This is a genomic window from Enterobacter sp. KB-221C9, from assembly GCF_041320715.1.
Taxonomy (GTDB): Bacteria; Pseudomonadota; Gammaproteobacteria; order Enterobacterales; family Enterobacteriaceae; genus Enterobacter; species Enterobacter asburiae_D.
Window position 1 is genome coordinate 230687 of the sequence record NZ_JBGIWG010000003.1, and the last position, 114612, is coordinate 345298.

Annotated in this window: 111 protein-coding genes, 7 tRNA genes and 1 pseudogene (2 of these 119 only partly in view); 36 read left to right on the forward strand and 83 right to left on the reverse strand. The window is 57.1% G+C overall.

Annotation, left to right across the window (positions count from 1 at the left end; all coding sequences use genetic code 11):
- Positions 1–290, reverse strand: partial view of a hypothetical protein gene (locus AB8846_RS05185; RefSeq protein WP_235836566.1) — the 5' portion only. The gene continues 235 nt to the left of window position 1, outside the view; the window shows 290 of its 525 coding nt (coding positions 1–290); its start codon is at positions 288–290; its stop codon lies off the left edge, out of view.
- A gap of 259 nt (positions 291–549) precedes the next feature.
- Positions 550–1005 (reverse strand): hypothetical protein, encoded by a 456-nt coding sequence (locus tag AB8846_RS05190; RefSeq protein WP_370732221.1) that lies wholly within the window; start codon positions 1003–1005, stop codon positions 550–552.
- A 645-nt stretch (positions 1006–1650) separates the two neighbouring features.
- On the opposite strand from AB8846_RS05190, the gene cspA reads away from it, so the two are divergent.
- Entirely contained in the window at positions 1651–1863 is a 213-nt protein-coding gene (gene cspA, locus AB8846_RS05195; RefSeq protein ID WP_022647355.1) for an RNA chaperone/antiterminator CspA, read from the forward strand.
- A 308-nt stretch (positions 1864–2171) separates the two neighbouring features.
- Here the strand turns inward: cspA and AB8846_RS05200 are convergent, their stop codons facing one another.
- From AB8846_RS05200 to AB8846_RS05220, 5 genes are all read right to left on the reverse strand, one after another.
- Entirely contained in the window at positions 2172–2762 is a 591-nt protein-coding gene (locus AB8846_RS05200) for a hypothetical protein (RefSeq protein ID WP_370732222.1), read from the reverse strand.
- Positions 2763–2873: 111 nt separating this feature from the next.
- The gene (locus AB8846_RS05205; RefSeq protein WP_370732223.1) at positions 2874–3284 is read right to left on the reverse strand and encodes an Imm63 family immunity protein; all 411 of its coding nucleotides are present in this window, start codon (positions 3282–3284) and stop codon (positions 2874–2876) included.
- A gap of 215 nt (positions 3285–3499) precedes the next feature.
- Complete coding sequence (locus tag AB8846_RS05210) at positions 3500–3934, reverse strand: hypothetical protein (protein WP_032641840.1); 435 nt, start codon at positions 3932–3934, stop codon at positions 3500–3502.
- Positions 3931–4287, reverse strand: a complete 357-nt coding sequence (locus tag AB8846_RS05215) for a tlde1 domain-containing protein (RefSeq protein WP_248237513.1) — start codon at positions 4285–4287, stop codon at positions 3931–3933. The genes AB8846_RS05210 and AB8846_RS05215 overlap by 4 nt, the downstream gene beginning before the upstream one ends.
- A 10-nt stretch (positions 4288–4297) precedes the next feature.
- Positions 4298–4789: an Hcp family type VI secretion system effector gene (locus AB8846_RS05220; protein WP_370732224.1), complete on the reverse strand. Its 492-nt coding sequence runs from the start codon at positions 4787–4789 to the stop codon at positions 4298–4300.
- A gap of 592 nt (positions 4790–5381) precedes the next feature.
- Between AB8846_RS05220 and AB8846_RS05225 the strand changes: the two genes are divergently transcribed.
- On the forward strand, positions 5382–6416 hold the full coding sequence (locus AB8846_RS05225) for a CHAT domain-containing protein (RefSeq protein WP_370732225.1): 1035 nt from the start codon (positions 5382–5384) through the stop codon (positions 6414–6416).
- 193 nt (positions 6417–6609) lie between these two features.
- On the opposite strand, the pseudogene AB8846_RS05230 reads toward AB8846_RS05225, so the two are convergent.
- Positions 6610–7064 (reverse strand): annotated as a pseudogene (locus AB8846_RS05230) (hypothetical protein).
- 232 nt (positions 7065–7296) lie between these two features.
- Entirely contained in the window at positions 7297–8178 is an 882-nt protein-coding gene (locus AB8846_RS05235) for a LysR family transcriptional regulator (protein WP_370732226.1), read from the reverse strand.
- Between the two features lie 105 nt (positions 8179–8283).
- Here AB8846_RS05235 and budA point away from each other — a divergent pair, with 105 nt between their 5' ends.
- The 4 genes from budA to AB8846_RS05255 all read left to right on the forward strand — a co-directional run bounded on the left by budA (position 8284) and on the right by AB8846_RS05255 (position 12152).
- A complete protein-coding gene (gene budA / locus AB8846_RS05240; protein ID WP_370732227.1) occupies positions 8284–9063 on the forward strand; it encodes an acetolactate decarboxylase in 780 nt (259 codons plus the stop codon).
- The gene (gene alsS, locus AB8846_RS05245; protein ID WP_370732228.1) at positions 9035–10756 is read left to right on the forward strand and encodes an acetolactate synthase AlsS; all 1722 of its coding nucleotides are present in this window, start codon (positions 9035–9037) and stop codon (positions 10754–10756) included. Before budA ends, alsS begins: the two co-directional genes overlap by 29 nt.
- Before the next feature lie 20 nt (positions 10757–10776).
- Positions 10777–11547, forward strand: a complete 771-nt coding sequence (locus tag AB8846_RS05250; RefSeq protein WP_370732229.1) for a (S)-acetoin forming diacetyl reductase — start codon at positions 10777–10779, stop codon at positions 11545–11547.
- 131 nt (positions 11548–11678) lie between these two features.
- Positions 11679–12152, forward strand: a complete 474-nt coding sequence (locus tag AB8846_RS05255) for a cold-shock protein (protein WP_063145236.1) — start codon at positions 11679–11681, stop codon at positions 12150–12152.
- A gap of 69 nt (positions 12153–12221) precedes the next feature.
- On the opposite strand, the gene AB8846_RS05260 is transcribed toward AB8846_RS05255, so the two are convergent.
- The 5 genes from AB8846_RS05260 to AB8846_RS05280 form a co-directional block, all read right to left on the reverse strand.
- Positions 12222–12926, reverse strand: coding sequence for an ABC transporter ATP-binding protein (locus AB8846_RS05260; protein ID WP_370732230.1), 705 nt, complete (start codon positions 12924–12926; stop codon positions 12222–12224).
- Positions 12913–13749 (reverse strand): ABC transporter ATP-binding protein, encoded by an 837-nt coding sequence (locus tag AB8846_RS05265; RefSeq protein WP_370732231.1) that lies wholly within the window; start codon positions 13747–13749, stop codon positions 12913–12915. Before AB8846_RS05265 ends, AB8846_RS05260 begins: the two co-directional genes overlap by 14 nt.
- Positions 13742–14575: an ABC transporter permease gene (locus AB8846_RS05270; protein ID WP_370732232.1), complete on the reverse strand. Its 834-nt coding sequence runs from the start codon at positions 14573–14575 to the stop codon at positions 13742–13744. The genes AB8846_RS05265 and AB8846_RS05270 overlap by 8 nt, the downstream gene beginning before the upstream one ends.
- Positions 14575–15588: an ABC transporter permease gene (locus AB8846_RS05275; RefSeq protein ID WP_370732233.1), complete on the reverse strand. Its 1014-nt coding sequence runs from the start codon at positions 15586–15588 to the stop codon at positions 14575–14577. Before AB8846_RS05275 ends, AB8846_RS05270 begins: the two co-directional genes overlap by 1 nt.
- 98 nt (positions 15589–15686) lie before the next feature.
- Entirely contained in the window at positions 15687–17255 is a 1569-nt protein-coding gene (locus tag AB8846_RS05280) for an ABC transporter substrate-binding protein (RefSeq protein WP_370732234.1), read from the reverse strand.
- A 201-nt stretch (positions 17256–17456) separates the two neighbouring features.
- Between AB8846_RS05280 and AB8846_RS05285 the strand changes: the two genes are divergently transcribed.
- The gene (locus AB8846_RS05285) at positions 17457–18155 is read left to right on the forward strand and encodes a GNAT family N-acetyltransferase (RefSeq protein ID WP_370732235.1); all 699 of its coding nucleotides are present in this window, start codon (positions 17457–17459) and stop codon (positions 18153–18155) included.
- A gap of 34 nt (positions 18156–18189) precedes the next feature.
- Here AB8846_RS05285 and AB8846_RS05290 read toward each other — a convergent pair whose 3' ends face one another.
- The 8 genes from AB8846_RS05290 to betI form a co-directional block, all read right to left on the reverse strand.
- Positions 18190–19884 carry a thiamine pyrophosphate-binding protein gene (locus AB8846_RS05290; protein WP_370732236.1) on the reverse strand — a complete coding sequence of 565 codons (1695 nt, stop codon included), beginning with the start codon at positions 19882–19884 and terminating at the stop codon, positions 18190–18192.
- 33 nt (positions 19885–19917) lie between these two features.
- Positions 19918–20658, reverse strand: coding sequence for an SDR family oxidoreductase (locus tag AB8846_RS05295; protein ID WP_063145243.1), 741 nt, complete (start codon positions 20656–20658; stop codon positions 19918–19920).
- 275 nt (positions 20659–20933) lie between these two features.
- Positions 20934–21581, reverse strand: coding sequence for an anti-sigma factor domain-containing protein (locus tag AB8846_RS05300; protein WP_370732305.1), 648 nt, complete (start codon positions 21579–21581; stop codon positions 20934–20936).
- A complete protein-coding gene (locus tag AB8846_RS05305) occupies positions 21578–22132 on the reverse strand; it encodes an RNA polymerase sigma factor (protein WP_063145245.1) in 555 nt (184 codons plus the stop codon). Before AB8846_RS05305 ends, AB8846_RS05300 begins: the two co-directional genes overlap by 4 nt.
- A gap of 43 nt (positions 22133–22175) precedes the next feature.
- Positions 22176–22739 (reverse strand): fasciclin domain-containing protein, encoded by a 564-nt coding sequence (locus tag AB8846_RS05310; RefSeq protein ID WP_063145246.1) that lies wholly within the window; start codon positions 22737–22739, stop codon positions 22176–22178.
- Between the two features lie 534 nt (positions 22740–23273).
- On the reverse strand, positions 23274–24938 hold the full coding sequence (gene betA, locus AB8846_RS05315; protein WP_370732237.1) for a choline dehydrogenase: 1665 nt from the start codon (positions 24936–24938) through the stop codon (positions 23274–23276).
- A gap of 13 nt (positions 24939–24951) precedes the next feature.
- A complete protein-coding gene (gene betB, locus AB8846_RS05320) occupies positions 24952–26424 on the reverse strand; it encodes a betaine-aldehyde dehydrogenase (RefSeq protein WP_370732238.1) in 1473 nt (490 codons plus the stop codon).
- Between the two features lie 13 nt (positions 26425–26437).
- Positions 26438–27025: a transcriptional regulator BetI gene (gene betI / locus AB8846_RS05325; protein ID WP_331414146.1), complete on the reverse strand. Its 588-nt coding sequence runs from the start codon at positions 27023–27025 to the stop codon at positions 26438–26440.
- Positions 27026–27153: 128 nt separating this feature from the next.
- On the opposite strand from betI, the gene betT reads away from it, so the two are divergent.
- Entirely contained in the window at positions 27154–29187 is a 2034-nt protein-coding gene (gene betT / locus AB8846_RS05330) for a choline BCCT transporter BetT (protein ID WP_370732239.1), read from the forward strand.
- 114 nt (positions 29188–29301) lie between these two features.
- On the opposite strand, the gene entD is transcribed toward betT, so the two are convergent.
- Together entD and AB8846_RS05340 are read right to left on the reverse strand one after the other, a co-directional pair.
- Positions 29302–29949 carry an enterobactin synthase subunit EntD gene (entD, locus tag AB8846_RS05335; RefSeq protein WP_370732240.1) on the reverse strand — a complete coding sequence of 216 codons (648 nt, stop codon included), beginning with the start codon at positions 29947–29949 and terminating at the stop codon, positions 29302–29304.
- 195 nt (positions 29950–30144) lie between these two features.
- Positions 30145–32394 carry a TonB-dependent siderophore receptor gene (locus AB8846_RS05340; protein WP_063145252.1) on the reverse strand — a complete coding sequence of 750 codons (2250 nt, stop codon included), beginning with the start codon at positions 32392–32394 and terminating at the stop codon, positions 30145–30147.
- Between the two features lie 146 nt (positions 32395–32540).
- Here AB8846_RS05340 and fes point away from each other — a divergent pair, with 146 nt between their 5' ends.
- The 3 genes from fes to entF are packed head-to-tail and all read left to right on the forward strand — an operon-like array spanning position 32541 to position 37814.
- Positions 32541–33737 carry an enterochelin esterase gene (gene fes / locus AB8846_RS05345; RefSeq protein ID WP_370732241.1) on the forward strand — a complete coding sequence of 399 codons (1197 nt, stop codon included), beginning with the start codon at positions 32541–32543 and terminating at the stop codon, positions 33735–33737.
- Positions 33738–33747: 10 nt separating this feature from the next.
- Positions 33748–33960 (forward strand): MbtH family protein, encoded by a 213-nt coding sequence (locus AB8846_RS05350; RefSeq protein WP_370732242.1) that lies wholly within the window; start codon positions 33748–33750, stop codon positions 33958–33960.
- Complete coding sequence (gene entF / locus AB8846_RS05355; protein ID WP_370732243.1) at positions 33957–37814, forward strand: enterobactin non-ribosomal peptide synthetase EntF; 3858 nt, start codon at positions 33957–33959, stop codon at positions 37812–37814. Before AB8846_RS05350 ends, entF begins: the two co-directional genes overlap by 4 nt.
- A 108-nt stretch (positions 37815–37922) precedes the next feature.
- On the opposite strand, the gene fepC is transcribed toward entF, so the two are convergent.
- Genes fepC through fepD form a run of 3 tightly spaced genes read right to left on the reverse strand, consistent with a single transcriptional unit; the run spans position 37923 to position 40713 of the window.
- Positions 37923–38723 (reverse strand): iron-enterobactin ABC transporter ATP-binding protein, encoded by an 801-nt coding sequence (gene fepC, locus AB8846_RS05360; RefSeq protein ID WP_370732244.1) that lies wholly within the window; start codon positions 38721–38723, stop codon positions 37923–37925.
- Positions 38720–39709 (reverse strand): iron-enterobactin ABC transporter permease, encoded by a 990-nt coding sequence (gene fepG / locus AB8846_RS05365; protein ID WP_370732306.1) that lies wholly within the window; start codon positions 39707–39709, stop codon positions 38720–38722. The genes fepC and fepG overlap by 4 nt, the downstream gene beginning before the upstream one ends.
- A complete protein-coding gene (gene fepD, locus AB8846_RS05370) occupies positions 39709–40713 on the reverse strand; it encodes a Fe(3+)-siderophore ABC transporter permease (RefSeq protein ID WP_370732245.1) in 1005 nt (334 codons plus the stop codon). The genes fepG and fepD overlap by 1 nt, the downstream gene beginning before the upstream one ends.
- Positions 40714–40821: 108 nt before the next feature.
- Between fepD and entS the strand changes: the two genes are divergently transcribed.
- The gene (gene entS, locus AB8846_RS05375) at positions 40822–42060 is read left to right on the forward strand and encodes an enterobactin transporter EntS (RefSeq protein ID WP_370732246.1); all 1239 of its coding nucleotides are present in this window, start codon (positions 40822–40824) and stop codon (positions 42058–42060) included.
- Between the two features lie 77 nt (positions 42061–42137).
- Here the strand turns inward: entS and fepB are convergent, their stop codons facing one another.
- On the reverse strand, positions 42138–43097 hold the full coding sequence (fepB, locus tag AB8846_RS05380) for a Fe2+-enterobactin ABC transporter substrate-binding protein (RefSeq protein ID WP_370732247.1): 960 nt from the start codon (positions 43095–43097) through the stop codon (positions 42138–42140).
- Between the two features lie 188 nt (positions 43098–43285).
- On the opposite strand from fepB, the gene entC reads away from it, so the two are divergent.
- From entC to entH, 5 genes are read left to right on the forward strand one after another with little or no spacing between them, the layout of a single operon-like run.
- Complete coding sequence (gene entC / locus AB8846_RS05385; protein WP_370732248.1) at positions 43286–44461, forward strand: isochorismate synthase EntC; 1176 nt, start codon at positions 43286–43288, stop codon at positions 44459–44461.
- 9 nt (positions 44462–44470) lie between these two features.
- Positions 44471–46081 carry a (2,3-dihydroxybenzoyl)adenylate synthase EntE gene (gene entE, locus AB8846_RS05390; protein WP_370732249.1) on the forward strand — a complete coding sequence of 537 codons (1611 nt, stop codon included), beginning with the start codon at positions 44471–44473 and terminating at the stop codon, positions 46079–46081.
- A gap of 10 nt (positions 46082–46091) precedes the next feature.
- A complete protein-coding gene (locus AB8846_RS05395) occupies positions 46092–46946 on the forward strand; it encodes an isochorismatase family protein (protein ID WP_370732250.1) in 855 nt (284 codons plus the stop codon).
- Entirely contained in the window at positions 46946–47701 is a 756-nt protein-coding gene (entA, locus tag AB8846_RS05400) for a 2,3-dihydro-2,3-dihydroxybenzoate dehydrogenase EntA (RefSeq protein ID WP_370732251.1), read from the forward strand. The genes AB8846_RS05395 and entA overlap by 1 nt, the downstream gene beginning before the upstream one ends.
- A gap of 1 nt (position 47702) precedes the next feature.
- Entirely contained in the window at positions 47703–48116 is a 414-nt protein-coding gene (gene entH / locus AB8846_RS05405; protein WP_063143215.1) for a proofreading thioesterase EntH, read from the forward strand.
- An 89-nt stretch (positions 48117–48205) separates the two neighbouring features.
- Here entH and AB8846_RS05410 read toward each other — a convergent pair whose 3' ends face one another.
- Genes AB8846_RS05410 through AB8846_RS05420 form a run of 3 tightly spaced genes read right to left on the reverse strand, consistent with a single transcriptional unit; the run spans position 48206 to position 50488 of the window.
- Entirely contained in the window at positions 48206–49318 is a 1113-nt protein-coding gene (locus tag AB8846_RS05410) for a M20 family metallopeptidase (protein ID WP_063143214.1), read from the reverse strand.
- 13 nt (positions 49319–49331) lie between these two features.
- Positions 49332–49796 (reverse strand): YjiG family protein, encoded by a 465-nt coding sequence (locus tag AB8846_RS05415; RefSeq protein ID WP_010428441.1) that lies wholly within the window; start codon positions 49794–49796, stop codon positions 49332–49334.
- The gene (locus AB8846_RS05420; protein WP_063143213.1) at positions 49793–50488 is read right to left on the reverse strand and encodes a nucleoside recognition domain-containing protein; all 696 of its coding nucleotides are present in this window, start codon (positions 50486–50488) and stop codon (positions 49793–49795) included. The genes AB8846_RS05415 and AB8846_RS05420 overlap by 4 nt, the downstream gene beginning before the upstream one ends.
- Before the next feature lie 268 nt (positions 50489–50756).
- On the opposite strand from AB8846_RS05420, the gene cstA reads away from it, so the two are divergent.
- Positions 50757–52862, forward strand: coding sequence for a pyruvate/proton symporter CstA (cstA, locus tag AB8846_RS05425; protein ID WP_032649600.1), 2106 nt, complete (start codon positions 50757–50759; stop codon positions 52860–52862).
- Between the two features lie 59 nt (positions 52863–52921).
- Positions 52922–53119, forward strand: coding sequence for a YbdD/YjiX family protein (locus tag AB8846_RS05430; protein ID WP_006809671.1), 198 nt, complete (start codon positions 52922–52924; stop codon positions 53117–53119).
- On the opposite strand, the gene AB8846_RS05435 is transcribed toward AB8846_RS05430, so the two are convergent.
- The 4 genes from AB8846_RS05435 to AB8846_RS05450 all read right to left on the reverse strand — a co-directional run bounded on the left by AB8846_RS05435 (position 53116) and on the right by AB8846_RS05450 (position 55870).
- Positions 53116–53520, reverse strand: coding sequence for a helix-turn-helix domain-containing protein (locus AB8846_RS05435; protein WP_032661025.1), 405 nt, complete (start codon positions 53518–53520; stop codon positions 53116–53118). The genes AB8846_RS05430 and AB8846_RS05435 overlap by 4 nt on opposite strands.
- Positions 53501–53797 carry a type II toxin-antitoxin system RelE/ParE family toxin gene (locus AB8846_RS05440; RefSeq protein WP_023303272.1) on the reverse strand — a complete coding sequence of 99 codons (297 nt, stop codon included), beginning with the start codon at positions 53795–53797 and terminating at the stop codon, positions 53501–53503. Before AB8846_RS05440 ends, AB8846_RS05435 begins: the two co-directional genes overlap by 20 nt.
- Positions 53798–53980: 183 nt before the next feature.
- Positions 53981–54724: an SDR family NAD(P)-dependent oxidoreductase gene (locus AB8846_RS05445; protein ID WP_259386652.1), complete on the reverse strand. Its 744-nt coding sequence runs from the start codon at positions 54722–54724 to the stop codon at positions 53981–53983.
- A 57-nt stretch (positions 54725–54781) separates the two neighbouring features.
- On the reverse strand, positions 54782–55870 hold the full coding sequence (locus AB8846_RS05450; RefSeq protein WP_370732252.1) for an oxidoreductase: 1089 nt from the start codon (positions 55868–55870) through the stop codon (positions 54782–54784).
- A 160-nt stretch (positions 55871–56030) separates the two neighbouring features.
- Between AB8846_RS05450 and AB8846_RS05455 the strand changes: the two genes are divergently transcribed.
- The 4 genes from AB8846_RS05455 (at position 56031) to AB8846_RS05470 (ending at position 60955) form a co-directional block, all read left to right on the forward strand.
- Positions 56031–57533, forward strand: a complete 1503-nt coding sequence (locus AB8846_RS05455) for a sugar ABC transporter ATP-binding protein (RefSeq protein WP_370732253.1) — start codon at positions 56031–56033, stop codon at positions 57531–57533.
- A complete protein-coding gene (locus tag AB8846_RS05460; RefSeq protein ID WP_063143207.1) occupies positions 57530–58525 on the forward strand; it encodes an ABC transporter permease in 996 nt (331 codons plus the stop codon). Before AB8846_RS05455 ends, AB8846_RS05460 begins: the two co-directional genes overlap by 4 nt.
- 30 nt (positions 58526–58555) lie before the next feature.
- The gene (locus AB8846_RS05465; RefSeq protein WP_331413044.1) at positions 58556–59620 is read left to right on the forward strand and encodes a sugar ABC transporter substrate-binding protein; all 1065 of its coding nucleotides are present in this window, start codon (positions 58556–58558) and stop codon (positions 59618–59620) included.
- A 93-nt stretch (positions 59621–59713) separates the two neighbouring features.
- Positions 59714–60955 (forward strand): LVIVD repeat-containing protein, encoded by a 1242-nt coding sequence (locus AB8846_RS05470; protein ID WP_370732254.1) that lies wholly within the window; start codon positions 59714–59716, stop codon positions 60953–60955.
- Between the two features lie 90 nt (positions 60956–61045).
- On the opposite strand, the gene mtnK is transcribed toward AB8846_RS05470, so the two are convergent.
- Entirely contained in the window at positions 61046–62245 is a 1200-nt protein-coding gene (gene mtnK, locus AB8846_RS05475) for an S-methyl-5-thioribose kinase (protein WP_370732255.1), read from the reverse strand.
- Between the two features lie 104 nt (positions 62246–62349).
- Between mtnK and mtnA the strand changes: the two genes are divergently transcribed.
- Positions 62350–63366, forward strand: coding sequence for an S-methyl-5-thioribose-1-phosphate isomerase (mtnA, locus tag AB8846_RS05480; RefSeq protein WP_370732256.1), 1017 nt, complete (start codon positions 62350–62352; stop codon positions 63364–63366).
- A 42-nt stretch (positions 63367–63408) separates the two neighbouring features.
- Entirely contained in the window at positions 63409–63879 is a 471-nt protein-coding gene (locus AB8846_RS05485) for an SRPBCC family protein (RefSeq protein ID WP_370732257.1), read from the forward strand.
- Positions 63880–63932: 53 nt separating this feature from the next.
- On the opposite strand, the gene AB8846_RS05490 is transcribed toward AB8846_RS05485, so the two are convergent.
- The 3 genes from AB8846_RS05490 to AB8846_RS05500 are packed head-to-tail and all read right to left on the reverse strand — an operon-like array spanning position 63933 to position 65772.
- A complete protein-coding gene (locus AB8846_RS05490) occupies positions 63933–64475 on the reverse strand; it encodes an acireductone dioxygenase (RefSeq protein ID WP_015571163.1) in 543 nt (180 codons plus the stop codon).
- Positions 64472–65161 carry an acireductone synthase gene (mtnC, locus tag AB8846_RS05495; protein WP_063143202.1) on the reverse strand — a complete coding sequence of 230 codons (690 nt, stop codon included), beginning with the start codon at positions 65159–65161 and terminating at the stop codon, positions 64472–64474. Before mtnC ends, AB8846_RS05490 begins: the two co-directional genes overlap by 4 nt.
- Positions 65158–65772: a methylthioribulose 1-phosphate dehydratase gene (locus AB8846_RS05500; RefSeq protein ID WP_331413037.1), complete on the reverse strand. Its 615-nt coding sequence runs from the start codon at positions 65770–65772 to the stop codon at positions 65158–65160. The genes mtnC and AB8846_RS05500 overlap by 4 nt, the downstream gene beginning before the upstream one ends.
- Positions 65773–65894: 122 nt before the next feature.
- On the opposite strand from AB8846_RS05500, the gene AB8846_RS05505 reads away from it, so the two are divergent.
- On the forward strand, positions 65895–67055 hold the full coding sequence (locus tag AB8846_RS05505; protein ID WP_370732258.1) for a pyridoxal phosphate-dependent aminotransferase: 1161 nt from the start codon (positions 65895–65897) through the stop codon (positions 67053–67055).
- Here AB8846_RS05505 and AB8846_RS05510 read toward each other — a convergent pair whose 3' ends face one another.
- From AB8846_RS05510 to AB8846_RS05520, 3 genes are all read right to left on the reverse strand, one after another.
- Complete coding sequence (locus AB8846_RS05510) at positions 67056–67682, reverse strand: IbrB-like domain-containing protein (protein ID WP_370732259.1); 627 nt, start codon at positions 67680–67682, stop codon at positions 67056–67058.
- Positions 67667–68890 (reverse strand): phosphoadenosine phosphosulfate reductase, encoded by a 1224-nt coding sequence (locus AB8846_RS05515; RefSeq protein WP_370732260.1) that lies wholly within the window; start codon positions 68888–68890, stop codon positions 67667–67669. Before AB8846_RS05515 ends, AB8846_RS05510 begins: the two co-directional genes overlap by 16 nt.
- 173 nt (positions 68891–69063) lie before the next feature.
- Positions 69064–69963, reverse strand: coding sequence for a LysR family transcriptional regulator (locus tag AB8846_RS05520; RefSeq protein ID WP_331413034.1), 900 nt, complete (start codon positions 69961–69963; stop codon positions 69064–69066).
- 622 nt (positions 69964–70585) lie between these two features.
- On the opposite strand from AB8846_RS05520, the gene ahpC reads away from it, so the two are divergent.
- A complete protein-coding gene (gene ahpC, locus AB8846_RS05525; protein WP_370732261.1) occupies positions 70586–71149 on the forward strand; it encodes an alkyl hydroperoxide reductase subunit C in 564 nt (187 codons plus the stop codon).
- A 188-nt stretch (positions 71150–71337) separates the two neighbouring features.
- Positions 71338–72903, forward strand: coding sequence for an alkyl hydroperoxide reductase subunit F (gene ahpF / locus AB8846_RS05530; RefSeq protein ID WP_058841803.1), 1566 nt, complete (start codon positions 71338–71340; stop codon positions 72901–72903).
- Between the two features lie 60 nt (positions 72904–72963).
- Here ahpF and uspG read toward each other — a convergent pair whose 3' ends face one another.
- Positions 72964–73392 carry a universal stress protein UspG gene (gene uspG / locus AB8846_RS05535; protein WP_023310731.1) on the reverse strand — a complete coding sequence of 143 codons (429 nt, stop codon included), beginning with the start codon at positions 73390–73392 and terminating at the stop codon, positions 72964–72966.
- A 180-nt stretch (positions 73393–73572) separates the two neighbouring features.
- On the opposite strand from uspG, the gene AB8846_RS05540 reads away from it, so the two are divergent.
- Positions 73573–74811: a zinc-dependent alcohol dehydrogenase gene (locus tag AB8846_RS05540; protein WP_331413029.1), complete on the forward strand. Its 1239-nt coding sequence runs from the start codon at positions 73573–73575 to the stop codon at positions 74809–74811.
- A gap of 10 nt (positions 74812–74821) precedes the next feature.
- Here the strand turns inward: AB8846_RS05540 and yldA are convergent, their stop codons facing one another.
- Positions 74822–74911 (reverse strand): small membrane protein YldA, encoded by a 90-nt coding sequence (gene yldA, locus AB8846_RS05545; protein WP_321220993.1) that lies wholly within the window; start codon positions 74909–74911, stop codon positions 74822–74824.
- A gap of 140 nt (positions 74912–75051) precedes the next feature.
- On the reverse strand, positions 75052–75462 hold the full coding sequence (gene rnk, locus AB8846_RS05550; protein ID WP_063143194.1) for a nucleoside diphosphate kinase regulator: 411 nt from the start codon (positions 75460–75462) through the stop codon (positions 75052–75054).
- A 244-nt stretch (positions 75463–75706) separates the two neighbouring features.
- Between rnk and AB8846_RS05555 the strand changes: the two genes are divergently transcribed.
- On the forward strand, positions 75707–76324 hold the full coding sequence (locus AB8846_RS05555; RefSeq protein ID WP_331413027.1) for a flavin reductase family protein: 618 nt from the start codon (positions 75707–75709) through the stop codon (positions 76322–76324).
- On the opposite strand, the gene rna is transcribed toward AB8846_RS05555, so the two are convergent.
- Both rna and dcuC read right to left on the reverse strand, forming a co-directional pair.
- Entirely contained in the window at positions 76318–77091 is a 774-nt protein-coding gene (gene rna / locus AB8846_RS05560; RefSeq protein WP_370732307.1) for a ribonuclease I, read from the reverse strand. The genes AB8846_RS05555 and rna overlap by 7 nt on opposite strands.
- A 130-nt stretch (positions 77092–77221) precedes the next feature.
- Complete coding sequence (gene dcuC, locus AB8846_RS05565) at positions 77222–78589, reverse strand: anaerobic C4-dicarboxylate transporter DcuC (RefSeq protein ID WP_202774025.1); 1368 nt, start codon at positions 78587–78589, stop codon at positions 77222–77224.
- Positions 78590–78984: 395 nt separating this feature from the next.
- Here dcuC and pagP point away from each other — a divergent pair, with 395 nt between their 5' ends.
- Together pagP and cspE are read left to right on the forward strand one after the other, a co-directional pair.
- A complete protein-coding gene (gene pagP, locus AB8846_RS05570; protein WP_370732263.1) occupies positions 78985–79602 on the forward strand; it encodes a lipid IV(A) palmitoyltransferase PagP in 618 nt (205 codons plus the stop codon).
- A gap of 190 nt (positions 79603–79792) precedes the next feature.
- Positions 79793–80002 carry a transcription antiterminator/RNA stability regulator CspE gene (cspE, locus tag AB8846_RS05575; RefSeq protein WP_002439184.1) on the forward strand — a complete coding sequence of 70 codons (210 nt, stop codon included), beginning with the start codon at positions 79793–79795 and terminating at the stop codon, positions 80000–80002.
- Positions 80003–80221: 219 nt separating this feature from the next.
- On the opposite strand, the gene crcB is transcribed toward cspE, so the two are convergent.
- Complete coding sequence (gene crcB, locus AB8846_RS05580) at positions 80222–80605, reverse strand: fluoride efflux transporter CrcB (RefSeq protein WP_008501029.1); 384 nt, start codon at positions 80603–80605, stop codon at positions 80222–80224.
- Between the two features lie 67 nt (positions 80606–80672).
- On the opposite strand from crcB, the gene AB8846_RS05585 reads away from it, so the two are divergent.
- Both AB8846_RS05585 and tatE read left to right on the forward strand, forming a co-directional pair.
- Positions 80673–81461: a deaminated glutathione amidase gene (locus tag AB8846_RS05585; protein ID WP_370732264.1), complete on the forward strand. Its 789-nt coding sequence runs from the start codon at positions 80673–80675 to the stop codon at positions 81459–81461.
- Between the two features lie 125 nt (positions 81462–81586).
- Positions 81587–81790, forward strand: coding sequence for a twin-arginine translocase subunit TatE (gene tatE, locus AB8846_RS05590; protein WP_023310742.1), 204 nt, complete (start codon positions 81587–81589; stop codon positions 81788–81790).
- A gap of 81 nt (positions 81791–81871) precedes the next feature.
- On the opposite strand, the gene lipA is transcribed toward tatE, so the two are convergent.
- From lipA to leuS, 14 genes are all read right to left on the reverse strand, one after another.
- Positions 81872–82837, reverse strand: a complete 966-nt coding sequence (gene lipA / locus AB8846_RS05595) for a lipoyl synthase (protein WP_331413018.1) — start codon at positions 82835–82837, stop codon at positions 81872–81874.
- A 207-nt stretch (positions 82838–83044) separates the two neighbouring features.
- Complete coding sequence (locus AB8846_RS05600) at positions 83045–83998, reverse strand: YbeF family transcriptional regulator (RefSeq protein ID WP_370732265.1); 954 nt, start codon at positions 83996–83998, stop codon at positions 83045–83047.
- A gap of 291 nt (positions 83999–84289) precedes the next feature.
- Positions 84290–84931, reverse strand: a complete 642-nt coding sequence (lipB, locus tag AB8846_RS05605; RefSeq protein ID WP_370732266.1) for a lipoyl(octanoyl) transferase LipB — start codon at positions 84929–84931, stop codon at positions 84290–84292.
- 94 nt (positions 84932–85025) lie between these two features.
- Positions 85026–85289, reverse strand: a complete 264-nt coding sequence (gene ybeD, locus AB8846_RS05610) for a DUF493 family protein YbeD (RefSeq protein ID WP_006177135.1) — start codon at positions 85287–85289, stop codon at positions 85026–85028.
- 106 nt (positions 85290–85395) lie between these two features.
- Positions 85396–86607: a D-alanyl-D-alanine carboxypeptidase DacA gene (dacA, locus tag AB8846_RS05615; protein WP_014069323.1), complete on the reverse strand. Its 1212-nt coding sequence runs from the start codon at positions 86605–86607 to the stop codon at positions 85396–85398.
- 139 nt (positions 86608–86746) lie between these two features.
- Positions 86747–87859, reverse strand: a complete 1113-nt coding sequence (gene rlpA / locus AB8846_RS05620) for an endolytic peptidoglycan transglycosylase RlpA (RefSeq protein ID WP_370732267.1) — start codon at positions 87857–87859, stop codon at positions 86747–86749.
- 16 nt (positions 87860–87875) lie between these two features.
- On the reverse strand, positions 87876–88988 hold the full coding sequence (mrdB, locus tag AB8846_RS05625) for a peptidoglycan glycosyltransferase MrdB (RefSeq protein ID WP_023310746.1): 1113 nt from the start codon (positions 88986–88988) through the stop codon (positions 87876–87878).
- Positions 88989–88990: 2 nt separating this feature from the next.
- A complete protein-coding gene (gene mrdA, locus AB8846_RS05630) occupies positions 88991–90892 on the reverse strand; it encodes a peptidoglycan DD-transpeptidase MrdA (protein WP_063143184.1) in 1902 nt (633 codons plus the stop codon).
- A gap of 28 nt (positions 90893–90920) precedes the next feature.
- Positions 90921–91388: a 23S rRNA (pseudouridine(1915)-N(3))-methyltransferase RlmH gene (gene rlmH / locus AB8846_RS05635; protein ID WP_003858701.1), complete on the reverse strand. Its 468-nt coding sequence runs from the start codon at positions 91386–91388 to the stop codon at positions 90921–90923.
- A 3-nt stretch (positions 91389–91391) separates the two neighbouring features.
- Positions 91392–91709 carry a ribosome silencing factor gene (gene rsfS / locus AB8846_RS05640; RefSeq protein WP_023334893.1) on the reverse strand — a complete coding sequence of 106 codons (318 nt, stop codon included), beginning with the start codon at positions 91707–91709 and terminating at the stop codon, positions 91392–91394.
- 269 nt (positions 91710–91978) lie between these two features.
- Complete coding sequence (gene nadD, locus AB8846_RS05645) at positions 91979–92644, reverse strand: nicotinate-nucleotide adenylyltransferase (RefSeq protein WP_063143183.1); 666 nt, start codon at positions 92642–92644, stop codon at positions 91979–91981.
- The gene (gene holA / locus AB8846_RS05650; RefSeq protein WP_370732308.1) at positions 92637–93668 is read right to left on the reverse strand and encodes a DNA polymerase III subunit delta; all 1032 of its coding nucleotides are present in this window, start codon (positions 93666–93668) and stop codon (positions 92637–92639) included. The genes nadD and holA overlap by 8 nt, the downstream gene beginning before the upstream one ends.
- A complete protein-coding gene (gene lptE / locus AB8846_RS05655) occupies positions 93668–94237 on the reverse strand; it encodes an LPS assembly lipoprotein LptE (RefSeq protein ID WP_370732268.1) in 570 nt (189 codons plus the stop codon). The genes holA and lptE overlap by 1 nt, the downstream gene beginning before the upstream one ends.
- A 14-nt stretch (positions 94238–94251) precedes the next feature.
- Complete coding sequence (gene leuS, locus AB8846_RS05660) at positions 94252–96834, reverse strand: leucine--tRNA ligase (RefSeq protein ID WP_370732269.1); 2583 nt, start codon at positions 96832–96834, stop codon at positions 94252–94254.
- Positions 96835–97048: 214 nt separating this feature from the next.
- Between leuS and AB8846_RS05665 the strand changes: the two genes are divergently transcribed.
- On the forward strand, positions 97049–97531 hold the full coding sequence (locus tag AB8846_RS05665) for a zinc ribbon-containing protein (protein WP_029740138.1): 483 nt from the start codon (positions 97049–97051) through the stop codon (positions 97529–97531).
- 79 nt (positions 97532–97610) lie between these two features.
- Here AB8846_RS05665 and rihA read toward each other — a convergent pair whose 3' ends face one another.
- The 10 genes from rihA to miaB form a co-directional block, all read right to left on the reverse strand.
- Positions 97611–98552, reverse strand: coding sequence for a pyrimidine-specific ribonucleoside hydrolase RihA (gene rihA / locus AB8846_RS05670; protein WP_370732270.1), 942 nt, complete (start codon positions 98550–98552; stop codon positions 97611–97613).
- 120 nt (positions 98553–98672) lie between these two features.
- On the reverse strand, positions 98673–99398 hold the full coding sequence (locus AB8846_RS05675; protein ID WP_010428605.1) for an amino acid ABC transporter ATP-binding protein: 726 nt from the start codon (positions 99396–99398) through the stop codon (positions 98673–98675).
- The gene (gltK, locus tag AB8846_RS05680; protein ID WP_023334900.1) at positions 99398–100072 is read right to left on the reverse strand and encodes a glutamate/aspartate ABC transporter permease GltK; all 675 of its coding nucleotides are present in this window, start codon (positions 100070–100072) and stop codon (positions 99398–99400) included. Before gltK ends, AB8846_RS05675 begins: the two co-directional genes overlap by 1 nt.
- Positions 100072–100812 carry an amino acid ABC transporter permease gene (locus AB8846_RS05685; RefSeq protein ID WP_023310756.1) on the reverse strand — a complete coding sequence of 247 codons (741 nt, stop codon included), beginning with the start codon at positions 100810–100812 and terminating at the stop codon, positions 100072–100074. Before AB8846_RS05685 ends, gltK begins: the two co-directional genes overlap by 1 nt.
- Before the next feature lie 155 nt (positions 100813–100967).
- Positions 100968–101873: an amino acid ABC transporter substrate-binding protein gene (locus AB8846_RS05690; RefSeq protein ID WP_063143178.1), complete on the reverse strand. Its 906-nt coding sequence runs from the start codon at positions 101871–101873 to the stop codon at positions 100968–100970.
- Positions 101874–102273: 400 nt separating this feature from the next.
- Complete coding sequence (gene lnt, locus AB8846_RS05695; protein ID WP_370732271.1) at positions 102274–103812, reverse strand: apolipoprotein N-acyltransferase; 1539 nt, start codon at positions 103810–103812, stop codon at positions 102274–102276.
- A gap of 5 nt (positions 103813–103817) precedes the next feature.
- A complete protein-coding gene (gene corC / locus AB8846_RS05700; protein WP_021242574.1) occupies positions 103818–104696 on the reverse strand; it encodes a CNNM family magnesium/cobalt transport protein CorC in 879 nt (292 codons plus the stop codon).
- 89 nt (positions 104697–104785) lie between these two features.
- Positions 104786–105253 carry an rRNA maturation RNase YbeY gene (gene ybeY / locus AB8846_RS05705; RefSeq protein ID WP_370732272.1) on the reverse strand — a complete coding sequence of 156 codons (468 nt, stop codon included), beginning with the start codon at positions 105251–105253 and terminating at the stop codon, positions 104786–104788.
- Positions 105250–106296: a PhoH family protein gene (locus tag AB8846_RS05710; RefSeq protein ID WP_029740142.1), complete on the reverse strand. Its 1047-nt coding sequence runs from the start codon at positions 106294–106296 to the stop codon at positions 105250–105252. Before AB8846_RS05710 ends, ybeY begins: the two co-directional genes overlap by 4 nt.
- Before the next feature lie 163 nt (positions 106297–106459).
- On the reverse strand, positions 106460–107884 hold the full coding sequence (miaB, locus tag AB8846_RS05715; RefSeq protein ID WP_148242850.1) for a tRNA (N6-isopentenyl adenosine(37)-C2)-methylthiotransferase MiaB: 1425 nt from the start codon (positions 107882–107884) through the stop codon (positions 106460–106462).
- A gap of 135 nt (positions 107885–108019) precedes the next feature.
- On the opposite strand from miaB, the gene ubiF reads away from it, so the two are divergent.
- Positions 108020–109195, forward strand: coding sequence for a 3-demethoxyubiquinol 3-hydroxylase (gene ubiF, locus AB8846_RS05720; RefSeq protein WP_370732273.1), 1176 nt, complete (start codon positions 108020–108022; stop codon positions 109193–109195).
- Positions 109196–109305: 110 nt separating this feature from the next.
- On the opposite strand, the gene AB8846_RS05725 is transcribed toward ubiF, so the two are convergent.
- The 11 genes from AB8846_RS05725 to nagA form a co-directional block, all read right to left on the reverse strand.
- Positions 109306–109380, reverse strand: a tRNA-Gln gene (locus AB8846_RS05725).
- Between the two features lie 36 nt (positions 109381–109416).
- Positions 109417–109491 (reverse strand) — tRNA-Gln (locus tag AB8846_RS05730).
- Positions 109492–109535: 44 nt separating this feature from the next.
- Positions 109536–109612, reverse strand: a tRNA-Met gene (locus tag AB8846_RS05735).
- 18 nt (positions 109613–109630) lie between these two features.
- Positions 109631–109705: transfer RNA gene (locus AB8846_RS05740), tRNA-Gln, on the reverse strand.
- A 32-nt stretch (positions 109706–109737) separates the two neighbouring features.
- Positions 109738–109812: transfer RNA gene (locus AB8846_RS05745), tRNA-Gln, on the reverse strand.
- Positions 109813–109835: 23 nt separating this feature from the next.
- A tRNA-Leu gene (locus tag AB8846_RS05750) sits at positions 109836–109920 on the reverse strand.
- Between the two features lie 8 nt (positions 109921–109928).
- Positions 109929–110005, reverse strand: a tRNA-Met gene (locus AB8846_RS05755).
- A gap of 226 nt (positions 110006–110231) precedes the next feature.
- Positions 110232–111896 carry an asparagine synthase B gene (gene asnB, locus AB8846_RS05760; RefSeq protein WP_014069343.1) on the reverse strand — a complete coding sequence of 555 codons (1665 nt, stop codon included), beginning with the start codon at positions 111894–111896 and terminating at the stop codon, positions 110232–110234.
- Between the two features lie 249 nt (positions 111897–112145).
- On the reverse strand, positions 112146–112898 hold the full coding sequence (gene nagD / locus AB8846_RS05765; RefSeq protein ID WP_063143173.1) for a ribonucleotide monophosphatase NagD: 753 nt from the start codon (positions 112896–112898) through the stop codon (positions 112146–112148).
- 46 nt (positions 112899–112944) lie between these two features.
- Positions 112945–114165 carry an N-acetylglucosamine repressor gene (locus AB8846_RS05770; protein ID WP_063143172.1) on the reverse strand — a complete coding sequence of 407 codons (1221 nt, stop codon included), beginning with the start codon at positions 114163–114165 and terminating at the stop codon, positions 112945–112947.
- An 8-nt stretch (positions 114166–114173) separates the two neighbouring features.
- Positions 114174–114612: the 3' end of an N-acetylglucosamine-6-phosphate deacetylase gene (gene nagA / locus AB8846_RS05775; RefSeq protein WP_370732274.1), read on the reverse strand. Its footprint extends 710 nt past the window's final position; 439 of the gene's 1149 nt are visible here — the last part of the coding sequence; the start codon falls outside the window, past its right edge; its stop codon occupies positions 114174–114176.

The window sequence follows — 114612 nt, forward strand, 5'->3', positions numbered from 1 at the left end:
TTTAAAAAGTCAGTGTACATGGTTATCCAACTTTCGAGACTGTCCTTGGTGACATATCCGAAGTGACTCGACATATCCCCACCGTTGTATATAGCCATTACTGCGTATTTACCTTTATCGTCAAGGCGAAGAATTCCATCAAAACCATCTTTGTACTGCGGTTCATTGACCAGCATCACTTCAACACCGGTTTTGTACTGTGTCCAGGTATAATAGAAAGCTGGTTTTCCAGGCGTTGAACACCCTGCCGTAAGTAACAAAAATATAAGCCCTAGAATTCTAATCATCATTATTCCCTATTTAATAAAAACTATGTCTTTATCACAGTCAATAAAAAAACATACTTAACTTCAGTACATAAACATCCCTGTTATATCGGCAAAAAAAAGACTTTCATGAGCGGTTATTTGAGCTACATATGACGCCTCACCAGATTGTGGTTCAATCAGTAGAGAACCGACCGTTTCACGCTCTTAGCAGACATTCAACGTTAGCGTAAGGCCGAAATCCTGCTTCTACCAAGCAGGATTCCGGCTCCCATCACCCGCCTCAGTGCGCCGTGATATACGGCTCCTTCACAAACTCCGCCAGCAGCCAGACCATATCATGCAGCAGCCCGGTGAGTTCTTTCACCACGCTTGCAGGCAATGTCCCGCCCATCACCGCTAGCGTTAACGCCATGGCATAGTCCACCTGCAGCGTCGTATCCTGCCAGCAGTCCGGCACGCAGGAGGTAATCTTTTCCCCCGCAACCAACTGTTCAACCAGATACGGCGGAAGCTCCGAGTCACAGCACTCGCGCAGTCGTTTCAGCGCAGCCAGCAATCGCTTACAGAGCGTGGCAAACGTCACTGCGTCGTCAGTTTCCACCAGCACGCTCACATAAGCGGTGCAGGCATCGGCCAGTTCGAAGAGATCCGCAGAATCGGGAAGTTGCAGGTGAAGAAGGTGATGAACAGCACTTTCCTCAGAGAGCGAGTAAGAAAATTTAGGGGTAGTAGCCATTTAGCATCCTCTTTGTCCGAAAAATGTCATGTAATGCTAACGGGTTCCTACGCCCGGTTACGGACGTGCCGCAACGCAGGCACTTTACGACCGCGAAGAAGGGATGAAAAGGGAGTCCCCTGATTTACACAAGGTTGCTTGCAGGTTTGCGAGGCGGCTTCCAGAAGGGCATTGCCGGGTGGCGGCTACGCCTTACCCGGCCTACAAAACAGCCAACCAACCTACCCGCGACACGAATCGTAGGCCCGTGCAAGCGCAGCGCCGCCGGGCACAGTTTGCACCATGGTTACTCCTTCATGCAGACCTTTTCATTTTGAGCAACCCTTCTACTCACGTCTGCGTCGCCAGGGACGATGTCCCTCCCGCCGAACCGATGTCTGGCACCGCGAGCAGCCATCCGGGCGTTTAAATGGTTAAAATAAATAATAATAATCATTGCGCAATAAATTTCGCTGTGTCTTAATAGCGTCATCGGTTTGAAATACAGACCTTATGAAAGCAGTTTTAGTAAAGCAGTCCTCAGTTCAGGTGTTATCCTTAGATACTCCTTCTTCGTGAGCCTCCTCCTAAGTGCCAAATAAGTAACTCTCGAAATACAGGCCATCATCGCCACGCTTATGTGGCTCATAAATTAAGGATTTATCTATGTCTAATAAAATGACTGGTTTAGTAAAATGGTTCAACGCAGATAAAGGTTTTGGCTTTATCACTCCTGACGACGGCAGCAAAGATGTATTCGTACACTTCTCTGCTATTCAGAGCGACAACTTCAAAACGCTTGATGAAGGTCAGAAAGTTTCCTTTACCATTGAGAATGGCGCAAAAGGTCCTGCAGCTGGAAATGTTTCTCCACTGTAAGCCGCGCTAAATATCAGTGTGGCGTACGATAGCGATGAAGACAATAGTCCGAGCAGTTAAGCTATACTGATAAAAAATTAACCCGCACCTGTGCGGGTTTTTTATTTTTAAAGGGTAATGGCACCTGAGTTTTATAAAGCAGCTTGCCCATATTCCCTTCAAATTCAGCCTCAAATCCGCTTCACCGTTCGCGAGCGTTCAAAACGCCATCAGCAGCATTTACAGCAAATGCGCCGAGTATGAGCAAAAATGCAATAACTCGTGTAGTCATCATAACCCCCAGTGTTCAGGCAGTTCGCAGGAATCCCTCACTTCTGATTTTCAACATTCGACCTGACAGCCTCCAGCGTCCTTTTACGGATCCAGCCGCTCCCTGCCCGTATTGCCAGCCAGTAGGCCGCCATTTTGAGTTGAGTACGTTTGTCCGGACAGTAGACGAAGGTCTCAGTACAGAGTTCATGTTGACCTGGCGCCAGTTCCGCTACCTGGTAGCGCAGCAACAGTTTTGCGCTGTCCGGCGCGGCGGGTGCCTGAAAAGCAATCGCATCGGGCGCATTTTCCAGACCAAAATCTATCCGCCAGAATTGCCCTCTTAAGCCATAGCAGAGTTCGGATGCTGAGCTGTTCAACAGCGTAAAACTGTGCAGCCCAAAGTTGCCCGTCGAGTTAGCCTGCTGATTGTACAGAAATTTCTGCGGTAATTGCCGCAATGACATCAGCCGCCGAATGACGGGGTCTTGCTGGACGTCAAAGTTGGCAATCAACGGCAGAATATTTTCAGGGTTGGAGGTGTAAATGACCGCTCGATGTTTCTCATGGAACTGAAACTGGGGGAGAAAAGCAGGAACATCCCGCCAGAGAGCAAGCGCTTTGCGGGTAACGAATCCGGGGTTAAGCATCTCTCGTCCTAGTCATCCCTTACGTCCAGCCAGAATAACAGATGGTATGTCGCAGGCAATTACCAGGAAAAGATAGGGGAAGAGGGCAGTAAATGTAACGGGTCGGTTGGGTTAACGACGTTCGCTTCTTTGCGAATGGAGAAGCTCAGTGATTTCTTTACGCTTTCTTGTTGCCCATTCAGGCTTGATAGAGAGCATTAAACTATATTGCCTTCTGAAATAAACCTCTCTGAATTCTTGTTCAGATGAATGGTTTGCTGCATAAGTTGAGGCCAGCCCCGCTACGGCACTCTCCGCAAACCAATAAAGAATTTCATCGTCACTGAGCGTTACTTTTCGCTGTATCTCAAGGCCTCTTTCACTGACGATAAAATGATATTCTTTCCCATGAATTTCAAGATAGGGCGTTGCAACCCCATCAGGTTGGTCAGGGATAAAGAAGTAATGATTTGGCCTTGTTCCTCCGCCTAATTGCTCACCTATTTTTAGAAGCTCATTTCGTAGTTCTTCAATCGTTTTCATAAGCATCTCTTTGTTCTTAATGTAAACGACTCATTATCGCGGATTGGATGGGATATCCGCAACGGCGTGATCCTGTGTTACAGCACTGCGCAAGATATTGCGGTGCCCATCAGTGACGTGGTGGTACCGCCACGGGCTGTGAGGAGCGTGGGGGGGAGTTGAGTTATAGTCTGGAGCGAAGGAAAGACCCGGCCGTTGTGCGCCGGGTAACTCTCTTACTGAGTCTGACGGGCTTTCTCTGCTTTCAACTCTTCCATGGTTGCCTCCAGAATCCAGAGGCACTGAGCACCCTCAAACGTTTCCAGCAGCGCCTGGCGGGTGCGCTGATAGAACGCGTCGATTTCTGCGGGGGATTTCTCTAAAGGCGGCGTACAGACAATATCGCTGCCTACCATGTGCGGCCATTTTCCGGCGTCAATGGAGCGGAGCGCTTTCAGCGTGGCGTTGGTGTTTGTTGTAAGGGCTGCGGCCAGGGCATCCTCCAGTTGCTGCGCCTGCTTGACGTCAGCCGTGGCGGCCAGCGCTGGGGTTTGCTCAATCCAGTGCGCATCACCTGAGGCGATTCCCCTTACTGCTGAAGACCAGTCAGTAACGTCAGCTAATGCCGGGGCTGTAAGAGCGCATAGCAGCAGTACGATCGGGTATTTCATCGCACTACCTCAAGCACGCCGCCGTCGCGAAGAATCTTACGCCTCGTTGACGGTGAGAGAATGATGCACCCCTCGGATGCAAACCCCGCGGGACCATACTTGTGGTCACCATGAATGCGGAATTCTGAGCGACCAAAACTTTCTCCCGAGGTTTGCTCAAGAATGATGGTTATCGGTCCTTTAGAATTCGAATGACCCGCGATTTTATACGTCCCGCGAGGCAGTGGTCCCAGTCCTTTCACATGCTGACGGTCCGGGTTATTTTTATTCGTAAGAGCACCGGAATATCCGGTCTCAATTAATTTGCCGTCTTTATACATCTTGCCGGTAGACTGCTCATACTTCCATCCCATAACATTCTCCTTATGCCGTCTTGCGGTCGTTCCAGCTATCTGAATGTATGATGTTACCGTCGACATAGCGCCAGGTAATTTTTTCATACAGCAGCTCTACCAGCTCAAGATGGTTATGCTTCTCGTAGTCAGGATCTTTGACGTCAAGCATCATTGGACAGACGCTGACGATCGTTACTCCCTCCATAAGGGTGGAAAAATATTCCACTTCCTTACCGGCATCGTTGATACGGTAAAACTTTACCTCTGCGGATTTTAGCTTCTGACCCGTGCTGACAGCCTTGTACAAATAGGGGCTGGAGGCGTCGATCTCTTTATCGAAAGAATAGGGGGAATGGAGGCGAAGACTGGTCGCCTTGCCGTTATGTTTGTCCGTGGGCTGCATTATGCCGTGGTTCAGTGCAATTATCTCGATACTTCCATCACGACCATGTATATCGACAGAACCTTTGATGTCGGCACCACCGTCGTCTTTGAGCCATAAATAAGCGGGAATAGCCATTTGTTTAAAACTCCATTTAAGGAAAAACTGAAAAAGGCTTTTGCTTTAGTTGGTTACGTAACCAGGGTAACGCTAGTGCTTACAAAATGGTCCGTCAATTTTATATGGTATGGATATAAAACGATCTGAGGTTTCGTTGATGCAAATTAAGAAAAGGTGGGGTCTTACGGTTTGTAACTGGATAAAGTGCTAGTATTTAAAATGGTAGTTTAACTTAAAGTTTGATTAAGTAAATATTGGTTGAAAAATTAATAAATGGTTGAATTATTATTGGGTTTGCATAGGGTTGACGATTTATGTGTTCATTGAAAATGCTCCTAATAGCACGTCAATAATTTTACTTGGCAACGGTGTGCATAATAGGTAGGAATTGTGAATCCTGTCACATTTTGTGTGCAAGAGCTTATAGGCTTCATTCCCCTTAACAAGAATTTTACCTGGTCTGATATCTTTAGCAGACTTTATCAACGACATTCCCGGTCCGCTCTGTACCAGAAGTGGACAATGTTATATTCTCTTCTTCTTGTATTCAAATAATTGATAGGTAAAATCTGGATTATGGAAGTAGTCACTTCAAAAATGAGGTAATGATATGGCGATGATTGATTCACATAGAAGAAATGTTGAACGTAAAAGATATGAAATCGCGCGATTGATTGATCAAAAGGCTAAAGAATATGCAAAAATAACGAGCTTAAATAATAAAGTTCAGTCGGCGACAAAGCGAATGAACTCATCTAAGTCATTAGCAACGATTAGCAGTAGACAAAAGGAAATATACAAATACCAAGCAGAGATATCTAAAGTTGAAAAGAAAATATCAGAACTCGAAACCAAAATATCAAGAAAAAACAAAGAGTTGCAACCTGTGCAAAGAAAAATAGATAATGTGGAAGTTAACGAATACAAAAAACGCCAAAAACAGCAAGATAAATTCCAGCGCGAACAAACTAGTGCATTCAGTACTGTAAATAAAATATTGTCGGAACACTCTAATATGATAAAGAATTTAAGTGAATTACCTAAAGAAATTACAGTGTTGTTTCTTGCTTCAAATCCACAAGATCAAGGGCAGTTAAGGTTAGATGAAGAAGTTCGTTCTATAAAAGAAATGATTACTAAATCGCGTCACCGTGATGCAGTAAAATTGGAATCATGTTGGGCTATTAGACCTGGTGACATTCTACAGTATATGAATGAATATATGCCAACAATTGTACATTTTAGCGGTCACGGGAGTTCCAATGATGAATTAGTCCTTATGGATAACAACTTCAATACTAAATTAGTGTCGATGGAGTCTATCGTTCAGGCAATGAGTGTCGCAAATGACAACTTAAGACTAGTGTTTTTCAATACATGTCACTCCAGAAATCAAGCTAATAAAGTAGTTGAACACATTGAATGTGCCATCGGAATGAGCGACTCAATTACAGATGATGCTGCGAGAACTTTTTCTGCGCAATTTTACTCATCTTTAACTTTTGGCCTTTCTGTTGAAAAGTCGTTTAATCAAGCGAAAGCAGCTTTAATGCTAGAGAGTATTCCAGAACAGAACACACCAACGCTTTTTATGAAATCTGGTTGTGATGCAGCCAATACATACATTATTGCACAGTCAGATTAATCAATGTCTCTAATAAATACCTAATTGTTCACTATGTATCATTTATCGGTGTGTTGAACAAATTTTATTTTAATAGGAAAATGGTAATGTCCGCTCTTCGTTCTTAACTGACATTCAACAAACAACGTTGTATTTTGCGTAAGGCCGAAATCCCGTTTCTTACCCAGCAGAATTTCGGCCTCCCATCCCCGCCTCAATGCGCCGTTATATACGGCTCCTTCACAAACTCCGCCAACAGCCAGACCATATCATGCAATAGCCCGGTGAGTTCTTTCGCCACGCTCGCAGGCAGTGTCCCGCCCATGACCGCCGCGTGAGGGCCAGCGCATAATCAACCTGCAACGCCGTTTCCTGCCAGCAGTCTGGCACGCAGGAAACGATCTTCTCCCCCGCGATGAGTCGTTCAACCAGATGCGGGGGAAGTTCCGTATCGCAACATTCACGCAGGCGTTTAAGCAGCGCCAGCAAGCGATCGCAAAGTAAGGAAAACGTCATGGAATCGTCAGTTTCAACCAGCACGCTCACACAGGCGGCGCAGGTGTCAGCCAGTTCGAAGAGATCTGCGGAATCGCAAAGTTGAAGATTGATGAAGTGGTGAACAGCGCTTTCTTCAGAAAGCGCATAAGAAAAGTTAGGTGTAGTAGCCATTTAGCATCCTCGTTGTGCAAAAAAGTGTCATGTTATGCTAACGGGTTCCTACGCCCGGTTACGGATGTGCCGCAACGCAGGCACTTTACGACCGCGAAGAAGGGATGAAAAGGGATGCCCATGAATTACATAAGGTTGCTTGCAGGTTTGCGAGGCGGCTTCCAGAAGGGCATTACCGGGTGGCGGCTGCGCCTTACCCGGCCTACAAAAAACCAAAACCCCTATACTGCCGTCATCCCTCGCTCATCATCGTCAAAAACCGCTTTACCGTCCGCGAGCGTTCAAAGCGCCGCCAGCACAGCGCGATATCGGTATAAAGCTCCGGTGAGCTCAGCGCGTGATAGGTCACGTTCGGCGGTGAAATAGCCGCCATCGACTTCGGCACCAGCGCGAAGCCGCCGCCCGCGGAAACCATGCTCAGGGAGGAGGAAAGCTGCGACGACTGCAGCGCGTGCTGCACGTCAATCCCGGCCCGCTCGCAGCAGCCGTGAACCCGTTCGTACAGCCCCGGCGCGACCTCCTGCGGGAACAGCACCACCGGCGTATCCCGAAGCTGCTCTAGCGCCAGCGAATCGCACGCCGCCAGCGGATGGTCGCGATGCAGCGCCACCACCATCGGCTCCCGGTCGAGGATTGTTAACTCGAATGCCTTGCTGCTCTCGCACGGCAGGCGCACGAAGGCGATATCCAGTTCACCTTCGGCCAGCATCGTCGTCAGCGACGACATATTGGCTTCCACCTGGTGAACCTGCACCGCCATGTTCTGCACCTGAAACTGGCGAATCAGCGCGAAAATTTTGGGATGAAAAGCGTCGGAGCTGGTGATGCCAATCGACAGGTTGCCGTTCAGCCCGCGCGCGATGCCGCGGGCCTTTTCCAGCGCGGCATCGCTCAGCGCCAGGATCTTGCAGGCGTCCTCGTAGAAGGCTTCTCCCGCCTCGGTCAGCTCCACGCCCCGCGTCAGGCGTCTGAACAGCGGCGTGCCCACTTCCTCTTCGAGCCGTTTGATCTGCTGACTCAGAGGAGGCTGTGAAATACCCAGCGCTTCGGCCGCCCTGGTGAAGTGTCGCTCGCGTGCAACCGCGACAAAATACCGCAGATAACGAAGTTCCATATCTAAAACGTCTCAAACCAGCATGGTTTCTATATTGGAACTCTCTGCTGAATCGGGTCAACATTTATTTAACCTTTCTAAATAAAGTTGAAGAGGACCAGCGTGATGATGCATTCATCTGCCTGCGACTGTGAGGCCAGCCTGTGCGAGACCCTGCGGGGGTTCTCCGCCCGGCATCCTGACAGCGTGATCTATCAGACATCGCTAATGAGCGCCCTGCTAAGCGGCGTGTACGAGGGGGAGACCACCATCGCCGATCTGCTGGCACACGGTGATTTTGGTTTGGGCACCTTCAACGAGCTGGACGGTGAAATGATTGCCTTCAGCAGCCAGGTGTACCAGCTGCGCGCCGACGGCAGCGCCCGGGCCGCGAAGCCGGAGCAGAAAACGCCGTTCGCGGTAATGACCTGGTTCCAGCCGCAGTACCGTATCACCTTCAATGCGCCGGTCAGCCGTCAGCAGATCCACGACGCGATCGACCAGCAGATCCCCTCCGACAACCTGTTCTGCGCGCTGCGCATTGACGGCAACTTCCGCCACGCCCACACCCGCACCGTACCGCGCCAGAAGCCGCCGTACCGCGCGATGACCGACGTGCTGGACGACCAGCCGGTGTTCCGCTTTAACCAGCGCGAAGGGGTGCTGGTGGGGTTCCGCACCCCGCAGCACATGCAGGGCATCAACGTGGCGGGCTATCACGAGCATTTCATCACCGACGACCGTCAGGGCGGGGGCCATCTGCTCGACTACCAGCTGGAGAGCGGCGTGCTCACCTTCGGTGAAATTCACAAGCTGATGATTGACCTGCCCGCCGACAGCGCGTTCTTACAGGCCAACCTTCACCCCAGCAATCTTGATGCAGCGATCCGTTCCGTCGAAAACTAACAGGAGAACTACCGTGAACAGTGAGAAACAGTCACGTCAGTGGGCGCACGGCGCCGATATGGTTGTCGGCCAGCTGGAAGCGCAGGGCGTGAAGCAGGTGTTCGGGATCCCGGGTGCGAAAATCGACAAGGTCTTTGACTCCCTGCTGGACTCTTCCATTGAGATCGTTCCGGTACGCCACGAGGCCAACGCGGCGTTTATGGCGGCGGCGGTAGGGCGGTTGACCGGCAAGGCCGGGGTGGCGCTGGTCACCTCCGGGCCGGGCTGTTCCAACCTGATCACCGGCATTGCCACCGCCAACAGCGAAGGCGACCCGGTGGTCGCGCTGGGCGGGGCGGTGAAGCGGGCGGATAAAGCCAAGCTGGTGCACCAGAGCATGGACACCGTTGCCATGTTCAGCCCTGTCACCAAATACGCCGTGGAGGTCAATTCACCGGACGCGATTGCCGAGGTGGTATCGAACGCGTTTCGCGCCGCCGAGCACGGCAGGCCGGGGGGCGCGTTCGTCAGCCTGCCGCAGGATATTGTCGACCAGCCCGCGACGGGGGCGATTTTACCCGCCAGCGGCCCGGCGCTGATGGGCCCGGCACCGGAGTCGGCGATTAACGACGTGGCGAAGCTTATCGAAAACGCCAAAAACCCGGTCATCTTACTCGGCCTGATGGCCAGCCAGCCCGCGAACAGCGCCGCGCTGCGCAAGCTGCTGGAGAAAAGCCGTATTCCGGTGACCAGCACCTATCAGGCCGCCGGGGCGGTAAACCAGGAGCACTTCACCCGCTTCGCCGGACGCGTCGGCCTGTTCAATAACCAGGCGGGCGACCGGCTGTTGCATCTGGCGGATCTGATCATCTGCATCGGCTACAGCCCGGTGGAGTACGAGCCGTCCATGTGGAACAGCGGCGACGCGACGCTGGTGCACATTGACGTGCTGCCTGCCTATGAAGAGCGTAACTACGTGCCGGATCTGGAGCTGGTGGGGGATATCGCCGAAACGCTGAACCTGCTTGCTAACCGCATTGACCATAAGCTCGAGCTGAGCCAGCGGGCGTCAGAGATTCTGGTCGATCGCCAGCACCAGCGGGATCTGCTCGATCGCCGCGGCGCCTCGCTCAACCAGTTTGCCCTGCACCCGCTGCGCATCGTGCGCGCCATGCAGGACATCGTGAACAGCGACGTGACGCTCACCGTGGATATGGGCAGCTTCCACATCTGGATCGCCCGCTACCTCTACAGCTTCCGGGCGCGTCAGGTAATGATCTCCAACGGTCAGCAGACCATGGGCGTTGCGCTGCCGTGGGCGATTGGCGCGTGGCTGGTGAACCCGGGCCGCAAGGTGGTGTCGGTCTCCGGTGACGGCGGCTTCCTGCAGTCGAGCATGGAGCTGGAAACCGCGGTGCGCCTCAACGCCAACGTGCTTCACATCATCTGGGTGGATAACGGCTACAACATGGTGGCGATTCAGGAAGAGAAAAAATACCAGCGGCTTTCCGGCGTCGAGTTCGGCCCGGTCGATTTCAAAGCGTATGCCGACGCCTTCGGTGCGAAAGGCTTTGCCGTGGAGAGCGCCGAGGCGCTGGAACCCACGCTGCGTGCGGCGATGGATGTGGATGGCCCTGCCGTCGTGGCCATTCCCGTCGACTACAGCGATAACCCGCTGCTGATGGGCCAGCTCCATCTCAGCCAGATTTTGTGAATCAACATAAGGACAGAGAAATGCAAAAAGTTGCTCTCGTAACAGGCTCAGGCCAGGGGATTGGTAAAGCGATCGCGCTTCGCCTGGTGAAAGACGGCTTTGCCGTCGCCATCGCCGACTATAACGATGAGACGGCAAGAGCCGTCGCCGATGAAATCATCCGTAACGGCGGGAACGCCGTCGCCGTGAAGGTCGATGTCTCTGACCGCGAGCAGGTATTTGCGGCGGTGGAGAAAGCGCGCACCGCGCTGGGCGGTTTCAACGTCATCGTTAACAACGCCGGGATTGCGCCGTCTACGCCTATCGAATCCATCACGCCGGACATTGTCGACAAGGTCTACAACATCAACGTGAAAGGGGTGATCTGGGGGATCCAGGCCGCGATTGACGCCTTCCGCAAAGAGGGGCACGGCGGCAAGATCATCAACGCCTGCTCCCAGGCGGGCCACACCGGCAACCCTGAGCTGGCGGTCTACAGCTCCAGTAAATTCGCGGTGCGCGGCTTAACCCAGACCGCGGCACGGGATCTCGCGCCGCTGGGGATCACCGTTAACGCCTACTGCCCGGGCATCGTCAAAACGCCGATGTGGGCGGAAATCGACCGTCAGGTCTCCGAGGCGGCGGGCAAACCGCTCGGCTACGGGACTGAAACCTTTGCCAAACGCATTACGCTTGGCCGCCTGTCCGAGCCGGAAGATGTGGCCGCCTGCGTCTCATACCTTGCAGGGCCGGATTCCGACTACATGACCGGCCAGTCGCTCTTAATTGATGGTGGGATGGTGTTTAATTAAATTCTAATAAGCTCTGACATGAGTTTTCCCCTGCACTCGTGCAGGGGCTTTTTTTTGTCTCCTCCGTCATTGTGCATTACACTGCGCGCTGCAAAACTTTAGTCATTACGATCTGACAGGCGGTAACAGCGATGAACGGTACAATCACAACGTGGTTTAAAGATAAAGGCTTCGGATTTATCAAAGATGAAAACGGCGACAACCGCTATTTTCATGTGATTAAGGTCGCGAATCCCGATCTGATTAAGAAAGATGCCGCGGTGACCTTTGAGCCAACCACCAACAACAAAGGCCTTTCCGCCTATGCGGTGAAGGTGATACCGGAAAGCAAACATCTCTTTATTGCGGGCGAGCGCGTGAAGCTCTCCTCCATCAAATCCTTCGTGGTGTTTAACGAAGAAGAACCGGTTGATACCAAAATCGACAAAGAGAACGCGGTGCTGTCGGTGGGGCTGCTGATGAACAGCATCAAGCCGAAATCCGAGAAAAAGCCGGGCGAAATGCGCACGGTGAAGAAGCTGGCGATCACCACCTTCCAGAATACGACGCTGATCTTCACCGAAGATGAGATCGATATTGATGCCACGGTGAAGCTTCTGAAGTGATTTTTTGCCGGGTGGCGGCTACGCCTTACCCGGCCTACAAAACCCGTGCGGCGCTCGCCGCCACGCGGTTTACCCCATCCTGTGCTCACCCCGCAACATCGCCTCACGGTCAAACACCCGCTGGATCTCTCCGTGCGCCATAAATGCCGCCCGGTCGGACATATGCGCAATCACGTCCGCATCGTGGCTCACCAGCAGGTAGGTCATGCCGTGCTCGGCTTTCAGGCGGTTGAGCAGGTTCAGGATCTCCGCCTGCACGGACATATCCAGCGCCGAGGTCGGCTCGTCCAGCAGCAGAAGCTGCGGGCGCAGCAGCAGCGCGCGGGCAATCGCCACGCGCTGGCGCTGGCCGCCGGAAAGCTGATGCGGATAACGCCTGCCCGCGTCGGCGGAAAGCCCCACCTGCTGCAGCGCATCCGCCACCTTTTCGGCAATCTGCGTTTCGCCGTGGATGTTTAACGGCTCCGACAGGGTGCGCGCAACGGTGTGGTTCGGGTGCAGCGACGCCCACGGATCCTGAAACACCATCTGCACGTTGCGGCGAAGCTCGCCTTCAAAACGCCGTCCTGGCCGTAACGCTTCTCCCAGGATCGAAATACTGCCGTTCCACTCGCGCTGCAGCCCCGCCAGCACGCGCAGAATAGTCGATTTTCCGCAGCCGGATTCGCCGATCAGGCTGAAGGTTTCACCTTTCTCGATGGCAAAGCTGGCGGCGGACACCGCCGTTTTCTCTCCGAAGCTCACCTGGAGATCCTTTACTTCAACGAGCGTCATGATCGGTCTCCTTCCACCGCTGCGAACGGTCCAGCGTCGGCAGCATCTGGCCGAAGGTGTTGGCGTTTGGACAGCAGGTCCACAGGGTGCGCGTATACGGGTGCGTCGCCTGCGGCAGCCGGTTCGCCGCCATCTCATCGACCTTCTCGCCCTGATACATCACCAGCACGCGGTCGCAGTGTTCCGCCACCAGCGGCAGATCGTGGCTGATTAACAGCATCGCCATCTGGCGTTCTTCGCTCTGCTGCACCAACAGCTCGAGGATCTGGTTGCGCAGGCGGGCGTCCAGCGCGGAGGTGGGTTCGTCGGCAATCAGCACCTGCGGGTTGTTGATGAGCGCAATCGCAATCATCACCCGCTGGCCCATGCCCCCGGAGAGCTCGCCTGGATAACGCTGGAGGACATGTTCGTTAAGTCCGACGGCGCGGATGATGTCGTGAATGCGCGCCCGGCGCTCGGCGCGGGGCAGGCGCTGATGCAGGGTCAGCGCCTCATCAAGCTGGGCGGCGACGTTTTTCGCCGGATTCAGCGCGTAGCGCGGATCCTGCAGGACCATCGCAATCCCGTTGCCGCGCAGCGCCTGCCAGCGGCGGGTGCTCAGGGTCAGCAGGTCGTTGCCGAGCACGTTAAGCCGGTTCGCACTCACGATGCCGGGCTTACGCACCAGCCCCATCAGGGCGCGGGCGGACATCGACTTGCCCGAGCCAGATTCCCCCACCAGTGCCAGCCGCTCGTTGCCCAGCGTGAAGCTCAGGCTGTTGACCACGCGCGCGGCGGGGTAGTCGATATTCAGCGCATCGACGATGACGCGTTGTTCAGTCATGCTGTGGCTCCAGTACGTCGCGCAGGCCATCGCCCAGCAGGTTAAAGGCCAGGCTGGCAAACAGAATCGCGCCGCCCGGAATGGCGGCAATCCACCACTGGTCGAAAATGACCTGCATGCCGTCGGCGATCATCGCGCCCCATTCGGCCATTGGAGGGCGTGCGCCAAGGCCGAGGAAGCCCAGCCCGGCGGCGGCCAGAATAATGCCCGCCAGATCCAGCGCCAGCCGCACAATCGCGGACGGCAGGCACAGGGGCAGAATATGGCCGACCAGCAGGCGCAGCCCGCGAATGCCCATCATTTCGGCGGCGGCGAGATAGTCGCTGTGGCGCAGACGCTGAATTTCACTCCGCGCCTGACGCGCGTAGGCGGGCCAGGTAGTTAGGGCCAGCGCCAGCGCGCCGTTGACCAGCCCCGGGCCGAGCATCGCCACGAAGGCGAAGGCGAGGATCAGGCGCGGCATCGACATCACCACGTCGGTAAAGCGCATCAGGATGCGCTCCATCCAGCCGCCGTAGTAGCCGGACAAAATCCCCACCAGCAGCCCGGCGGGCAGGGTGATGACGGTGACCAGCGCCACCAGCCCGAGCGCCGGACGGGTGCCGTAAATCAGGCGCGAGAGCAGGTCGCGCCCGTAGCTGTCGGTGCCCAGCCAGTGCTGGATATTGGGTGCCTGTAAGCGTGCGGCGGCGTCCTGCCAGTTCGGGTCAAGCGGCGCAAGCCACGGCGCGAGCAGGGCGATAACCACCAGCAGCGCGATGGCAGCCAGCCCGCAAAACGCGGCAGGGGAGCGGCGCAGGCGGCGTAAGAAAAGATAAAACGGCATCAGCGCACCCTGGGATCGGTCGCCCGCACGAGCAGGTCGGTAAGGTTATTGATCAGCACAAAGCTCACGCCAATCAGCAGCGTGCCGCCCATGATGGCGGTGGTGTCTCCGGCGAACAGGGCGGTGGTGAGGTAGCGCCCGATGCCCGGCCAGGAGAAGACGGTTTCGGTCAGTACCGCGCCTTCCAGCATGCTGGTGTAGGCCAGGGCGATCACCGTCAGCAGGGTGCCGCGAATGTTCGGCAGCACGTGGCGCAGCAGAATGGCCATCTCCCCTGCACCCTTGGCGCGGGCAAGCAGAATGTACTCTTTGTTCATCTCGCTCAGGCAGGCGGAGCGCGTCAGGCGGGTGATGCTCGCGAGCGAGTAATAGGCCAGCAGCAGCACCGGCAGCACCAGGTGGCTGACGGCGTTGCGGAACGCCTCGCGGTCGCCGGAAAGCCAGGTATCCACCAGCGCAAAGCCGGTGCGCGGCTCGACGGTGAACTGCCAGATATCGTCCAGCCTGCCGGGACCCGCGCTCCACTGCAGCTTCGCGTAGAACAGGGCCAGCATCAGCAGGCCGAGCCAGAAAATCGGCACCGAGTTGCCGAGCAGGGTGAGGGTTCTGATGGCGAGATCGAGCGGCGAACCGGCGTAGCGGGCGCACAGCACCCCGGCAATCACGCCGAGCACGGCGCCGATGATTAACGCCAGCGTTGCCAGCTCCAGCGTGGCGGGGAAGGCGTGCAGCAGATCCTGCAGCACCGGCTGCCCGGTGGCGCTGGCCGTGCCTAAATCACCGTGGGCAAGGTTTTGCAGGTAGTGCCAGAACTGCACGGGCAGGGGCCTGTCCAGCCCGAGCTGGTGGCGAACCTGATCGTAGGTTGACTGGCTGGCGTGATCGCCGACGATCTGCAGCACGCGATCGACAGGTGAAAACGCCGAGAGCGCAAACGTGACGAGCAGCAGCCCGAAGAGCGTGAGCAGCAGGGTCAGCAGACCCTGGAGCACGCGGGTGGAAAGATGTGGCATGGGAAATCTCTTCATGCCGGGTGGCGGCTTCGCCTTACCCGGCCTACAAAAACCGAGAACGTAGGCCGGGTGAGCGCAGCGCCACCCGGCAACAAGGGCTACTTCGTGACGCGATCGTACCAGACCATATCCGCGTTCAGCCCCTGCTGATACCCCTTCACGCTATCGCGCACCACGATCTGGGTTTTACCCTGATCGACAAACACGTACGGCGAATTCTGCTGCAGCTGTTCCTGCATCTTCTTGTAGAGATCCAGACGCTTCGCCGGATCCGGCTCGGCTACCGCCGCCAGCGTGGCTTTGTTCAGCTCCGGGATTTTCCAGCCGTTAAGCCCGGCCACGGTGCTGGATTTACCGTCGTTCCACGCAAAGGCGCTGGCGTTAGAGTGCGCGTCAAAATAGTCCGGGATCCACAGACGGATCGCCGCCTGGTGCTGCTTCGCGCGCACGCGGGCATAGACCTGGCTCCCGGCGGCAGGCAGCAGATCGACCTTCACGCCCCCCTGAGCAAAGCTCGCCTGCATCGACTGGGCGATGGTGATAAACGGCGGCTTGTTCTCCACGTCCAGCGTGAAGTGCGCGTCTTTAATGCCCGCTTTGGCGAGGATCGCTTTCGCTTTTGCCGGGTCAAACGTAAATGGATTGTCCTCCAGCGCGCCCGGCAGGCCGACCGGCAGGAAGCTCTGATGGACAAAATACTGGCCTTTCAGCAGATTTTTGGTGATGCCTTCATAGTCCACCAGCCAGCGCGACGCTTCCCAGAAGGCCGGGTTGTTCAGCAGCGGGTTGGCGCTGTTGCCGGTGTTAAACACCAGGTAATTTTGCTCGGCGGACGAAATGCTCAGCACCTTGACGCCCGGCTTGCCGTCCAGGGCGCTAATCTGGTCTGCACCCAGATCGCGCGCCACGTCCGCATCACCCTGCTGGATCAGCAGGCGGCGTGACGCCGGGTCGGGGACGTTTTTAATGATGATGCTTTTAAGCTTCGGCGCGCCGCCGGGCGCTGACTCGTTGGCTTCCAGCACGATGGCCTGATGCGGCTGATAGACGCGCATTTTGAACGCGCCGCTGCCCGCCGAGTGCATTTTCAGCCAGGCGTTACCGAAGTCGTTATCCTTCACGTTCGCCGCGACCTGCTTTTCATCGACGATGGAGGCAATCGGCGTGGAGAGAATATTCAGCGCCACCGACGGGCTCACGTCCGCCGTCCAGTGAAGCGTGAGGGTATGGTCGTCCACCTTTTTCAGCTGGCTGGCGATGTTGCTCGCGTCCCAGCCCAGCACGTTCAGGATGAATGCCGGGGATTTGTTCAGCGTCACGGCGCGGGTGTACGAGAAGATCACGTCTTCCGGGCGCAGCGGGTTGCCGGACGCGAATTTGGCATCGGGCTTAAGTTTAATCGTGAGCGTTTTTGCTGCCGCGTCCGCTTCCCAGCTTTCCGCCAGAATCGGGGTGATTTTTTCCGGGTTATCGCGGTCCGGCTGTACCAGGCGCTGATAGAGGCTAGGCACGGTCTGGATGCTGGAAAGCTCGTTGGCTTCAGCCGGGTCGAGGCTTACGATGTCATCAAGCCCCTGGGCAACAACCAGCGTGTTGGGCGGAGTAGCGGCGTGGGCAGCGCTTGAGAGCGCAGCCAGCACCAGTAACGGCAGCAATTTTTTAGTCATAGCGATCCCTGAGAAGAATATATTGTGATTGTTTTATGCTCCGCTACGTTAGGTCGTCTCTGAAATTACGCAAAGTCGAAATTCAGCTTTCCTTATGCCTTCCGGGAATATCGCATGCGCTCGGGCTATTAAAATACGCCGCTTTTCGCCCGCTTTTTAACCTGCTATAACAAATGCCTTACCTTTCAGGGAGTCACCGCCGTGCCCGAAATCAATCATCATGGTCAAACCGTTAACGATATCGTTCCCGACTGGAAAGGCGCGCGCGTTTTAACCCGCACGCCGCTGTTCGGCCAGTATTGCCGCCTGGAGCCGCTGGATGCCGATCGCCACGCGGCCGATCTCTATGAGGCCTACGCGCTGGGCGACGACAGCGACTGGACGTGGCTTGCCAGCACGCAGCCAGCGAGCGTGGAAGCCACCGCGCACTGGATCATGGCTAAGGTGATGGACGATGAGCTGGTGCCGTTTGCCGTCATTGATTTACGCACCGAGCGTGCGGTGGGGCTGGTGAGCTATATGGCTAACGAGCGGCTGCTGGGGTCGGTGGAGATCGGGCACGTGACCTGGTCGCGCAGGATGAAAGGGACCCGGATGGGCACCGAAACGGTGTGGCTGCTGCTGAAAAATGCGTTTGAGCACGGCTACCGGCGCCTCGAGTGGAAGTGCGATTCCATGAACATTGCGTCACGCAGCGCGGCGGAGCGGCTGGGGTTTGTCTGGGAAGGACGTCTGCGCCAGAAGCTGGTGCGCAAAGGGCGCAACCGCGACAGCGATATGCTTTCTATTATTGACGGCGAGTGGCCGCAAAGAGACGCCGAACTGCGCGCCTGGCTGGCGGCGGAGAATTTTGACGCACAAGGGCGGCAGATTAAAAGGCTTGAGGCATTTCGGTTATAAGAGCGTTTATGTAGGGTACAGCGACATTCTGTGATTAATCTGCCGAAATCACGATTTCAATTAAGTTGGTTTTGCCGGATTGCAGCCCGTTGGCCACCGCCGTGGCGATGTCCGCCGCCTGGGTAACCCGGCAGCAGTGGATGCCCATGGCGCTGCCCAGCGACTGAAAATCGATGTGCGGGTTAACCAAGTCCATTCCGATAAAGCGTCCCAGCTGCGTTGAACTGTAGGCGGGCTGGCTCTTCATAAAGTTTTTGAGCACGTTGTACTCCAGGTTATTCATGACGATAAAGGTCACGGGGAGATTTTCGTGTGCCGCCGTCCAGAGCGCCTGCGGGGAATACAGTGAAGCGCCGTCGCCCATCAGGCACACTACCGGCTCGCGGCCCAGCCCCAGCGAGTGTCCCACCGCCGCAGGCATCCCCCAGCCCAGACCGCCGCCGCGCATGAAGTAGTAGCGCGGGTGCTGCTGGTCGGAAATAAACCGGCGAACGTGCCTGGCCGTTGCAATCGCCTCGTCGACAATCGTGATGCCCGGCGGAACGGACTTTATCACCTCGTAGGCCGCGACCATCGGCGAAATCGCCGGGCGCAGCCGCTCGGCAGCCAGGCGCTCTTCCTGCAGTTGCCACTCTTTTTCACGTTCAGCGCGTGCCGTTTTGAGCAGCCGCTGACGCGTCAATTTGCTTGCTACCCGGCGTTGCTCAAGCTTCGGTAACAGTTCCTTCAGGGAGAGTTTGATATCCCCCATCACCGAGAGGCGGGTGGCGTAGGTGCGGCCCAGCTCGTTCATGTCGGCTGAAAGCTGATAAACCGCGCACGTCCCCGGGATAGCGTCCCCTTCGCTGTACAGAATGGTGATCAGGCTTCTGCCGCCGATGATAAACACCGCGTCGTAGGCGTTAACGATGCTGGCAATTTCGCAGGCGGTGGTAGGCATGTTGCCGCGCCAGAGCGCGTGCTGCGTGGGAAAGGGGAGGTTCAACGGCCAGGAGGAGCCGTAAACGTGGGCACCGAGCGCTTCCGCAAGCTGGACAATCTCCTGCGTCGAGCCGCTGGAGTGAACTTCATCCCCCGCCACAATCATGATCCTGCCGGGCGTAACCTGGCTCAGCTCCTCCGCCAGCTCGTCCAGCGAGCCCGCCACGGTGTGATAGTTCACCTTTGAGGCCGTTTGTATCCCGGCATCGCTGAGCTCTTCCATCACGTTCATTGGCAGAGAGAGCAGCACCGGACCCGCGGGAGGGTAGCTGGCGGCATGAAAAGCGCGGCGCACAAGAACCGGGAGCTGATCGGCGCTGGTGACCTCCTGCGCCCATTTCACCACCGGCGAACCAATGGAAACAATGTCATCGTACAGGAGCGGGTCGCGCACGTAGTGCCGCGTGTCCTGCTGCCCGACGGTGACCACCAGCGGCGTTTTCATGATCCGCGAGTTGATTAAATTTCCCATCCCGTGCCCAAGACCGCTGGCCGTGTGCAAATTGATAAAACCCGTTTTGCCGGAGGCTTTCGCATAGCCGTCGGCAATGGCGACCACGCTGCTCTCCTGGAGCGCCAGAATATAGTGAATGTTTTCATGACGAAGCAGGGCGTCAATCAGCGGAAGTTCCGTTGTGCCGGGGTTGCCAAATATATATTCCACACCTTCACTCTCCAGCACCTCAAGGAGAATATCGGCGCCGGAGCGCATATTTAAATCTGATAGGGACGTTAATGATTTAATCATAATGACACCTCATTCAGTATTATTTAAGGCATGCTAAAATTCTTCCTGCGTGGGGCGAACAACAATTTCATTAATATCAACGTCGCCTGGCTGTTCGATGGCAAATAAAACGGAACGGGCAATCGACTCTGCCGGAATAGCCTGCTTGTAAAATTCATGCAGGAACTGTTTGCTCGGGGCATCAGAGCTGCCGAACTGCAGTTCGCTTTCAACCGCGCCGGGGGAAATAAGGGTAGTCCGAATGGTTTTCCCAGCCTCCTGACGTAACCCTTCACTCAGGGCGCGGACGGCGAATTTCGTGGCGCTGTATACTACGCCACCGGGGGCAAGGACCTTGATGCCCGCCACGGAGGCAACGTTAATAAAGTGTCCGCTTCCCTGACGCTGGAACACCGGGAATGCCGCCGCGATACCGTACAGCACGCCTTTGAGATTGGTATCAATCATCCTGTCCCACTCGTCGGTTTTGAGCTCGCTGATGGGGGCGATAGCCATATAGCCCGCGTTGTTGATCAGTACATCGACGCGTTGGTATGCGGCGACGGCGGCGTTTATCGCCTTCTGTACCTCTTCCTGGCGCGTGACATCGGCTTTAACGGCAATCGCCTGCCCGCCCTGCTGAATAATTTGATCCACCAGGGCGTTGATTCTATCCAGACGGCGCGCGACCAGGACCAGCGAAAACGGTTTATCGGCTAAATGGAGGGCAATGGCCTGACCGATACCGCTGCTGGCACCGGTGATAACAACAACTTTGTTTGCACTATTATTCATGATCTTATCTCACTGTTGTATGATTCAAAATAAATAAAAAGAAGGGAAAGATTTAAGAGTTATTAAAAATTCTTAAATGCTCGTTTTTGATATATTCTGTATCTGGAATGAAATAATACTCGCTTAAAACTTAATGGCGTGCGGAAGAGAATGTCAATAACGTTTTTTAATAATTAAATTAATTGCAGTCCTAATATTTAATTCTTATATGTAACAATCATATGAACAGAATGAAATTTGCCGATCCTCGCGGCCTTGCGAACAAGGCCTGAGAATTAAATTTTTCCACTGTAGAGCACGGGACCGGTGGGTTGACCGGTAGGTGACCCCCCTTCGGGCTCGAGGCTTATGGCTATCATTGCATCAGGGGTAAGGGTGTTGTTCCTGAGGGCAACATGGGTCGGTATATCACTTTGCAGCAGCCCAAGGGATATCGGGGCCTTCCCGGCAGGAATAAGCCAAAGCTGCAGGCTGTTTTGCGCCGCGACAGCGCTCGGCCTGAGAGGCGTTATGCTCAGATACTGGCGGCGGCTGTCCGCACTGACGATCCATTGCCCGTGCTGTTGGGCATCGTTGAGCACCATCAGCGGTGCGAGTTCCGGCGTGCGGGTGGTATACCAGGCTACCGCGCTAACGGCGGCGATGCCGGCCGCGACCATCCAGCCGAGATAAGGCCGGCTTTGGCGCAAAGGCTTTTTCGGCGGCAGATCGAGGGCGATCTTCTTCCACACCGTTTCGGGTGGGGTCACGGGCGCGAGATGGCTGTCGAGCGTGCTGAACGTTTCCTGCCAGTACGCCACGCGGGCGGCCAGACCGGGCTCCGCGGCAAGCCTTTTCTGGAACTGAAGCCGCGCCCCTCCGCGCAGGGTGCCGAGGGCATATTCTGCAGCCAGCATGTCATCGCGTTTTTCGCTGTCATTCATAGACCCACGCACTCCCGAAGATGATCCATCGCGCGGCGGATCCAGCTTTTTACCGAGCCCACAGGCTGCTGGAGCCAGTCGGCAATGTCGCTGTGGGACATGCCCTGATAGTAGGCGAGCGTAATACTCTGGCGCTGTTCATGACTCAAATGTTCCAGACAATGCCTGAGCCGCGCTGCCTGCGCGTCGTCGTGCCAGTTATTCTGCTCATCGCTTTCGCTTAGCTGAATATCTTCCGAATACGACTCCTCATGGGCGGCAGCCCGGGTTTGCCCGCTGCGCAGCCAGTCAATACAGCGGTTGCGAACAATATGCGTAAGCCAGGTCATAGGGGAGCTCAGGGTAGCGTTATAGGTTTCGGCTTTACTCCAGACGGTGACAAAACAGTCGTGAAGGATCTCTTCTGCCCAGGCGCGATGGCGCAGCATGCGCAGCGCGACGGCAAACAGGTGAGGCGATGTGAGTCGGTAAAGTTGTTCAAATGCGCGGCGATCGCCGTTAGCGATCGCCTGCATTAATTTCAACTGCTGTTCAGCCAGCGCGTTATCCATGTTTTTCCCGGAAGGCAACGTCACACTTCCGAAGTATAGACAACTACTTAGGCATCAGGACGGTATCAATCACATCGATCACGCCGTTTTTCTGATGGACGTCGTAGGTGCTGATGTTCGCCACGTTGCCTTTACCATCCTTGAGCTGAATATTGTGCGGGCCGTTGCTCATGATCCACAGCGGTTGACCGTTAACGGTTTTCAGCTCCGCGTGGCCGCCGCCCTGTTTAATTTTCTGCTCCAGCGCTTTCATATCGTAATTACCCGCTACCACGTGATAGGTCAGAATGCTGGTGAGCAGCGCTTTATTTTCCGGCTTCACCAGATTGTCGACCGTACCCGCAGGCAATTTTGCAAACGCCGCATCGGTGGGCGCAAAAACGGTGAAGGGCCCTTTGCTCTGCAGCGTATCAACCAGCCCGGCCGCTTTGACCGCCGCAACTAGCGTGGTGTGATCTTTTGAGTTCACGGCGTTTTCAACAATATTTTTGCTCGGGAACATTTCCGCTCCGCCCACCATTACGGAGCCAGAGTTCATGGCCGCTGATGCGCCTGCACAGAAGAGCAAAGCGCTGGATACGAATGCAACACTGAGTAGCTTTTTCATCATTTATCCTCGGATTAGGGAGCAAAGGCGTTGCTCACATACTCACATACGAGGGCAGGGGGGAAACTGGATGCAGGCAAATGAAAATAAATTTTTGGCGGGGAAGGTTAATCCCCTCTCCCCTATGGGGAGAGGGTTAGGGTGAGGGGAACATACAGCTGTAGTGGTCATTCCGTTCACTTTATGTTCCTTGCTACTCTGTAACCCCATAACCGGTGAACGTGCCAGGGTGGCTCAGTCGCCACCACCCTGGCGACCCGGGCTCCCGGCGGTAAATCGCCGCTACGCGGTGCCCTCGGCTTATTCCTTCCGGCTTATCGGGGACGGGCGGAGGTAACGTCCCTGTAAAGCCCGCCCTCTCGGCGCATCCATGCGCCTCGCCCCGGCCTGCAGGAAACGCCTCAGCGATTTACAGCCGGACCAGGGCATCGCTGAAAGGCTTCAGTCGTTCTTAAACAACGTTATTGCTTCTGCTTAAAAATTACAGGGGATCCCTCAGCCTATGGGGAGAGAGCCAGGATGAGGGAAATATTTTCAGCGTCTTACCGGCGCCCCGTTCGCCACATAATACGCCGCCGTGCTCTTCGCCAGCGGCTCGCGCCCGCGAATGGCGTCGGCAATCTTCTCACCAATCATAATGGTGGTGGCGTTCAGGTTGCCGGTGACGATCTGCGGCATGATCGACGCATCCACCACGCGCAGCCCTTCCAGTCCGTGAACGCGGCCTTCGCCGTCGACCACCGCCATCTCGTCGTAGCCCATCTTGCAGGTGCCGCACGGGTGGAAGGCGGTTTCGGCGTGGTTGCGCACGAACTCGTCCAGCTGTTCGTCGGTCTGGCATTCGACGCCCGGGCTGATTTCGCGTCCGCGGTATTTGTCCAGCGCGGGCTGGTGCATGATCTCGCGGGTGATGCGGATCGCGTCGCGGAACTCCTGCCAGTCCTGCTCGTGGGACATATAGTTGAACAGGATCGCCGGATGCTGGTGCGGATCGCGGGACTTGATGCGCACGTGGCCGCGGCTCGGGGAGCGCATCGATCCGACGTGGCACTGGAAGCCATGTTCTTTTACCGCGTTCGAGCCGTTGTAGTTAATCGCCACCGGCAGGAAGTGGTACTGAATGTTTGGCCACTCGAATTCTTCGCGACTGCGAATAAACCCGCCCGCTTCGAAGTGGTTGCTCGCACCCACGCCGGTGCCGCCAAACAGCCACTCGGCGCCAATCTTCGGCTGGTTCCACCACTGCAGGGCAGGGTAGAGGGAGACCGGCTCTTTGCATTCGTACTGGAGGTACATCTCCAGGTGATCCTGCAGGTTTTCGCCCACGCCGGGCAGGTCGTGCACCAGCGGAATATCAAACTGCTTCAGCAGGTCCGCGCTGCCCACGCCGGAGCGCTGGAGGATCTGCGGGGAGGCAATGGCCCCTGCGCACAGCAAGACTTCTTTGTTCGCCGTCGCTTTGGACGGAATGGTGCTTTCGCCCTCCAGCCACTCGACGCCCACCGCGCGTTTGCCGTTAAAGACAATATGATCTGTCATGGCGTGGGTGCGGATGGTCAGGTTAGGGCGCTTTTTGGCCTGGTCCAGATAGCCGCGCGCGGTGCTGGCGCGTCGGCCCTGCGGCGTGACCGTGCGGTCCATCGGGCCGAAGCCTTCCTGCTGGTAGCCGTTGAGATCCTCGGTGCGCGGGTAGCCCGCCTGCACGCCCGCTTCCACCATCGCCTCAAACAGCGGGTTCACGCCCGGTTTGGAAGTGGTGACGCTCACCGGACCGTCGCCGCCGTGATAGTCGTTCGGCCCCACGTCGCGCGTCTCCGCTTTACGGTAGTAGGGCAGACAGTTGAGGTAGCTCCAGTGCTCAAGGCCCGTTTCTTTCGCCCAGTTGTCGAGATCCATCGCGTTGCCGCGGATGTAGCACATGCCGTTGATCAGCGACGAGCCGCCCAGCCCTTTGCCGCGTCCGCACTCCATGCGGCGGTTGTTCATGTACGGCTCTGGCTCGGTTTCATACGCCCAGTTGTAGCGCTTGCCCTGAAGCGGAAAGGCCAGCGCGGCGGGCATCTGGGTGCGGAAGTCAAAGCGGTAGTCCGGTCCGCCCGCCTCAAGCAGCAGGACGGTGGTATTCGGATCTTCAGTCAGTCGCGTTGCCAGCACGTTGCCGGCAGAGCCGGCCCCGATAATGATGTAGTCAAATTGCAAATAAACCTCCCGGTTAAAATATGGACTGGAATTTACCCATCTCAACCTGGATGGACTTCACCTGGGTGTAGCTCTGGAGCGTCATCACGCCGTTCTCGCGGCCAATGCCGGAGTGTTTGTAGCCGCCGACCGGCATCTCTGCGGCGGATTCACCCCAGGTGTTGATCCAGCAGATGCCCGCTTCGAGCTGATGAATAGCGCCGTGCGCGCGGTTCAGGTCGGCAGTGACGATGCCCGCCGCCAAGCCGTAGTCGGTGTCGTTGGCGCGGCGAATGGCTTCTTCGTCAGCGTCATAGGTGAGGATGGACATCACCGGGCCGAAGATCTCTTCGCGCACGATGGTCATCTCGTCGGTGCAGTCGGTGAACACGGTCGGGGCGACCCACGCGCCGTTGTCAAAGCCGTCACCCTTCAGCGCATCGCCGCCGCACAGCACGCGCGCGCCTTCCTCTTTGCCTTTGGCGATGTAGCGCAGCACGCTGTCGCGGTGCGGGAAGCTGACCATCGGGCCAAAGTTGGTGCGTTCATCGAACAGATCGCCCGCGCGGATGCGGCCCACGCGCTCGACGATTTTCTGCTCAAACGCGGCCTTAAGCTTCGCAGGCACGAACACGCGGGTGCCGTTGGTGCACACCTGGCCGGAGCTGAAGAAGTTCGCCATCATCGTGATGTCTGCCGCGAGATCGAGATCCGCGTCGTCGAAAATAATCAGCGGGGATTTGCCGCCCAGCTCCATCGTCACCTCTTTCAGGGACGAGGCCGCAGAGTTGGCCATCACCTTTTTGCCGCTGGCGACGCCGCCGGTGAAGGAGACTTTCGCGATGCCCGGATGCTCGGTCAGGTACTGGCCGGTCTCCGCGCCCACGCCCGGCAGGACGTTAAACACGCCGTCCGGAACGCCCGCTTCGGTGTAGATCTCGGCAAGCTTCAGGGCGGTGAGCGGGGTGACCTCGCTTGGCTTGAAGATCATCGCGTTGCCCGCCGCCAGCGCCGGGGCCGATTTCCACAGGGCGATCTGGATCGGGTAGTTCCACGCGCCGATGCCCGCCACCACGCCCAGCGGCTCGCGGCGGGTGTAAACGAATGAGGTCTCGCGCAGCGGGATCTGGCTGCCTTCCAGCGCGGGGATCAGCCCCGCGTAGTACTCCAGCACGTCCGCGCCGGTGACGATGTCGACGGTTGAGGTTTCGGAATACGCTTTACCGGTGTCGAGGGTTTCAAGCTTCGCCAGCTCGTCGTTACGCTCGCGCAGGATATCGACGGCGCGACGCAGGATGCGCGAGCGCTCCATGGCGGTCATCGCTGCCCAGATTTTTTGCCCGCGCTGTGCGCTTTCCACGGCACGATCGACGTCTTCTCTCCCGGCGGCCTGTACGCTCGCCAGAACTTCACCGTTGGCCGGGTTGATGGTCTCGAAGGTGCGACCGCTGGTGGCGGATGTATAACCACCATTGATATAAAGCTGCTGTTCTGCCATTCGGGACATAAATTCTCCTCGGTTATTCGGTCGGTAAATGCTGGCTGATAAAGTGGCTGGTGAGCGATTGCGCCAGGGTCTTATCCAGCGGCTTGCCGCTCAGCGCGGCGCGCAGCCACAGCCCGTCGATCAGCGCCGCCAGCCCGTAGCCCGCCTCCTGGGCCTGCTCGCGCGGCAGCTCGCGGCGGAACTCGTACACCAGGTTCGACAGCAGACGGCGGCTGCTCACCTGCTGCAGGCGGTAGAGCATCGGCTGGTGCATGCTGCTCGCCCAGAAGGCCAGCCAGGCCTTCATGGCCGCGCCGCTGGTCTGGGTTTCATCAAAGTTGCCGGCGACAATCGCCTGCAGGCGCTGCTCCGCGCTGCCGTCCGGCAGGGCGCGTAAGCGGCTTACTACCGCGTCGCGCAGCTGGCCGGTGATGTCGCGCATGGTCGCTTCCAGCAGGCCGTTTTTGTCTTTGAAGTAGTGGCTGATGATCCCCGTGGAAACGCCCGCCCGGCGGGCGATCTGCGCGATCGTCGCATCATGCATACCCACTTCATTTATTGCTTCCAGCGTGGCGTCGATAAGCTGCCTGCGCCGGATCGGCTGCATCCCCACTTTGGGCATTTTTGCCACTCCATTCATCAGCGTTAGTAATACATTAAAGCGGTTTTTGATTGGACGTTCAATATAAAATGTGTCTTAATTGTTGCGGATTTGGATTTTAATAGTTGCAAAAACAGTGGGGATACTGGATGACAGACCTTTCACAGGACAGAGAAAAAGACAAAATCAACCCGGTCGTTTTTTATACTTCCGCCGGGCTGATTTTGTTGTTTTCCCTGACGACCATCTTCTTTCGTGATTTTTCTGCCGAGTGGATTGGGCGCACCCTGAACTGGGTGTCGAAGACCTTCGGCTGGTACTATCTGCTGGCGGCGACGCTCTATATCGTCTTCGTGGTCTGCATTGCCTGCTCGCGCTTCGGTTCGGTGAAGCTCGGGCCGGAGCAGTCCAAGCCCGAGTTCAGCCTGCTGAGCTGGGCCGCGATGCTGTTTGCCGCGGGCATCGGCATCGACCTGATGTTTTTCTCCGTGGCGGAACCGGTCACGCAGTATATGCAGCCGCCGGAAGGGGCAGGGCAGACGATGGAGGCCGCGCGCCAGGCGATGGTCTGGACGCTGTTCCACTACGGCCTGACGGGCTGGTCGATGTACGCCCTGATGGGTATGGCGCTCGGATACTTTAGCTATCGTTATAATTTGCCCCTCACCATCCGCTCCGCGCTGTATCCGATTTTCGGTAAAAAAATTAACGGCCCGATTGGCCACAGCGTCGATATCGCGGCGGTGATCGGCACCATCTTCGGTATTGCGACGACGCTCGGGATTGGCGTGGTGCAGCTCAACTACGGGCTGAGCGTGCTGTTTGATATCCCGGATTCGATGGCGGCCAAAGCGGCGCTGATTGCGCTCTCAGTCATTATCGCCACCATCTCGGTGACGTCGGGCGTGGATAAAGGCATCCGCGTGCTGTCCGAGCTGAACGTGGCGCTGGCGCTGGGCCTGATCCTGTTCGTGCTGTTTATGGGCGATACCTCGTTCCTGCTCAATGCCTTAGTGCTGAACGTGGGCGACTACGTAAACCGCTTTATGGGCATGACGCTGAACAGCTTCGCCTTCGACCGCCCGGTAGAGTGGATGAACAACTGGACGCTGTTCTTCTGGGCGTGGTGGGTCGCGTGGTCGCCGTTCGTTGGCCTGTTCCTCGCGCGTATTTCACGTGGCCGCACCATCCGCCAGTTTGTGATGGGCACGCTGATTATCCCGTTCACCTTTACCCTGCTGTGGCTGTCGGTGTTCGGCAACAGCGCGCTGCACGAGATCATCCACGGCAATGCAACCTTCGCGCAGGAAGCGATGGCGCACCCGGAGCGCGGCTTCTATAGCCTGCTGGCGCAGTATCCGGCGTTTACCTTTAGCGCCTCCGTGGCGACCATCACCGGCCTGTTGTTCTACGTTACCTCGGCGGATTCCGGCGCGCTGGTGCTGGGCAACTTCACCTCGAAGCTTAAAGACATCAACAGCGACGCGCCGAACTGGCTGCGCATCTTCTGGTCCGTCGCTATCGGCCTGCTCACGCTCGGTATGCTGATGACCAACGGCATCTCGGCGTTGCAGAACACCACGGTGATCATGGGGCTGCCGTTCAGCTTCGTCATCTTCTTTGTGATGGCCGGGCTGTATAAATCGCTCAAGGTGGAAGACTACCGCCGCGTCAGCGCCAGCCGCGACACCGCGCCGCGTCCGATGGGCGCGCAGGACAGGCTGAGCTGGAAGAAACGCCTCTCGCGCTTGATGAACTACCCGGGCACGCGCTACACCAAACAGATGATGGAGACGGTCTGCTTCCCTGCGATGGAAGAGGTGGCGCAGGAGCTGAAGCTGCGCGGCGCGTACGTGGAGCTGAAAAGCCTGCCGCCGGAGGAGGGCGAGACCCTGGGGCACCTGGATCTGCTGGTGCACATGGGCGACGAGCAGAACTTTGTTTATCAGATCTGGCCGCAGCAGTATTCGGTACCCGGGTTTACCTACCGGGCGCGCAGCGGGAAGTCGACCTACTACCGTCTTGAGACCTTCCTGCTGGAAGGCAGCCAGGGGAATGATTTGATGGACTACAGCAAGGAGCAGGTGATTACGGACATTCTGGACCAGTATGAACGGCACCTGAACTTTATCCATCTGCACAGGGAAGCGCCGGGGAATAGCGTGATGTTCCCGGATGTTTGAGGCTTGAGCTGAATAACCTATAAAGGCATCGCCGTCGCCCTCAAACCGGGTGGCGGCGATGCCTTACCCGGCCTACAAAACCGCTTTACCGTAGGCCTGATAAGCGCAGCGCCATCAGGCTTTTAGCAGCGTCCACACGTTCCCATCATTATTCTGCCAGACGAGGGTGAAGCGTTTACCCTCAGGATAGTCTCCAGCCGGGCGCGAAAGCGCCAGTGTGATTGTTTTTTCCGCTACCTCTGTGACTCTCGCCCACTCAAAACCCATGAAAACTTTCACCTGTGGGAACAGTGCTTTAAACAAACTTTCCTTGGCGCTGAATGCAAGCGTCAATGCCAGCGCAAAAGGGTAGCCCGAGTGCGTCAGGCATATCGCTTCCTGCGCATCAACGATGCCGTCCTGGATTTCGCGGGCTTCAGGTTCTGGAAGAATGGCTTCGCAATCAATACCTACCAGCGCATCTGGATGACGGACGATAACTGCCATCGCCTGCGTGCCGCTGTGGGTGATGCTGCCCGAAACCCCTTCCGGCCAGAGCGGTTCGCCGCTGGGGCCGATGCCGGGAACGGCGTGGTCAGGTAAGGCATGCGCGGCGGCGATGCGTCCGGCAAGATGCTCGGCTTTGCGTTTGCGTCCGGCGTCAGCCAGCTGCGCGTGGTGGGGAAGCCAGAGGAGATCGGCGTCGGTGAAGGTCGTGGGATCAAAGGTGACGCGATGGACGGTGTGGCCGGCGAGAATGAACGTGCTGTGGGTGGTGTGCATGTTTTTCCTCTATCAGCAAATAGTGCGGCCTGATGCCCTCACCCCGGCCCTCTCCCACGGGGAGAGGGAGCAAACACTAAAAACGGCAACGGGGTTGCCGTTTTGCTTTTACCTCGCCCTCACCCGGGACCGTACACCCACGGGGAGAGGGAGCAAACATTAAAAACGGCAACGGGGTTGCCGTTTTGCTTTTACCTAGAAACGCGTATTCACGCTCATGTACCAGGTGCGACCCGGTTCATTATACGTATACGCACCCGCACCGTACATATACGCACCGGTGGTGGCGTTGCCGGTGGTCTGGGCATTACCCGCGCGCCACTGGCGTTTGTCGAAGACATTATCCACGCCGCCGGTCAGGCTGACGTTTTTGGTCATGTCCCAGGTTGCGCTCAGGCCAACGATGCTATACGGGCTGACTTCATCTTTCTCAGACCCGGTCACAGGCTGACCTTTGTAGTTGTATTTCTTCGGCTGCTGCTTGCCGTACCAGGTGAAGGTCGACTGGAGCGACACGTCCTGATGAACCTGCCAGCTCAGGGTTGAGTTCAGCGTGTACTCCGGAATGATCGACAGACGGTCGCCGGTCTCCTTGTTCTTGCTCTGCAGCATGTAGGTGATGTTGTTGGTCCAGTTGATCGTGTCGCTGACCGGCACGTTCAGGGAGCCTTCCAGCCCTTCGACGACCGCTTTCGGCACGTTTTCCCACTGGTAGATATCCGTCTGCACTTTACCGGAAGAGGTGTGACCAATCGGCGCGTAGCCCGCTTCAATCTTGTCGCGATAGTCGTTACGGAACCAGGTCACGCCCGCCAGCCAGCCGTCGCGTTTCCACTCCAGGCCAATCTCTTTGTTGATGCTGGTTTCCGCTTTCAGGTCGTCGTTGCCCATCATGTAGCAGCCCACGCCGTCACCGCTGGCGTAGCAGCCCTGGCCTTTGCTGTACAGCAGGTAGTTCGGGTTGGTCTGGTACAGGCTCGGCGCTTTGTAGGCGCGCGCGATCCCCATCTTCAGCGTGAAGTCATCCCCCAGACCCTGCGACAGGTTCAGGGACGGGCTCCAGTTGTTGCCGACGATGGTGTGATGGTCGAAGCGCAGCGCCGGGGTCAGCATGGTGCTGTCGGTCAGCTCCATGTTGTTTTCAGCGAACAGGGAGAAGATCTCCGCTGAGGTGTACGGGCTTCGATCGTTACTCATGCCCGGAATGGTGCCGCCCTGCTGGGTTTGCGTAAAGGAGGTCGAGTCCTTCATGCGCTGCTGGTTCCACTCGGTTCCCAGGGTCAGGTTCTGGTTGACGAGGAAATCGATCGGCAGGTTGATTTCGCTGTGCAGCATCACGTCGGCCAGGTCGGTGTCGGTGAATTTGTTGCTGTTGAACAGGCCTTCCAGCCCGCCCGCCAGCCCTTCGCCCAGACGCGAGTTGCGGGTGTGTTCGTACTGCGCCCAGCTGCTGGTGGTGATGCCGTTGTCCCAGCCGCCGTTCCAGGTGACCGCGAAGTTCTGACGATAAATACGGTTAGTTTCTTTGCCGTAGTTTTTCTTCACCAGCCCGCTGGAGCTGTTGTCGTTGTTGGTGTTCTGGGTATCGCCCGCGTAGAGGTTGTTCTGGCGGCTGTAGCCAGCCTCAAACTCCAGGGACTGCATTGGCGCAAAGTCCCAGCGCACCACGCCGTTGATGTCTTTATTCTCCACACCCTCACGGCCCGCCGGCAGCGTGTCGGCGTAGGCACCGGTACGATCGGACTGATGGCCCTGGTTGATATCCCACGCGTCGGCCTGGGTTTTGTCCAGATTACCAAACATGCGGAAGCTGAAATCGCCGCCCAGCGGGCCGCTCAGGCTGAAGTTGGTGCGTTTGGTGGAACCTTCGTCCTTGTGTTCTGGTGCATTCAGGTAGGTGTTCCAGGAGCCGTGCCACTGGTCGTCGAATTTTTTGGTGATGATGTTTACCACGCCGCCTGCCGCACCGTTGCCGTAGCGCGCGGCCGCCGGGCCGCGGATCACTTCGATGCGTTCGATCATCTCTGGCGGCACCCAGCCGGTATCGCCGCGGGTGTCGCGCTCGCCGCGCCAGCCCAGACGGATCGAGTTACGGCTGGTCACCGGCTTGCCGTCGATCAGGATCAGCGTGTTTTCCGGCCCCATGCCGCGGATATCAATCTGACGGTTATTCCCGCGCTGGCCGCTGGTGGAGTTTCCGGTCAGGTTAACGCCCGGCATGGTGCGGATGATTTCAGCCACGTCCCGCGCGGGCGGGTTTTTGCGGATCTCATCGGCGGTGATGGTTGACACGCCCGGCGCCTGTAAATTCTGTTCGGCGGCGGTGATCACCATCGTATCTTCGTGCTGCGCAGAGGCGGTCTTGTCGTCTGCCATGGCGGGCAGCGCGACACCATAAATCCCTAAATTGACCAGCAAGGCCAGAGAGTGAATCTTCTTATTCATTGTACGTCCCGCTTTTATGGTTATTTAATGAGCGCGCTTCCCACAGCGCGGGCATTACGCTATTGCAAATGCAAATAGTTATCAATAATATTATCAATAAAATTTGTCCTGAAACAAAAAAGACTGTTAAACATGAGGTTATAAGGGTGACGGCGTTAACAACGGGAAGTGAAGCGTGGTGGCAGTCCAAAAATGGGCCTGAATGGAAGCCTGAAAAGGGAGCATATCGCGTCACGTTCTGGTGGCGTGACCCGAAAGGAACGCAAGATTCTTCACCCGTCAAACGCGTCTGGCTCTACATCACCGGCGTGACCGATCACCATCAAAATGCCCGCCCGCAATCTCTTGAGCGCATCCCGGATACCGACGTCTGGCAATGGCAGGGCGAGTTCAGCCCCGAGTGGCGCGGGAGCTACTGTTTTATCCCTTCTGTGAATGAAAATGATTTTGCCGATACCGTGTTTGAAGGCGAGCAGCCGGACCGCATGGCGCTGCGCGAAGGCTGGCGCAAGCTGTTGCCGCACGCGGTTTCCGACCCGCTGAATCCGCAGAGCTGGCGCGGCGGGCGCGGCCACGCCGTCTCGGCGCTGGAGATGCCGGACGCGCCCGTTCAGCCCGGCTGGGATCGTCCCGATACGCCGTATCAACCGACGGTCTGCATTGAGTGGAACAGCGCGCGTCTGAACAACCGCCGCCGCGTGTGGATTTTTACCACCGGAGATGACGGCCCCGAGCGCCCGCTGGCGGTGATGCTCGACGGGCAGTTCTGGGCCGAAAGCATGCCGGTCTGGCCCGCGCTGGCCTCGCTCACCGCCGAGCGCAAGCTGCCGCCTGCGGTCTACGTATTAATTGATGCGATCGACACGGAACACCGCAGCCGCGAATTGCCCTGTAACCCCGATTTCTGGCTGGCGGTACAGGAGGAACTTCTCCCTCAAGTAAAAAATCTCGCGCCATTTAGCGACCGCGCCGATCGTACCGTGGTGGCGGGCCAGAGCTTTGGCGGACTCTCTTCGTTTTATGCTGGCCTCAACTGGCCGCAGCGTTTTGGCTGCGTGCTGAGCCAGTCCGGCTCGTACTGGTGGCCGCACCGAGGCGGGCAGCAGGACGGGTGCCTCATCGAACAGCTCAGAGCGGGTGAGCTAACCGCGAGCGGGCTGCGTATCGTTCTTGAGGCCGGGCGTAACGAGCCGCTGATTTTCAATGCCAATCAGGCGATTTACGCCGAACTACACGCGCAGCAGGTTACCTGGCGTCAGGTTGACGGCGGACACGATGCGCTTTGCTGGCGCGGTGGGCTGACGCAGGGGCTGATGACCCTCTGGCAGCCGCTCATTCAATAACGGAGTCTGTATGGAATTCAGCAATCCTTTCGATAATCCGCAGGGACAGTTCGCCATTTTGCAAAACGACCAGGGGCAGTACAGCCTGTGGCCGCAGCAGTGCGAGCTGCCGGCGGGGTGGCGCGTGGTGTGCGAGGTGCAGTCTCAGGAGGCGTGCCAGCAGTGGCTGGCCGGCCACTGGCGCACGCTTGAACCGTCCCATTTTGCGGAGGGGGGCGCATGAACCGTCTTCCTCTCGTCGCCGCCCAGCCGGGTATCTGGATGGCGGAACAGCTTTCTTCCCTGCCAAACGCCTGGAGCGTGGCGCACTACACCGAGCTGAAAGGCGACATCGACGCGCCGTTGCTGGCAAAAGCGATTGCTGAAGGCATGATGCAGGCCGATACCCTGCGGATGCGTTTTGCCGAGGAGAACGGCGAGGTGTGGCAGTGGGTGGATGGCACCTTCATTCTGCCGGAGCCGTCCATCGTTCGCGTTGCCTCTCACGACGACGCCGTGGCGCTGATGGAGGCCGATCTCAATCAAAACCTGCGCGTCGACAGCGGTCAGCCGCTGGCGTTACATAAGCTGATTCAGGTGGGAGAAAACCACTGGTACTGGTATCAGCGCTATCATCATCTGGTAGTGGATGGCTTCAGCTTCCCGGCCATTACCCGCCAGATCGCCGCGATTTACGCTGCGTGGAAGAAGGGGGATCCGACGCCCGTCTCCCCGTTTACGCCGTTTGCCGAGGTGGTGGACGAGTATCAGCGCTATCGCGACAGCGAGGCTTACGCGCGCGACGGTGCTTTCTGGGCCGAGCAGCGCAGGCAGCTTCCATCTCCGGTCTCGCTCTCTTCCGCGCCGCTGCCGGGACGCGCCGCCACCACCGATATCCTGCGCCTGAAAATTGCCGCCGACGGTCGCGCATTTAGCCAGCTTGCACAGGCGGCAGGGCATGCGCAGCGTACCGATCTGGCGCTTGCGCTGGTGGCGCTGTGGCTGGGCCGACTGACCGGACGGCTCGACTACGCCGCCGGGTTTATCTTTATGCGCCGCATGGGCTCCGCCGCGCTGACCGCGACCGGGCCGGTGCTCAACGTCCTGCCGCTGGCGGTGAAAATTAACCCGCAGGAGAGCCTGCCGGCGCTGGCGCTGCGCCTGGCGAACCAGCTGAAAAAAATGCGCCGCCACCAGCGCTACGACGCCGAGCAGATCGTGCGCGACGGCGGGCGTGCCGCGGGCGACGAAGCGCTGTTTGGCCCGGTGCTGAACGTCAAGGTGTTCGACTATCAGCTGGATATCGACGGCGTGGAGGCCATCACCCACACGCTGGCAACCGGTCCGGTGAACGATCTCGAGCTGGCGCTGTTCCCGGACGAGCAGGGCGGGCTGAGCATTGAGATCCTCGCGAATAAACAGCGTTACGATGAAGCAATGCTTTCCCGACACGTCGCGCGTCTGAACGCGATGCTGATGCAGTTTGCGGCCAACCCTGACCTGCGCTGCGGCGAAGTAGAAACCGTTTCAGAACAGGAATATCAGCAGCTGGCGCGAATCAACGATACCGGGCTGGCGCTGCCGTCCACCACGCTGGCGGATCTGGTGGCGGAGCAGGCGAGCAAAACGCCGGACGCCCCCGCGCTGGCGGACGCGCATATTGAACTCAGCTATCGTCAGATGCGCGAGCAGGTGGTCGCGCTGGCAAACCTGCTGCGCGCGCGCGGCGTGAAGCCGGGCGACAGCGTGGCGGTGGCCCTGCCGCGCTCGGTGTTCCTGACGCTGGCGCTGCACGGCATCGTTGAGGCCAGTGCCGCGTGGCTACCGCTCGACACCGGCTACCCGGATGACCGTCTGCGGATGATGCTGGAGGACGCGAAACCGTCCCTGCTCATTACTACCGACGAGCAGCTCCCGCGCTTTAGCGATCTGCCCATTACGGCGTTTAGTTACAACACACTGTTACCGGCTGCGGGTACTGAACCGCTGCGGCTGGTGACGCCGGAGCAGACGGCGTACATCATCTTTACCTCTGGCTCGACGGGCCGCCCGAAAGGGGTCATGGTCGGCCATACCGCCATCGTTAACCGCCTGAAGTGGATGCAGGACCATTACCCGCTGGACGCGACGGACGTGGTGGCGCAGAAAACGCCGTGCAGCTTTGACGTGTCGGTGTGGGAGTTCTGGTGGCCGTTTATCGCCGGGGCGAAGCTGGTGATGGCCGAGCCGGAGGCGCACCGCGATCCGCAGGCGATGCAGAGCTTCTTCGCCCAGTACGGCGTGACCACTACCCACTTCGTGCCGTCGATGCTGGCGGCGTTTGTCGCCTCGCTGACGCCGGAAAACGTGACGTGCTGCAAAACCCTTAAGCAGGTGTTCTGCAGCGGCGAAGCGCTGCCGACCGAGCTGTGCCGCGAGTGGGAACAGCTGACCCACGCGCCGCTGCATAACCTCTATGGCCCAACGGAAGCGGCGGTGGACGTCAGCTGGTATCCGGCGTACGGCCCGGAGCTGGCGGCGGTGGAGGGCAACAGCGTGCCGATCGGCTTCCCGGTGTGGAACACGGGGCTGCGCATTCTGGATGCGATGATGCGCCCGGTGCCGTTCGGCGTGGCGGGCGACCTTTATCTCACCGGAATTCAGCTGGCGCAGGGGTATCTGGGCCGTCCGGATCTCACCGCCAGCCGCTTTATTGCCGACCCGTTTGCCCCTGGCGAGCGGATGTACCGCACAGGTGACGTTGCCCGCTGGCTGGACAACGGCGCGGTGGAGTATTTAGGGCGCAGCGACGATCAGCTGAAAATCCGCGGCCAGCGCATCGAGCTGGGTGAAATCGACCGGGCGATGCTGTCGCTGCCGGACGTGGCGCAGGCCGTGGCGCACGCCTGCGTGTTCAACCAGGCGGCGGCGACGGGCGGCGATGCCCGCCAGCTGGTGGGGTATGTGGTTTCCGAATCCGGCTTACCGCTGAACCGCGACGCGCTGCTGGAATCGCTCAAAGCGCAGCTGCCGCCGCATATGGTGCCGGTGGTGGTGCTGCAAATCAGCGCGCTGCCGCTCAGCGCGAACGGCAAGCTCGACCGCAAGGCGCTGCCGCTGCCGGAGCTCACGAGTAAAACCTCCGGGCGCGCGCCGGAGGCGGAAACCGAAGCCGCCGTCGCGCAGGCGTTTTCCGCGCTGCTGGGCTGCGAGGTCAACGATATTGAGGCCGACTTCTTTGCCCTCGGCGGACACTCGCTGCTGGCGATGCGCCTGGCCGCACAGCTTAGCCGCGCGTTCGACCGTAAGGTTACGCCGGGGCAGATTATGGTCGCCTCGACGGTGAGCAAGCTCAGCGCGCTGCTGGACTCGCAGATGAGCGACGAGCAGGCGCAGCGTCTGGGGTATGAAACCCTGCTGCCGCTGCGCGAAGGCAACGGCCCGACGCTGTTCTGCTTCCATCCGGCGTCCGGCTTTGCCTGGCAGTTTAGCGTGCTGGCACGCTACCTCAGCCCGCGCTGGTCGATTACCGGCATTCAGTCGCCACGCCCGGACGGGCCGATGCAGCAATGTGCGGATCTGGATGGGGTGATTAGGCATCATCTGGCTACGCTGCGTCAGCAGCAGCCGCAGGGGCCGTATTATCTGTTCGGCTATTCCCTCGGCGGTACGCTGGCGCAGGGCATCGCCGCGCGGCTGTGCGAGCAGGGTGAAGAGGTGGCCTTCCTCGGCCTGCTGGATACCTGGCCGCCGGAAACCCAGAACTGGGCGGAGAAAGAGGCTAACGGCCTCGACCCGGAAGTGCTGGCGGAAATCGAGCGCGAGCGTCAGGCGTTTATCGCAGCCCAGCAAGGGCAGGGCTCCAGCGAGCTGTTTAACGCTATCGAGGGTAACTACGCCGACGCGGTGCGGTTGCTCACCACGGCGCACAGCGCGCGCTTTGACGGCAAAGCGACGCTGTTTGTCGCCGAGCGCACCCGAACGATGGATCCGCAGGTCGCGTGGGCACCGTGGGTGGCGGAGCTTGAGGTGTACAGCCAGGACTGCGCCCACGTGGATATCATTTCACCGCAGGCGTTTGAGAAAATAGGGCCGGTGTTGAGAGAGATATTGGGGTAACGTCAAAAGCGCCGGGTGGCGGCTGCGCCTTACCCGGCCTACGGATCCGTGGTTGATGTTTGTTGGGTTTGCTCCCTCTCCCTGTGGGAGAGGGCTGGGGTGAGGGCATCAGACCGCACGTTTGCCCAACGGCACAACCAGCGGCGTACCCGCCACCGGATCGTCAATAATCATGCAGCGCATGCCGTAGATCCGCTCGATCAGCTCCGGCGTTACAATCTCTTTCGGCGCGCCCTGCGCCACAATCTCACCGTCTCGCAAGGCAATCAGGTGCGTGGCGTAGCGGCACGCCTGGTTCAAATCGTGCAGCACCGCCGCCAGGGTATACCCCTGCGTGCGGTTCAGCTCGCTCAGCAGCTCCAGCAGGTCAATCTGATGGCTGATGTCGAGCCAGGTCGTCGGCTCGTCCAGCAGCATAATCGACGTTTCCTGCGCCAGCACCATCGCGATCCACGCGCGCTGGCGTTGCCCGCCGGAAAGGGTGTCCACGCTCTGCTGCGCCAGATCGGTAATGCCCGTCGCCCGCATCGCGCGGTTCACCGCCTCGTCGTCTTCCTTACGCCAGCGGGTAAACAGCGGCTGGTGCGGATAGCGCCCGCGCGAGACCAGCTCCTGCACCGTGATGTCTCCCGGCGTGGTGGCGTTTTGCGCCAGCAGCCCGATGCGCCTGGCCACCTCTTTGCTGGCGAAGCGCTGGATTTGCTCCCCGTCGAGGAACACGCTGCCCTCAGATGGCGTCATCAGGCGGCTCAGGGTGCGCAGCAGGGTCGATTTGCCGCAGCCGTTCGGCCCGATGATTGCCGTAAAATGGCCGTCCGGAATGGCGACGGATAAGTCACGGGCAACGATCTTTTTGCCGTAGCCGAGGGTTAAGTTTTCGCCGCGCAAGCGGGTGGTTGTGTCTGTCATTTCCTGCGTGACTCCTGAACGAGCAAGACGATGAGGTAAATCCCGCCGAGGCTGACGGTCACCACGCCCACCGGCAGTTGATAAGGCATAAACAGCCGCTGGGCGCAGAGATCGGCAGCCAGCAGCAGCAGCGCGCCGCACAGCGCCGCCTGGGTTAAGCCCCAGCGCGCCGTCCCGCTAAGGCGGCGGGCGATGTGCGGTGCCACGAGGGCGATAAACGAGATCGGCCCGGCGATGGCGGTAGAGGCGGCGGTCAGCAGTACGGCGACCAGCATCAGCATCAGGCGCGAGCGTTCGACGCTTACGCCCAGCGCACAGGCGCTGTCGTCGCCCATCTCCAGCAGGCGCATACGGCGCACCAGCAGCAGCGCGCCGATAAACATCAGCAAAATCAGCGGCGCGGCGGGCCAGGTTTTGCCCCACGTCAGGCCGTTGAGGGAGCCGGCGTACCACAGCCCGGCGGAGAGCGCGGTTTCCAGCGAGGCCTGCAGTAAAAGCCAGGTGTTAAAGGCCATCAGCATGGCGCGGATGCCGATCCCGATGACGATCAGGCGGAAGGTGTCGATGCCGTTGCGCCAGGCAAGCGCCCAGATCAGTAAGGACGTCAGAATGCCGCCCGCCATCGCCGTAAAGGTAATGGCCGTCAGGTGCTGACCAAACAGCACCATCGCCACCAGCACGCCGCTCCAGGCCCCGGTGTTGAGGCCCATCACGTCCGGGCTGCCGAGCGGGTTGCGCATCAGCGACTGGAATATCGCACCGCTCACGCCGAGCGCCGCGCCGACCAGAATCGCCATCGCCACGCGCGGCAGTCGCCACTCCGTCACCACCATGGTGATGTTGCGCGGCGCGCTGCCGAGCAGGGCGTTAAACACCTGAGAAAAATCGAGCGTGACCGCGCCGCTGCGCAGGCTCCAGACCGCCAGCAGCAGAATGGCGATAACCAGCAGCGAGACGCTGGTGACTAAACGACGGGACGGGGCCATCATGCGCCACCTCCGCGTTTACGGCGTACCAGGAAGATCAGCACCGGCGCGCCGATAAAGGCGCTGACCACCGAGACGCGCAGCTCGCCGGGCACCAGCAGGCGGCCCAGCACATCGGCAAGCAGCAGCAGGGCAGGGGTGGCCAGCAGCGTCACCGGCAGCGACCAGCGGTGATCCGCCCCCACCAGCCAGCGCGCCATGTGCGGCATCATCAGGCCAATAAAGGCGATCGGGCCAACCACGGCGGTCGCGCTGCCGCACAGCACGGTGATCGCCAGAAGACCTATCAGCTGCGTGCGCGCCACGCGGTTGCCGAGGGCGGTCGCGGTGTCGCTGCCGAGGCTCAGGCTGTTGAGCGACCGGCTTAAAAACAGCGCCACGGCGGCGGCGATAATGACCGGGAGCGCCACCACTTTTAGGGTTTCAAGGGTGCGGATATCCAGCGAACCGGCCTGCCAGAAGCGCAGCTGGTCGTAGACGTCGGGGTTGAGCAGGGCGATGCCATTGGATAAGCCTTCCAGCACCGCCGCGAGCGCCACGCCCGCAAGCGTCAGGCGGACCGGACTCAGCTGCCCGCCGCCCTTACTGCCGGTAAAGGCCACGACCAGCGAGGCGGCCAGCGCGCCGCAAAAGGCCATGACCAGCTGCTCGGAGGGCGACGTTAGCCCGAACAGCGCCGCGCCGAGCACGATGGCAAAGCTGGCACCGGAGTTAACGCCGAGAATACCGGGGTCCGCCAGCGGGTTACGGGTGAGGGTTTGCATCAGGGCACCGGCAAGGCCGAGCGCGCCACCCGCCAGCAGTCCGGCAAGCGTGCGGGGCAGTCGGGCGTCGAGCACGATAATACAGTCGGCGCTCTGGCAGGTGCCGGAGAGCGCATCAACGATAACGGACGCGGGCAGCGGCTTCGCGCCGACCAGCAGGCTGAGTGCAACCGCAAGGCTCAGGAGCAGCAGTAAAACGGGCACGGCAACGGCGCGCACCGCAGAAGAGGAAAACGACATAGCAACATCCATGATTTGATAATGATAGTGATTATCGTTATCTATCTTATTTGGCTATGTTAGCATGTGCGCCCATGGAAAGGGTAGAAATAGACTCAAGGCTTTGTCATGAATAAAAAATCCTGGCTGCTCAACCTCAGCCTGCTGAAAACGCACCCGGCGTATCGCGCCGTATTTATCGCTCGCTTTATCTCCATTTTGTCCCTCGGCCTGCTCGGCGTGGCCGTGCCGGTACAAATCCAAACCCTGACGCACTCCAGCTGGCTGGTGGGGTTATCCGTCACCTTAACCGGCGGGGCGATGTTCATCGGCCTGATGGTTGGCGGCGTGCTGGCGGACCGCTACGAGCGTAAAAAGCTGATCCTGCTGGCGCGCGGCACCTGCGGCGTGGGCTTTATCGGGCTGTGTCTGAACGCCATGCTGCCGGAGCCGTCGCTGATCGCCATTTACGCGCTGGGGCTGTGGGACGGTTTCTTCGCCTCGCTGGGCGTGACGGCGCTGCTGGCGGCAACGCCCGCGCTGGTCGGGCGCGAGAACCTGATGCAGGCGGGGGCGATCACCATGCTCACCGTGCGCCTCGGCTCGGTGATTTCGCCGATGGTCGGCGGCCTGCTGCTGGCAACGGGCAACGTGGCCTGGAACTACGGGCTGGCGGCGGCGGGGACGTTTATCACCACGCTGACGCTGCTGCGTCTGCCGCTCCTGCCACCTCCGCCGCAGCCGCGCGAGCATCCGCTGAAATCGCTGATGGCCGCGATTCGTTTCCTGTTCAGCAACCCGCTGATTGGCGGGATTGCGCTGCTCGGCGGCCTGCTGACGATGGCGAGCGCCGTGCGCGTGCTGTACCCGGCGCTGGCGGGAGAGTGGCAGATGAGCGCCTCGGAGATTGGCATTCTTTACGCCGCCATTCCGCTCGGCGCGGCGTGCGGGGCGCTGACCAGCGGGAACCTGGCGCAGAGCGCGCGTCCGGGGCTGATTATGCTGCTTGCCACGCTGGCCTCGTTTATCGCCATCGGCTTCTTCAGCCTGATGCCGGTGTGGGCGCTCGGGGTGCTGTGCCTGGTGATTTTCGGCTGGCTGAGCGCCATCAGCTCGCTTTTGCAGTACACCCTGATCCAGACCCAGACGCCGGAAGGCATGCTCGGGCGCATCAACGGCCTGTGGACCGCTCAGAACGTCACGGGCGATGCGATTGGCGCGGCGATCCTCGGCGGGCTGGGGGCGATAATGACCCCGGTGGCCTCGGCGAGCAGCAGCGGGTTTGTGCTGGCAATTATTGGCGTGATTTTATTAATGTCGTTGGCAGAACTGCGCCGATTCAGGCAGGAGAGCGTCTTGACCTTGTAGGTCGGGTAAGGCGTAGCCGCCACCCGACAAAACGCCCGGTGGCGCTGCGCTTACCGGGCCTACGGGGAACGTGCCACTTATTTAAAAATTGAATTTAAACGCTGCAACACCAACATCGCGCTGTAATAATCCAGGCGGAACGTCTCCGTTCCCAATGCCCAAACCCGTTTGTTTTTCACCGACGGCAGATGCGCCAGCAGCGGGTTGGCGTAAATCGCATCCACGTCTTTCTGGTCGCCGGCAAACACAAACAGCCCTTCGCCGTTCAGCCCCGTCGCCAGGTTTTCCCCTCCCAGCTGAATAATGTCGTGGCGTTTGCCCTGGCTTTTGGAGGTCTGCAGCCCGGCGGGCAGCTCCGCCAGCGTAAAGCCCAGCTGATGCAGCAGCTTGCCCTGCGCGGATTCGGCGGTCCACAGGTTGGCGCTGTGCGCGGCGGCGGTGTAGACGATGGCGTTTACCGGCTGCGGCGGCAGCGTCATCTGCTGCTTCACCTGCGCGAGCTGTTTATCAAACGCGGCAATGCGCTCTGCGGCCTGTTTTTCCTGTCCGGTGATGCTGCCCAGCTGCGTCAGCAGTTCCTGCCAGCTCTTGTCGTCGTAGTTGATGATAAGCGTTGGGGCGATGGCGGAGAGCTGATCGTACAGCGCCAGCGCGGAATCCCCGCCGGTGGCGCTGATCAAAATCAGATCCGGCATCTGGGCGGCAACCGCTTCAGCGCTCGGCTCGCCGATGTACAGTCGCGCAACCTTGCGCTGTTTCGCCATATCACCCCACTGACGCAGGAAACCCTGCCCATCCGCCACGCGGTTGTTCGGCGTGGTTGCGCCGCTGGCGACGACCGGTGCGTCAATCGCCAGCAGGGAGCCGGTTAAGGTCACGCTGGTGGAGACAATGCGCGTCGGTTTGCTCTCAAGCGTGTGAACGCCGCGGCTGTCGGTCACCTGACGCGGCCAGTCGGCGGCAGCGGCTGAGGCAAGTCCTAAAACAAAAAGTCCAGATAAAAGCAGGGTATTACGGAATAGAGCAGGGAATTTCACAGCGCGACATCCTGTTTTTGTTGAAGATAATGCTTCTCATTTTCATGGTTGCCGGGAAGGGATGCAAGCTTTTGTCGCATAAGTTGTTTGCCCGACGGTTGACAGCGAAGCGATGTGGGATTAGGTTAGCCGACGAAAATATAAATGATAATCATTATTGCTTCTTTTATCATTTTGAGGAGGATGATATGGATACGTCACTGGCTGAGGAAGTTCAGCACACCGCAACCACGCTGGAATCAGACCGCTTTTTCTTTATGTCGCCTTACCGCAGCTTTACCACGTCCGGCTGCTTTGCCCGCTTTAGTGAACCCGCCGTCGGCGGCGACGATCCGGCGGGACACTTCCAGCAACAATTAGCCCAGGCCTTCCGGAATGCGAAAGCCAACGGTATTGCTCATCCGGTGATGGTAGGGGCGATTCCTTTCGATACCCGCAAGCCATCCTCTCTGTTTATTCCGCAGCGCTGGCAGACCTTTTCCCGTCCGGCACGCCAGCAGTCCGCACGCTATTTTTCCGGCTCGCAGGCGCTGAAGGTAGAACAACGCACCGAGATCCCGCCGCAGCCCGTGTTTGAAGAGATGGTCGCCCGCGCCGCGTCGCTCACCGCCACGCCGCAGGTCAACAAGGTCGTGCTGTCGCGCCTGATCGATATCGCGACCGACAAAAACATGGACAGCGGTGCGCTGATGGAGCGCCTGATCGCCCAGAACCCGGCGAGCTTTAACTTCCACGTGCCGCTGGAAGACGGCGGCGTGCTGCTGGGGGCAAGCCCCGAACTGCTGCTGCGTAAAGAGGGCGCGCACTTTAGCTCGCTGCCGCTGGCAGGCTCGGCGCGTCGTCAGCCGGACGACGTATTGGATCGCGAAGCGGGCAATAAGCTGCTGGCCTCCGAAAAGGACCGTCACGAGCACGACCTGGTGACCCAGGCGATGAAGGCCATTCTGGCGCCGCGCAGCCACCATCTCAGCATGCCGGATTCTCCTCAGCTGATTACCACGCCGATGCTGTGGCATCTGGCGACGCCGGTAGAAGGCGAGGCGCGTGAAAATGAAAACGCCCTGACGCTGGCCTGCCTGCTGCACCCGACGCCGGCGCTGAGCGGTTTCCCGCACCAGGCGGCGAAAGAACTGATCGCCGAGCTGGAGCCGTTTGACCGCGAGCTGTTCGGCGGCATCGTCGGATGGTGCGACAGCGAAGGCAACGGCGAGTGGGTGGTGACCATCCGCTGCGCGCGTCTGCATACAAATACCGTTCGCCTGTTTGCCGGTGCGGGTATTGTGCCCGCCTCCTCGCCGGTGGGCGAGTGGCGCGAAACGGGCGTGAAGCTCTCCACCATGCTCAACGTATTTGGTTTGCACTAAGGAATACTCATGACCATTCCCTTTACCCGCTGGCCTGAGGAATTCGCCCGCCGCTACCGCGAAAAAGGCTACTGGCAGGATCTGCCGCTGACCCATATCCTGACGGATCGCGCGGACAGCGATGCCGTGGCGATAATCGACGGCGAACGTCACATTACCTACCGCGCGTTTAATCAGGCGGTGAACAACCTCGCGTCCGCCCTTCAGGCGCAGGGGCTGCATCGCGGCGAGACCGCGCTGGTGCAGCTCGGCAACGTGGCCGAGTTCTACATCACCTTCTTCGCGCTGCTGCAAATCGGCGTCGCGCCGGTCAACGCGCTCTTTAGCCATCAGCGCAGCGAGCTGAACGCCTACGCCGCGCAGATCAAACCCGCCGTGCTGATTGCCGATCGCGGCCACGCCCTGTTCGCGGGCGATGACTTCCTCAATGCATTTGTGGATGAACACCGTTCCGTGCGCGTCGTACTGCTGCGCGGCGATAAGGGCGAACATGCCCTGGAAGCGGCGATTGCGCGTCCGGCGGATAACTTCATTCCGAACCCGACGCCCGCGGACGAAGTGGCCTTCTTCCAGCTCTCCGGCGGCAGCACCGGCACGCCGAAGCTGATCCCGCGCACGCATAACGATTACGACTACAGCATTCGCCGCAGCAACGAGATCTGCGGCATTACCGCCGAGACCCGTTACCTGAACGCGCTCCCCGCGGCGCATAACTACGCCATGAGCTCGCCGGGATCGCTCGGCATCTTCACCGCCGGGGGCTGCGTGGTGCTGGCGAACGATCCGAGCGCCACGCTCTGCTTCCCGCTGATTGAACGGCATCAGGTTAACGTCACCTCGCTGGTCCCTCCGGCGGTCAGCCTGTGGCTACAGGCGATTGCCGACGGCGCGGGGAACGCGCAGCTCAAGTCCCTCAAGCTGCTGCAGGTGGGGGGCGCACGCCTCTCCGCCACGCTCGCGGCGCGCATTCCGGCGGAAATCGGCTGCCAGCTTCAGCAGGTGTTCGGCATGGCGGAAGGGCTGGTGAACTACACCGCGCTCGACGACGCGCCGGAGCGCATCATCAACACCCAGGGCCGCCCGATGTGCCCGGACGACGAAGTGTGGGTGGCGGACGAGCACGGCAACCCGCTGCCGCGCGGTGAGGTCGGGCGTCTGATGACGCGCGGGCCGTATACCTTCCGCGGCTATTTCAACAGCCCGGAACACAATGCCAGCGCCTTTGACGCCGACGGCTTTTACTGCTCGGGCGATCTGATTGCCATTGACGAGCAGGGCTACATCACCGTGCAGGGGCGCGAGAAGGATCAGATCAACCGCGGCGGCGAGAAGATCGCCGCCGAAGAGATTGAAAACCTGCTGCTGCGCCATGAGGCGGTGATCCACGCCGCGCTGGTGAGCATGGAGGACAGCCTGCTGGGCGAAAAAAGCTGCGCGTATCTGGTGGTGAAACAGCCCCTGCGTGCGGTCGAGGTGCGCCGTTTCCTGCGCGAGCAGGGCGTTGCCGAATTCAAGCTGCCGGACCGCGTGGAGAGCGTGGATGCGCTCCCGCTGACGCCGGTCGGCAAAGTCGATAAAAAACAGTTGCGCCTGTGGCTTGCTGAACGCGCCCGGGGCTGAGGAACAGAGTATGGCCATTCCAAAATTAACCGCTTACGCGCTGCCGACCGCCGCAGAGCTGCCGACGAATAAAGTGAACTGGGCGTTTGAGCCGGAGCGCGCCGCGCTGCTGATCCACGATATGCAGGAGTATTTCCTGAACTTCTGGGGCGAAAACAGCGCGATGATGCAGCAGGTGGTGGCGAATATCGCCAAACTTCTCGCTTACTGCAAAGCGCACAATATTCCGGTGTACTACACCGCGCAGCCCAAAGAGCAGAGCGACGAAGACCGTGCCCTGCTGAACGACATGTGGGGGCCGGGCCTGACCCGCTCGCCGGAGCAGCAGCGTATTGTCGCTGAACTGACCCCGGACGAAGCGGATACGGTACTGGTGAAGTGGCGCTACAGCGCGTTCCACCGCTCGCCGCTGGAGCAGATGCTGAAAGAGACGGGCCGCAACCAGCTGCTGATTACCGGCGTCTACGCCCACATCGGCTGCATGACCACCGCCACCGATGCCTTTATGCGCGACATCAAGCCGTTCTTTATCGCCGACGCGCTGGCGGATTTCACCCGCGACGAGCACCTGATGTCGCTGAACTACGTGGCCGGACGCTCGGGCCGCGTGGTGATGACCGACGAGCTGCTGCCGTCCGTTCCGGCGACCAAAGCCGCGCTGCGTGAACTGATCCTGCCGCTGCTGGACGAGTCTGACGAGCCGATGGATGACGAAAACCTGATCGACTACGGCCTGGACTCGGTGCGCATGATGGCGCTGGCCGCCCGCTGGCGCAAAGTGCACGGCGATATCGACTTCGTGATGCTGGCAAAAAATCCCACAATCGACGCCTGGTGGGCGCTGCTCTCCCGCGAGGTGAAGTGATGGCGGGATTCGATTTTACCGGCAAGACCGTCTGGGTGACGGGCGCGGGGAAGGGGATCGGCTACGCGACGGCGCTGGCCTTTGTGGAGGCAGGCGCACAGGTGACCGGCTTCGATCTGGCGTTTCCGCTGGGTGATTATCCGTTCGCCACCGAAACGCTGGACGTGGCGGATTTTGCTCAGGTCAGCGACGTGTGTGGCCGTTTGCTTAATACCCTTGAGCGTCTGGACGTGCTGGTCAACGCGGCGGGCATTCTGCGCATGGGGGCGACGGACCAGCTCTCGCAGGAGGACTGGCAGCAGACCTTCGCGGTCAACGTCGGCGGCGCGTTCAACCTGTTCCAGCAGACGATGGGCCAGTTCCGTCGTCAGCAAGGTGGGGCGATTGTGACGGTGGCCTCCGATGCGGCGCACACGCCGCGCATCGGCATGAGCGCCTACGGTGCGTCGAAGGCGGCGCTGAAAAGCCTGGCCCTGACCGTCGGGCTGGAGCTGGCGGGCAGCGGCGTGCGCTGTAACCTGGTGTCGCCGGGATCGACGGACACCGATATGCAGCGTACCCTGTGGACCCGTGACGACGCGGAGCAGCAGCGCATTCGCGGCTTTGGCGAGCAGTTTAAGCTCGGCATTCCGCTGGGCAAAATCGCCCGTCCGCAGGAGATTGCCAGCACGGTGCTGTTCCTTGCATCCGATGCCGCCAGCCATATCACCCTGCAGGATATCGTGGTGGACGGCGGCTCCACGCTGGGGGCGTAAGATGATCTGGAAACGTCATTTACCGCTCGAGGAGCTGAACGCGACCAGCCTGAACACCCTGGTGGCGCATCTCGGCATTGTCTATACCCGTATCGGCGACGACACGCTGGAAGCGGAAATGCCGGTGGATGCGCGCACCCATCAGCCGTTTGGCCTGCTGCACGGCGGCGCATCGGCGGCGCTGGCGGAAACGCTGGGCTCAATGGCCGGTTTTCTGATGACCCGTGACGGGCAGAGCGTGGTGGGAACGGAGCTGAACGCCACTCACCATCGCGCGGTGTCTCACGGTAAGGTGCGCGGGGTGTGCCAGCCGCTGCATCTGGGCCGCTCCACCCAGAGCTGGGAGATTGTGGTATTCGACGAGCAGGGGCGGCGGTGCTGTACCTGTCGGTTGAGTACGATGGTGTTGGGTTGAACGGTGCAGGATTGCCGGGTGGCGGCTTCGCCTTACCCGGCCTACACCTCACACGTAGGCCCGGTAAGCGAAGCGCCACCGGGCAATGTTTACAGCATCGATACCACCCGCTTCAACAGCCGAATTCGCGGTGCAATCGACGCTTTATCCAGCCATTCCGCAGGGCTGTGGAACCCGGCACCAATTGGCCCCAGTCCGTCGAGCGTCGGGATGCCCAGCGCGGCGGTGTGGTTGGCGTCGCTGCCGCCGCCGACCGCCTGCCAGGTGATGTCGATACCTTCCGCTTTTCCTGCCGCTTCAACCTGCTGCATCAGGGCCTGCGTCGCAACGCTGGCTGCCATCGCCGGTTTGTGATTCACCCGCGCAAGCGTCGTGGTCACGCCGTCTAAAAAGCCTTTTTCACATAACGCCTCCAGCGCCTGATTCACCCGGTCGTACTCGTCGTTTTCCCAGAAGCGCACGTCGAGCTCGGCTACGGCGTTATCCGCCACCACGTTGGCCGCGCTGCCGCCGTGAATCACCCCGACGTTGAGCGTGGTGCCGCGATCCCAGTCGGTTAGCGTATTAATCGCGATGACGCTGTTGGCCAGGGCGGTAATCGCCGAGCGGCCTTTCTCCGGGTCGTTGCCCGCGTGTGCCGCTACGCCGCTGAAGGTGAGGTGATAGCCCGCCATCCCTTTACGCGCTTTCACCAGCGAACCGTCGGCGCGGGCGGCTTCGCAGACCAGCACGCAGCGGGAACGCTTAGCCAGCTCGCCGATCCATTCGTGGGAATGCACCGAGCCGGTCTCTTCGTCCGGGTTCATCGCCACGGCAATCGCGAGGCGATCTTTGTCCGCGGCGTCGAGCCCGCGCATCGCCCACAAAATATTCAGAAGTCCGCTCTTCATATCCGAGACGCCGGGACCGTACAGGCGGGTATCGTCCTCGCTCAACGGGCGCTCGGCGACGGTGCCGGGGGCAAATACGGTATCCAGGTGCCCGACCAGCAGCACGTCAAAGCGTTCCGCCTGCGGCTTGTTGCTGACGAACACACCCGGGCCTACCTTATCGCCCAGATTCACCTGCTCGGTGTGCCAGCCTTCGCGCTCCCAGAGCTGCTGAATAATGCCTGCCACGGCGGCAACGCCCGCAATGGTCTGGGTGCCGCAGTCCACGTTCACCAGGGTTTTCAGCTCTTCAATATAGTGGTCAAGATTCATGTGCACGTCCTGTTCAGAGAATAATGCGCATCAGCAGCATGGCTAAAAACGCGTTGACTACCGAGATGGCGATCATCAGCGGGATACGTTTGGCGCGGGTGCCGATCACCCCCAGAATGCGGCCCAGATACTGCACCTGCGAGCCCATCAGGTAGATGGCGGGCGCCAGGATCGCCAGGTGCTCGCCGGTGATAATGCCTTTATCAAACAGGCCGATGGCGACGCCGATCCCGCCGCCCATCGACATCCAGCCGCCAATCAGCACGGCAGCGGCCTCACCCGGCAGGCCGAACAGGCCCATTAATGGGGCGAAGATCATGCCCAGCCCTTTCAGGGCACCGGTAATTTCCAGCGCTTTGATGATGATAAATGCCATCACCACGTTGGGCAGGGTGCTGCTGGTAGCAATGCTCCAGCCTTTGCGCGCGCCCTCGACGAAGACATCGGTAATTACGGGGTTAGACTGTGGGGCACTCATGCGGCGTCTCCTTTACGGTTGAAGGACAGGATCAATCGCAGCAGATTTGCGCCCACGATTTTCATGATGAACATGACGGCGATACAGGCTCCGATGGACGTGGGTACCGCCGCCGTGCCGTCAACGGCGACCAGCGTGAAGAGGATCGCCCCGGAAGAGAAAAAGTTGGTGATCATCGCCCCGGCGGAGAACTGGAACATGGCAAAAACGTCTTTCTCCTTTTCGCTGATTTGCCCTTCGTCTGACAGGTTGCGGGTCAGCGACGCGCCCACGTCGGTGCTTTGCAGGCTGCCGATCAGCGCCAGCCCGGTGGTGCCGGGAATGCCCAGCAGCGGGCGCAGCAGAGGGGTCAAGAGCTTGCGGGCGGCACGCAGGGCGCCGTAGTGCTCCAGCACGTTGATCATCCCCAGCGCGAACATTACCGCGGGAATTAAACCGAGCGCGAAGAGAAACCCGTCCATCGCGCCGCTGCCGCCGGTGCCGCGAAAGGCGCTGCTGGCGGTCGTCAACGTGCCGTCATCCAGGCTGGCTTTACTGACCACTTTGCCAAACGCACCGTTGAGGGTGGTGAAATCAAACACGCCGTACCACTCTTTTCCGCCTAACAGGCCAGAGAAGAAAACGGCTGCAAACGCCAGAGCGAAGTACGCGCCCGGCCCGACCTTTTGATCCTGAGGTACAGAACTGTTCATATCCTTTTCCTTGTAAGCGCGCGATTGCGCAGGATCATTCTGGCGAGGTTATGAGCAAAAAAAATGATACAAATCATTCCGTAAGGCTGCGTCTGGCTGAAAAAGGCAAAAGTGTGACCGAGGACGTCGCGAAAGTGATCGGCTTAACAATGTGGTGTAAATGTCTGGTTTGACCACGCATTATTGCGTTTCAAAGTTGTTAAATTTTCGTCGTTGTTCTAGAAACAAAATGTAACATCTCACTGTTTCACAACAACGGATAACCACTATGAACAACTCAGGGAAATACCTTACATGGGCAGGGCTCTCCGTTGTGGGAGCCTTTGCCCTGGGCTATATCGCCCTCAACCGGGGGGAACAGATCAACGCGCTCTGGATCGTCGTCGCCTCCGTCTGCATCTATCTGATCGCCTACCGTTTTTATGGCCGCTATATCGCGAAGAACGTATTAGGCGTTGACGCGACGCGCATGACGCCTGCCGTCCGCCATAACGACGGTCTGGACTATGTGCCGACCGACAAAAAAGTGCTGTTCGGTCACCACTTCGCGGCAATTGCCGGGGCGGGCCCGCTGGTGGGGCCGGTGCTGGCGGCGCAGATGGGCTACCTGCCGGGGATGATCTGGATCCTCGCGGGCGTGGTGCTGGCGGGCGCGGTGCAGGACTTTATGGTGCTGTTCGTCTCGACCCGCCGCGACGGGCGTTCGCTGGGTGAGCTGGTGAAAGAGGAGATGGGGGCAACCGCCGGGGTGATTGCGCTGGTGGCGACCTTTATGATCATGGTGATCATCCTCGCGGTGCTGGCGATGATCGTGGTGAAAGCGCTGACCCACAGCCCGTGGGGAACCTATACCGTTGCCTTCACCATTCCGCTGGCGCTGTTTATGGGGATCTACATTCGCTACCTGCGCCCGGGGCGCATTGGTGAAGTGTCGGTGATTGGTCTGGTGTTCCTGGTGTTCGCCATTATCTCCGGCGGCTGGGTGGCGGAAAGCCCGACCTGGGCGCCGTTCTTCGACTTTACTGGCGTGCAGCTGACCTGGATGCTGGTGGGCTACGGCTTTGTGGCGGCGGTGCTGCCGGTGTGGCTGCTGCTGGCGCCGCGTGACTACCTCTCCACCTTCCTGAAAATCGGCACCATCGTCGGGCTGGCCATCGGCATTCTGATTATGCGCCCGACCCTGACCATGCCTGCGTTAACCAAATTTATCGACGGCACCGGCCCGGTCTGGACCGGTAACCTGTTCCCGTTCCTGTTTATCACCATCGCCTGCGGCGCGGTGTCGGGCTTCCACGCGCTGATCGCCTCCGGCACCACGCCGAAGATGCTGGCGAATGAAAATCAGGCCTGCCTGATCGGCTACGGCGGCATGCTGATGGAATCTTTTGTCGCCATCATGGCGCTGGTCTCGGCCTGTATCATCGACCCGGGCGTGTACTTCGCGATGAACAGCCCGATGGCGGTGCTGGCGCCTGCCGGCACCGTTGACGTGGTGGCGTCCGCCGCGCAGGTGGTGAGCGGCTGGGGCTTTGCGATTACCCCTGATACGTTGACGAGCATCGCCAGTGAAGTGGGCGAGCAGTCGATTATCTCCCGTGCGGGCGGGGCGCCGACGCTGGCGGTCGGCATGGCGTATATTCTTCACGGCGCGCTGGGCGGGCTGATGGACGTGTCGTTCTGGTATCACTTCGCCATCCTGTTCGAGGCGCTGTTTATCCTGACGGCAGTGGATGCGGGAACCCGCGCGGCGCGCTTTATGCTCCAGGATCTGCTGGGGGTGATCTCCCCGAACCTGAAGCGTACCGATTCGCTCCCGGCTAACCTGCTGGCGACGGCGCTGTGCGTGCTGGCGTGGGGCTATTTCCTGCACCAGGGCGTGGTCGATCCGCTGGGCGGGATTAACACCCTGTGGCCGCTGTTCGGTATCGCCAACCAGATGCTGGCGGGCATGGCGCTGATGCTCTGCGCGGTGGTGCTGTTCAAGATGAAGCGCCAGCGTTACGCGTGGGTGGCATTAGTGCCAACCGCATGGCTGCTGATCTGTACCCTGACGGCGGGCTGGCAGAAAGCCTTCAGTCCGGATAACAAGGTGGGCTTCCTGGCAATCGCCAACAAGTTCCAGGCGATGATCGACAGCGGTAAAATCCCGGCGCAGTACACCGAGTCCCAGCTGTCGCAGCTGGTGTTTAACAACCGTCTGGACGCCGGGCTGACCATCTTCTTTATGGTGGTGGTCGTGGTGCTGGCGTTGTATTCTCTCAAGACCGCGCTGGCGGCGTTGAAAAACGACAAGCCAACGGCGAAAGAGACGCCGTACGAGCCAATGCCTGAAAACCTGGAAGAGATTGTCACCCAGGCCAAAGGGGCGCATTAACCTGTGTGCCGGGTGGCGCTTGCGCTTACCCGGCCTACATTTCCTGTGAGACCAGAATTATGTTCGACACCCTTTCCAAAGCAGGTAAGTACCTGGGTCAGGCCGCCAAAATGATGATTGGCGTGCCGGACTACGACAACTACGTCGAGCATATGCGCGTCAACCATCCGGACCAGACGCCCATGACCTACGAAGAATTTTTCCGCGACCGTCAGGACGCCCGCTACGGCGGCAAGGGCGGGGCGAAGTGCTGTTAACCCTCTTTCGGTAAATAGAGGCTGATCTGCTCCTGCTTGCAGCCATAAATTGCCGCCAGCTTTTCGCGGGTGCGCTTTTGCGGACGGGAGTCCAGCGCTTCCAGCTGTGACACGGCGGACTGAGTGATGCCGAGTTTCTCCGCCACCTCCTGCTGGGACATGCCGCGAAGGATACGCCACGCGGCCTGCAGGCTGACGTTCTCGTTATGCATGACGTCGCATACTTCACCAGGTAATCCTACGTCATCATAACAATCGTGTTCGACTTCAATATCCTCTAGATCATCATCGGTTTCGTCGTCAATTTCTGCCATCTGTAAGCACATACGAAAGTATTCATCATAGGGAATAACGACGTACTGCGCTTTTCCGTCATCGTCCTTAATTAGCTGAACAGCCATAGGGGGCTTTCTCCTCGTGAAGGTAGGTCGTTGATGTTCTGCGCTTGACGGCCAAAACATAACAATGGTTATCGGGATCGTCCCGAAGTGTAATCAGAATGCGGTAATCGCCAACGCGTAGCCGGAAATGATTTTCTGTTGCCGATATTTTTTTGATATCGGGCCGGGGAGCTGAGCGATCGTCCAGCTCAGCAAGTTTTGCTTTGATTCTTCGCTGATATCGGCCATCGATTTTGGAAAACTCTTTCTTTGCATTCTTTGACCAGACAATCTTCATCCGTACCTCCACTGTACGCCCACACAAAATATAAGGAAATAATAAGACTATTAGATAAATTCCGAATTTCTAATGGGATACTGTAGAGCGGAGAAAAAACGGGAGAAAGCGGCAAAACGCGAACCGTCGAGAGCGCTCGGGAAGGCCTCTGCCGGGCGACAGAGGCTTGCAGGGAATATGCGATCAGGCGTTCAAACCGCCGTCCACGTCCAGACCGGTTCCGGAGATCTGCCCGGCAAGCGGGCTGGCGAGAAACGTGACCGCCGCCGCGACGTCTTCCGGCTGGCCGTAGTGACCCAACGCAATAAGCTGACGCTGAGAGTCAGCCTGTTCCCCGTCTTCCGGGTTCATATCGCTGTTGGTCGGTCCGGGATGGACCAGGTTAACGGTAATGCCGCGCGGCCCTAAATCACGGGCCAGCCCGCGGGTGAGGGAGTTAAGGGCCGATTTGGTCATTGAGTAGACGGCGATACCCGGCTGCGCCACGCGGTTTGCCAGACAGCTGCCGATGTTGATAATGCGCCCGCCGTCGGACATGTGCACCAGCGCTTCCTGAATGGCGATCACCACGCCGCGGATGTTGACGTTGATAAGGGCGTCAATGTCCGCCAGCGTCATGGACTCCAGCGGGCCGCCGCGCGCGATCCCGGCGTTGTTGACCAGAATGTCCAGCCCGCCAAGGGAGCGCGCCGCATGGGTGACGGCATCCTGAATCGCCTGCGCGCTGGCGCTGTCCGCCTGCACGGCTTCGCTATGTCGTCCCAGCGCCTTAATCTCATCGGCGACCGCCTGGGCTTTATCGGCCGATTTTTCATACGTAATAATCACATCCGCACCGGCGCGCGCCAGCGACAGTGCAATTGCCCGACCCAACCCGCGGCTGGCGCCGGTAACCAGCGCCTTTTTACCTGTTAAATCGATCTGCATGATGACCTCGTTACGAGAGTGGTAAGAATCATCATTAGGTATAGACGGTCAGGGCGATTAACGGCTGAAGGATTCCACTTTCTCAAACGCGGCGCGCAGAACGTCAGGCGTTAACGTAATAGGTAAATAATGAATCGACTCGACCGGGCGCAGGGTGTGTGCAATCACCTGATCCTGTTCGTCGCGGTTATTGATGTCGACGTCCAGCTCGCGAAGCGTGGTCGGCAGGTTAAAACGCTGGTATGCCGCCACCAGCTGCGCCAGCACGTCGTCCTGGCCGAGCAGGGCGCTCTGTACCAGAATGCCGTAGGCCACCTTGGTGCCGTGCAGGTATTTTTCCGTCTGCGGCAGCACGGTTAAGCCGTTGTGCACCGCATGCGCTGCCGCCACGCGCGTATAGCGTTCGCCCAGGCCGCCGACCATCCCGCCACCGGCGATAATCGCGTCCACCACGTCCCGGAAAGCCTGCGTCTGTTCTCCACGCTGCTGGTCGGCCAGCGCCTCTTCGCTGTGTTCCAGCAGCACGTCGCGGATCGCCAGCGCGCCGTTGATGCCCAGCCGCACGGTCAGCGGCAGGTTCTCCGGCTCAGGTGCCAACACCACCGCTTCGTACCACTTCGCCAGCGTATCGCCGATGCCCGCCAGCAGATATTCCGCCGGGGCGTTGAGGACGATCTGCGGCTCCACCAGCACCAGGAAGTTGGCGTCGTCGAAGATCTCAAAATGCAGCGCCTGACCGGCATCGTTGTACCAGACGGAGAGCGGGGTCCACGCCGCGCAGGTGGCGGCAATGGTGGGGATGCCCACAAACGGCACCCCTAAGCGGCGCGCCACGGCCTTCACGGTATCTATCACCGCGCCGCCGCCGACGCCGATCACCACGCTGGCGTCGCTGCCGGATTCATTCACCAGATGGGTGACGTCGCGCTCGCTGCAGTGGCCTTTAAACAGTAGGCGTTTCGCCCCCGGCGCGTTAAAGCTCTCCGGCAGGAAAGGGCGCGCGCCTTCGATAGCGCGCTCGCCGTAGATCCACACCGCGCGGGAAAGCTGTTCCGGGGTAAAGAAGTTATCCAGCTGCGCAAGGCTTCCGGGATGAGAGAAGTAGTTCGCCGGGCCAGGCACGACGCGGATATCGGTGTTGCTCATGGTGTTGTCCTTTTTTTAGCAAGCGCTAACCCGATGTTATGTCTGGACATCCGGATGGCTAATAATATTTCGCTTTATCTTATGCCTTTTCCGTCGTTGTCAGTCAACCGGAGCTGTGAAAAATTCGATAAATCAGAAGAGTAATGAAGGATTTACGCGGATGGTTTCCAGTCGCCTTGAGATGCGCGGTATCAGCCTGGCCTTTTCCGGCTTTCAGGCGCTGTCGCGCGTGAATTTCACCTTAACCGGCGGATCCGTGCATGCGCTAACCGGTGCCAACGGCGCGGGGAAATCGACCCTGATGGCGGTGCTGTGCGGCACGCACGACCACTATGAGGGCGAGATCAGCATTAACAACCAGCCGGTGACGATCCGCGAACCGCTTGACGCCAAACGGCTGGGGATCCACCTCGTGCAGCAGGAGGTGGACGTGGCGCTGATTCCGGGATTAAGCATTGCCGAAAACATCATGCTCGACCAGCTGGCGCAGCCGGGGCATCGCTTCAGCTGGCGCGCGATCCGCCAGCAGGCGAGACGGGCGCTGGCGCAGCTGGATGTCTCTCTGGACGTACACCGTTCCATCGACGGCTGTTCGCTGGCCGAAAAGCAGCAGATTTTGCTGGCGCGGGCGCTGTCCCACCACTGCCGTTTTTTGATTCTTGATGAACCCACCGCGCCGCTGGATGCGCACGAGAGCGAGCGCCTGTTTGCGGTGGTGAGACGCTTAAAGCAGCAGGGCATCGGCGTGGTGTTTATCTCCCACCGTATTCACGAGCTGAAGGCCATCTGCGACACCTTAACGGTGCTGCGCGACGGCAAGCTGATCGAGTCCGGTCCGATGGCCGATCTTAGCGGCGAAGAGATTGTCGAGAAGATGCTCGGCCACGTGCTGAGCGATATCTATCCGCCCGCGCGACCGCCGCACGGCGACGAAACGCTGCTGCGCGTTGAGGGGCTTCACGATGACGCGCTGCTGAAAGATATCTCCCTGCACCTGCGCAAAGGCGAAATTCTCGGGATTGCCGGGCTGGCGGGTGCGGGGAAAACCGAACTCTGCAAGGCGCTGTTTGGCGCCACCAAAAGCCGCGTCGCGCGCGGCGAGCTGAATCATCAGTCCTGGCAGCCGCGCGACCCGGCCGACTCCGTGCTGCGCGGTCTGGCGCTGGTGCCGGAGGAGCGGCGGAAAGAGGGCATTTTTATCGACGAGCCGGTGAGCATGAACCTGGCGGTGACGGCGGATAACAGCTTTTCGCGCTGGAGCCTGTTTGGCCATCGTCAGGCGTGGCGCTGGGCGGAAGAGGTGATAGCCCGCGTCGGCGTGCGCGCCCGCGGACCGGGGCAGGTGCTCCGCCGCTTGTCTGGCGGCAACCAGCAGAAGGTCGCCATCGGTAAATGGCTGCGCAATGACGCCAGCGTGCTGATATTCGACGAGCCGACGAAAGGCGTGGACGTGAAGGCCAAAACCGACCTGTTCCAGCTGATTGACGGCCTGGCGCGAGAGGGCAAAGGGGTGATTTACGCCTCGGGCGAGTTTGCCGAGCTGGTCGGGCTATGCGACCGCATCTGCGTGCTGTGGGACGGGCGCATCGTGGCGGAAATCGCCGGGGCCGAGGCCCGCGAAGAGACACTACTTTATTATTCAACCGGAGGAACGGCGTCGTGAGCAAGGCCCTTTCAGTGAACGCGGCGGCGTCTGGCCGTCAGCAGATTTTCGATTTTCTCTACAAGTGGGGCATGCTGTTAACCGTCGTCGCGCTGGTGGCCGTCTTTGGCCTGGCGTCGGACAGCTTCCTCGATCCGAACAACATCATCAACATTCTGCGCTCGATTGCCATCGTGACGGTGATTGCCATTGGCGTGTCGATTTCATTGACCATCGGCGGGTTCGATCTCTCTGTCGGATCCACCGCGTCGCTGGCGAACGCGCTGGTGATTTCCCTTTTCGTCTGGCACGGATTTGGTACCACCGAGTCGATTCTGATCACCCTCGCGCTCTGCACGCTGGTGGGGCTGTTTAACGCCTTTCTGATCGTCGTCCTGCGTATTCCGGACATGCTCGCGACGCTTGCCAGCCTGTTTGTCATTCAGGGCGTGGCGATGACCTACAGCTACGGTGGGTCGATTACCGAGAACATGGTGCTGCCGAGCGGCGACATGGCGGAAGGCACGATTCCGGCGGCGTTCAGCCTGCTGGGGCAGGTGCCGACCATTGTGATCGTCATGCTGGTGGTGACCGTGCTGGCGCAGCTGGGCCTCTCGCTGACCACTCACGGACGCCGGATGTACGCCATTGGCGGCAACCCGGAAGCGGCGCGTCTCTCCGGCATTCGCACCACGCGCTACAAGGTGGCGGCCTACGTGATTGCCTCGCTGCTGGCGGGCCTGGGCGGGATTTTGCTGGCGTCGCGCATCGGTTCGTCGCAGGTGAATGCGGGCGGCGGATACCTGATGGATGCGGTGGCGGCGGCGTGGATTGGCTTCTCGCTGGCCGGGTCCGGCAAGCCGAACGCGCTGGGAACCCTGGTCGGGGCGGTCATTCTCGGCGTGCTGTCGAACGGGCTGGTGATGCTCTCCGTGCCGTATTACGCCATGGACATTATAAAAGGGCTGGTGCTCGCCGTGGCGCTGGCGATTACCTACATACAAAAACGCTAAACATTTAAAACAACACAACGGGATAACAGAATGAAAAAAATCGCTCTCTCTTTGGTGGCGCTCGGGTTGCTGACGTCTCTGCCAGGCTTCGCGGCTACGCCCGCGCCGCTTCCGGCTGCCATTGCGAACCATGACGGCCCGATCCGCATCGCGGTGATCCGTAACCTTGGCTCAGACGACAACACCACGCAGTTTATTGCGGGGGCAATTCAGGAAGGGAAGAAGCTTGGCTTTAAGATCAGCACCTTTTTAAGCAACGGAGACGACGCCAAATTCCAGGACTTCGTTAACCAGGCGATCAGCCAGAAATATGACGGGATTATTCTCTCTCAGGGGCGCGATCCGTACTCCACCGCGCTGGTGAAGAAAGCGGTGGATGCCGGTATTAAAGTCGCCGTTTTTGATACCGCCGTTAACGGCGAGATCCCGGGCGTGACCGTTACCCAGCAGGACGATGCCTCCCTGACTAACCTCTCCTTCGGCCAGCTGGCGAAAGATTTCAACGGCAAGGCCAATATCGTCAAGCTGTGGGTGGCGGGCTTCCCGCCGATGGAGCGCCGTCAGGCGGCCTATAAAGAGCTGCAAAAGCAGTATCCGGACATCAAAGAGCTGGAGTCCATCGGTGCCGTGTCCTCTGACGTGCAGGGTGATACCGCCAACAAGGTAGGCGCGATCCTGGCGAAATACCCGAAAGGCAAAATCGACGCCATCTGGGGAACCTGGGACGCCTTCAGCCAGGGCGCGTATAAGGCGCTGAAAGAGAACGGCCGCACCGAGATCAAGCTCTACAGCATCGACATCTCCAACCAGGATCTGCAGCTGATGCGCGAACCGGGCAGTTCGTGGAAGGTGAGCGTGGCGGTGGATCCGAAGCTGATTGGCGCGACTAACGTGCGTCTGGTGGCGAATAAGATTGCCGGGGAAGCCACGCCTGCAACCTACGATTTCAAAGCGGCCGCTATTCCTCAGGCGCTGCTGACCGCCCAGCCGGGCCCGGTGAACGTGGCGTCTCTGGGCAAAATCATTCCGGGCTGGGGCCAGACGGAAGATTTTATCGCGCCGTGGTTTGCGACGCTGGAAGCGAAAAATAAATAACACCAAGCCGGGTGGCGGCTGCGCCTTACCCGGCCTACATTTCGCACCCGTAGGCCCGGTAAGCGCAGCGCCACCGGGCGTAAGGAGCTCAAGGTGACTCATTTACCCCCTCCAGAATACAGCCGCAATATGCGGCTGATTGGCCATAGCGACCAGGGCGGTCGCCCGGACGGCGTGCAGCTGATGGTGCACCGCGGTTTCGCCTATATCGGCCATATGGTGTCGCAGGGCTTTTCGATTGTCGACGTGCGCGACCCTAAGAACCCGAAAGCGGCAGGCTACGTGCCCGCGCCGCCCGGCACCTGGAACGTGCACCTGCAGGCGCACGACGACCTGCTGCTGGTGATTAACGCCCGGGATCTGTTTGCCGATGCCCGCTTTGCCGACGAAAAGGTCTACTACACCCGTCAGGTGGGGGAGACCGTCAGCGACGTGCAGGACAAAGGCTGGAGCGCCGGGCTGCGCGTGTTTGACATCTCCACGCCCGACAGGCCGCGCGAAATCGGCTTTCTGTCGCTGAGCGGCATCGGCATTCACCGCATCTGGTACGTCGGCGGCCGCTGGGCCTACGTGTCTGCGCTGATCGACGGCTTTACCGACTACATCTTCCTGACCATCGATCTTGCGGACCCGCGTAAGCCTGAAGTGGCGGGGCGCTGGTGGCTGCCGGGGATGAACCAGGCCGAAGGAGAGAAGCCGAACTGGCCGGAAGGGAAACGCTACGCGCTGCACCATGCGATTATCGCGGGCGACACCGCCTACGGCAGCTGGCGCGACGGCGGCCTGACGCTGCTGGACGTGAAGGACCGCACCCGGCCGAAGCTGATTAGCCACCGCAACTGGAGCCCGCCGTTTGGCGGAGGGACGCACACCGCACTCCCGCTGCCGGACCGCGATTTGCTGGTGGTGCTGGACGAAGCGGTGCTGGATAACCAGGAGGACGGCGAAAAGCTCATCTGGCTGTTTGATATCCGCGAGCCGTCGAACCCGGTGAGCATCTCGACCTTCCCGCAGCCGGATGAAACCGACTACGTGGCGAAAGGGGCGCATTTCGGCCCGCATAACCTGCACGAGAACCGGCCGGGGAGCTTCGTTAGCTCAACGCTGATTTTTGCGACGTATCAGAACGCGGGCGTGCGGGCGTATGACATTTCCAATCCGTATCGACCGGTGGAAACCGGTGCGCTGGTGCCCGCCGCGCCGGAGAGAATGATGGACACGCGGCCCAATCGTCCGCAGGTGATCCAGTCGTGCGACGTGTTTGTCGATGCGCAGGGGATTATTTACAGCACGGATTATAACGGTGGATTGTCGGTGATTGAGTATTTGGGGTAAGTTTTTGCCGGGTGGCGGCTTCGCCTTACCCGGCCTACATTCGAATCGTAGGCCCGGTAAGCGCAGCGCCACCGGGCACAAAGCCGGCACTCAGCTGTACTGCCGCACCCGTGCCACCAGCTCTTCCGCGCTGTCGATGCGGTCGGCAATGACGATCAGCGCTTTACCGAGCGTTATCGCGTGGCGCAGGCATTCGTGGCGCATCGCCTCGTCCTGGATGGTGTCGATATCCGCCACGTGGGAAAGCCCGACGCTGCGGCGAATGAGCTCGGTGCCGCAGAAGCCGATGGCGTCATGCCAGACCTTTTTCAGGAACGCGGAGGCATAGCCCGGTGCGCCGAGCGCGGCGTCGCGGGCTTTCTCGTTTGCCAGCGCCTGGAAGCGTTCCGCGAAGGTGTTCCACAGCTCCTGAATATCGGTCAGCCGTTGCTCGCGCGCGGCGGCGGCATCGCGAATGCCCAGATGCCCCGGCAGGCCGCAGAAGTTCAGCAGCAGGTTGCCGATGGCGGTGCCAATATCAAAACCTATCGGCCCGAAATAGCCGAACTCGGCGTCGATGGCCTTCAGGCTGCCGTCGGCCACAAAAATCGACCCGCTGTGGATATCGCCGTGCAGCAGGGCTTCAGCCTGAGAAAAGAAACGGTGCTTCAGGGAGGCCACGGCAATTTTAAGCGGGGCGTCGTCGCGCAGGGCCGCGACGTCATTTTCCAGCTCGGCCGGGTAGCTGTTGCGCTCGTGGATCTGGTACGGATCGTTGAAGAACAGATCTTCGGTGATCTCGCACATTTCCGGGTTGATGAATTTCGCCACCTGCGCTTTTTTCTCGTGCGGGTGCAGGTAGAAATCGCTGGTGTGGAACAGCGCGTGCGCGAGGTATTCGCCCAGCTGCTGCGCCGCCTGCGGGTAGTAAATGTTGTTGATCAGCTCGCCGCGCCAGATGCGATGGCTGGAGAGATCTTCCATCACCATCACCGCCAGCTCCGGGTCGAAGTGGTGGATTTTCACGGTGTGCTGCGGGCTGTGCTGGTAGTGCTCGACCAGCGTTTGCGCCTCAAGTCGGGCGCGGTCCAGCGTCAGCGGCCAGGACTCCCCGACGCAGCGCACGTAGGGCAGCGCCTGCTTGACGATGATGCGGCTCACGCCCGCGCTGTCGAAAATTTTAAATACCAGATTGAGGTTGCCGTCGCCTACCTCCTGCGCCTCCACCAGCGATGATGGGTCATCAAGGCCGCCAAACTGCCTGGCATACTCCACGGCGTCCTGAGCGGTAAAGGTACGGTATTGCGACATGGCCTGCTCCTCACGAGTTTGCTAATAAAGACATGTAGACGTCTATACATCTGGATTTCATCCTGACACAATGTGCTACAACAACGCAACAGGGAATTAACGACATGCAGACATTACAGACAACCAGCCTGCGGGTGGCGAATAATCAGCTCTTTATTCTCGACCAGCAGGCGCTTCCGCAGGAGAAACGCTGGCTGGATGCCTCTACCGTAGAGGCGCTGGTTGGGCACATTCATGCCCTGCGGGTGCGCGGCGCGCCGCTGATTGGTCTCTCTGCAAGCCTGCTGCTGGCGCTGCTGGCGGAAAACGGCAAAAGCCGCGACGAGCTGGCGGCGGCGCTGGAAACCCTGCGCGCCTCCCGCCCGACGGCGGTGAACCTGATGAACAATCTCGACCGCATGAAGAGTGCGCTGTGGCAGGAAGATTATGTACCGGCGCTGGTGGCCGAAGCGCTGCGGCTGATTGACGAAGATAAACGGCTTTGCGACGCGATTGCGAAAGCCGGCAGCGCGCTGGTGAAGCCCGGCAGCCGTCTGCTGACCCACTGCAACACCGGCGGGCTGGCAACGGCGGGCGTTGGCACCGCATTGGGCGTGATTGCCCGCGCGCATCAGGACGGTAACGTCAGCAGCGTCTGGGTGGATGAAACCCGTCCGCTGCTGCAGGGCGGTAGATTGACCGCGTGGGAGCTTGGCGAGCTGGGCGTGCCGTATCGGCTGATTACCGACTCCATGGCCGCCAGCCTCATGGCGAAAGGGGAAGTGGACGCCGTGTGGGTGGGCGCAGACCGTATTGCCGCCAACGGCGACGTGGCGAACAAGATCGGCACCTATTCTCTGGCTGTGCTGGCGAAATTCCACGGCATTCCGTTCTATGTGGCCGCCCCGCAAACGACGCTCGATCCGGACTGCCCGAACGGTGATGCGATCCCGATTGAGCAGCGTGCCGCCAGCGAGGTGACGGGCGTGGCCGGAAGCTTTGGCGCGGTGCAGTGGGCGCCGGAAAACGCGCAGGTCTATAACCCGGCGTTTGACGTTACGCCTGCCTCGCTGATTAGCGGCTGGGTGCTGGATACGGGCGTGGTCACGCCGGAAGCTGTGGCAAACGGGAAATTCGCCTGAGTCCGGCTATCCTTTAAGGGGTTCCCCTGAGAGGACAACATCGTGACGCTCGATCCTGATACAGACTTAAAACTGGAGCGCGTGGTGGACGCACCGCGCGACCTGCTGTGGCTCTGCTGGACCACGCCGGAACACATCAAAAACTTCTTCATTCCTGCTCCCCATAAGGTGACCGAATGCGACCTCGACCTGCGCGTGGGCGGGCGGTTCAACACCGTGTTTGAGGTGGACGGGCAGCGGATGGATAACCGGGGTGTGTTTCTTGAAATCGATCCCGGTAAAAAGCTGGTCTTTACCGACGGTTACGGGGAAGACTGGAAACCTGCTGAGAAACCGTTTATGACGGCGATCCTGCTGCTGGAAGATGTGGGCGAGGGCAAAACCCGCTATACGGCGATTGCGCGCCATCCGACGAAGGAAATTCGCGAGCAGCATGAACAGATGGGCTTCCACGAAGGGTGGGGGATTGTACTGGATCAGCTGGTGGGGTATGTGAAGGGGCTTAACGCGTAGTGCGCGCTGATGCCCTCACCCCGGCCCTCTCCCACTGGGAGAGGGAGAAAAGATCATGCCAGCCTTGGATACGCATCCGCGATTGCATCGCCTGTAAACTGCGCCACCCAGCCTTCGGGATTGTCGAAAATACGGATCGCGGTAAAGTTCGGCTCTGAGCCCATATCAAACCAGTGCGGCGTGCCTGCGGGTACGGAAATCAGGTCGTTTTTCTCGCACAGCACCTGATACACCTCATCGCCAATGTGCAGGCAGAACAGCCCTGCGCCTTCCACGAAAAAGCGCACTTCGTCTTCGCCGTGGGTGTGTTCGTTCAGAAACTTCGCGCGCAGCGCCTCTTTCTGCGGGTTGTCGGCGCGCAGGCTGATCACGTCCCAGCTCTGATAGCCTTTCTCCGCTACCAGCTTGTCGATGGCATGCTGATACGCCTCGATCACGGCTTCAGGCGCGGGATCGTGGCCTAAATCGCGGTCAGCCGCCCAACGTTCGAAGCGCACGCCTTTAGCGTTGAGCTGTTGGGCAATCTCGGCGGCGTCGGTGCTGTGCCACTGGTGTTGACTGGCGTCTTTATCGGAATAAATGGTCAATGCGCTCATGAAGGGATCTGCTCCGGATTAATCTCGTCAAACTGGTGGACCTGATGGTGATGGCTTGCGCCGTCATCATCGCCGCGAATCAGCTGCAGGGTGCGAAAACCTGCCCGTTCAGCCGCGTCCAGCTCCTGATGAATATCGGACAGGAACAGGATCTGCGACGGGGCGATGCCCGTTTGCGCCGCTATGTTTTGATAAGACTGCACCTCGCGCTTGGCACCGATGTGGGTATCAAAATAGCCGCTGAACAGATGAGTAATATCACCTTCGTCGCTGTAGCCAAATAACAGTTTCTGCGCGGCGACGGAGCCAGAGGAATAAACATAGAGATCAATCCCTTGCGCTTTCCACTTTTCCAGTGCAGGCAGTACGTCCGGGTAGAGGTGGCCGGTAAAGTCGCCGTTCACGTAGCCGTCTTGCCAGATGATCCCCTGCAGGGCTTTGAGCGCCGTGGATTTGCGGTCTTCATCCATAAAGGCAAACAGGGCGTCGATAAGCTCGCTGACGCTGGCGTGCGGGTGACCGATTTCATCACGCAGGTTGTCCAGAATGGATTTGACCGGCTCGGCGTACTGCTGCGCGGTCACGAAGGCCGCCAGCCGCTCACGCGCGTAGGGGAACAAAACATCATGGACAAAACGGATATCGCTGGTGGTTCCTTCAATATCCGTCACAATCGCGCGAATCATACTCTCTCCAGTTGTCGTAAACGCATTTCGCATTCAAATAAGAATTCTAATCCTTCCAGATGACGGCGGGCCTCGGCCACATCGCGTCCCCAGCAGGTTAAGCCATGACCGCGCAGAAGAAAACCATAATTAAGCGGGCGTTCCTGCGCGTAATGGGCGATTCGCGAGGCGAGGGCGTCAATATCCTGGTCGTTATCAAATACCGGGATGGAAACCGTATCCAGATGCGTGGTCTGCCCGGTGAGAGATTTTTGCATTTCAAAGCCGCTGATGTTGAGCTCGGCTTCTTTCACCAGGCGCGAGAGCACCGTGGCGTTGACGGTATGAACGTGCAGGACGGCGTTGGCTTCCGGGAACAGACGATAGATGAGGGTGTGCAATCCGGTTTCCGCCGACGGCCTTCGGCCAGACGGCGCGCGGTTGGTGGCGATCTCCACCTGCAGAAAATCCTCCGTCGTCAGGCTGCCTTTGTCTTTGCCGGATTCGCTAAGCCAGCAGAGGCGTTCGTCCTGACGCACCGACATGTTGCCGCCGGTGGCGGGTGCCCAGCCTTTGGCGCCAATCCAGCGGCAGGCGTCGACCAGATGTGTGAGTTGCAGGTTGTCTGTCATTTCCTTTTACCCTCGCGGCCAGGAATATTCATATGGTTTAGACGTCTAAGCGTCTTGATTGCCAAAGACTAACATCGTGTTATAGTGGCAGCAACATAAGTATTACAAGCAGGCACGACACAATGAGCAATAACGCATTGATTCCGAAGAGTAAACTTCCCAATCTCGGGACCACCATCTTTACGCAGATGAGCGCTCTGGCGCAGCAGCACAACGCCATTAACCTTTCCCAGGGGTTCCCGGATTTCGACGGCCCGACCTATCTTCAAGAGCGTCTGGCGTACCACGTGGCGCAGGGGGCGAATCAGTACGCGCCGATGACGGGCGTGCAGGTGCTGCGGGAAGCCATTGCGGATAAAACGGCGGAGCTGTATGGCCATAAGCCCGATGCGAACAGCGAGATCACGGTGACGGCAGGGGCGACCGAAGCGCTGTATGCGGCCATCACCGCGCTGGTGCGTGCGGGTGATGAAGTCATCTGCTTTGACCCGAGCTACGACAGCTATGCGCCTGCGGTTGAACTCTCCGGCGGCGTGGTGAAACGCGTGGCGTTACAGCCACCGCATTTCCGTCCTGACTGGCAGGCGTTTGCGGCCCTTCTGAGCGACAAAACCCGCCTGGTGATCCTGAATACGCCGCACAATCCGTCGGCGACGGTGTGGCAGAAAGCCGATTTCGCCGCGCTCTGGCAGGCGATTGCGGAACGTGAAATTTACGTGCTGAGCGATGAAGTCTACGAGCACATCTGCTTTGCAGAAGAAGGGCACGCCAGCGTGCTGGCCCATCCGCAGCTTCGCGAGCGCGCTATCGCCGTCTCGTCATTCGGTAAAACCTACCATATGACCGGCTGGAAAGTGGGTTACTGCGTCGCACCGGCCGCCATTAGCGCCGAGCTGCGCAAGGTGCACCAGTACCTGACCTTTGCCGTGAACACGCCGGCTCAGCTGGCGCTGGCGGATATGCTGCGCGCTGAACCCGGACATTATCGCGAGCTGCCGCACTTCTATCGTGAACGTCGGGATCTGTTTGTGGCGGCGCTGAGTAAAAGCCGACTGGAAATTTTGCCCTCAGAAGGGACGTACTTCCTGCTCGCGGACTACAGCGCGATTTCCGATCTCGATGACGTCAGCTTTTGCCAGTGGTTAACAAAAGAGGTGGGCGTGGCCGCCATTCCGCTGTCGGTGTTCTGCGCCGATCCCTTCCCGCATAAGCTGATCCGCCTTTGTTTTGCGAAGCAGGAATCGACGCTGCTGGCGGCGGCAGAGCGTCTGAACACGCTCTGATTATTTCACCGTCCAGGCTTCTGAGTAACGGCGGTCTGCAAACAGCTCCAGCAGGCCGTTGATTTGCTTGAGGCGCAAGACTTCATCGCTGTCCATTCCCAGCTCCTTGCTTATTCTCTCGTCATTCCAGCCAAGCCGCACCAGTTCGCGGACAATGTCTGACATGGCGTTAATTTGATGCCGCCCGCGCGCCCGGTTGTGACGGATGGTGGCCGCCATGCGGTTATGTTTATCCTGCCGATCCCGACGCAGGCAGGTGACGGGCAGGTAGCCTTTAAGCTCGCGCTTTAACACCGCCCGGTTCGTGCCGATTTCATGGCGATGAAAACCATCCACAATTTCGTAGTGTTGCGGGTCACTTTCTGTCACAACGATAGGCTGGGTGAATCCATCGAGTTCCAGCGACTTACTGAGCAGCCGCTTTTCTGGAGGGGCAACGTTATTCGGGTTGTAATCGTTAGCGGTAATAGCGTCCTGTCTGATCCAGAGGACGCAGTCTATCGGTTGCTCACGAAAAGGACTGTTTTTATGGATCGCTTCGCGAAAAGCATTTATGGCGTTAATGCGATCCTCTTCGGAAAGTGACTGAAGGTACGTTTCCATCTCGGTGATTAGTCTTTGTCGCATAATATGCCCCACTCCTTGCGTTTCGCCTTCACTCTGTCGCTGTAGCGCTGATAATGTTTGGGTTTATTTGGGCTGAACGATAGCGCTCTGCACCAGAAGTCGTTATTAAGGAGAACCTTGCAAATTCGGCGCCAGGAGGGAATGTCTTTGGCACCGATATCACCGTCCTGCGTATCGGGAATATCCTCTAAACCTCTCTTCTGATACCAGTGCAGATAAATGGCGATTTTATTGCGGTAATGCTCAGCCGTATTTTGCGGCATGCTGTCGAGGAGCAGCATGGCATATTCGCGCCAGCAGAGGTGTTCGGGTTTCAGGATTTTACGGTGGCCGTAAAAGTGGTTGTCGTGTCCGGCGTATATCCCCCCGCTGCGCACGCCGCTCACGCGCTCGCACATGGCCGCCCAGCGATCGGGCTCAACAACGTGGTACAGCCATAGCCCCTGGCGTTGCTCCGGGCCGAAGGGCTCACAAATACGCATATAGCGGGGCGGTACGCCGGCCTGGAACATCAGGTCATAGAGCGGGTTATAGCAACATCCCGATTTGGCGAACCAGGTCCAGATATCGGCTGTTTTCCAGTCGTAGAGGGGATAAACATACCAGGCATGCCCGCCTGGGGCGACGGTTGTCCAGGGTTTATCATCGGCAAACCGCTGCTTGCGTGACGACGCGATAGCCAGAAAACGGTTGTAAGATTCATCGGCGCGGATGCCTATCATCACGGCGGCCGGGCGATTGTGAGAGAACCAGTCGGAGAAGCTGCGGACAAAGGTTTCAAACGTCATGCCTGGCTGGTAGAAAGGAAAAAAAGCGGGATCGGTTATCGCATCGGCAGGAGGCTGGCGGACCCATCGGGTGCCGGGTTCCCAGCATTGCCATTCCGGCTGGAATTGGGACAGGGAATTTTGCGTTGTCAGGGGAAGCGCTACCCACCAGAAATGGCCGATAACATCGCTGTACAACTCGCGCATATGTTCAACATGGGTAATGGTATGGGAAAACTGCGCTTCCCAGTCGATAAAGAGGACATCTATTTTTATTTTCATCTGTCGCGCCTGCCGGGCAACCAGATGCAGCATGACGGTGGAGTCCTTACCTCCTGAAAAAGAGACACAGATCTTGGGTAAATTCTCGAAAGTCCATTTTATTCGCTCCCGAGATGCACAAAGAACATCCTGGTTAAGAGGGTACTTATAAATTGACATGTTTATTCTCATCCTGAGGAATAAATACCAGACGTTAGTGTCAATACTAGAGTGAGAATTATATCAGTCAATAATTAATGAGGTGTGTAAACTTTATGCTGAATGTTTCTATAACTATGGTGTATGTTTCTGAAATAGGTGGCTCTCATTCTGCGCGAGAACCACGCCACATTTCACGGTAAGGCTATTTCTTCAATAAAACTCGCGAATGCCGAGCTATTCAGCGCGGAACGATTATACATCATGTAAATATCAATGCTGGGAAATTGAATGTCTGTTTCCACTTGGCGCAGATTAAGTGCTGGACCATATTGTTCAAAGGCCGGTGTGGGCGCTAATCCTATGAGGTCAGATGAACTGATCACCGACAGAAGGGATATAAAAGAATCGCTACGATAGACAATATTTCTTTCGCTTAACAGGTTCTCGGCCTTTTCCTGGTATTCTTTGACGCTGTTCTCATCGCTCAGGTAGGCGGTGAAGTTTTCATTCAGAATCTCTTCACGCGTAGGATTTCCGCTCATGCGGGGATGATCCCCCCGACAAACGAGAACAAAAGGAAGTTTATGAAACAGACTGCAGGCGATGGAGCGGCTGTTGGAGGAGGCAAAAGAAAATATCAGGTCGGCTTTTCGGTAAGCCAGGAGATCTTCTGCTGAATCAGGGGCCAGAAAAACATCATGCAATTCAACTGAATAATTATACTTGTTCATGAGCAGCTTCATTGGCGCAAGCATCGTTTTGGTGCTCATAAATTGCGGGCAGTAAATGACAAAATTCTTCTTCAAGCCGCTGCTGTGCATGATATTGATAGTCTGCTCAAGCTGGTTCAGATTCTGTTCCAGATGATGATGCAAATTGACGCCGACGGTCGTTGGCGTGATCCCTTTACCGGAACGGATAAACAGAGGATCGTTGAGTTGTCCTCTCAGGCGTTGCAGTGACTGGCTCACGGCAGAGGGCGTGATATACAGCGTCTCGGCGGCTTTACTGATACTAAGATGTTGGTAAATGCACTCGAAAATGACTAACAGATTAAGATCGAATTTTTTAAGGTCGTAGAGGTTTGCCATGTTTCGTCCTGAGGATGCTGTGTTTGCTGTGGTTATCACATCACTGATAACTATAGTTTGAAGTTAACCATTTACAATCCTTTCGGTTAACTCTCTTAATTTTAAATTAAACTCATCTTAATATATCACGACGTCAGATTATTGAAATAGCGCTTCAAAGGCGATTAAGATAATTTTATCTTCGAAGAGGGCGAAAACGTTTAAATGACAATTGTTATTTATATATTGCGATGGTTTTATAATAAAAATAAATTTATAACGCTCCGGAATGATGTTCGACACAACCTATCACAGCCATAGGCAGGAATGTCTCTCTTAAGGATTGCTCAATCCCTGTACGGGTGGTGTAATCAAAAGGCTGTTACCGCCTTGATATTAAGGGTTGTAGAGCGCAACGCAACGCCAGTTTCGGCTGGCACTGAATGTACCTGCGGGGAATTCAGGTATCAGGGCCGCCCGTTGAGGCGGCCTTTTTACTTTCAGGCTTTCCTGTAAAAGGTTCACCTTGTTGTCTTGTCGACGTTGTAAGGTTTGGCTGATTGATTTGATAAAGCATATGCATTAGCCCCGATGGATAAAGTTGGTTACCTTACATCTCAACGAAAACACGGAGGAAGTACAGATGTCTTTGATTAATACCAAAATTAAACCTTTCAAAAACCAGGCGTTCAAAAACGGTGAGTTCATCGAAGTTACCGAGAAAGATACCGAAGGCCGCTGGAGCGTCTTCTTCTTCTATCCGGCTGACTTTACCTTCGTTTGCCCGACTGAACTGGGTGACGTGGCAGACCATTACGACGAACTGCAGAAGCTGGGCGTAGACGTCTACTCTGTGTCTACCGATACCCACTTCACCCACAAAGCATGGCACAGCAGCTCTGAAACCATCGCAAAAATCAAATACGCGATGATCGGCGACCCGACTGGCGCCCTGACCCGTAACTTCGACAACATGCGTGAAGATGAAGGCCTGGCTGACCGCGCCACCTTCGTTGTTGACCCGCAGGGCATTATCCAGGCTATCGAAGTTACCGCTGAAGGTATCGGCCGTGATGCTTCTGACCTGCTGCGTAAAGTGAAAGCCGCTCAGTACGTGGCTACTCACCCGGGCGAAGTGTGCCCGGCGAAATGGAAAGAAGGCGAAGCGACGCTGGCTCCATCCCTGGACCTGGTCGGTAAGATCTAAGTCTGTAAAGCCTGGCGGCGCTGCGCTTGCACAGGCCTACAGTATCGTAGGCCGGGTAAACGAAGTGCCACCCGGCAATCAATGGGCGCCCCCCGCGCCCATTTCATTCCAGCACCATGATGCAAGTTGCATTCAGGCCGCCCGTATAAGGCAGCTTGCATGATGACGTCTTAAGAGAGGGAAGAACAATGCTCGACACAAACATGAAAACCCAGCTCAAGGCCTACCTTGAGAAACTGACCAAACCCGTTGAGCTGATTGCTACGCTTGACGACAGCGCCAAATCGGCAGAGATCAAGGAACTGCTGGCGGAGATCGCCGAACTGTCGCCGAAAGTGACTTTCAAAGAAGACAACGCGCTGCCGGTCCGTAAGCCCTCTTTCCTGATTACTAACCCAGGCTCCGACCAGGGACCGCGCTTTGCCGGTTCTCCGCTGGGTCACGAATTTACCTCACTGGTGCTGGCGCTGCTGTGGACCGGTGGCCATCCGTCTAAGGAAGCGCAGGCGCTGCTGGAGCAAATCCGCGATATCGACGGCGATTTCGAGTTTGAAACCTATTACTCGCTCTCCTGCCATAACTGCCCGGACGTGGTGCAGGCGCTGAACCTGATGTCGGTCCTGAACCCGCGCATTAAGCACACGGCGATTGACGGCGGTACCTTCCAGAATGAAATCACCGATCGTAACGTGATGGGCGTACCGGCGGTCTACATGAACGGTAAAGAGTTCGGCCAGGGCCGCATGACGCTGACCGAAATCGTTGCCAAAGTGGATACCGGCGCAGAAAAACGTGCGGCGGAAGAGCTGAACAAACGCGATGCCTACGACGTGCTGATCGTCGGTTCCGGCCCTGCGGGTGCGGCAGCAGCGGTGTACTCCGCGCGTAAAGGTATTCGTACCGGCCTGATGGGCGAACGCTTTGGCGGCCAGGTGCTCGATACTGTAGACATCGAGAACTACATCTCCGTGCCGAAAACCGAAGGCCAGAAGCTGGCGGGGGCGCTGAAGGCGCACGTCAGCGACTACGACGTAGACGTGATTGACAGCCAGAGCGCCAGCAAGCTGGTTCCGGCTGCGGTCGAGGGTGGTTTACACCAGATTGAAACCGCGTCCGGCGCGGTGCTGAAAGCGCGCAGCATTATCATTGCCACCGGCGCGAAATGGCGCAACATGAACGTTCCGGGTGAAGATCAGTACCGTACCAAAGGCGTGACCTACTGTCCGCACTGCGACGGCCCGCTGTTCAAAGGTAAACGCGTGGCGGTGATCGGCGGCGGTAACTCCGGCGTGGAAGCGGCTATCGACCTCGCGGGGATCGTTGAACACGTTACCCTGCTGGAGTTCGCTCCAGAGATGAAGGCCGATCAGGTTCTGCAGGATAAAGTTCGCAGCCTGAAAAACGTCGATATCGTGCTGAACGCGCAGACCACGGAAGTGAAGGGCGACGGCAGCAAAGTGACGGGGCTGGAATACCGCGACCGCGTGAGCGGCGACGTGCACAGCGTTCAGCTATCAGGGATCTTCGTGCAGATTGGTCTTCTGCCAAACACCACCTGGCTGGAAGGCGCGATTGAGCGCAACCGCATGGGCGAAATCATCATTGATGCGAAATGTGAAACCAGCGTGAAGGGCGTGTTTGCGGCGGGCGACTGCACCACCGTGCCGTACAAACAGATTATCATCGCCACGGGCGAAGGAGCGAAGGCGTCTCTGAGTTCGTTTGATTATCTGATCCGCACCAAAACCGCATAATAAAAGAAAGTAAGGCTACACCTGCAACAGCGAGAGGCCACCGAAAGGTGGCCTCTTTTTTTATCTTACGACCATCACCGGTATGTGGGTGTGGCGGATCACGCTGGAGGCGTTAGAGCCCAGCAGATGCGTGGTAATGGAAGGGTTGCGCGAACCGATGACCACCACGTCTGCTTTCAGCTCGTTCGCCAGTTCGTTTACCGCATCGCGTACGCTGCCGAATCTGACGTGCGTTTTGATCCGCGAAGGGTCGATGCTGAAGTGGCTGACCATGGTTTGCAGACGGGTTTCCGCTTCATGCTGCAAATGCTCCTCGAAGCGACGCACGTCGGCGGCAAAGCGGTGAAGGCTCAGGCTGGCGGAGCCCGGCAGTACGTGCAACAGATGGATGACACCGTCCTGCTGCGCCAGGAACTCCGCATGGCGAACGGCCTTGTCGCTCAGCTCCATCTCAAAAACATCAACCGGCATAATGATTCTCTGATACATACCCGTTTCTCCTTGTTTATAAACGCTGAACTCATTTAACCATAAAATATAAATGGTTTCTGTAAGCGCTCCGTCAGTTTTCTTATCTCGCCAGGATAAATCTCAAAAGCCCCGTATTCCGGGGCAGGCCTTCAGGGGTAGCTACCCTTATACACTTATCTGGAACCTTTCGGAGGTCGCATGAAAGCACTTACGTATCACGGTCCGCACCATGTTCGCGTCGAGAATGTCCCCGATCCCATCATCGAACAGCCCGACGATATCATCCTGCGCGTTACGGCCACGGCTATCTGCGGCTCCGATTTGCATCTCTATCGCGGAAAGATCCCGAAGGTGCAGCACGGCGATATTTTTGGCCATGAGTTTATGGGAGAAATCGTCGAGTGCGGCGCAGAGGTGAAGAATTTGCAAAAAGGGGATCGGGTGGTGATCCCCTTTGTCATCGCCTGCGGGGACTGTTTCTTTTGTCGTCTGCAGCAATACGCGGCCTGTGAGAATACCAATGCCGGGCAGGGTGCCGCACTGAACAAAAAGCAAATCCCCGCGCCGGCCGCGCTGTTTGGCTATAGCCATCTCTACGGCGGCGTGCCGGGAGGACAGGCAGAATATGTTCGCGTGCCAAAAGGTAACGTCGGGCCGTTTAAGGTCCCGCAACTCCTTTCGGATGACAAGGCGCTTTTCCTTTCCGATATTTTGCCCACGGCCTGGCAGGCGGCAAAAAATGCGCAGATTGCAAAAGGCTCAAGCGTAGCGGTTTTCGGCGCCGGGCCGGTGGGGTTACTGACCATTGCCTGCGCGCGACTGCTAGGCGCTGAGCAGATCTTTGTTATCGATCACCACCCGTACCGTTTGCGATTTGCCGAGGCGCGTTACGGCGCAATCCCCATCAACTTTGATGATGATAACGACGCAGCGGAAAAAATCATCGAGCAGACCGCTGGCCAGCGCGGCGTTGACGCCGTGATTGATGCGGTAGGGTTCGAAGCGAAAGGCAGCACCACCGAAACGATCCTCAGCAATCTTAAAATTGAAGGCAGCAGCGGCAAAGCGTTGCGTCAATGCATTGCTGCCGTCCGTCGCGGTGGGGTGGTCAGCGTACCCGGCGTATACGCAGGGTTTATCCATGGCTTCCTGTTTGGCGATGCCTTTGATAAGGGACTGACGTTTAAGATGGGCCAGACGCACGTTCATGCCTGGCTGGGCGAACTGTTACCGCTGATCGAAAAAGGGCTGCTCACGCCGGAAGAGATCGTGACCCATTATCTCCCCCTTGCGGATGCGGAACGCGCCTATGAGGTATTCGAAAAACGGGAGGAGGAGTGCCGGAAGGTGATTCTGGTTCCTGGCGCAGAAACGCCTGAGGCCGCGGAGCAAAAAGTTAAAGGCCTGGTGAATGCCTTCCCGGGTGGGGTTGCTTGAGAATGTTCGCTTACCAGTGGCGTTCAAGATAGAGCACGGCCGTGACGATAATCGCCACAAAAATCAGAAAGATAAGTGTGATAACCAGTATCTCACTCATGACCGTCCCCGCGGCACTAAAACAGATTAAGCGTGGATTAAGACCATTCTGCGCGATATAGGAAAATCGGGTGAATTTGCGAAAAGAGGATGCGGCTGCATCCTCTGTGCAAAGCGGGTGGGCGCTTGTTCAGAAGGGGGTTAACGCAGGTAATCGCCCGCGGCTTCTGGCTGGTAGAGCAACGCCAGCACTTCAAGATGGGCAGAGGCGCCGCCCGGCAATTCCCAGTGGATGGTATCGCCCGTGCGTAGACCCAGCAGCGCGGCACCCACAGGCGCAAGTACAGAAAGCTGCGCGCTGCTGTCGGTCATCTGAGCCGGGTAAACCAGCGTGCGGGTCAGCTCTTCACCGGTGGTCAGGTTGCGGAATTTTACCTGGCTGTTCATGGTGACCACGTCATGCGGCATCGACTCAGCCGTGCACATCTGTGCCCGGTCGAGCTCCTCATTCAGGGCGTCGGCCACGGGAAGTGAGGCAAACTCTGCTTTTTCCAGCAATCTGTCGATACGTTCTGCGTCGAGCTCATTGATGATGATTGTAGGTCTGGACATTTTTACTCCATGTCGTTAATGCTGCGTGTCACGCAGAAACCGATCCAAAAGAAAACCCTCGCCGTCTGGCAGCGAGGGTTTAACTCTCCCGATGATACTGGCTGAGCGCCCAAGTTTGAAGTGATGAAGCTCACATTCATGGTCCATATGGATTTTCGCTGAAATTTATTCAGTCTTCATTCCGGGAGGAATACGTTACGCTGAGAACCTGAACCAGGGCGTTGCCCACCAACGAGAGAGAACTATGTACTTTTACCAACCGTCTCAGGGTCACGGCCTGCCGCACGATCCGCTGAACGCCATTATTGGACCACGTCCGATCGGCTGGATCTCCTCATGCGATAAGGCCGGTCAGCTGAATCTCGCGCCGTATAGCTTCTTTAACTGTTTTAACTATCGTCCGCCGATCATCGGCTTTTCCAGCAACGGCTGGAAGGACAGCGTGCGTAATATTACCGAAACAAAAGAATTTGTCTGGAACCTGGCGACGCGCGATCTCGCGCAAGCGATGAACCAAACCTCAGCGATGCTTCCCCACGATCGGGATGAATTTAGCTTCGCCGGACTAACGCCAGCGGCCAGCCGGTTGGTTAACGCGCCCCGCGTCGCAGAAAGCCCGGTGAACTTTGAGTGCCGCCTGTCGCAGTGCATTCAGCTTACCGGTGCCGACGGCACGCCGGTCGATACCTGGCTGGTGTTGGGGGAGGTGGTCGGTATCCATATTGCCGAAACGCTGCTGGAAGAGGGGATATACCAGACGGCAAAAGCGCAGCCCATCCTGCGCGCGGGTGGGCCGACGGCTTACTATGGTATCAGTGACGAAAACCGGTTTGATATGGTGCGCCCGGGCGCGGTTCAGTAACCGGCTTTATCAATCACGAACTGTTTTCCGCAGTTACCCGGATGTGGCTGCGGTGCAAATGACGCCGCAGAAAGCGGGTTGTTAATGGTGTCTGCCTTCAGGGAAATCTGCATCTCGGTCAGATACGCCGGATTACCGTTGCAGGTCAGCTTGATCGCTTTGATATTCTCCTTGCCCCAGCTTTTGGCAACGGCACCGTCAAAGTCGCTACGACTGACGGATTTCCCGTAGTTATCGGCGAGGAATTTACCGACCGCGCTGCTTTTAACTTCCTGATTCATGCGCACCATCGTGCCGAAATAGGCATCCGGATCGAATCCAAAGCAGACGCCATGTTTGGCATATTCGTAGCGTTCCAGGCAGGAATTTCCCCCCGCGCCCGGCATCACGTCGTTGAGCTTGGCGGCAGCGGAAAGCGACAGCCCGGTTTCGGCGGCATTGCATTTGCGGCTGGCCTTCACTTCCGGCATGTTCGGAATGGGGCGCGTGGCGCAGCCAAAACGCATCCATCGACGTTCATCCACGCCGCGCGCGGCAATAGATTTCGGCAGGCCGGGCCATAGCCCGTGAACGGTCAGGAAATCGGCTTTATTCTCGCGCTCTTTTTGCAGGCGACATTCGTCAGGTTCATTCCGGTTGCGCTCGACCATGCTCTGGCAAAACCCGGTTTGCCAGGAGAGAGCCAGCACATAGCGATCGAAATCGCCATACTGTGTTGCCTTCAGCGGTTCCGCCTGTGCGGAGAAGAGACAGAGTGCAAGCGCCATTGCGCCAGACGGGATGACGATATCCTTCCTGAACATATGATTTCCTGATCGAATGAGCACGATTAATTTCTGGAAGTTATTAAAGCACAAAAAGCGCCCGCAGGCGCTTTTTGGATATCCCTAATTTAGCTTAGGCTGCGCCGGGAACCAGCACTTCCGTAGCGATAATCACGATAATCAGGCCAACTATAACGGGCACTGAGGTGCGTTTGACGACTTCGAATGGCGAGATTTTCGCCATCCCGGCAACGGCAACGACCACGCCTGACACCGGAGAAATGGTACGGCCCAGGTTTGACGCCTGCAGCATGGGAATGGAGAGATAGGCGGGGTTAATACCGGATGAGTGGGCCAGTTTCGGGATCATCTCAACGAAAGCGTAGAAAGGCGCATTACCGGAACCGGTGGTCATGGCCGCCAGCATGGTGAGCACCACCAGAACCAGCATCAGGATAATACTGGCCGAGCCGAACGAGGTGGCGATAGATATCAGGCTCTGGATAAAGCCGATCGTGCTCAGACCCTGGGCAAAAACGCCTGCCGCAACCAGCAGCATCACCACGCCAGCGAAGGCATCCGCCATACCGCGATACGCCACTTCCAGACCAGAGAAGACTTTTTGCGTGTTAAAACCGCGTACAAACTCCAGCACGGCGGCCAGCAGCATACAGATGACCAGAATGGTGATGATGTGCAGCTGTGGACCCCATTTGCCGTCAAAAATCAGTACCCCGATGATTGGGGTGAACGGCAGAATGGCATAGAACGCGGGAGCGGTGGTGGTGATTTCACTTACGTCCATCATTTCATGGCTGATGTTTTCTTTCTTATCGAGATAGCGCTGCCAGAAGAAATGCGCGATACCCATGCCCACGATGGCAACAATCGAGATCGGTAACGTGGTTTTAAAGGCGAAGTCGATGAGTGACATCTCCGCCGCCTTTGCCGCCAGCACAACGTCGCCGGAGGTCGGGGAGAGAATAATGGCCGCCGGGGACGCGCAAATTGCCGCAGCCGCGCCGCGGCTGATACCGACGTTCACCATGACCGGGAACAGCGTCGCCATGAGCAGTACGCCAAGTCCGGTAGCCGACGAAACGGCCAGCGACATCAGGCAGGCGAGGAAATAGGCGGCGACCATCAGCAGATACGGCGAATTGATGTACTGCAGGGGTTTGGAGGCAAGCTTAACGACCATATCATTGGCGCCGATGTGGGTCATGTAGGCCGCAAAACCGCACAGCATCATGATCATCATGCCCAGATCGCCGCCGCGGCTCATGAGCAATATTTTAATGTATTCAACAATATCTGTAGCGGTATAACCGGTGCTGGCCGCGCTGGCAGGTAACACCTGGTGCCCCATTATTGCGCTGATAATCAACAGTGTTAAACCGCCAACAAATAATACGCCCGTGGCCGAATAGCCTTTAATGATGTAGCGCGCGACGCCGACAATGACGACGACGCCAATTAGGAGCTCGAATAACGTAAGCATGATTTCCCCTGTATCTCTGCTGCAATGGAGCACAAAAAATCAATAAAAAAAAAGAAGGATGAAAATGTGCCGAATAATTGGCCTGTTCTTGCTGATTAAAATCAATAAACAGACGACTAGAGAACAGAACAACCGTGTTTTTGCCATGGCCCATACATTTATGTCATGCGGCCCTTGACCGTCAGAAATAGCGCAACACGCCCCATTAATGATAACAAATTGTTAATGTTTTGTGTGGTTTCGCATGTTGCTGATTAACAAAGATTAATGGGGGAAGTCACACCCCTTGTGGGCTTATTTGCACGTATCTCTCGCTTTCTTTAAGAATATTCCCGGAAAGAGGTCGAATAATTAGGAATAACGCCGATGCCATTAAGCCTTGATTCAACTATTTTATGGTAAACTTTGCCTCGAATACTAAGAATGGTAATTGCATTGTGATCGTACGTAATACATTTTTCTCTACTTTGTTGTTTATTTTTGGGCAGGTAACGTTTTCTTCTGTTGCGCAGGCAGAAGGCAACGCGGCGGATAAAGGCTGGTTCTCTACCTTTACGAATAATGTTTCCCAGACATGGACGGCACCTGAACATTACGATCTCTATGTTCCGGCAATAACGTGGCACGCGCGTTTTGCTTATGACAAAGAGAAAACCGATAAATACAACGAGCGTCCGTGGGGCGCGGGTTTTGGCCAGTCGCGCTGGGATGAAAAGGGAAACTGGCATGGCATCTATCTGATGGCCTTCAAAGACTCGTTTAACAAATGGGAGCCGATTGGGGGGTATGGTTGGGAGAAAACCTGGCGTCCGTTAGCGGACGAGAACTTCCACGTCGGGTTGGGCTATACCGCTGGGGTCACCGCGCGTGACAACTGGAAGTACATCCCGATCCCGGTGCTGCTGCCGCTGGCCTCTATTGGCTATGGCCCCGCAACGTTCCAGATGACCTACATTCCGGGGACTTATAACAACGGAAACGTTTACTTCGCCTGGATGCGTTTTCAGTTTTAACTGACAAAACGTGAAATGGTGGTGAAAAAACGCGCAGGCGTTGATTCATAAACGATAAAAATCTGCCAGTGAAAATTAACGCGACTTTAGTCACTTTTTATCAAAGATCCGCTGGACAAAAGGTCCCACAATTGATGTACTGGTAACCGACACAGCATTTGTGTCGTTTTTTAATGTAAAGGTAATTTTGATGTCTAAGATTAAAGGTAACGTTAAGTGGTTTAATGAGTCCAAAGGATTCGGTTTCATTACTCCTGAAGATGGCAGCAAAGACGTGTTCGTACACTTCTCTGCAATCCAGTCTAATGGTTTCAAAACTCTGGCTGAAGGTCAGCGTGTAGAGTTCGAAATCACTAACGGTGCCAAAGGCCCTTCTGCTGCTAACGTAATCGCTCTGTAATTCAGACGCGTCAGCAAGAATTTCAAAACCCGCTCACTGAGCGGGTTTTTTTCGTTTTGAATCAGCCAAGCAAATACATTTTCAGGAAGCTGGCAACGATCAGCACGCTCAGTAACACCATTCCTGCGCTCATCAGACTCTGTTTCATTCTGTCACCCTCATTCAGTACTGCATCCAGAGTGACAGAGAAAAATTAAGCCAACATTAACGGTTCGGCTGTTAATGCGCGCTTGCGGAAGAAAATAGCCAAAATGCGATCCCCGTCATCGCAAAGGAGCCGAGCATATTGATCGCCATATTCATCAGCGCCCAGCCGATACGGCCTTCCTGAAAGAGAAAAACCGTTTCCGCAGAAAAGGTTGAGAAGGTGGTCAAACCGCCGCAGAAACCTGTCGTAATCAGGACTTTCCACATCGGATCGATATGCGTCATTCGGTTAAACCATGCCAGCCCCATGCCAATGATAAAGGCACCAATCAGGTTAGCGGCAAGCGTCCCCATGGGAATCGCCTGATGCAGGGGGTTAAACCGCATACTCAGAAACCATCGCGCAACGCTACCCGTTCCCCCACCAATAAAAACGGCTAAAAGTAGTTGTAACACGCTAAATACCTGCTATTTGATGTGTAAGAGATGCGAGTTTAACGCCGTTTATGATGAGGGGACAAATATGTATGTTGCGGTAGGGCAATTTGTGGTCACGCCTGACTGGCGTGAAAATGCGCTCACGTGCGTCGAACTGATGAAGCAGGCCGGCCAGAAAGGCGCGTCGCTGCTGGTTCTCCCCGAGGCGCTGCTGGCCAGGGATGATAATGACCCGGATTTATCCGTGAAGTCCGCGCAGCCGCTGGACGGTGAATTTTTACAGCAGCTGCTCGCCCAGAGCGCGGGCAATACGATGACGACGATCTTAACGATCCATGTTCCCTCAGCGCCGGGTCGAGCTGTTAATACGCTTGTGGCTATCCGTGGCGGGGCCATTGTCGCACGTTACGCCAAGCTGCATCTCTATGATGCGTTCAGCATTCAGGAGTCGCGTCGCGTTGATCCTGGCGACGGTATCCCCCCGCTGCTGGAGATTGACGGATTTAAAATTGGGCTGATGACGTGCTATGACCTGCGTTTTCCCGAGCTGGCGCTCCATCTGGCGCTGCAGGGGGCGGACGTACTGGTACTGCCCGCCGCGTGGGTCAGAGGGCCGTTAAAAGAGCACCACTGGGCAACGCTGCTTGCGGCGCGGGCGCTGGATACCACCTGCTATGTCGTTGCCGCAGGGGAATGTGGCACGAAAAACATCGGGCAAAGCAGGGTGGTCGATCCGCTGGGCGTGACGATCGCTGCCGCCGCTGAAGCCCCGCATTTGCTGGTGGCGGAGATAAACTTAGAAAGAATTGCGCTTGCGCGCCAGCAATTACCCGTTCTTCGCAATCGTCGGTTTGCGCCACCGCAATTATTGTGATGTTTTTTTCAACAATGCTTGATTCACCTTGTTACAGATTGCTATTGTGTGCACGCGCTAAATGACCGTTAATACAGTCAGGTTTTGGCGCTGAATGCAGCCTGTTTTAAGTAAAGAAGGTATCTATGGGTGAGATTAGTATTACCAAACTGCTGGTGGTTGCCGCACTGGTCGTCCTGCTGTTTGGTACCAAGAAGTTACGCACGCTGGGTGGTGACCTGGGGGCTGCCATCAAAGGCTTTAAGAAAGCGATGAACGACGATGATGCAGCGGCGAAGAAAAGCGCTGAGGATGATGTCCCGGCAGACAAGCTTTCTCACAAAGAGTGACAGCAACGCCTGAGGGCTTGCGAAAAAAAACCGGCTCATGAGGCCGGTTTTTTTGTATTACTGTAAAAGAATATTACAGCATCATTTAACTTCTTCGCCTTTTGCCTGCATATCGGCATGGTATGAGGAGCGAACGAATGGGCCGCAGGCAGCGTGGGTGAAGCCCATCGCCATCGCTTCGGCTTTCATTTCATCGAACTCGTCCGGGCTCACGTAGCGCTGTACCGGCAGGTGGTGACGGCTTGGCTGCAGATACTGTCCCAGGGTCAACATGGTCACACCGTGGCGGCGAAGATCGCGCATCACCTCAATGATTTCCTCATTGGTTTCACCCAGACCCACCATCAGGCCAGACTTGGTCGGAATATGCGGATGCGCTTCTTTGAAACGCTCCAGCAGTTTCAGAGACCAGTTATAGTCAGCTCCCGGGCGGACCTGACGGTAGATACGCGGCACGTTCTCCAGGTTGTGGTTAAACACATCTGGCGGCGTTGCGGTCAGGATATCCAGAGCGCGGTCCATGCGGCCACGGAAGTCAGGCACCAGCGTCTCGATTTTGATGCTAGGGCTTTTCTCGCGAATGGCCGTAATGCAGTCGGCGAAGTGCTGAGCACCACCATCACGCAGATCGTCACGGTCAACGGAGGTGATCACCACATAACGCAGCGCCATGTCGGCGATGGTCTGCGCCAGTTTCTGGGGTTCGTTAGCATCAGGTGCGACTGGACGGCCATGAGCAACGTCGCAGAACGGGCAGCGGCGGGTGCAGATAGCACCCAGAATCATAAACGTCGCGGTGCCGTGATTGAAACATTCAGCAAGGTTCGGACAAGAGGCTTCTTCACACACTGAGTGAAGGCCATTCTTGCGCATCGCCGCTTTGATCCCCTGGATACGCGAAGAGTCGGCCGGAAGTTTGATTTTCATCCATTCCGGTTTTCTTAACAGCGCCTCGCGCTCTGTAGCCACGTTTTTAACCGGGATAAGGGCCATTTTATCGGCATCGCGGTATTTAACACCGCGTTCCATCACAATGGGTTTACTCATAGCGTGCGTGTTCCAGTTGCGAATATCGAAGGAAAGCGTTTCAATTCAAGGGAATGTTGTATTTATCAACTATTTTTGAACGAACGACAGGCAGTATATCATTGAAACGGTCGTTAAAGCAGCCTGCCAGATCGCCAATTTGTAAAATAGTTGTTGTTTTCTGCCTTTTGCCCTGCCCGTTGCAGGGGCTTGTGCTGGCTGAACCTGTCAGAAGGCCTGACGGATAATGCGGATGACGTTTTCCAGAACCGGATCGCGCAAACTCAGCTTGTTGTAATGCAGTGAAATCTCGATAGATTCCGCATTAAGCTGACTGAGCGGAATGCTCTCCAGCGGCCAGCATTTTCGCAGCAGGCTGTACAGGCGTGATGGCATAACGCACAGCATGTCGCTGCTGCCGATCAGGGATGCGGTGGTGAACATATTGTAACTGCTGAAGCTGATCTGGCTCTCCGGGAAAATTTCATCAATACGCTGACGAAGCGCATGGTTAGACTGCCCTTCGGTCATGAAAGACGAGTGGTCGTAGTTGCGCAGGTTTTCGATGGTCAGCGGTTCGCTGAGAACCGGGTGCTGCTGCCGGCAAACCAGCACCAGGTTATCTGCATAGAGCACATTTTGCCCCAGCGCTCTGGCACTGAAGCTGCCGCTTTCAATAATCAGGTCCGTCTGGAACTGCGCAAGCTGAATGTCAGGTTCATTGAGCGGCACATTGCGAAGCAGGAGCTGCGGAGCATGCTCTTTCACGGCCTGGAAGATCGCCGGCATCACCAGCACACCCACAGAAGGGGAACAGCCGATGGTGATGGTTCTCTGCTTGTCATAGCTCCCGGTTAAATCCAGTGCGCCCAGAATCGACTCCAGCCCCTGGCTGATGTACTCGTGGAGATGCGTGGCGTAAGCCGTCGGCGTTACCCCCTGGCCCTTACGGATAAATAACGGGTCAGGAAATATAGCGCGTAGCTTTTGGATTGACTGGCTTATTGCTGATGGCGTGAGATTAAGAATTTTCGCAGCGTTAACGATACCCTTGTGGACATATACTGCCTCAAAAATAGTCAGTAAATTGAGATCAATATTACGTAAAGTCCGAAAAATTTGCGGCTTGTCTTCGCCACCAGGTTCATTCAGTCGTTTGGCTGGTAAATTATTATACTCCACGCTTTCACTCCGTATTCATTCACAATATGAATGATAGTTGAATTTATTTATTATGCTTGTAGAGATTCGTAAAGTGTTGGTTTTGTTTCACTTGTTTATCAAAAGCAAACGGTTGTGTGATAATTGCTCACCTTACATATGCCGTGTTTGCCGTGGTTGCTGGGGGCTAAATAATATGTAGCGGTAATATTCGGGCGCTTCGAAAATATAGAATCTGTGGATTATTGTAAAGTGCAAAAACGGTAAATAAACAGCGGCCCGTCAAATTATCGAGCCCTGTTGTACGATATATTAAGCAGGGATATATTCGTGCGGGGGATTGTTAAGTAGTGCTAACACGTTCTTCAAAAGCACGGGACGAATATTTTCTGGCGTAGCGGTTTCTACCCACTGGCGCATGTGCGTCATTTCCATGCCGGCGTAGCCGCAGGGGTTTATGCGCTGGAAAGGCGTGAGGTCCATATTAATATTCAAGGCCAGGCCATGGAATGAGCAGCCTTTACGAATACGCAGCCCCAAAGAGCAGATCTTCATTTCCCCAACGTAGACGCCCGGCGCATCGGCGCGCGGATGCGCGTCAATACCATATTCCGCCAGCGTGTTGACGACAGTTTGTTCCAGCAAGGTCACCAGCTCACGCACGCCCAGCTTTCTGCGTTTCAGATTTAGCAGTACGTACATCACCTGCTGCCCGGGCCCATGGTAGGTGACCTGGCCGCCGCGATCGCTCTGAATAACCGGGATATCTCCCGTCATTAATAGATGTTCTGCTTTACCCGCCTGACCCTGCGTAAATACCGGCAGGTGTTCGACCAGCCAGATTTCATCTGGGGTGCTGTCATCGCGTGAATCGGTGAAGTCATGCATAGCCTGGGAGACAGGCTCATAAGGTTGCAGCCCGAGGTGACGGACCAGAATTTTATCCTGATACAAAACTGCGTCTCCGAAGACGAGGGACAAAAGGTGTGGGGGATTATATCACAGCGGGGAGAGGGGTTACCCGGCAAACCGGGTAACCGCAAAGGGACTACAGCACCATACGAACAATTTCGATATTGCCGAGCTCTTCGTACAGCGTTTCCACCTGCTCAATGTGTGTCGCAGTGATGGTAATAGAAACCGAGTGGTAGTTGCCCTTGCTGCTTGGTTTTACTGACGGAGAGTAGTCACCCGGCGCATGGCGCTGTACCACTTCAACCACCTGATCAACCAGCTCAGGTTTCGCCAGACCCATTACTTTGTAGGTAAATGAGGTAGGGAATTCAAGCAGTTCGTTAAGTTTGGTTTTCATGTCAGCTCCGGCGTAACGTCAAAAAATAATAACTCCCACGTCAGGTGGGAGTTATCAGGATACTTAGTATATGGGGATCAAAATCACACTTTCAAGTGTTCAATTTTTAACCAAACCAGTGGTGGAACATCAATTTAATGTAATCAATGATTTTGCCGAAGAAATTGCCTTCAGGAATTTCTTGCAGGACAACCAGCGGACGCTGATCGATCGTTTTTCCATCCAGCTGGAAGTTGATCGTGCCCACAACCTGGTTTTTCTGCAGTGGGGCATGCAGCTCGGTGCTGTTCAGCACGTAGCTGGCTTTCAGATCCTTCATACGACCGCGCGGAATGGTCAGGTAGAGGTCTTTATCGACGCCGAGAGAAGCACGGTCGTTGTCGCCGAACCAGACGGGTTCAGACGCAAACTCTTTGCCTGCTTTCAGTGGATTCACGGTTTCGAAGAAACGGAAGCCCCAGGTCAGCAGTTTCTTGCTTTCTGTTTCACGACCTTTAAAGGTGCGGCCGCCCATCACGGCAGAGATCAGACGCATCTGACCTTCAGTGGCAGAAGCCACCAGGTTGTAGCCCGCTTTGTCGGTGTGGCCAGTTTTAATGCCGTCAACGTTCAGGCTGTTATCCCACAGCAGGCCGTTACGGTTGGTCTGACGAATACCGTTGAAGGTGAACTCTTTCTCTTTATAGATAGAGTATTCATTAGGGACATCGCGGATCAGCGCCTGACCAATCAGGGCCATATCGCGTGCGGAGCTGTACTGACCGTCTGCGTCCAGGCCGTGTACGGTCTGGAAGTGGCTGTTTTTCAGACCCAGCGCGGTGACGTAGCTGTTCATCAGACCCACGAAGGCATCCTGGCTACCGGCGGCGAAATCGGCCATCGCCACGCAGGCATCGTTACCCGACTGCAGGTTGATACCACGAATCAGCTGGGAAACAGGAACCTGCATACCCGGCTTCAGGAACATCAGAGAGGAACCTTTGAAGACAGGGTTCCCGGTTGCCCACGCGTCGTTACCGATGGTGACCAGATCCGATTCTTTGAATTTACCTGCCTTCATCGCCTGGCCGATAACGTAGCTGGTCATCATTTTGGTCAGGCTGGCCGGGTCACGGCGGGCATCGGCATTCTGTTCTGCCAGCACTTTGCCAGAGTTGTAATCGATCAGGATGTAGGATTCCGCGTCGATTTGCGGAACGCCAGGGATCATGGTCTTGATATTCAGGTCATCGGCGTGAGCTGCGGAGAGCGCAGCAGCGCAAAGGGCCGTGGTCAGCGCCATGCGCTGCACAAAACGAGCAGAAAAAGTGGTCTTCATGGTCAGAACTACGACATCCGTGATGGAATTAAAAAAAGTGCCTTACTATAGCAAATGCTATTCAGGCAGGCATCCGACTTTAAGCATGAGTTTGTGAATGTATTTTACACTAACTGACAATTCGGATACCGCCGGTTCATTATTTCGCAACAGCGATAAATGACTGAAGTTGAGCCTCATTCTGCAGACGCTGCTGCAGGGATGCTGCCTGCGATTTGCTGGCAAACGGCCCCATCTGAATACGCCAGACCGCGCCGTTCTGCTCAACGCGTCCTGGTACGCCAAACTGCTGGCTCAGACGCTGTTGATACTGTTTGGCTCGGGCCTGATCGCTCACTGCGCCTACCTGAACCAGATAGCTGCCGCTGGCCGCTGCTGGAGCCGCCACCGCCGCACTTTGCGTGGCCGCTGGCGCCGTTACGGGAGCTGGCTGGGTTGCTGGCGCAGCTACGGGAGCAGGGGCTGGAGTCGGCTCACTTCCTTCCAGCACGCCCGAGGCTAAGGTCGTCGGCGCGCCAAGAAAGCCGCTACTCTTTACCGGTGCGCCGGTAGAATCATCGCTTTGCAGCGTGTCATTGCTGATCGGGCGTATTTCTCCCCCCGGCTGAGCAGGCTCTGCCGGAGACGAGACGCTTCCCATTCCGCCGTCAAGATTTGGGCGGTCAGGAAGGGCATAGGTCTGTTTTGCCACCGTCGTACACGCGGTACCTGGCCCGGAGAGCGAACCATCCTGCGCGACGATAATCGGGTCAATACGGACTTTGGTGTTGTTCGAGGTGTTCAGGCGATCGGCAGACGCGCGCGACAGGGAAATCACCCGGTCATTCCCGTAGGGGCCGCGGTCGTTGATACGCACGACGATCATGCGGCCATTAGCCAGGTTGGTGATACGGGCGTAGCTCGGGATCGGCAGCGTTGGGTGTGCCGCCGTCAGCTGCATGGGGTCGAACGCTTCCCCGGAAGCCGTCAGGTTACTGCCCGGCTCGGCATCATAAATGGCGGCAAAGCCCGCCTGACTGAAACGGGACGGATCCTGAACAATTTTGTAGCTTTTGCCGTCGCGCTCGTAATCCTGATTGGCACTGGCATTCAGCGGTTCATAAACGGGATCGGCACCGCTGATTTCAACGATCGGGCCATTACACACCGCAGGCTGCGGCGGCGCGACGGTTGCCTGTTGCTGACCATCATCACTTGTGCAGGCCGCAAGTAAACTTGCCGCGATGCAGATCCCCAGCCACTGCTTACGCATTCCGATCCCCTTATTTTTATACGCTTTTTGACAACATTTTTCTGTGGGTATGGATCGACATCACGATACCAAACCCGGCCATCAACACGATAAGTGCCGAGCCTCCGTAACTCACCAGCGGCAGCGGTACGCCTACCACCGGCAGAATACCACTCACCATACCAATATTTACGAAGACATAAACGAATAAAATCAGCATCAACCCGCCAGCCATGACGCGACCAAAGGTGGTTTGCGCGCGCGCTGCAATCCACAATCCCCGCATGATCAGCAGGACATAGAGCGCCAGGAGTATCAGGATACCCACCAGCCCCAGCTCTTCCGCCAGTACGGCGAAAATAAAGTCGGTGTGGCGTTCCGGTAAGAATTCCAGCTGTGACTGCGTGCCGTGCAGCCAGCCTTTACCGCGCAGCCCGCCGGAGCCAATCGCAATCTTGGACTGAATAATATGATAGCCCGCCCCCAGCGGATCGGTTTCCGGATCGAGCAGCATCATGACGCGCTGGCGCTGGTAATCATGCATCAGGAAGAACCAGAGGATAGGAATGAACGCCGCAATCAGCACCACCGCGATACCAATCAGACGCCAGCTCAGTCCCGACAGGAAAAGGACAAACAGGCCGGAGAGGGCGATAAGGATTGAGGTGCCAAGGTCAGGCTGCGCCGCAACCAGCAGCGTCGGCAGGAAAATCAGCACCAGCGCGATGGCGGTATTTTTCAGAGACGGTGGACAGACGTCGCGGTTGATAAAGCGTGCCACCATCAGTGGAACGGCGATTTTGGCAATTTCCGAAGGCTGGAAGCGGACAACGCCCAGATCCAGCCAGCGCTGCGCCCCTTTTGATATGGCGCCAAACGCATCTACCGCAACCAGCAAAATAATACAGAAGATGTAGAGGTAGGGCGCCCAGCCTTCGTAGACGCGCGGCGGAATTTGCGCCATCACCACCATGATGATCAGACCCATGGCGATCTGGCCGATTTTACGCTCCATCATGCCAATGTCCTGGCCGCTGGCGCTCCAGATAACCAGGGCGCTGTAAACCAGCAGAGCCAGCAGGATCAGCAGCATGGCTGGGTCGATGTGGATTTTGTCCCACAGCGATTTTTTATTTGGATTATCCGTCATGATTATTGGTCCTCCGCCGCAGCGGCGGCCGGGTTTTCAGCCGGCAGTTCGGTGTTGTTATCACCCAGCATAATGTGGTCAAGGATCTGGCGCATGATGGTCCCTACTGCTGGCCCGGCACCGCCGTTCTCCAGAATCATCGCCACCGCGACCTGCGGGTTGTCATAAGGGGCAAACGCCGTCATCAGCTTATGGTCACGCAGACGTTCAGCAATGCGGTGCGCGTTATAGGTTTCGTTGGCTTTCAGACCAAATACCTGCGCAGTACCGGATTTTGCGGCCACTTTGTACGGCGTACCGGCGAAGTACTTGTGCGCGGTACCGTTCGGGCGGTTTGCCACGCCGTACATACCGTCTTTCGCAATTTCCCAGAAGCCGGAATGAATGTCACCCACCGGGGCCTCGTGCGGCTGGTTCCACGGCACTTTTTTGCCGTCTTCAACCGTGCTCTGTAGCAGATGAGGCACTTTTACCACGCCATCATTGATGAGTATCATCATGGCTTTGTTCATCTGAATCGGCGTCGCCGTCCAGTAGCCCTGGCCGATACCCACCGGAATGGTGTCACCCTGATACCACGGTTTTTTAAAGCGCTTCAGCTTCCATTCACGCGTTGGCATGTTGCCAGAACGTTCTTCTGAAAGGTCAACGCCGGTGTAATGCCCGTAGCCGAATTTGCTCATCCACTCTGACAGGCGATCGATACCCATGTCATACGCCACCTGATAGAAGAAGGTATCCGCAGATTCCTCCAGCGATTTGGTGACGTTCAGATGACCGTGGCCCCATTTTTTCCAGTCACGATAGCGCTTGTCTGAACCCGGCAGCTGCCACCAGCCCGGGTCGAACAGGCTGGTATTACGATTGATGACGCCGGCACTCAGCGCAGAGACCGCCACGTACGGTTTAACCGTTGATGCCGGCGGGTAAACCCCTTGCGTCGCGCGGTTCACCAGCGGCGTGTTCGGATCGTTCAGCAGACCGGAATAGTCTTTACTGGAAATGCCGTCAACGAAGAGGTTCGGGTCATAGCTAGGCATGGAGACCATTGCCAGGATACCGCCGGTACGAGGATCGGTGACCACAACGGCTGCACGGCTGCCTGCCAGCAGGGTTTCGATATACTGCTGAAGTTTAAGATCGAGCGTCAGATAGACGTCATGCCCCGCCTGAGGAGGCACTTCTTTCAGCTGGCGAATCACGCGGCCGCGGTTGTTAACCTCAACCTCTTCATAGCCGGTTTGCCCGTGCAGGACGTCTTCGTAGTAACGTTCGATCCCCAGCTTACCGATATCGTGCGTTGCAGCGTAGTTTGCCAGCTTGCCGTCTTTATCGAGGCGGTCGACGTCTTTGTCGTTAATCTTGGAGACGTAGCCAATCACATGCGTCAGCGCGGAGCCGTAGGGATAGTAGCGACGCTTATATCCCTTCACTTCCACGCCGGGGAAGCGGTACTGGTTTACCGCAAAGCGGGCTACCTGGACTTCCGTCAGATTGGTTTTAACCGGAATGGAGGTGAAACGATGGGAGCGGGAGCGCTCTTTTTTGAAGGCGGCAATATCGTCATCGTTAAGATCGACAACGCTTTTCAGCGCTTCCAGCGTATCCTGAACGTTATCGACTTTTTCCGGCATCATCTCGATTTGATAGATGGTGCGGTTTAGCGCCAGCGGGGTGCCGTTACGATCGTAAATAATGCCGCGGCTGGGAGCGATAGGCACCAGCTTAATACGGTTTTCGTTTGAACGCGTCTGGTAGTCGGTAAAGCGGACAATTTGCAGATTATAAAGGTTGGCGATCAGCACGCCGGTAAGCAGCAAAATCCCGGTAAAGGCGACAAGCGCCCGGCGCACAAACAGCGCGGACTCAGCCGTATAGTCGCGAAAAGAATTCTGTAGTTTCATCCGCTGCTTAATCTACCCTGGTCAGTCATTACTCGCGGTGATAGGGGTGGTTGGTAGTAATGCTCCACGCGCGATACAGGCTTTCTGCCACCAGTACCCGGACGAGCGGGTGGGGAAGCGTCAGCGCGGAGAGGGACCAACTTTGTTCAGCCGCGGCTTTGCAGGCGGGGGATAACCCTTCTGGTCCGCCAATCAACAGACTGACGTCACGGCCATCCTGCTTCCAGCGCTCCAGTTCGTGCGCCAGCTGCGGCGTATCCCAGGGTTTTCCTGGAATATCGAGGGTGACGATGCGGTTTTTGCCTGCGGCAGCCAGCATCAGTTCGCCCTCTTTATCGAGAATACGTTTGATATCGGCGTTCTTGCCGCGCTTACCGGCGGGAATTTCCACCAGCTCGAACGGCATGTCTTTTGGAAAACGACGCAGATATTCAGTAAAACCGGTTTGTACCCAGTCCGGCATTTTTGTGCCGACGGCGACCAGCTGCAACTTCACGCATTAACCCCAGAGTTTTTCCAGCTCATACAGGCGACGGCTCTCGTCCTGCATAACGTGGACAATCACATCGCCGAGGTCGACAACCACCCAGTCAGCCGTCGCTTCACCTTCAACACCCAGCGGCAACAGCCCTGCGGCACGCGATTCCTGAACCACGTGATCGGCAATCGAAACAACATGACGCGTAGATGTACCGGTGCAGATGATCATGCAGTCGGTAATACTGGATTTACCCTTAACGTCGATAGCGATGATGTCCTGACCTTTCAGGTCATCAATTTTGTCAATAACAAAATCCTGGAGTGCTTTACCCTGCAAGTTTTCCCCCTGGGGTGAATAAGATTGTAAAACTTTGAATTCGTAGCCAGACAGTATACCTGAACTCACGCCTGTGTCGGGACAAATGTCTCCGGCCGGGCTTTTGAAGGCGGGTATCATCCCACCCTCTGCCTGAGATTGCATCGCCATTTTTGTAAAACAATTTCTGTAAAGCAATGATCGGCAGGAAAGCCTGGCAGCGGAGAATAACAGTATGGCTTACCCTGTCAAGGCAGGATAAACAATAAGCCGCTTTTTATACCCTCCGGCTATTCATCTGCGCTTTTCTGATACAAACCGTGCGTATGGATATAGGCCAGCACCGGGGTCGGCAGCAGATCGTCACATGCTAAACCCTGCTGTAAACGCTCACGAATGAGGGTCGCAGAGATATCAAACCACGGCGTTTCCGCCAGATAGATTTTCCCGGCAGGCTGATTGTGAAGATCTTCAACGTTATCGGTGAGGTGGTCTTCCAGCCACTGCTGGTACTGCTCTTCGCGCATGGTCAGCGGGTAGCCGGGACGGCGGCAGACGAGAAGATGGCTGTTCTCCAGAATGGTTTCATACTGATGCCACGTGGGGAAATTCAGCAGGGAATCCTGGCCGATGATAAACGCCAGCGGCTGGTCTGGCCCTTGTTCGGCGCGCCACTCCTGAAGCGTCTGAGACGTCCAGGAGGGTGTGTCGCGACGCAGCTCACGCTCGTCAAGTCGGAAGAGCGGCTTATCTGCGATAGCAAGGGCAAGCATCTCTTTTCGCTGCTCGCTGGTCGCCTCGGGCTGTGGACGATGGGGCGGAACATTATTGGGCATGATGGTGACGCGCTGAAGGCCGATCAGATTCGCCAGAATTTCAACCGGCTTCAGATGCCCGTAATGTACCGGGTCGAAGGTGCCGCCATACAAGGCCTGTAAAGAATGCATACTATCCATCAATAAAAACGTCTGCCAGCGCCTTGTGGCAGAGCAGCAGAGAAAGGCTTTCCAGCTCTGCCCAGACCGACTGGCCGTAATCTTGTTTTAACGTGAGCTCTGCGCGCATCAGAAGCTGTACAGCCTGACGAAGCTGTTCATGACTCAGGCGGTTGACGGCCTCGGTGGTCAAAGCCCGGCGATTTTGCCACACGCGGTGTTTATCAAACAGCGAACGCAGCGGCGTATGGGCAGACTGACGCTTGAGCGTAATCAGCAGCAGCAATTCGCGCTGCAGCGTACGCAGCAGAATGACGGGTTCGCTCCCTTCAAGACGCAGCTGTTGCAGAATATGCAGGGCGCGTTTGCTCTTCGCCGACAGCAGCGCGTCCACCCAGTGGAACGGCGTGAAGTGCGCCGCGTCGTTAACAGCCTGCTCGACGCGCGGCAAGGTGAGTTTGCCGTCCGGCCAGAGCAGAGAGAGTCTGTCCAGCGCCTGCGCCAGGGCCAGCAGGTTACCTTCATAGCAGTAGCAGAGCAGTTGATTCGCCGCATCATCCAGCTGAAGGTTGTTTTGCTTCGCTCTCGCGGCCACCCATTTGGGCAGATGCGCCTGCTCAGGCGTCTGACAGGTGACCTGCACCGCGTGGGCTGCGAGCTGGGTAAACCACGCCGCGTTTTCCTGGGCTTTGGTAAGCTTGTTGCCACGTACAATAAAGAGCAGATCGCTATGTAACAGGCTGACCAGCGTGGCGAGTTGCTCATTCATGGCCGCGTTAGGACCATTATCCGGGAGCAGGATCTGAATTGTCTGGCGCGAAGCAAAAAGGCTCATCGCCTGACAAAGCGAGAAGAGGGCGTTCCAGTCGGTGTTGTTATCCAGCTGGACGGTGTGGTGCTCATCAAAGCCCTGAGCGGCTGCCGCATGTCTCACGGCATCCAGACTTTCCTGAAGTAATAGCGGATCGTTTCCAAGAAGCAGATACGCCGCGCGCAGCCCTTCATTGAGCTGCGCGCGGAGTTGTTCAGGATACAGCCTGATCATCATTTACCCAGAGAGGTAGCAGCAGGAAGCGTGCCAGCAACCGGTTTTTCAACGATGTCAGATCCTTGTTTGGTTGACGCTGCAATACCTGGCAGTTTACGGATCAGCTGTTCCGCCGCCTTGTCGTACATTTCGTTGATGATAATCTGCTGCTCGGCATCTTTTGCCAGCGCCGTCTGCGGGTTATCGAAGAACGAACGATACACTTTCGTGCTGATTGGGTAGATGTCTTTACCCGGGATCAGAACGGCTGCGTTGACCGTCATAACCATCTGGTACTCTGCGGTACGACCGTCCTGGAAAATAGAGGCTGTATCTTTGCCGAGAGACATCCCCAGGAGACGCAGAGATGGAATGTCCTGGCGCAGCGTGTCTTTCTCAACAAGTTCAACGCCGTTCAGACGTAGCTGATTACGAATTGCCCGGCTGAGTGGGCCATTCGGATCTGATGAGTCGAAAATCATCGTTTTCATCTCAGCAGGCACCGCCGTAGTATTGCGCAGGTGCCAGCCACAGCCAGCGGTGACAAGCACCGCCAGAGATAAGAGTATTGTTGCCAGTTGTCGCACGTTTCCTCCCGCGCTTAGCCAACGACCAGATTGAGCAGTTTACCCGGTACGTAGATCGCTTTACGTACGGTAACGCCCTCAAGATATTTTGCGACCAGAGTTTCCTGGCCTGCGCGCTCGCGAACCTGTTCTTCGGTTGCATCGACCGCCACGGTAATTTTACCGCGGACTTTGCCGTTTACCTGGACCACAACCAGCGTCGTGTTTTCCACCATCGCTGATTCGTCTGCCACTGGCCACGGCGCGTTGTCGATATCGCCTTCGCCTTTCAGCTCCTGCCACAGGGTAAAGCTAACGTGCGGAGTGAACGGGTTCAGCATGCGAACAACGGCCAGCAGGGCTTCACGCATTAAGGCACGATCCTGCTCGCCGTCCTGCGGGGCCTTCGCCAGCTTGTTCATCAGTTCCATAATAGCCGCAATTGCGGTATTGAAGGTCTGACGACGACCAATATCATCGGTCACTTTCGCAATCGTTTTATGAACATCACGACGCAGCGCCTGCTGATCTTCAGTCAGTGCGGCGGCGTTCAGTGCCGGCGCATCGCCCAGTGCGGTGTGCTCGTAAACCAGTTTCCAGACGCGTTTCAGGAAGCGGTTCGCGCCTTCCACGCCAGACTCCTGCCATTCCAGGGTCATGTCCGCCGGAGAGGCAAACATCATGAACAGACGCACGGTATCTGCACCGTAACGCTCAACCATCACCTGCGGATCGATGCCGTTGTTTTTCGACTTGGACATCTTGCTCATGCCGGTGTAGACCAGTTCATGACCTTCGGCGTCTTTCGCCTTAACGATACGGCCCTTCTCGTCGCGCTCAACGATCGCATCAACCGGAGAAACCCAGTTACGCTCGCCGTTGGCACCGACGTAATAGAACGCATCTGCCAGCACCATGCCCTGACACAGCAGCTGTTTTGCTGGTTCGTCAGAGTTCACCATGCCCGCATCGCGCATCAGTTTGTGGAAGAAGCGGAAGTAGAGCAGGTGCATGATGGCGTGTTCGATACCACCGATGTAGATGTCTACCGGCAGCCAGTAGTTTGCTGCATCGGAATCGAGCATACCGTCCTGATACTGCGGGCAGGTGTAGCGCGCATAGTACCAGGATGACTCCATAAAGGTGTCAAAGGTGTCGGTTTCACGCAGTGCAGGCTTGCCGTTGACGGTGGTTTTTGCCCACTCAGGATCGGCTTTGATCGGGCTGGTGATACCGTCCATGACCACGTCTTCCGGCAGGATCACCGGGAGCTGATCTTCAGGCGTTGGCATCACGGTGCCATCTTCCAGCGTCACCATCGGGATTGGCGCACCCCAGTAACGCTGACGGGACACGCCCCAATCGCGCAGACGGAAGTTAACTTTACGCTCACCCACGCCCAGAGAGGCCAGCTTGTCGGCGATGGCGTTGAAGCCCTCTTCGAAGCTCAGGCCGCTGAACTCGCCGGAGTTGAACAGGGTACCTTTTTCAGTCAGCGCGTGTTCAGACAGGTCTGGTTCTGAACCGTCAGCCGCCAGGATAACAGGCTTGATGGTCAGGCCATATTTAGTGGCAAATTCGTAGTCGCGCTGGTCGTGACCCGGGACAGCCATCACGGCGCCTGTGCCGTACTCCATCAGAACGAAGTTGGCGGCCCAGACAGGGATCGCTTCGCCAGTCAGTGGGTGAATGGCTTTAAAGCCGGTATCAACCCCTTTTTTCTCCATCGTCGCCATGTCGGCTTCTGCCACTTTGGTGTTGCGGCACTCGTCGATGAAGGTAGCCAGCTCCGGATTGTTTTCCGCCGCTTTCTGCGCCAGCGGGTGACCTGCGGCCACGGCCAGGTAGGTCGCGCCCATGAAGGTGTCCGGACGGGTGGTGTAGACAGTCAGGGTCTGGTCGTAGTTCTCAACGTTGAAGGTAATTTCTACGCCTTCAGAACGGCCGATCCAGTTGCGCTGCATGGTCTTAACGGTATCAGGCCAGTGGTCCAGGTTATCCAGATCGTTCAGCAGCTCATCAGCGTAAGCGGTGATTTTGATAAACCACTGTGGGATTTCTTTACGCTCAACTTTAGTGTCACAGCGCCAGCAGCAGCCGTCAATAACCTGTTCGTTCGCGAGAACGGTCTGGTCATTCGGACACCAGTTAACGGCGGAGGTCTTCTTATACACCAGGCCTTTTTTGTACAGCTCGGTGAAGAACTTCTGCTCCCAGCGATAGTATTCCGGGGTGCAGGTTGCCAGCTCGCGGCTCCAGTCATAGCCAAAGCCCAGCATTTTGAGCTGGTTTTTCATGTACGCGATGTTGTCGTACGTCCACGGCGCCGGTGCGGTGTTGTTTTTGACCGCCGCGCCTTCCGCAGGCAGACCAAACGCATCCCAACCGATAGGCTGCAGAACGTTTTTGCCCAGCATGCGCTGGTAACGTGCAATCACATCGCCGATGGTGTAGTTACGCACATGGCCCATGTGTAGTCGACCAGAAGGATAGGGAAGCATCGACAGGCAGTAATACTTCTCTTTGCTCTCGTCTTCGGTTACTTCAAAGGTGCGCTTCTCGTCCCAGTGTTGCTGGACTTTTGATTCTATCTCTTCCGGGCGGTATTGCTCTTGCATGGCAGCCAGTGGTCCTGTTTTCAATACAGCTACAAATGTAGCCAATGGATGTGGTAATTCAGATCCGCATAGCATAGCCCAAACGCCCGCGTCAAAACAGCCTTTCGCACAAATGCGCTTTGCAGGAATTTACCGGGTCTGTGCTTCACCTGACAAAGCGGTGATGAAATAAGGTCTATTATTAGAAATAGTTACTTACCCGGGAGGCAAAATGATGAACAAGGTTGCTCAATTTTACCGCGAACTGGTGGCGACACTGACGGAACGGCTGCGTAACGGCGAGAGAGATATCGACGCGCTGGTGGAACAAGCGCGTGCCCGCGTGACGCAAACGGGTGAGTTAACGCGAACCGAAGTGGAAGAGGTGACGCGCGCCGTGCGTCGCGATCTGGAGGAGTTCGCGCGCAGCTACCAGGAGAGTCAGGAGGAGGTCACGGACAGCGTTTTTATGCGGGTGATTAAAGAGAGCCTGTGGCAAGAGCTGGCCGATATCACGGATAAAACGCAGCTGGAGTGGCGCGAGGTCTTTCAGGATTTGAACCATCACGGTGTGTATCACAGCGGTGAGGTGGTTGGGTTGGGAAATCTGGTGTGCGAGAATTGCCACCACCATATTGCGGTGTATACGCCGGATGTTCTGCCGATGTGCCCGAAATGCGGCCACGATCAGTTCCAGCGTCGGCCGTTTGAGCCCTAGGTAAAAGCAAAACGGCAACGTGGTTGCCGTTTTTAGTGTCTGCTCCCTCTCCCTGTGGGAGAGGGCCGGGGTGAGGGCATCAGGCCGCAGAATAGTAAGCCAGTCTCTCCGCCAGCAAATCCACAAACGCCCCCCGGTCAATGTCCACCATCACCGTGGTATTCGGTTTATTGCCCGTCAGCGAGTAATAATCCACCACCGTCATTCCCTGGGTATATTTTCCCTGCGTCTCCACGCCAACCCATCTGTCCACCGTGGTAAACATCTCAGGCTTCAGCAGCCAGGCAATCGTGCACGGGTCGTGCAGGGGCGCGCCGTGGAATCCCCACTTCTCGGCTTTGTGATACTCCATAAAGAAGTCAAGCAGTTCGGCCACGGTTGTCGCAACCGGATTGCCCACGGAGCGGAAACGCTCAATATCGTCTGCCATAATCTGCGCGCGGTGGGTAACGTCCAGTCCCGCCATCACAATCGGTAAGCCGGACTGGAAGACAATCTCGGCGGCTTCCGGGTCGACAAAGATGTTGAACTCCGCCGCAGGCGTCCAGTTACCCAGCCCCATGGCCCCGCCCATAATCACAATACGGGCAATTTTATTATGCAGCTCGGGATGGCTGTTCAGCAGCAGCGCAACGTTGGTTTGTGGTCCGGTAGCCACCAGCGTTACCGGTTCTGCACTTTCACGCAGCACTTTTGCCATCAGCTCCACGGCGGTACAGTTTTGCGGCGTAAAGCCCGGCTCCGGCAGTGCCGGACCGTCCAGCCCGCTTTCGCCATGAACGTTGTCGGCAATAATCAGCTCGCGCATCAGCGGCTTCACGGCCCCGCCGGCGACAGGAATATCGGTGCGCTTGAGCTGCGTGAGCATGCGCAGCACGTTGCGCAGGGTTTTTTCAGGGGTCTGGTTTCCGGCGGACGAGGTGACGGCTTTCAAGTCCAGTTCAGGGGAGGCAAGTGCAAGGACGAGCGCGATCGCGTCATCATGACCCGGATCGCAATCGAGAATGATCGGTTGTGCCATAGCGTTCTCCATTCATAGCGTTATTTTGTGACAAGGTTAACGCTGCAATGTGACGCCGACGAGAGGAAGTGAGTGAAAGCGTGAAGCAGTGCGCAATCCGCAGATTGCGCACCGGGAAGATTAGTGCAGGATTTTGGCGAGGAAGTCTTTGGCGCGGTCGGATTTCGGGTTAGCGAAGAACTCTTCTTTCGGTGAGTCTTCGACAATTTTCCCTTCGTCCATAAAGATCACGCGGTTGGCCACTTTACGGGCAAAGCCCATTTCGTGGGTCACCACCATCATGGTCATCCCTTCGTGCGCCAGCTCGACCATCACGTCCAGCACTTCGTTGATCATCTCAGGATCGAGCGCCGACGTGGGTTCATCAAACAGCATCGCCACCGGATCCATACACAGCGCGCGGGCGATCGCCACGCGCTGCTGTTGACCACCAGAAAGCTGTGCCGGGAACTTATCGGCATGCGCCGAAAGCCCAACGCGTTCCAGGAGCTTCAGGCCTTTCTCGCGCGACGCTTTTTTATCACGCTTAAGCACTTTTACCTGCGCCAGCGTCAGGTTCTCAATAATGGAGAGGTGAGGGAACAGCTCAAAATGCTGGAACACCATGCCAACGTGAGAGCGAAGCTGGGCGAGGTTGGTTTTCTTGTCGTTGACTTTGGTGCCGTTGACGACGATCTCACCCTGCTGCACCGGCTCCAGCCCGTTGACGGTTTTGATCAGCGTCGATTTACCGGAGCCGGACGGCCCGCACACCACCACTACGTCGCCTTTTTTGACTTCAGTGGAGCAGTCGGTCAGCACCTGAAAGTGCCCATACCATTTAGAAACATTTTTCAGGGAAATCATTATACCGTCCTTTTCTTCAGCCAGCTGACCAACAGCGACGCGCTTAAACTAATCACAAAATAGACCGCACCCGCAAAGAGCACCATCTCGACCTGCGTACCATCACGTTCACCGATGGTTGACGCGGTACGGAAGAAGTCTGCCAGACTCAGAACGTAGACCAGTGAGGTATCCTGGAACAGCACGATACCCTGGGTCAGCAGGAGCGGAACCATGGCGCGAAACGCCTGCGGCAGAATAATGAGCTGCATGGACTGCCAGTGCGTCATCCCCAGCGCGAGCGCGGCGCTGGATTGCCCGCGGGAGATACTCTGAATGCCCGCGCGGATAATCTCCGAGTAGTAAGCGGCCTCAAACATCGAGAACGCCACCATGGCGGAGATCAGACGGATATCGGTTTTCGGCGACAGCCCCAGCACGTTCTGCAGGAAGCCGGGTACAATCAGGTAAAACCACAGCAGCACCATCACCAGCGGGATGGAGCGGAACACGTTAACGTAGGCGGTCGCAAACCAGGCGAACGGCTTAAAGCTCGACAGGCGCATGACGGCCAGCAGGGTACCCCAGACGATACCAATGATGATGGCGATAACGGTGATTTTTAAGGTAATCACCAGGCCATCAAGCAGGTAAGGCATGGATGGAACGATAGAACTCCAGTCAAATTCGTACATTATTTGCCCCCCAGATTACCCGGCAGGCGGATTTTGCGTTCAACCAGGTTCATCACCAGCATGATGAAAGCGTTAATCAGAACATACGCGAGCGTAATCGCGGTGAAGGATTCCCACGCGTGGGCGGAGTAATCCAGCAGCTTGCCCGCCTGGGCAGCCATGTCGACCAGGCCGATAGTCGAGGCGATGGCCGAGTTTTTCACCAGGTTCATCATCTCAGAGGTCATCGGTGGAACGATAACGCGGTAGGCGTTAGGCAGCAGCACATAGCGGTAGGTTTGCGGCAGGGTCAGGCCCATCGCCAGGCCCGCATTTTTTTGTCCACGGGGTAATGACTGAATGGCGGCACGCACCTGCTCGCAAACGCGCGCAGCGGTAAACAGCCCCAGACACATCATGGAGGAGACAAAGAACTGTACGTTCGGATCCAGTTCCGACTTGAACCACATGCCAATATTTTCCGGCAGCAGTTCCGGGATGACCAGATACCAGGTAAAGAATTGCACGATCAGCGGAACATTACGGAACAGTTCCACATACAGGGTGCCAAGTGTTGAAAGAAAACGGTTTGGGACGGTGCGCAGAATACCGAACAAAGAACCGACAAGAAACGCGATGATCCACGCCGTTATCGATAATGCCACGGTGACCTGAAAGCCGCTCCACAGCCAGCCAAGATAGGTGGTGTTGCCGAACGGGGCTTGTTGCAGGAATATGCCCCAGTTCCAGTCTATTGACATAATAAACTCCAGAAAAAAAAGGGTAGCAGCGCTACCCTCGAAGATTGGTGAGAAGCTCATTTTTCGCGCCGAGTGGGGAACGACCACTCAGCGTATAGTCTGTCCATGCTTCCCGACAATCGAGAGGGCAGGAGATCCCGCCCCTGTTGTTCTAATTAGTTAAGAGCCTTGTCATTTGGAGATTTGAACAGCGCTTTCATGTCTTCAGACAGTTCAAAATTCATGTTCAGGTTTTTTGGTGGAATCGGGTTCTTGAACCACTTGTCGAACCATTTTTCGGCTTCGCCGGAGGTCTGCACCTGAGCGATGGTGTCATCGATCAGCTTTTTGAACTGCGGATCGTCTTTACGCAGCATACAGCCGTAGGCTTCTTTAGACTGCGCGGTACCGACGATATCCCAGTTGTCTGGTTTTTTCGCTTTCGCACGTTCGCCCGCCAGCAGGGCGTCATCCATCATAAACGCGACGGCACGACCGCTTTCCAGGGTGCGGAAGGAGTCGCCATGGTCTTTCGCGCTGATGATGCGCATATCCATTTTCTTCTCGTCGTTCAGCTTGTGCAGCAGCACTTCTGACGTGGTACCGGAGGTGACAACAACCGCTTTGCCTTTCAGGTCAGCGAAGTCTTTGACCTCACCGCCTTTCTTCGTCAGCAGACGGGTGCCTACGACAAAGATGGTGTCAGAGAAGGCAGCCTGTTTTTGACGCTCGAGGTTGTTGGTGGTGGAACCACACTCGAAGTCAAAGGTGCCGTTTTGCAGCAGTGGAATACGGTTCTGTGAAGTGATTGGGATCAGCTTCACCTGCAGGTCAGGTTTGTTCAGCTTTTTCTTCACAGCTTCAACGATGGCGTTGGAGTAATCCTGTGAATAGCCCACGACTTTTTGCGTGTTGTCGTAGTAAGAGAACGGGACAGAAGATTCACGGTGGCCGACCACGATGACGCCGTTTTTGGCAATCTTGTCGAGAGTGCTGCCTGCTGCCGGCGCATCTTCAGCGTGAACCACGCCTGCAGACATTCCCATAACCAGCATTGCTGTGGCCAGTTTACGTAATTGCATACCCAACTCCTTTTTTATCAGCGCCAGAGACGCTTTGATACCCATTGTGATGTTGTTATATCTCGCGCAATGCGAGTGCAGTGTTATGCAAGCTTGTTAACATTTAGTCTGGCTTAATGTAAAGATTTTGCTGCGTTATTGTTTATTTTTGCGAAGCGCGCCGCACCATTCAGGGGCAAATATCTCCCGTTGCACCGTTTCGGTGCTACCGATGATCTACGCTGGTGCGACAAAGTTGCACGTTAAGCCAAACTGCGTTTACCTGAATAAACAAAGCAATAGGCGTGCCAGAATGGGCGTCTGGAGGGAATTGTCGGGTGGCGGCTACGCCTTACCCGACCTACAGCATGGGAAAGTAGGCCGGGTAAGCGTTAGCGCCACCCGGCAACAGAAGGGAAGGTTATTTACGACGCTGACGCAGGCTCATCAGCACCGCGCCAAAGCCGAACAGCACGGTCAAAATCCACAGCGGCCAGTTGCCGGTGCGCGCGTATGGCGTCAGCCCCGTAGTTGGCGTGACTTTAGTGGTCAGTACCTCACGGGTAAACTGCGGGATCATCGCCTGAATTTCACCCTGCGGACCAATCACGGCGGTGATGCCGTTGTTGGTGCTGCGCAGCAGCGGACGCGCCAGCTCCAGGGAGCGCATACGTGCCATCTGGAAGTGCTGCCACGGGCCGATTGACTTACCAAACCAGGCATCGTTGGAGATGGTCAGCAGATAGTCAGTATCCGGGCGGAAGTTATCGCGTACCTGCTCGCCGAGAATGATTTCGTAGCAGATGGCCGCCGTCAGGGCAAAGCCGTGCGCGTGCAGCTGAGGCTGAACATACGGGCCGCGGCTGAAAGAGGACATCGGCAGGTCAAAGAACGGGGCCAGCGGGCGCAGAATCGACTCCAGCGGGACAAATTCACCAAACGGCACCAGGTGGTTCTTGTTATACCGGTCAGTGGAGTGGTAGCTGTACTCGCTATCCTTCCCGAGCGTAATGATGCTGTTGTAGGTGTCGTAGCGGTTCTGCTGATTCAGACGCGCATCGACAATCCCGGTGATCAGCGTGCTGCCGCGCGCCAGCAGCAGGTCGTTCATCATGTTGAGGAACGGCTGCTGGTTAATTTCCAGATCGGGGATTGCAGACTCCGGCCAGATAATCAGCTGCGATTTGCCCATCACCTCTTCGGTAGCGTTGGCGTAGATCTTCAGCGTATTCAGCAGCTCTTTCTCATCCCACTTCATGGACTGCGGGATATTCCCCTGCACCATGGAAACCTGCATGGCGCGCGCGGGCTCAGGCGTGAACCACTGGATATAACGCAGCGGGAAGGGCAGGGCGAACAACACCAGCGCCACGGCCAGCGGTTTCCAGCAGCGCTGGACCAGCGCCAGGACCAGCAGGCCGCTCACCACCATCAACAGGAAGTTGATGGCTTCAACACCCATTACCGGCGCCAGGCCTTTCAGCGGGCCGTCAATCTGGCTGTAGCCGAACTGCAGCCATGGGAAGCCCGTCAGCACCCAGCCGCGCAGGAACTCGGTGAGTTGCCAGACCACCGGCGCGGCAATGGCGACGCGCAGCCAGGTTGTTTTTGGCCACAGGCGAGAAAGGATGCCGGCGAACAGACCGGTATAGAGCGAGAGATACGCGGCGAGCAATACCACCAGGAAGACGTTAACCGGGCCCGGCATACCGCCAAACTGGGCGATGCTGACATAAACCCAGTTGATGCCTGAGCCAAACAGACCCAGCCCCCAGAAGTAACCGATGGCGGCGGCCTGTACCGGACGACGATTCAGGGTCAGGCCCTGAAGCCCCATCAGGGAGAGAATGGCCGCGGGCCAGATGTCGTAAGGAGAAAAAGCCAGCGTACCGCTGGCTCCAAGTAACAGCGCCAGCAGCAAACGGACGCGCTGGCGTTCAAGCAGTGGGGCAAATGCCATTTACATTAATCTTCCAGTTTTGGCACCGGTGAGTCGTCCGGCGTTCTGACGTGAACCTGTATAATACGTCGGCTGTCGGCCATTGCCACTTTGAACTGGTAACCGTCGATGTCAACGGTCTCACCGCGCGCCGGGAGGTGGCCAAAGGCCTGCATCACCAGCCCGCCAATGGTATCGACCTCTTCATCGCTGAAGTGGGTACCGAAGGCGTCGTTGAAGTCCTCGATGGAGGCCAGCGCGCGTACGGTCCAGGTGTGGCGGCTAAGCTGACGGAAGTCGATGTCTTCTTCTTCGTCGTACTCGTCTTCGATTTCGCCCACGATCAGCTCAAGAATATCCTCGATCGTGACCAGACCGGAAACGCCACCAAACTCATCAATAACAATCGCCATGTGGTAACGCTGAGAGCGAAACTCTTTCAGCATCCGATCCACACGTTTACTTTCCGGCACAACCACGGCCTGGCGTAACACTTTTTCCATGCTGAAGGCTTCGGCATCGCTGCGCATAAACGGCAGCAGATCTTTCGCCATCAAAATCCCTTCGATGTGATCTTTGTCTTCGCTAATGACCGGGAAACGCGAGTGGGCGGATTCGATGATCACATCGAGGCACTCGTCCAGCGTCTGGTTACGTTTCAGGGTGATCATCTGCGAGCGGGGGATCATAATATCGCGAACGCGCTGGTCGGCGATGTCCATAACCCCTTCGAGCATTTCGCGCGTATCTTCGTCGATAAGGTCGTTCTGCCCGGAATCACGAATCAGCTCCAGCAGTTCATCACGGTTTTTGGGTTCGCCGTGGAAAAGCTGGTTCAGAATGAGGGAGAAAAATCCCTTTTTACTGGTTGTCGTGTCGCTACTGTGTGAATTGTCGTCGCTCATGGCGTTTGTTAAGGGTTCTCTTGTTAGTTCAACGTTTACCGCCACGCGATGTCCTTTCGTGGCGGCATGTGAGTCAGTCAAATGACGGACTATTCTTTCTCGGCAATGTACGGATCCTCATAGCCCAGAGCAAGCATTATCTCTGTCTCGAGGGACTCCATCTCTTCCGCTTCGTCATCTTCAATATGATCGTAGCCCAGCAGGTGCAGGCTGCCGTGTACCACCATATGCGCCCAGTGGGCCTCAAGCGGCTTTTGCTGCTCTTTGGCTTCCTGTTCAACCACCTGACGGCAGATGATCAGATCGCCCAGCAGCGGCATCTCAATGCCCGGCGGCGCTTCGAACGGGAAAGAGAGCACGTTGGTCGGCTTATCTTTCCCGCGATAGGTCAGGTTAAGCTCATGGCTTTCCGCTTCATCCACCAGGCGAATCGTCACTTCTGATTCTTCCTGAAAATGAGGAATAACGGCATCCAGCCATTTCTGAAACTGTGCCTCATCTGGCATGCCGGAATTGTCTTCACAGGCCAGCTGTAAATCGAGGATCACCTGACTCATTTCTGTTCTTGCTCCTGCGCTTCGCGCTTACGTTCTGCGGCCAGTTCGGCCTTACGCTTCTGATCCGCCTCTTCCCAGGCTTCATAGGCGTTAACGATACGCGCGACCACCGGGTGGCGTACCACGTCTTCACTGTGGAAGAAGTTAAAGCTGATTTCGTCGACTTCGGCCAGCACTTCGATGGCGTGGCGCAGGCCGGATTTGGTGCTGCGCGGCAGGTCGATCTGGGTGACGTCACCGGTAATGACCGCCTTCGAGTTAAAACCGATACGCGTCAGGAACATTTTCATCTGTTCGATGGTGGTGTTCTGGCTCTCATCGAGAATGATGAACGCATCGTTCAACGTACGACCGCGCATGTAGGCGAGCGGGGCAACTTCGATAACGTTACGCTCAATGAGCTTCTCGACCTTCTCAAAGCCCAGCATTTCGAACAGCGCATCGTATAAAGGACGCAGATACGGGTCGACCTTCTGGCTCAGGTCGCCCGGCAGGAAGCCCAGCTTTTCGCCCGCCTCAACGGCCGGACGGGTCAGCAGAATTCGACGGATATCCTGGCGTTCCAGCGCATCTACCGCAGCGGCAACGGCGAGATAGGTTTTACCCGTCCCCGCAGGCCCCACCCCGAAGGTGATGTCGTGGTCAAGAATATTGGCGATGTACTGCGCCTGATTTGGCGTACGCGGCTTAATGACGCCACGTTTGGTCTTGATGTTAATGGCCTTGCCGTAGTCCGGTACGCTTTCCGCGCTCTGTTCAAGCACGCGCGCCTCTTTAATGGCGAGGTGGATCTGTTCCGGCTCGATATCCTGCGTTTCGCCGCGCATTGGGGCGGTATCGACATACAAGCTACGCAGAATATCCGCAGCGGCGTTGACGCAGATAGGGCGCCCGGTAAGTTTGAAATGATTATCGCGACGATTGATTTCGATACCCAGACGTCGCTCCAGTTGTTTGATATTGTCATCAAACGGCCCGCACAGGCTCAGCAGGCGAGCGTTGTCTGCTGGCTCAAGGCTAATTTCACGCGTATCTATGTTCAAACTGTTCCTCTTTAATTGGTTAACCGATCCGTTGCGATAGGGCGTAATAAAACGGTCATTACCGAAATTATTCACGCCACAGAATAAAGGCGCAAGCGTTGCGGAAGATATTGGGGACGATGAGAGGAAATACAAGGCCTGCCGGAAGGGCAGGCCTTGGGGATTAAGGCTGGTAAATCCCAACGCCAGAATCGTTTTCTTTGCGGGTGCGAGAGATCACGGATTCCGGTGACTCGGCAATACGCAGGCCCATTTCATCCTCGGTGCGTACCAGCTTCGCGCGCAGCGAGTTGGTCAGCACGTCGACAATTTCGACGTCCACGAATTTGCCAATCATGTCCGGGGTGCCTTCAAAGTTCACCACGCGGTTGTTTTCGGTACGACCGGAGAGTTCCATAATGCTCTTGCGCGAGGTGCCTTCCACCAGAATGCGCTGAACGGTGCCGAGCATACGGCGGCTCCACGCGTTGGCCTGCTGGTTAATACGCTCCTGCAGAATATACAGGCGCTGCTTTTTCTCTTCTTCCGGCACATCGTCAACCATATCGGCCGCAGGTGTTCCAGGACGCGCAGAGAAGATGAAGCTGTAGCTGACGTCAAAATTCACTTCACCGATGAGCTTCATGGTGCGCTCGAAGTCATCAGCGGTTTCGCCAGGGAAGCCGACGATAAAATCGGAGCTGATCTGGATATCTGGACGCGCTTCACGCAGCTTACGAATGGTGGATTTGTACTCCAGCACCGTATGTGGGCGGCCCATCAGGTTCAGCACGCGGTCAGAGCCACACTGAATCGGCAGGTGCAGGAAGCTCACCAGCTCTGGCGTATCGCGATACACGTCGATGATGTCGTCGGTAAACTCCATCGGATGGCTGGTGGTAAAGCGAATACGGTCAATGCCGTCAATCGCGGCCACCAGACGCAGCAGCTCGGCAAAGCTGCCGGTGGTGCCGTCGTAGTTTTCTCCGCGCCAGGCGTTAACGTTCTGGCCCAGCAGGTTCACTTCGCGAACGCCCTGTGCGGCAAGCTGCGCGATTTCAAACAGAATATCGTCTGCCGGACGGCTGACTTCTTCACCGCGGGTGTAAGGCACCACGCAGTAAGTGCAGTATTTGTTGCAGCCTTCCATGATGGAGACGAAGGCGGTTGGGCCATCTGCGCGCGGCTCCGGCAGACGGTCAAACTTTTCGATCTCCGGGAAGCTGACGTCAACGACCGGACTGCGGTTGCCGCGAACCTGATTAATCATCTCTGGCAGGCGGTGCAGGGTCTGAGGGCCAAAGACAATATCCACATACGGGGCTCTCTGGCGGATCAGCTTGCCTTCCTGCGACGCGACGCAGCCACCCACGCCGATGATCAGGTCCGGATTTTTTCGTTTGAGAAGCTTCCAGCGGCCTAACACGTGAAAGACTTTTTCCTGCGCTTTTTCACGAATCGAACAGGTGTTCAGCAGCAGCACGTCCGCTTCTTTCACATTTTCTGTCAGCTGGTATCCGTGGGTTGAATCCAGCAGATCGGCCATCTTGGATGAATCGTATTCGTTCATCTGACAGCCCCAGGTTTTTATATGGAGTTTTTTAGTCATCGACTTGCTCAGCTCAGGATTGCAAGCCGCGTATTGTAATGCTTTGGTGGGGTTGTGACCAGTATGAAGGTTATGTGTCTCAGGACCGCAAAAATCCGGTAAACTTAAGGGATTCTCCAATAAGGACAATTGACCATGACACTCCTACACACCGAAGTTGCCGTTGTCGGCGGCGGTATGGTCGGCGGCGCGCTGGCGCTGGGGCTGGCGCAGCAGGGATTTGAGGTAACGGTAATTGAACAGGCTGCTCCGCCGGCCTTCGAGCCCACCAGCAAACCGGATGTGCGCATTTCCGCGATCAGCGCGGCGTCCGTGGATCTGCTGCGCGGGCTGGGCGTCTGGGAGGCGGTGCTGGCGATGCGCGCCCATCCTTACAGCCGTCTTGAAACCTGGGAGTGGGAAAATGCCCACGTCGCGTTTGATGCCGCTGAGCTGAAGCTGCCGCGCCTGGGTTATATGGTGGAAAACAACGTGCTCCAGCTGGCGCTCTGGCAGGCGCTGGAGGCGCATCCGAAGGTGACGCTGCGAGTTCCTGCCTCGATTAAAGCACTGCATCCTCACGAGAGCGGCTATTCACTGACGCTCGACAGCGGTGATGCACTGGCCGTGAAGCTGGTCGTTGGGGCGGACGGCGCTAACTCGCAGGTCAGACAGATGGCGGGTATCGGGGTTCATGCCTGGCAGTATGAGCAATCCTGCATGCTGATTACCGTCGAGTGCGAGAATGCGCCGGGAGAAAGCACCTGGCAGCACTTTACGCCGAACGGTCCGCACGCCTTTTTACCGCTGTTTGATAACTGGGCGTCGCTGGTGTGGTACGACAAACCCGCGCGCATTCGCCAGCTGCAGGGGATGAACATGGAACAGCTGCAGCGCGAGATCCTGCTGCACTTCCCGAGCCGTCTGGGCAACGTAACGCCGGTTACTGCAGGGGCGTTTCCCCTCACGCGACGTCACGCTTTGCAGTATGCCCGTGAAGGGCTGGCGCTGGTGGGCGATGCGGCACACACCATCCATCCGCTGGCCGGGCAGGGTGTCAACCTGGGGTATCGTGATGTCGATGCGTTACTGGATGTGCTGGGCAGCGCTCGCGGGCACGCTGAAAACTGGGCCAGCCATCAGGTCCTGAAGCGTTACCAGACGCGGCGCATGGCGGACAATTTCATCATGCAGTCGGGGATGGATCTGTTCTATGCCGGGTTCAGCAATGACTTAGCCCCGGTGCGCATTCTGCGTAATATTGGATTGATGGCGGCAGAACGCGCCGGTGGTCTGAAGCGCCAGGCGCTGAAATACGCCCTCGGACTCTAACCTTTTGTCCCTCTCCCTGTGGGAGAGGGACAGGGTGAGGGCATCAGGCCACACAATTCTGAACAACAAAAACAAAAAAGCCCGCAGAGCGGGCTTTTTTGTTACTTAAGTGGCTGGGGTGCAGGGATTCGAACCCCGGAATGCTGGTATCAGAAACCAGTGCCTTACCGCTTGGCGACACCCCAATTGCGTTAAACAAACGGCTTAACGACTTTTTAAATTGGCTGGGGTACGAGGATTCGAACCTCGGAATGCTGGTATCAGAAACCAGAGCCTTACCGCTTGGCGATACCCCAACAATTTTTTTTAGTCTATCGAATCATTCGACAGATTACTAATTTGGTGGCTACGACGGGATTCGAACCTGTGACCCCATCATTATGAGTGATGTGCTCTAACCAACTGAGCTACGTAGCCAGTACTGCAATCTTCGATTGGCTGGGGTACCTGGATTCGAACCAGGGAATGCCGGTATCAAAAACCGGTGCCTTACCGCTTGGCGATACCCCAATACCGCGGAGAACCGCAAAATCGAAGAAATATGGCTGGGGTACCTGGATTCGAACCAGGGAATGCCGGTATCAAAAACCGGTGCCTTACCGCTTGGCGATACCCCATCCGTGCAACGCTTACCTGGGAATGGTGCGGGAGGCGAGACTTGAACTCGCACACCTTGCGGCGCCAGAACCTAAATCTGGTGCGTCTACCAATTTCGCCACTCCCGCAAAAAAGATGGTGGCTACGACGGGATTCGAACCTGTGACCCCATCATTATGAGTGATGTGCTCTAACCAACTGAGCTACGTAGCCATCTTTTTTCGCGTTACCTTATCGGCGTTGCGGGGCGCATTATGCGTATAGACCCTTGCAGCGTCAACACCTTTTTCAACGAAAATAGCCGGAAAGTGACTGTTTGGTTAGGTTGCGAACAGCGTGACCGAATATTCGGCAATTATTGGTTATTAATCAGATTTAGACGGTGAAATACGAGGCAAAAAAATCAGGCCCCTGAGGGGCCCGATTGCGATCTGAATGATTATTTGTAGGCTGACTGGTGAACGCCTACCGCGCGTCCTGATGGATCGTTCATGGATTTGAAAGATTCATCCCATTCAATCGCTTTGGCAGAAGAGCAGGCGACGGACGGACCACCCGGTACGCACTCGGCAGCACTCGGTACCGGGAACAGCTCTTCAAAAATTTCACGGTACAGATACGCCTCTTTCGAGCCCGGCGTGTTGTACGGGAAGCGGAAGCTTGCGGTTTCCAGCTGTTGGTCAGAAACCTGCTTCGCCGCGACCTCTTTCAGGGTGTCGATCCAGCTATAACCTACGCCATCAGAGAACTGCTCTTTCTGACGCCACGCCACGCTCGCCGGCAGATAGGATTCAAAACATTCGCGCAGGATATGTTTTTCCATTTTACCGTTGCCGCACATTTTGTCCTGCGGGTTGATGCGCATCGCGACGTCGAGGAATTTCTTATCCAGGAACGGCACGCGCGCTTCCACGCCCCATGCGGACATCGCTTTGTTGGCACGCGCACAGTCAAACATATGCAGCGCCTGCAGCTTACGCACGGTCTCTTCGTGCAGCTCTTTGGCGTTCGGCGCTTTATGGAAGTACAGGTAGCCGCCAAACACTTCGTCAGAACCTTCACCGGAGAGCACCATCTTGATGCCCATCGCTTTGATCTTACGCGACATCAGGTACATCGGGGTCGAGGCGCGGATGGTGGTCACGTCATAGGTTTCAATGTGATAGATCACATCGCGGATCGCATCCAGACCTTCCTGCACGGTGAAATGAATTTCGTGGTGCACGGTGCCGAGGTGGTTCGCCACTTCCTGCGCGGCTTTCAGGTCAGGAGCGCCTTCCAGACCAACGGCAAAAGAGTGCAGCTGTGGCCACCAGGCTTCTGAGCGCTCCTGATCTTCCACACGACGGGCCGCGAATTTCTTGGTGATCGCGGAGATCACGGAGGAGTCCAGACCGCCGGAGAGCAGCACGCCGTACGGCACGTCGGACATCAGGTGGCTTTTTACGGAATCTTCCAGCGCCTGACGCAGCTCGGCTTTGTCCGTGACGTTGTCTTTTACCGCGTCGAAATCGAACCAGTCACGCTGATAATACTGACGGATCTCGCCGTCTTTGCTCCACAGGTAGCTGCCCGCCGGGAACTCTTTAATGGTGCGGCAGACCGGGACCAGGGCTTTCATTTCAGAGGCAACGTAGAAGTTGCCGTGCTCATCGTGGCCCATGTACAGCGGGATAATGCCGATATGGTCACGGCCAATCAGGTAAGCGTCCTTTTCGCTGTCGTACAGGGCGAAGGCAAACATGCCCTGCAGGTCGTCCAGAAACTCGGGTCCTTTCTCCTGATACAGCGCCAGGATCACTTCACAGTCAGAACCGGTCTGGAACGCGTAGCGGTCGCCGTATTCGGCGCGCAGCGCCTGGTGGTTGTAGATCTCACCGTTGACAGCCAGCGCGTGCGTTTTTTTCTCGTTATACAGCGGCTGTGCACCGGCATTGACGTCAACAATAGACAGACGTTCGTGAGCCAGAATCGCTTTGTCACTGGCGTAAACGCCTGACCAGTCCGGTCCGCGATGGCGCATCAGGCGGGACAGTTCGAGTGCCTTTTTACGCAGTTCGCCCGCGTCAGTTTTAATATCCAGTACGCCAAAAATTGAACACATAACCTTCTCCGTTAACCCTGTTGCTTTGTAATGGTGCTTGCTTATGAAAATGCCGCAAAGGGGCAGGGCGCGCAAGCGTTTTACGGGTGAAAACGGAAATAGTGCAATGGTGATTGCGGAATAGTGAAAAAAGAGTACGCCTTGAATTCTTTTATTGAGGATTATGCAATAAAACGTGATTTTTGTTAGATGGGATTTTATTTGTGTAGGCCATAAATGAAAAACCACGCCCTGAGGCGTGGTTCGATATCAGATAATGTCAATTTCATCGACGGAGGGGTAAATCCAGCTTGGCCGGAACGGCATCGAATCAATGTCATCAAGTTGAGAGACGCCGGAGAGAACCAGAATCGTCTCCAGACCCGCCTGGAAACCGGCCAGAATATCGGTACGCAGGTTGTCGCCGACAATAACGGTTTCTTCAGAGTGGGCCTGCATTTTGTTCAGCGCGGCACGAATGATCCACGGGCTAGGTTTCCCTACCACAAACGGCTTACGACCGGAGATTTTCTCGATACCGGCGCAGAGCGCGCCGCAGGCCGGATAAAAACCACGGCCGTGCGTATCCGGGTTGGTGGCGATAAAGCGCGCGCCGCTGGCGACAAAGTATGCTGCTTTATGCATCATCTCCCAGTTAAAGGATCGCGTTTCGCCAACAATCACAAAGTCAGGGTTGACATCGGTGATGGTAAAGCCTGCTTTGTACAGCTCATGGATCAGCGCACCTTCACCCACCACGTAGGCTTTTTTCCCTTCCTGACGCTTCAGAAAATCCGCCGTGGCCATCGCCGAGGTATAAAACACGCTGTCCGGGACGTCGACACCCGCCGTGGCAAAGCGGTTTGCCAGATCCTGACCGGTCTGAGAAGGGTAGTTCGTGAGAAGAACCAGAGGCATTCCTTTGTCGATGATGCGGTGCAGAAACTCCGCAGCACCCGGCACGGCAACGTTGTCGTGCATCAGCACGCCGTCGATATCACAAATTACATTCTTAATGGTCATGGACAGTCCGACATCAAAAAAAAGAAGGCGTTACTATAAGGTCCGATCAACTTTCCAGCAAATGCTGCAGCAGAATTCCGTTGAGCATCGCGCGTTTGACCAGCGCGAACGCGCCAATCGCCGAACGATGGTCAAGCTTTGAACGAACCACCGGGAGATTCTGGCGGAATGCTTTCAGCGCCTGGGTGTTAATACAGCCTTCAATGGCGGGGAGCAGCACCTTTTCCGCTTCCACAATTTCACCGGCGATCACCACTTTTTGTGGGTTAAACAGGTTAATGGCGATGGCGATGGTTTTCCCCAGGTGGCGTCCTACCTGCTCGATCACTTCACAGGCCAGCGCGTCGCCTTTATTGGCGGCTTTGCAGATGGTGCCTATCTTGCAATCGTCCAGCGTGACGCGGCTTTGGTAACCCTGTTCAAGAAGATGGCGAACGCGCTGCTCAATGGCCGTGTTGGCGGCAATGGTTTCAAGGCAACCGAAGTTACCGCAGTGGCAGCGCTCCCCGAGGGGCTCAACCTGAATGTGGCCAATCTCACCGACGTTACCGTTGCGACCAATAAAAATACGCCCATTAGAGATAATACCCGCGCCCGTTCCGCGGTGAACACGCACCAGAATAGAGTCTTCACAGTCCTGGCTCGCACCAAAGTAGTGCTCTGCCAGCGCCAGCGAGCGAATGTCGTGGCCCACAAAGCAGGTCACTTTAAAACGCTTTTCCAGCGCATCAACCAGCCCCCAGTTCTCAACCTGAATGTGCGGCATATAGCGGATCACGCCGCTTTCCGGGTCGACCAGACCGGGCAGAATCACGGAGATGGCGATGAGTTCGCGGATCTTGCGATGACAGCTTTCAATAAACTGCGCGATGGTATTCAGCAGCGCATGCTCCAGCGTCTCCTGGGTGCGCTCCGGAAGAGGGTAGTGCTCTTCCGCAATGGCTTTACTGCTCAGATCGTACAGCGTGAGCGTGGTGTCATGGCGGCCCAGACGGACGCCAATTGCCTGAAAATTGCGGGTTTCGGTAATAATGGAGATCGCGCGACGGCCTCCGGTGGAGGCCTGCTGATCGACTTCTTTGATCAGACCGCGCTCAATGAGCTGGCGGGTAATTTTTGTCACGCTGGCGGGAGCAAGCTGGCTTTGTTCGGCTATCTGAATTCGCGAGATTGGTCCGTGCTGGTCAATCAGGCGGTACACCGCCGCACTGTTAAGTTGTTTAACGAGATCGACATTACCGATTTGAGCTTGTCCGCCAGGTGTCATACTTTTACTTACTCAGTGACGACCTCGTTACCGTTAACGATGGTCTTAATAATTTTATAATCGTGTGTGAATGCCGTCAGGTTTGCAACCATACCTGGTGCAATTCCGCCGAGCTGTTTATCCACGCCCATTGCGCGAGCCGGATAAAGGGTTGCCATACGCAGGACTTCATCAAGCGCAATCCCGCAATGTTCAACCAGGTTACGCACCCCTTCAATCATGGTCAAAGAGGAACCGCTCAGCGTACCGTTTTCATCCACACACAGTCCATTGCGGTAGTATATTGTTTTACCGGCAAAAATGAACTGCTCAATATTTGCACCTGCCGGTGCGGTGGCATCCGTCACCAGACAAAGCTTGTCACCTTTCAGCCGCTTAGCGTTGCGAATGTTGGTATAATCGACGTGTAAGCCGTCAGCAATAATGCCGCAGTAGACGTCTGGCTCA

Coding starts and splice junctions, on each gene's coding strand:
- mtnA (WP_370732256.1), top strand. CDS start 62,350: ATGCAGACATTACAGACAACCAGCCTGCGGGTGGCGAATAATCAGCTC.
- gltK (WP_023334900.1), bottom strand. CDS start 100,072: ATGTACGAATTTGACTGGAGTTCTATCGTTCCATCCATGCCTTACCTG.
- AB8846_RS05690 (WP_063143178.1), bottom strand. CDS start 101,873: ATGCAATTACGTAAACTGGCCACAGCAATGCTGGTTATGGGAATGTCT.
- AB8846_RS05395 (WP_370732250.1), top strand. CDS start 46,092: ATGGCCATTCCAAAATTAACCGCTTACGCGCTGCCGACCGCCGCAGAG.
- AB8846_RS05200 (WP_370732222.1), bottom strand. CDS start 2,762: ATGCTTAACCCCGGATTCGTTACCCGCAAAGCGCTTGCTCTCTGGCGG.
- AB8846_RS05540 (WP_331413029.1), top strand. CDS start 73,573: ATGAAAGCACTTACGTATCACGGTCCGCACCATGTTCGCGTCGAGAAT.
- AB8846_RS05205 (WP_370732223.1), bottom strand. CDS start 3,284: ATGAAAACGATTGAAGAACTACGAAATGAGCTTCTAAAAATAGGTGAG.
- AB8846_RS05275 (WP_370732233.1), bottom strand. CDS start 15,588: ATGCCACATCTTTCCACCCGCGTGCTCCAGGGTCTGCTGACCCTGCTG.
- entF (WP_370732243.1), top strand. CDS start 33,957: ATGAACCGTCTTCCTCTCGTCGCCGCCCAGCCGGGTATCTGGATGGCG.
- entE (WP_370732249.1), top strand. CDS start 44,471: ATGACCATTCCCTTTACCCGCTGGCCTGAGGAATTCGCCCGCCGCTAC.
- AB8846_RS05215 (WP_248237513.1), bottom strand. CDS start 4,287: ATGGGATGGAAGTATGAGCAGTCTACCGGCAAGATGTATAAAGACGGC.
- AB8846_RS05260 (WP_370732230.1), bottom strand. CDS start 12,926: ATGACGCTCGTTGAAGTAAAGGATCTCCAGGTGAGCTTCGGAGAGAAA.
- AB8846_RS05490 (WP_015571163.1), bottom strand. CDS start 64,475: ATGAGCGCATTGACCATTTATTCCGATAAAGACGCCAGTCAACACCAG.
- AB8846_RS05350 (WP_370732242.1), top strand. CDS start 33,748: ATGGAATTCAGCAATCCTTTCGATAATCCGCAGGGACAGTTCGCCATT.
- AB8846_RS05310 (WP_063145246.1), bottom strand. CDS start 22,739: ATGAAAAAGCTACTCAGTGTTGCATTCGTATCCAGCGCTTTGCTCTTC.
- holA (WP_370732308.1), bottom strand. CDS start 93,668: ATGATCAGGCTGTATCCTGAACAACTCCGCGCGCAGCTCAATGAAGGG.
- AB8846_RS05420 (WP_063143213.1), bottom strand. CDS start 50,488: ATGAACAGTTCTGTACCTCAGGATCAAAAGGTCGGGCCGGGCGCGTAC.
- AB8846_RS05440 (WP_023303272.1), bottom strand. CDS start 53,797: ATGAAGATTGTCTGGTCAAAGAATGCAAAGAAAGAGTTTTCCAAAATC.
- dcuC (WP_202774025.1), bottom strand. CDS start 78,589: ATGCTTACGTTATTCGAGCTCCTAATTGGCGTCGTCGTCATTGTCGGC.
- AB8846_RS05445 (WP_259386652.1), bottom strand. CDS start 54,724: ATGCAGATCGATTTAACAGGTAAAAAGGCGCTGGTTACCGGCGCCAGC.
- AB8846_RS05280 (WP_370732234.1), bottom strand. CDS start 17,255: ATGACTAAAAAATTGCTGCCGTTACTGGTGCTGGCTGCGCTCTCAAGC.
- AB8846_RS05585 (WP_370732264.1), top strand. CDS start 80,673: ATGTATGTTGCGGTAGGGCAATTTGTGGTCACGCCTGACTGGCGTGAA.
- AB8846_RS05340 (WP_063145252.1), bottom strand. CDS start 32,394: ATGAATAAGAAGATTCACTCTCTGGCCTTGCTGGTCAATTTAGGGATT.
- AB8846_RS05465 (WP_331413044.1), top strand. CDS start 58,556: ATGAAAAAAATCGCTCTCTCTTTGGTGGCGCTCGGGTTGCTGACGTCT.
- corC (WP_021242574.1), bottom strand. CDS start 104,696: ATGAGCGACGACAATTCACACAGTAGCGACACGACAACCAGTAAAAAG.
- AB8846_RS05290 (WP_370732236.1), bottom strand. CDS start 19,884: ATGATTAAATCATTAACGTCCCTATCAGATTTAAATATGCGCTCCGGC.
- cspE (WP_002439184.1), top strand. CDS start 79,793: ATGTCTAAGATTAAAGGTAACGTTAAGTGGTTTAATGAGTCCAAAGGA.
- mtnC (WP_063143202.1), bottom strand. CDS start 65,161: ATGATTCGCGCGATTGTGACGGATATTGAAGGAACCACCAGCGATATC.
- lnt (WP_370732271.1), bottom strand. CDS start 103,812: ATGGCATTTGCCCCACTGCTTGAACGCCAGCGCGTCCGTTTGCTGCTG.
- mrdA (WP_063143184.1), bottom strand. CDS start 90,892: ATGAAACTACAGAATTCTTTTCGCGACTATACGGCTGAGTCCGCGCTG.
- AB8846_RS05430 (WP_006809671.1), top strand. CDS start 52,922: ATGTTCGACACCCTTTCCAAAGCAGGTAAGTACCTGGGTCAGGCCGCC.
- entC (WP_370732248.1), top strand. CDS start 43,286: ATGGATACGTCACTGGCTGAGGAAGTTCAGCACACCGCAACCACGCTG.
- fepD (WP_370732245.1), bottom strand. CDS start 40,713: ATGTCGTTTTCCTCTTCTGCGGTGCGCGCCGTTGCCGTGCCCGTTTTA.
- AB8846_RS05685 (WP_023310756.1), bottom strand. CDS start 100,812: ATGTCAATAGACTGGAACTGGGGCATATTCCTGCAACAAGCCCCGTTC.
- AB8846_RS05435 (WP_032661025.1), bottom strand. CDS start 53,520: ATGGCTGTTCAGCTAATTAAGGACGATGACGGAAAAGCGCAGTACGTC.
- dacA (WP_014069323.1), bottom strand. CDS start 86,607: ATGAAGACCACTTTTTCTGCTCGTTTTGTGCAGCGCATGGCGCTGACC.
- ubiF (WP_370732273.1), top strand. CDS start 108,020: ATGACACTCCTACACACCGAAGTTGCCGTTGTCGGCGGCGGTATGGTC.
- nadD (WP_063143183.1), bottom strand. CDS start 92,644: ATGGATAGTATGCATTCTTTACAGGCCTTGTATGGCGGCACCTTCGAC.
- ahpF (WP_058841803.1), top strand. CDS start 71,338: ATGCTCGACACAAACATGAAAACCCAGCTCAAGGCCTACCTTGAGAAA.
- tatE (WP_023310742.1), top strand. CDS start 81,587: ATGGGTGAGATTAGTATTACCAAACTGCTGGTGGTTGCCGCACTGGTC.
- AB8846_RS05510 (WP_370732259.1), bottom strand. CDS start 67,682: ATGCGACAAAGACTAATCACCGAGATGGAAACGTACCTTCAGTCACTT.
- alsS (WP_370732228.1), top strand. CDS start 9,035: ATGCAGCGATCCGTTCCGTCGAAAACTAACAGGAGAACTACCGTGAAC.
- AB8846_RS05415 (WP_010428441.1), bottom strand. CDS start 49,796: ATGAGTGCCCCACAGTCTAACCCCGTAATTACCGATGTCTTCGTCGAG.
- AB8846_RS05505 (WP_370732258.1), top strand. CDS start 65,895: ATGAGCAATAACGCATTGATTCCGAAGAGTAAACTTCCCAATCTCGGG.
- AB8846_RS05305 (WP_063145245.1), bottom strand. CDS start 22,132: ATGGATAACGCGCTGGCTGAACAGCAGTTGAAATTAATGCAGGCGATC.
- AB8846_RS05520 (WP_331413034.1), bottom strand. CDS start 69,963: ATGGCAAACCTCTACGACCTTAAAAAATTCGATCTTAATCTGTTAGTC.
- betB (WP_370732238.1), bottom strand. CDS start 26,424: ATGTCCCGAATGGCAGAACAGCAGCTTTATATCAATGGTGGTTATACA.
- ahpC (WP_370732261.1), top strand. CDS start 70,586: ATGTCTTTGATTAATACCAAAATTAAACCTTTCAAAAACCAGGCGTTC.
- ybeY (WP_370732272.1), bottom strand. CDS start 105,253: ATGAGTCAGGTGATCCTCGATTTACAGCTGGCCTGTGAAGACAATTCC.
- AB8846_RS05225 (WP_370732225.1), top strand. CDS start 5,382: ATGGCGATGATTGATTCACATAGAAGAAATGTTGAACGTAAAAGATAT.
- betT (WP_370732239.1), top strand. CDS start 27,154: ATGACAGACCTTTCACAGGACAGAGAAAAAGACAAAATCAACCCGGTC.
- AB8846_RS05300 (WP_370732305.1), bottom strand. CDS start 21,581: ATGAATGACAGCGAAAAACGCGATGACATGCTGGCTGCAGAATATGCC.
- yldA (WP_321220993.1), bottom strand. CDS start 74,911: ATGAGTGAGATACTGGTTATCACACTTATCTTTCTGATTTTTGTGGCG.
- AB8846_RS05450 (WP_370732252.1), bottom strand. CDS start 55,870: ATGAGCAACACCGATATCCGCGTCGTGCCTGGCCCGGCGAACTACTTC.
- fepG (WP_370732306.1), bottom strand. CDS start 39,709: ATGGCCCCGTCCCGTCGTTTAGTCACCAGCGTCTCGCTGCTGGTTATC.
- AB8846_RS05675 (WP_010428605.1), bottom strand. CDS start 99,398: ATGATTTCCCTGAAAAATGTTTCTAAATGGTATGGGCACTTTCAGGTG.
- entA (WP_370732251.1), top strand. CDS start 46,946: ATGGCGGGATTCGATTTTACCGGCAAGACCGTCTGGGTGACGGGCGCG.
- mtnK (WP_370732255.1), bottom strand. CDS start 62,245: ATGTCGCAATACCGTACCTTTACCGCTCAGGACGCCGTGGAGTATGCC.
- entD (WP_370732240.1), bottom strand. CDS start 29,949: ATGCACACCACCCACAGCACGTTCATTCTCGCCGGCCACACCGTCCAT.
- AB8846_RS05295 (WP_063145243.1), bottom strand. CDS start 20,658: ATGAATAATAGTGCAAACAAAGTTGTTGTTATCACCGGTGCCAGCAGC.
- AB8846_RS05555 (WP_331413027.1), top strand. CDS start 75,707: ATGTACTTTTACCAACCGTCTCAGGGTCACGGCCTGCCGCACGATCCG.
- rna (WP_370732307.1), bottom strand. CDS start 77,091: ATGGCGCTTGCACTCTGTCTCTTCTCCGCACAGGCGGAACCGCTGAAG.
- mrdB (WP_023310746.1), bottom strand. CDS start 88,988: ATGACGGATAATCCAAATAAAAAATCGCTGTGGGACAAAATCCACATC.
- AB8846_RS05210 (WP_032641840.1), bottom strand. CDS start 3,934: ATGAAATACCCGATCGTACTGCTGCTATGCGCTCTTACAGCCCCGGCA.
- AB8846_RS05235 (WP_370732226.1), bottom strand. CDS start 8,178: ATGGAACTTCGTTATCTGCGGTATTTTGTCGCGGTTGCACGCGAGCGA.
- AB8846_RS05270 (WP_370732232.1), bottom strand. CDS start 14,575: ATGCCGTTTTATCTTTTCTTACGCCGCCTGCGCCGCTCCCCTGCCGCG.
- entS (WP_370732246.1), top strand. CDS start 40,822: ATGAATAAAAAATCCTGGCTGCTCAACCTCAGCCTGCTGAAAACGCAC.
- AB8846_RS05515 (WP_370732260.1), bottom strand. CDS start 68,890: ATGTCAATTTATAAGTACCCTCTTAACCAGGATGTTCTTTGTGCATCT.
- betI (WP_331414146.1), bottom strand. CDS start 27,025: ATGCCCAAAGTGGGGATGCAGCCGATCCGGCGCAGGCAGCTTATCGAC.
- AB8846_RS05190 (WP_370732221.1), bottom strand. CDS start 1,005: ATGGCTACTACCCCTAAATTTTCTTACTCGCTCTCTGAGGAAAGTGCT.
- miaB (WP_148242850.1), bottom strand. CDS start 107,884: ATGACTAAAAAACTCCATATAAAAACCTGGGGCTGTCAGATGAACGAA.
- pagP (WP_370732263.1), top strand. CDS start 78,985: ATGGTAAACTTTGCCTCGAATACTAAGAATGGTAATTGCATTGTGATC.
- AB8846_RS05455 (WP_370732253.1), top strand. CDS start 56,031: ATGGTTTCCAGTCGCCTTGAGATGCGCGGTATCAGCCTGGCCTTTTCC.
- AB8846_RS05410 (WP_063143214.1), bottom strand. CDS start 49,318: ATGAATCTTGACCACTATATTGAAGAGCTGAAAACCCTGGTGAACGTG.
- AB8846_RS05500 (WP_331413037.1), bottom strand. CDS start 65,772: ATGACAGACAACCTGCAACTCACACATCTGGTCGACGCCTGCCGCTGG.
- rlpA (WP_370732267.1), bottom strand. CDS start 87,859: ATGCGTAAGCAGTGGCTGGGGATCTGCATCGCGGCAAGTTTACTTGCG.
- rnk (WP_063143194.1), bottom strand. CDS start 75,462: ATGTCCAGACCTACAATCATCATCAATGAGCTCGACGCAGAACGTATC.
- ybeD (WP_006177135.1), bottom strand. CDS start 85,289: ATGAAAACCAAACTTAACGAACTGCTTGAATTCCCTACCTCATTTACC.
- AB8846_RS05665 (WP_029740138.1), top strand. CDS start 97,049: ATGAACAAGGTTGCTCAATTTTACCGCGAACTGGTGGCGACACTGACG.
- budA (WP_370732227.1), top strand. CDS start 8,284: ATGATGCATTCATCTGCCTGCGACTGTGAGGCCAGCCTGTGCGAGACC.
- fepC (WP_370732244.1), bottom strand. CDS start 38,723: ATGACAGACACAACCACCCGCTTGCGCGGCGAAAACTTAACCCTCGGC.
- leuS (WP_370732269.1), bottom strand. CDS start 96,834: ATGCAAGAGCAATACCGCCCGGAAGAGATAGAATCAAAAGTCCAGCAA.
- AB8846_RS05255 (WP_063145236.1), top strand. CDS start 11,679: ATGAACGGTACAATCACAACGTGGTTTAAAGATAAAGGCTTCGGATTT.
- asnB (WP_014069343.1), bottom strand. CDS start 111,896: ATGTGTTCAATTTTTGGCGTACTGGATATTAAAACTGACGCGGGCGAA.
- cspA (WP_022647355.1), top strand. CDS start 1,651: ATGTCTAATAAAATGACTGGTTTAGTAAAATGGTTCAACGCAGATAAA.
- rihA (WP_370732270.1), bottom strand. CDS start 98,552: ATGGCACAACCGATCATTCTCGATTGCGATCCGGGTCATGATGACGCG.
- lipA (WP_331413018.1), bottom strand. CDS start 82,837: ATGAGTAAACCCATTGTGATGGAACGCGGTGTTAAATACCGCGATGCC.
- uspG (WP_023310731.1), bottom strand. CDS start 73,392: ATGTATCAGAGAATCATTATGCCGGTTGATGTTTTTGAGATGGAGCTG.
- AB8846_RS05250 (WP_370732229.1), top strand. CDS start 10,777: ATGCAAAAAGTTGCTCTCGTAACAGGCTCAGGCCAGGGGATTGGTAAA.
- AB8846_RS05770 (WP_063143172.1), bottom strand. CDS start 114,165: ATGACACCTGGCGGACAAGCTCAAATCGGTAATGTCGATCTCGTTAAA.
- entH (WP_063143215.1), top strand. CDS start 47,703: ATGATCTGGAAACGTCATTTACCGCTCGAGGAGCTGAACGCGACCAGC.
- nagD (WP_063143173.1), bottom strand. CDS start 112,898: ATGACCATTAAGAATGTAATTTGTGATATCGACGGCGTGCTGATGCAC.
- cstA (WP_032649600.1), top strand. CDS start 50,757: ATGAACAACTCAGGGAAATACCTTACATGGGCAGGGCTCTCCGTTGTG.
- AB8846_RS05265 (WP_370732231.1), bottom strand. CDS start 13,749: ATGACTGAACAACGCGTCATCGTCGATGCGCTGAATATCGACTACCCC.
- AB8846_RS05220 (WP_370732224.1), bottom strand. CDS start 4,789: ATGGCTATTCCCGCTTATTTATGGCTCAAAGACGACGGTGGTGCCGAC.